Annotated in this window: 100 protein-coding genes, 1 tRNA gene and 1 pseudogene (2 of these 102 running past the window's edge); 58 read left to right on the top strand and 44 right to left on the bottom strand. The window is 70.3% G+C overall.

Features of this window, described 5'->3' with window-relative positions; genetic code table 11:
- The 6 genes from Pka01_RS26735 to Pka01_RS26710 all read right to left on the bottom strand — a co-directional run.
- Positions 1-1,766, bottom strand: the 5' portion of a protein-coding gene (locus tag Pka01_RS26735; protein WP_203885655.1) for a gamma-glutamyltransferase family protein. 52 nt of this gene lie to the left of the window's left edge; the window shows 1,766 of its 1,818 coding nt (coding positions 1-1,766); it begins with the start codon at positions 1,764-1,766; the stop codon falls past the left edge of the window.
- A gap of 63 nt (positions 1,767-1,829) precedes the next feature.
- Positions 1,830-2,822, bottom strand: coding sequence for an ABC transporter ATP-binding protein (locus tag Pka01_RS26730; protein ID WP_203885642.1), 993 nt, complete (start codon positions 2,820-2,822; stop codon positions 1,830-1,832).
- Positions 2,819-3,808: an ABC transporter ATP-binding protein gene (locus Pka01_RS26725; protein WP_203885641.1), complete on the bottom strand. Its 990-nt coding sequence runs from the start codon at positions 3,806-3,808 to the stop codon at positions 2,819-2,821. Before Pka01_RS26725 ends, Pka01_RS26730 begins: the two co-directional genes overlap by 4 nt.
- Positions 3,805-4,692, bottom strand: a complete 888-nt coding sequence (locus tag Pka01_RS26720; protein ID WP_203885640.1) for an ABC transporter permease — start codon at positions 4,690-4,692, stop codon at positions 3,805-3,807. The genes Pka01_RS26725 and Pka01_RS26720 overlap by 4 nt, the downstream gene beginning before the upstream one ends.
- Entirely contained in the window at positions 4,685-5,644 is a 960-nt protein-coding gene (locus Pka01_RS26715) for an ABC transporter permease (RefSeq protein WP_203885639.1), read from the bottom strand. The genes Pka01_RS26720 and Pka01_RS26715 overlap by 8 nt, the downstream gene beginning before the upstream one ends.
- Positions 5,641-7,257: an ABC transporter substrate-binding protein gene (locus Pka01_RS26710; RefSeq protein ID WP_203885638.1), complete on the bottom strand. Its 1,617-nt coding sequence runs from the start codon at positions 7,255-7,257 to the stop codon at positions 5,641-5,643. Before Pka01_RS26710 ends, Pka01_RS26715 begins: the two co-directional genes overlap by 4 nt.
- 206 nt (positions 7,258-7,463) lie before the next feature.
- On the opposite strand from Pka01_RS26710, the gene Pka01_RS26705 reads away from it, so the two are divergent.
- The 8 genes from Pka01_RS26705 (at position 7,464) to Pka01_RS26670 (ending at position 16,603) form a co-directional block, all read left to right on the top strand.
- A complete protein-coding gene (locus Pka01_RS26705) occupies positions 7,464-8,543 on the top strand; it encodes a class I SAM-dependent methyltransferase (RefSeq protein ID WP_203885637.1) in 1,080 nt (359 codons plus the stop codon).
- A gap of 94 nt (positions 8,544-8,637) precedes the next feature.
- Positions 8,638-9,543, top strand: coding sequence for a dihydrodipicolinate synthase family protein (locus tag Pka01_RS26700; RefSeq protein ID WP_203885636.1), 906 nt, complete (start codon positions 8,638-8,640; stop codon positions 9,541-9,543).
- Complete coding sequence (locus tag Pka01_RS26695) at positions 9,540-10,541, top strand: proline racemase family protein (protein ID WP_203885635.1); 1,002 nt, start codon at positions 9,540-9,542, stop codon at positions 10,539-10,541. Before Pka01_RS26700 ends, Pka01_RS26695 begins: the two co-directional genes overlap by 4 nt.
- Positions 10,538-11,221 carry a GntR family transcriptional regulator gene (locus tag Pka01_RS26690; protein WP_203885634.1) on the top strand — a complete coding sequence of 228 codons (684 nt, stop codon included), beginning with the start codon at positions 10,538-10,540 and terminating at the stop codon, positions 11,219-11,221. The genes Pka01_RS26695 and Pka01_RS26690 overlap by 4 nt, the downstream gene beginning before the upstream one ends.
- Positions 11,218-12,375: an NAD(P)/FAD-dependent oxidoreductase gene (locus Pka01_RS26685; RefSeq protein ID WP_203885633.1), complete on the top strand. Its 1,158-nt coding sequence runs from the start codon at positions 11,218-11,220 to the stop codon at positions 12,373-12,375. The genes Pka01_RS26690 and Pka01_RS26685 overlap by 4 nt, the downstream gene beginning before the upstream one ends.
- Positions 12,372-12,659, top strand: coding sequence for a (2Fe-2S)-binding protein (locus tag Pka01_RS26680; protein ID WP_239115319.1), 288 nt, complete (start codon positions 12,372-12,374; stop codon positions 12,657-12,659). The genes Pka01_RS26685 and Pka01_RS26680 overlap by 4 nt, the downstream gene beginning before the upstream one ends.
- Positions 12,643-14,124 carry an FAD/NAD(P)-dependent oxidoreductase gene (locus tag Pka01_RS26675; RefSeq protein ID WP_203885632.1) on the top strand — a complete coding sequence of 494 codons (1,482 nt, stop codon included), beginning with the start codon at positions 12,643-12,645 and terminating at the stop codon, positions 14,122-14,124. Before Pka01_RS26680 ends, Pka01_RS26675 begins: the two co-directional genes overlap by 17 nt.
- A 235-nt stretch (positions 14,125-14,359) precedes the next feature.
- Complete coding sequence (locus Pka01_RS26670) at positions 14,360-16,603, top strand: serine/threonine protein kinase (protein ID WP_203885631.1); 2,244 nt, start codon at positions 14,360-14,362, stop codon at positions 16,601-16,603.
- 30 nt (positions 16,604-16,633) lie between these two features.
- Here the strand turns inward: Pka01_RS26670 and Pka01_RS26665 are convergent, their stop codons facing one another.
- From Pka01_RS26665 to Pka01_RS26635, 7 genes are all read right to left on the bottom strand, one after another.
- Positions 16,634-17,302 (bottom strand): hypothetical protein, encoded by a 669-nt coding sequence (locus tag Pka01_RS26665; protein ID WP_203885630.1) that lies wholly within the window; start codon positions 17,300-17,302, stop codon positions 16,634-16,636.
- Entirely contained in the window at positions 17,299-17,979 is a 681-nt protein-coding gene (locus Pka01_RS26660) for a hemerythrin domain-containing protein (protein WP_203885629.1), read from the bottom strand. The genes Pka01_RS26665 and Pka01_RS26660 overlap by 4 nt, the downstream gene beginning before the upstream one ends.
- Positions 17,980-18,071: 92 nt before the next feature.
- Positions 18,072-19,559 (bottom strand): multicopper oxidase family protein, encoded by a 1,488-nt coding sequence (locus Pka01_RS26655; protein ID WP_203885628.1) that lies wholly within the window; start codon positions 19,557-19,559, stop codon positions 18,072-18,074.
- Between the two features lie 12 nt (positions 19,560-19,571).
- A complete protein-coding gene (locus Pka01_RS26650; RefSeq protein ID WP_203885627.1) occupies positions 19,572-20,036 on the bottom strand; it encodes a hypothetical protein in 465 nt (154 codons plus the stop codon).
- Entirely contained in the window at positions 20,033-20,545 is a 513-nt protein-coding gene (locus tag Pka01_RS26645) for a hypothetical protein (protein ID WP_203885626.1), read from the bottom strand. The genes Pka01_RS26650 and Pka01_RS26645 overlap by 4 nt, the downstream gene beginning before the upstream one ends.
- Before the next feature lie 84 nt (positions 20,546-20,629).
- On the bottom strand, positions 20,630-21,277 hold the full coding sequence (locus Pka01_RS26640) for a response regulator (RefSeq protein WP_203885625.1): 648 nt from the start codon (positions 21,275-21,277) through the stop codon (positions 20,630-20,632).
- Complete coding sequence (locus Pka01_RS26635) at positions 21,274-23,523, bottom strand: sensor histidine kinase (protein ID WP_203885624.1); 2,250 nt, start codon at positions 23,521-23,523, stop codon at positions 21,274-21,276. Before Pka01_RS26635 ends, Pka01_RS26640 begins: the two co-directional genes overlap by 4 nt.
- Before the next feature lie 241 nt (positions 23,524-23,764).
- Between Pka01_RS26635 and Pka01_RS26630 the strand changes: the two genes are divergently transcribed.
- Together Pka01_RS26630 and Pka01_RS26625 are read left to right on the top strand one after the other, a co-directional pair.
- Positions 23,765-25,198, top strand: a complete 1,434-nt coding sequence (locus Pka01_RS26630; RefSeq protein ID WP_203885623.1) for an LVIVD repeat-containing protein — start codon at positions 23,765-23,767, stop codon at positions 25,196-25,198.
- A 52-nt stretch (positions 25,199-25,250) separates the two neighbouring features.
- Positions 25,251-25,757 carry a phospholipase gene (locus Pka01_RS26625; RefSeq protein WP_203885622.1) on the top strand — a complete coding sequence of 169 codons (507 nt, stop codon included), beginning with the start codon at positions 25,251-25,253 and terminating at the stop codon, positions 25,755-25,757.
- A gap of 73 nt (positions 25,758-25,830) precedes the next feature.
- Here the strand turns inward: Pka01_RS26625 and Pka01_RS26620 are convergent, their stop codons facing one another.
- The 4 genes from Pka01_RS26620 to Pka01_RS26605 are packed head-to-tail and all read right to left on the bottom strand — an operon-like array spanning position 25,831 to position 31,226.
- Positions 25,831-26,439 (bottom strand): GNAT family N-acetyltransferase, encoded by a 609-nt coding sequence (locus Pka01_RS26620; protein ID WP_203885621.1) that lies wholly within the window; start codon positions 26,437-26,439, stop codon positions 25,831-25,833.
- A 10-nt stretch (positions 26,440-26,449) separates the two neighbouring features.
- The gene (locus tag Pka01_RS26615) at positions 26,450-28,171 is read right to left on the bottom strand and encodes a glycoside hydrolase family 9 protein (RefSeq protein ID WP_203885620.1); all 1,722 of its coding nucleotides are present in this window, start codon (positions 28,169-28,171) and stop codon (positions 26,450-26,452) included.
- Positions 28,168-29,547, bottom strand: a complete 1,380-nt coding sequence (locus Pka01_RS26610; RefSeq protein WP_203885619.1) for a GH1 family beta-glucosidase — start codon at positions 29,545-29,547, stop codon at positions 28,168-28,170. The genes Pka01_RS26615 and Pka01_RS26610 overlap by 4 nt, the downstream gene beginning before the upstream one ends.
- A gap of 44 nt (positions 29,548-29,591) precedes the next feature.
- Entirely contained in the window at positions 29,592-31,226 is a 1,635-nt protein-coding gene (locus Pka01_RS26605; protein ID WP_203885618.1) for a beta-N-acetylhexosaminidase, read from the bottom strand.
- A 250-nt stretch (positions 31,227-31,476) separates the two neighbouring features.
- On the opposite strand from Pka01_RS26605, the gene Pka01_RS26600 reads away from it, so the two are divergent.
- The 10 genes from Pka01_RS26600 to Pka01_RS26555 all read left to right on the top strand — a co-directional run bounded on the left by Pka01_RS26600 (position 31,477) and on the right by Pka01_RS26555 (position 41,526).
- Complete coding sequence (locus tag Pka01_RS26600; RefSeq protein WP_239115317.1) at positions 31,477-32,382, top strand: ABC transporter permease; 906 nt, start codon at positions 31,477-31,479, stop codon at positions 32,380-32,382.
- Positions 32,379-33,272: a carbohydrate ABC transporter permease gene (locus Pka01_RS26595; protein ID WP_203885616.1), complete on the top strand. Its 894-nt coding sequence runs from the start codon at positions 32,379-32,381 to the stop codon at positions 33,270-33,272. Before Pka01_RS26600 ends, Pka01_RS26595 begins: the two co-directional genes overlap by 4 nt.
- Before the next feature lie 24 nt (positions 33,273-33,296).
- Positions 33,297-34,967, top strand: coding sequence for a type 2 periplasmic-binding domain-containing protein (locus tag Pka01_RS26590; RefSeq protein WP_203885615.1), 1,671 nt, complete (start codon positions 33,297-33,299; stop codon positions 34,965-34,967).
- A gap of 101 nt (positions 34,968-35,068) precedes the next feature.
- Entirely contained in the window at positions 35,069-35,803 is a 735-nt protein-coding gene (locus tag Pka01_RS26585) for a ThuA domain-containing protein (RefSeq protein WP_203885614.1), read from the top strand.
- Entirely contained in the window at positions 35,800-36,594 is a 795-nt protein-coding gene (locus Pka01_RS26580) for a sugar phosphate isomerase/epimerase family protein (RefSeq protein WP_203885613.1), read from the top strand. The genes Pka01_RS26585 and Pka01_RS26580 overlap by 4 nt, the downstream gene beginning before the upstream one ends.
- A complete protein-coding gene (locus tag Pka01_RS26575; RefSeq protein ID WP_203885612.1) occupies positions 36,591-37,580 on the top strand; it encodes an NAD-dependent epimerase/dehydratase family protein in 990 nt (329 codons plus the stop codon). Before Pka01_RS26580 ends, Pka01_RS26575 begins: the two co-directional genes overlap by 4 nt.
- A gap of 93 nt (positions 37,581-37,673) precedes the next feature.
- Entirely contained in the window at positions 37,674-38,429 is a 756-nt protein-coding gene (locus Pka01_RS26570) for a GntR family transcriptional regulator (RefSeq protein WP_203885611.1), read from the top strand.
- A 219-nt stretch (positions 38,430-38,648) separates the two neighbouring features.
- Positions 38,649-39,686: an SIS domain-containing protein gene (locus Pka01_RS26565; protein ID WP_203885610.1), complete on the top strand. Its 1,038-nt coding sequence runs from the start codon at positions 38,649-38,651 to the stop codon at positions 39,684-39,686.
- Positions 39,683-40,582 (top strand): BadF/BadG/BcrA/BcrD ATPase family protein, encoded by a 900-nt coding sequence (locus Pka01_RS26560; protein ID WP_203885609.1) that lies wholly within the window; start codon positions 39,683-39,685, stop codon positions 40,580-40,582. The genes Pka01_RS26565 and Pka01_RS26560 overlap by 4 nt, the downstream gene beginning before the upstream one ends.
- Positions 40,583-40,608: 26 nt before the next feature.
- Positions 40,609-41,526 (top strand): alcohol dehydrogenase catalytic domain-containing protein, encoded by a 918-nt coding sequence (locus Pka01_RS26555; protein ID WP_203885608.1) that lies wholly within the window; start codon positions 40,609-40,611, stop codon positions 41,524-41,526.
- Positions 41,527-41,792: 266 nt separating this feature from the next.
- Here Pka01_RS26555 and Pka01_RS26550 read toward each other — a convergent pair whose 3' ends face one another.
- Positions 41,793-44,195 carry a DUF6351 family protein gene (locus Pka01_RS26550; RefSeq protein WP_203885607.1) on the bottom strand — a complete coding sequence of 801 codons (2,403 nt, stop codon included), beginning with the start codon at positions 44,193-44,195 and terminating at the stop codon, positions 41,793-41,795.
- A 58-nt stretch (positions 44,196-44,253) separates the two neighbouring features.
- Positions 44,254-46,047: a hypothetical protein gene (locus tag Pka01_RS26545; RefSeq protein WP_203885606.1), complete on the bottom strand. Its 1,794-nt coding sequence runs from the start codon at positions 46,045-46,047 to the stop codon at positions 44,254-44,256.
- On the opposite strand from Pka01_RS26545, the gene Pka01_RS26540 reads away from it, so the two are divergent.
- Entirely contained in the window at positions 46,013-46,216 is a 204-nt protein-coding gene (locus Pka01_RS26540; protein ID WP_203885605.1) for a hypothetical protein, read from the top strand. The two genes, Pka01_RS26545 and Pka01_RS26540, sit on opposite strands and share 35 nt — an antisense overlap.
- A gap of 320 nt (positions 46,217-46,536) precedes the next feature.
- Here the strand turns inward: Pka01_RS26540 and Pka01_RS26535 are convergent, their stop codons facing one another.
- Entirely contained in the window at positions 46,537-47,763 is a 1,227-nt protein-coding gene (locus Pka01_RS26535; RefSeq protein WP_203885604.1) for a PucR family transcriptional regulator, read from the bottom strand.
- 347 nt (positions 47,764-48,110) lie between these two features.
- Here Pka01_RS26535 and Pka01_RS26530 point away from each other — a divergent pair, with 347 nt between their 5' ends.
- The 6 genes from Pka01_RS26530 to Pka01_RS26505 all read left to right on the top strand — a co-directional run bounded on the left by Pka01_RS26530 (position 48,111) and on the right by Pka01_RS26505 (position 55,219).
- On the top strand, positions 48,111-50,183 hold the full coding sequence (locus Pka01_RS26530) for an NPCBM/NEW2 domain-containing protein (RefSeq protein WP_203885603.1): 2,073 nt from the start codon (positions 48,111-48,113) through the stop codon (positions 50,181-50,183).
- 175 nt (positions 50,184-50,358) lie between these two features.
- A complete protein-coding gene (locus Pka01_RS26525) occupies positions 50,359-51,057 on the top strand; it encodes a FadR/GntR family transcriptional regulator (RefSeq protein ID WP_203885602.1) in 699 nt (232 codons plus the stop codon).
- 44 nt (positions 51,058-51,101) lie between these two features.
- Positions 51,102-52,112, top strand: a complete 1,011-nt coding sequence (locus Pka01_RS26520; RefSeq protein WP_239115316.1) for an NADPH:quinone reductase — start codon at positions 51,102-51,104, stop codon at positions 52,110-52,112.
- A gap of 153 nt (positions 52,113-52,265) precedes the next feature.
- Complete coding sequence (locus tag Pka01_RS26515) at positions 52,266-52,748, top strand: hypothetical protein (RefSeq protein ID WP_203885601.1); 483 nt, start codon at positions 52,266-52,268, stop codon at positions 52,746-52,748.
- A 170-nt stretch (positions 52,749-52,918) separates the two neighbouring features.
- Entirely contained in the window at positions 52,919-53,458 is a 540-nt protein-coding gene (locus Pka01_RS26510) for a DUF3592 domain-containing protein (RefSeq protein WP_203885600.1), read from the top strand.
- A 366-nt stretch (positions 53,459-53,824) separates the two neighbouring features.
- Positions 53,825-55,219, top strand: a complete 1,395-nt coding sequence (locus Pka01_RS26505) for an MFS transporter (protein ID WP_239115315.1) — start codon at positions 53,825-53,827, stop codon at positions 55,217-55,219.
- Positions 55,220-55,852: 633 nt separating this feature from the next.
- Here Pka01_RS26505 and Pka01_RS26500 read toward each other — a convergent pair.
- Entirely contained in the window at positions 55,853-56,128 is a 276-nt protein-coding gene (locus tag Pka01_RS26500; RefSeq protein WP_203885598.1) for a hypothetical protein, read from the bottom strand.
- A gap of 323 nt (positions 56,129-56,451) precedes the next feature.
- Between Pka01_RS26500 and Pka01_RS26495 the strand changes: the two genes are divergently transcribed.
- The gene (locus Pka01_RS26495) at positions 56,452-56,694 is read left to right on the top strand and encodes a hypothetical protein (protein ID WP_239115314.1); all 243 of its coding nucleotides are present in this window, start codon (positions 56,452-56,454) and stop codon (positions 56,692-56,694) included.
- A gap of 435 nt (positions 56,695-57,129) precedes the next feature.
- On the top strand, positions 57,130-58,317 hold the full coding sequence (locus Pka01_RS26490) for a hypothetical protein (protein WP_203885596.1): 1,188 nt from the start codon (positions 57,130-57,132) through the stop codon (positions 58,315-58,317).
- 250 nt (positions 58,318-58,567) lie between these two features.
- On the opposite strand, the gene Pka01_RS26485 is transcribed toward Pka01_RS26490, so the two are convergent.
- The 4 genes from Pka01_RS26485 to Pka01_RS26470 form a co-directional block, all read right to left on the bottom strand.
- A complete protein-coding gene (locus Pka01_RS26485; RefSeq protein ID WP_203885595.1) occupies positions 58,568-59,083 on the bottom strand; it encodes a hypothetical protein in 516 nt (171 codons plus the stop codon).
- A 63-nt stretch (positions 59,084-59,146) separates the two neighbouring features.
- Positions 59,147-59,701 (bottom strand): hypothetical protein, encoded by a 555-nt coding sequence (locus tag Pka01_RS26480; protein ID WP_203885594.1) that lies wholly within the window; start codon positions 59,699-59,701, stop codon positions 59,147-59,149.
- Positions 59,702-60,032: 331 nt separating this feature from the next.
- Positions 60,033-60,106 (bottom strand) — tRNA-Arg (locus tag Pka01_RS26475).
- A 59-nt stretch (positions 60,107-60,165) separates the two neighbouring features.
- Positions 60,166-61,137: a Gfo/Idh/MocA family protein gene (locus Pka01_RS26470; protein ID WP_203885593.1), complete on the bottom strand. Its 972-nt coding sequence runs from the start codon at positions 61,135-61,137 to the stop codon at positions 60,166-60,168.
- Positions 61,138-61,274: 137 nt separating this feature from the next.
- Between Pka01_RS26470 and Pka01_RS26465 the strand changes: the two genes are divergently transcribed.
- From Pka01_RS26465 to Pka01_RS26440, 6 genes are all read left to right on the top strand, one after another.
- Positions 61,275-62,096, top strand: coding sequence for a phosphotransferase (locus Pka01_RS26465; RefSeq protein ID WP_203885592.1), 822 nt, complete (start codon positions 61,275-61,277; stop codon positions 62,094-62,096).
- A 239-nt stretch (positions 62,097-62,335) separates the two neighbouring features.
- Positions 62,336-63,289, top strand: a complete 954-nt coding sequence (locus tag Pka01_RS26460) for a cobalamin biosynthesis protein (protein ID WP_239115313.1) — start codon at positions 62,336-62,338, stop codon at positions 63,287-63,289.
- Positions 63,290-63,548: 259 nt separating this feature from the next.
- Positions 63,549-64,454: an ABC transporter ATP-binding protein gene (locus tag Pka01_RS26455; RefSeq protein ID WP_203885590.1), complete on the top strand. Its 906-nt coding sequence runs from the start codon at positions 63,549-63,551 to the stop codon at positions 64,452-64,454.
- Positions 64,435-65,235 (top strand): ABC transporter permease, encoded by an 801-nt coding sequence (locus tag Pka01_RS26450; protein ID WP_203885589.1) that lies wholly within the window; start codon positions 64,435-64,437, stop codon positions 65,233-65,235. Before Pka01_RS26455 ends, Pka01_RS26450 begins: the two co-directional genes overlap by 20 nt.
- Complete coding sequence (locus tag Pka01_RS26445) at positions 65,235-66,287, top strand: PucR family transcriptional regulator (RefSeq protein WP_239115312.1); 1,053 nt, start codon at positions 65,235-65,237, stop codon at positions 66,285-66,287. Before Pka01_RS26450 ends, Pka01_RS26445 begins: the two co-directional genes overlap by 1 nt.
- A 66-nt stretch (positions 66,288-66,353) precedes the next feature.
- Positions 66,354-67,076 carry an SHOCT domain-containing protein gene (locus Pka01_RS26440; RefSeq protein WP_203885588.1) on the top strand — a complete coding sequence of 241 codons (723 nt, stop codon included), beginning with the start codon at positions 66,354-66,356 and terminating at the stop codon, positions 67,074-67,076.
- A 144-nt stretch (positions 67,077-67,220) separates the two neighbouring features.
- Here the strand turns inward: Pka01_RS26440 and Pka01_RS26435 are convergent, their stop codons facing one another.
- The 6 genes from Pka01_RS26435 to Pka01_RS26410 form a co-directional block, all read right to left on the bottom strand.
- Positions 67,221-68,180 carry a quinone oxidoreductase family protein gene (locus Pka01_RS26435; RefSeq protein ID WP_203885587.1) on the bottom strand — a complete coding sequence of 320 codons (960 nt, stop codon included), beginning with the start codon at positions 68,178-68,180 and terminating at the stop codon, positions 67,221-67,223.
- A 90-nt stretch (positions 68,181-68,270) separates the two neighbouring features.
- Positions 68,271-68,948: an HAD family hydrolase gene (locus Pka01_RS26430; RefSeq protein WP_203885586.1), complete on the bottom strand. Its 678-nt coding sequence runs from the start codon at positions 68,946-68,948 to the stop codon at positions 68,271-68,273.
- Positions 68,938-70,023: an ABC transporter ATP-binding protein gene (locus Pka01_RS26425; protein WP_203885585.1), complete on the bottom strand. Its 1,086-nt coding sequence runs from the start codon at positions 70,021-70,023 to the stop codon at positions 68,938-68,940. Before Pka01_RS26425 ends, Pka01_RS26430 begins: the two co-directional genes overlap by 11 nt.
- The gene (locus Pka01_RS26420) at positions 70,020-70,910 is read right to left on the bottom strand and encodes an ABC transporter permease (protein WP_203885584.1); all 891 of its coding nucleotides are present in this window, start codon (positions 70,908-70,910) and stop codon (positions 70,020-70,022) included. The genes Pka01_RS26425 and Pka01_RS26420 overlap by 4 nt, the downstream gene beginning before the upstream one ends.
- The gene (locus Pka01_RS26415) at positions 70,898-71,770 is read right to left on the bottom strand and encodes an ABC transporter permease (RefSeq protein WP_203885583.1); all 873 of its coding nucleotides are present in this window, start codon (positions 71,768-71,770) and stop codon (positions 70,898-70,900) included. The genes Pka01_RS26420 and Pka01_RS26415 overlap by 13 nt, the downstream gene beginning before the upstream one ends.
- Positions 71,770-72,918, bottom strand: a complete 1,149-nt coding sequence (locus Pka01_RS26410) for an ABC transporter substrate-binding protein (RefSeq protein ID WP_239115311.1) — start codon at positions 72,916-72,918, stop codon at positions 71,770-71,772. The genes Pka01_RS26415 and Pka01_RS26410 overlap by 1 nt, the downstream gene beginning before the upstream one ends.
- A 113-nt stretch (positions 72,919-73,031) precedes the next feature.
- On the opposite strand from Pka01_RS26410, the gene Pka01_RS26405 reads away from it, so the two are divergent.
- From Pka01_RS26405 to Pka01_RS26395, 3 genes are all read left to right on the top strand, one after another.
- Entirely contained in the window at positions 73,032-73,769 is a 738-nt protein-coding gene (locus Pka01_RS26405; RefSeq protein ID WP_203885582.1) for a GntR family transcriptional regulator, read from the top strand.
- A gap of 138 nt (positions 73,770-73,907) precedes the next feature.
- Positions 73,908-74,174 carry a DUF6504 family protein gene (locus Pka01_RS26400; RefSeq protein WP_203885581.1) on the top strand — a complete coding sequence of 89 codons (267 nt, stop codon included), beginning with the start codon at positions 73,908-73,910 and terminating at the stop codon, positions 74,172-74,174.
- Positions 74,175-74,212: 38 nt separating this feature from the next.
- Complete coding sequence (locus Pka01_RS26395; RefSeq protein WP_203885580.1) at positions 74,213-77,707, top strand: DNA polymerase III subunit alpha; 3,495 nt, start codon at positions 74,213-74,215, stop codon at positions 77,705-77,707.
- Between the two features lie 173 nt (positions 77,708-77,880).
- On the opposite strand, the pseudogene Pka01_RS41355 reads toward Pka01_RS26395, so the two are convergent.
- Positions 77,881-78,399 (bottom strand): annotated as a pseudogene (locus tag Pka01_RS41355) (DUF4328 domain-containing protein); the annotation flags it as partial.
- A 417-nt stretch (positions 78,400-78,816) separates the two neighbouring features.
- On the opposite strand from Pka01_RS41355, the gene Pka01_RS26390 reads away from it, so the two are divergent.
- On the top strand, positions 78,817-80,928 hold the full coding sequence (locus Pka01_RS26390; RefSeq protein ID WP_203885579.1) for an acyltransferase family protein: 2,112 nt from the start codon (positions 78,817-78,819) through the stop codon (positions 80,926-80,928).
- A 24-nt stretch (positions 80,929-80,952) separates the two neighbouring features.
- On the opposite strand, the gene Pka01_RS26385 is transcribed toward Pka01_RS26390, so the two are convergent.
- From Pka01_RS26385 to Pka01_RS26375, 3 genes are read right to left on the bottom strand one after another with little or no spacing between them, the layout of a single operon-like run.
- Positions 80,953-81,408, bottom strand: a complete 456-nt coding sequence (locus tag Pka01_RS26385) for a DUF5990 family protein (protein WP_203885578.1) — start codon at positions 81,406-81,408, stop codon at positions 80,953-80,955.
- A 35-nt stretch (positions 81,409-81,443) separates the two neighbouring features.
- Complete coding sequence (locus Pka01_RS26380; protein ID WP_203885577.1) at positions 81,444-82,457, bottom strand: LLM class F420-dependent oxidoreductase; 1,014 nt, start codon at positions 82,455-82,457, stop codon at positions 81,444-81,446.
- A gap of 19 nt (positions 82,458-82,476) precedes the next feature.
- Positions 82,477-83,190 carry a FadR/GntR family transcriptional regulator gene (locus Pka01_RS26375; protein ID WP_239115310.1) on the bottom strand — a complete coding sequence of 238 codons (714 nt, stop codon included), beginning with the start codon at positions 83,188-83,190 and terminating at the stop codon, positions 82,477-82,479.
- A gap of 90 nt (positions 83,191-83,280) precedes the next feature.
- Here Pka01_RS26375 and Pka01_RS26370 point away from each other — a divergent pair, with 90 nt between their 5' ends.
- From Pka01_RS26370 to Pka01_RS26360, 3 genes are read left to right on the top strand one after another with little or no spacing between them, the layout of a single operon-like run.
- The gene (locus Pka01_RS26370) at positions 83,281-84,045 is read left to right on the top strand and encodes a (Fe-S)-binding protein (protein WP_203885575.1); all 765 of its coding nucleotides are present in this window, start codon (positions 83,281-83,283) and stop codon (positions 84,043-84,045) included.
- Complete coding sequence (locus Pka01_RS26365; protein ID WP_373318189.1) at positions 84,042-85,484, top strand: lactate utilization protein B; 1,443 nt, start codon at positions 84,042-84,044, stop codon at positions 85,482-85,484. The genes Pka01_RS26370 and Pka01_RS26365 overlap by 4 nt, the downstream gene beginning before the upstream one ends.
- Positions 85,481-86,101, top strand: coding sequence for a LutC/YkgG family protein (locus Pka01_RS26360; RefSeq protein WP_203885574.1), 621 nt, complete (start codon positions 85,481-85,483; stop codon positions 86,099-86,101). The genes Pka01_RS26365 and Pka01_RS26360 overlap by 4 nt, the downstream gene beginning before the upstream one ends.
- A 22-nt stretch (positions 86,102-86,123) precedes the next feature.
- Here Pka01_RS26360 and Pka01_RS26355 read toward each other — a convergent pair whose 3' ends face one another.
- A complete protein-coding gene (locus Pka01_RS26355) occupies positions 86,124-86,423 on the bottom strand; it encodes a DUF2795 domain-containing protein (protein ID WP_203885573.1) in 300 nt (99 codons plus the stop codon).
- A gap of 143 nt (positions 86,424-86,566) precedes the next feature.
- Here Pka01_RS26355 and Pka01_RS26350 point away from each other — a divergent pair, with 143 nt between their 5' ends.
- The 6 genes from Pka01_RS26350 to Pka01_RS26325 all read left to right on the top strand — a co-directional run bounded on the left by Pka01_RS26350 (position 86,567) and on the right by Pka01_RS26325 (position 95,247).
- Complete coding sequence (locus Pka01_RS26350) at positions 86,567-87,643, top strand: GNAT family N-acetyltransferase (protein WP_203885572.1); 1,077 nt, start codon at positions 86,567-86,569, stop codon at positions 87,641-87,643.
- Positions 87,644-87,768: 125 nt separating this feature from the next.
- Positions 87,769-88,785 (top strand): sirohydrochlorin chelatase, encoded by a 1,017-nt coding sequence (locus tag Pka01_RS26345; protein WP_203885571.1) that lies wholly within the window; start codon positions 87,769-87,771, stop codon positions 88,783-88,785.
- Between the two features lie 10 nt (positions 88,786-88,795).
- The gene (cobT, locus tag Pka01_RS26340) at positions 88,796-89,881 is read left to right on the top strand and encodes a nicotinate-nucleotide--dimethylbenzimidazole phosphoribosyltransferase (protein ID WP_203885570.1); all 1,086 of its coding nucleotides are present in this window, start codon (positions 88,796-88,798) and stop codon (positions 89,879-89,881) included.
- A gap of 125 nt (positions 89,882-90,006) precedes the next feature.
- Complete coding sequence (cobA, locus tag Pka01_RS26335) at positions 90,007-91,239, top strand: uroporphyrinogen-III C-methyltransferase (protein WP_203885569.1); 1,233 nt, start codon at positions 90,007-90,009, stop codon at positions 91,237-91,239.
- Positions 91,236-93,578 carry a dynamin family protein gene (locus Pka01_RS26330; protein WP_239115309.1) on the top strand — a complete coding sequence of 781 codons (2,343 nt, stop codon included), beginning with the start codon at positions 91,236-91,238 and terminating at the stop codon, positions 93,576-93,578. Before cobA ends, Pka01_RS26330 begins: the two co-directional genes overlap by 4 nt.
- A gap of 37 nt (positions 93,579-93,615) precedes the next feature.
- Positions 93,616-95,247, top strand: coding sequence for a P-loop NTPase family protein (locus Pka01_RS26325; protein ID WP_203885568.1), 1,632 nt, complete (start codon positions 93,616-93,618; stop codon positions 95,245-95,247).
- Positions 95,248-95,486: 239 nt separating this feature from the next.
- Here the strand turns inward: Pka01_RS26325 and Pka01_RS26320 are convergent, their stop codons facing one another.
- Together Pka01_RS26320 and Pka01_RS26315 are read right to left on the bottom strand one after the other, a co-directional pair.
- Positions 95,487-96,551 (bottom strand): LCP family protein, encoded by a 1,065-nt coding sequence (locus Pka01_RS26320; RefSeq protein ID WP_203885567.1) that lies wholly within the window; start codon positions 96,549-96,551, stop codon positions 95,487-95,489.
- A 1-nt stretch (position 96,552) separates the two neighbouring features.
- A complete protein-coding gene (locus Pka01_RS26315; protein WP_203885566.1) occupies positions 96,553-97,134 on the bottom strand; it encodes an RNA polymerase sigma factor in 582 nt (193 codons plus the stop codon).
- A gap of 202 nt (positions 97,135-97,336) precedes the next feature.
- On the opposite strand from Pka01_RS26315, the gene Pka01_RS26310 reads away from it, so the two are divergent.
- The 3 genes from Pka01_RS26310 (at position 97,337) to ettA (ending at position 101,360) form a co-directional block, all read left to right on the top strand.
- Positions 97,337-98,029: a single-stranded DNA-binding protein gene (locus Pka01_RS26310; protein ID WP_203885565.1), complete on the top strand. Its 693-nt coding sequence runs from the start codon at positions 97,337-97,339 to the stop codon at positions 98,027-98,029.
- Between the two features lie 354 nt (positions 98,030-98,383).
- On the top strand, positions 98,384-99,685 hold the full coding sequence (locus Pka01_RS26305) for a GGDEF domain-containing protein (RefSeq protein ID WP_203885564.1): 1,302 nt from the start codon (positions 98,384-98,386) through the stop codon (positions 99,683-99,685).
- Between the two features lie 10 nt (positions 99,686-99,695).
- Positions 99,696-101,360 carry an energy-dependent translational throttle protein EttA gene (gene ettA, locus Pka01_RS26300; RefSeq protein WP_203885563.1) on the top strand — a complete coding sequence of 555 codons (1,665 nt, stop codon included), beginning with the start codon at positions 99,696-99,698 and terminating at the stop codon, positions 101,358-101,360.
- Between the two features lie 130 nt (positions 101,361-101,490).
- On the opposite strand, the gene Pka01_RS26295 is transcribed toward ettA, so the two are convergent.
- The 4 genes from Pka01_RS26295 to Pka01_RS26280 form a co-directional block, all read right to left on the bottom strand.
- Positions 101,491-103,044, bottom strand: coding sequence for a glycoside hydrolase family 13 protein (locus tag Pka01_RS26295; protein WP_203885562.1), 1,554 nt, complete (start codon positions 103,042-103,044; stop codon positions 101,491-101,493).
- Between the two features lie 30 nt (positions 103,045-103,074).
- Positions 103,075-103,458, bottom strand: coding sequence for a globin (locus Pka01_RS26290; RefSeq protein WP_203885561.1), 384 nt, complete (start codon positions 103,456-103,458; stop codon positions 103,075-103,077).
- Positions 103,459-103,493: 35 nt separating this feature from the next.
- Complete coding sequence (locus Pka01_RS26285) at positions 103,494-104,438, bottom strand: mechanosensitive ion channel family protein (protein ID WP_203885560.1); 945 nt, start codon at positions 104,436-104,438, stop codon at positions 103,494-103,496.
- Between the two features lie 570 nt (positions 104,439-105,008).
- Complete coding sequence (locus Pka01_RS26280) at positions 105,009-105,269, bottom strand: hypothetical protein (RefSeq protein ID WP_203885559.1); 261 nt, start codon at positions 105,267-105,269, stop codon at positions 105,009-105,011.
- 339 nt (positions 105,270-105,608) lie between these two features.
- Between Pka01_RS26280 and Pka01_RS26275 the strand changes: the two genes are divergently transcribed.
- The 4 genes from Pka01_RS26275 to purU all read left to right on the top strand — a co-directional run bounded on the left by Pka01_RS26275 (position 105,609) and on the right by purU (position 110,817).
- Positions 105,609-107,216 carry an NsdA family TPR-like regulatory protein gene (locus tag Pka01_RS26275; protein ID WP_203885558.1) on the top strand — a complete coding sequence of 536 codons (1,608 nt, stop codon included), beginning with the start codon at positions 105,609-105,611 and terminating at the stop codon, positions 107,214-107,216.
- Positions 107,217-107,226: 10 nt separating this feature from the next.
- Positions 107,227-107,730 (top strand): GNAT family N-acetyltransferase, encoded by a 504-nt coding sequence (locus Pka01_RS26270; RefSeq protein WP_203885557.1) that lies wholly within the window; start codon positions 107,227-107,229, stop codon positions 107,728-107,730.
- Positions 107,731-107,881: 151 nt separating this feature from the next.
- Positions 107,882-109,888 carry a tetratricopeptide repeat protein gene (locus tag Pka01_RS26265; protein WP_203885556.1) on the top strand — a complete coding sequence of 669 codons (2,007 nt, stop codon included), beginning with the start codon at positions 107,882-107,884 and terminating at the stop codon, positions 109,886-109,888.
- A gap of 80 nt (positions 109,889-109,968) precedes the next feature.
- Positions 109,969-110,817 carry a formyltetrahydrofolate deformylase gene (gene purU, locus Pka01_RS26260; protein WP_203885555.1) on the top strand — a complete coding sequence of 283 codons (849 nt, stop codon included), beginning with the start codon at positions 109,969-109,971 and terminating at the stop codon, positions 110,815-110,817.
- On the opposite strand, the gene Pka01_RS26255 is transcribed toward purU, so the two are convergent.
- Positions 110,801-112,873, bottom strand: coding sequence for a prolyl oligopeptidase family serine peptidase (locus tag Pka01_RS26255; protein ID WP_203885554.1), 2,073 nt, complete (start codon positions 112,871-112,873; stop codon positions 110,801-110,803). The two genes, purU and Pka01_RS26255, sit on opposite strands and share 17 nt — an antisense overlap.
- A 376-nt stretch (positions 112,874-113,249) precedes the next feature.
- On the opposite strand from Pka01_RS26255, the gene Pka01_RS26250 reads away from it, so the two are divergent.
- Genes Pka01_RS26250 through Pka01_RS26240 form a run of 3 tightly spaced genes read left to right on the top strand, consistent with a single transcriptional unit; the run spans position 113,250 to position 114,818 of the window.
- Positions 113,250-113,759: an HNH endonuclease gene (locus Pka01_RS26250; RefSeq protein ID WP_203885553.1), complete on the top strand. Its 510-nt coding sequence runs from the start codon at positions 113,250-113,252 to the stop codon at positions 113,757-113,759.
- Between the two features lie 7 nt (positions 113,760-113,766).
- Positions 113,767-114,582 (top strand): GNAT family N-acetyltransferase, encoded by an 816-nt coding sequence (locus tag Pka01_RS26245; RefSeq protein WP_203885552.1) that lies wholly within the window; start codon positions 113,767-113,769, stop codon positions 114,580-114,582.
- A gap of 26 nt (positions 114,583-114,608) precedes the next feature.
- Positions 114,609-114,818, top strand: coding sequence for an FmdB family zinc ribbon protein (locus tag Pka01_RS26240; RefSeq protein ID WP_203885551.1), 210 nt, complete (start codon positions 114,609-114,611; stop codon positions 114,816-114,818).
- Positions 114,819-114,893: 75 nt separating this feature from the next.
- Here the strand turns inward: Pka01_RS26240 and Pka01_RS26235 are convergent, their stop codons facing one another.
- A protein-coding gene (locus Pka01_RS26235) for a helix-turn-helix transcriptional regulator (RefSeq protein ID WP_203885550.1) crosses the window boundary here: on the bottom strand, positions 114,894-115,343 show its 3' portion. It continues 33 nt past the right edge of the window; the window shows 450 of its 483 coding nt (coding positions 34-483); its start codon lies off the right edge, out of view; it ends in the stop codon at positions 114,894-114,896.

The raw sequence follows: 115,343 nt of genomic DNA, 5'->3' as shown, positions 1-115,343 counted from the left end.
AGGAAACCGCCCGGGGCCGTGTCCCGGGCGACCGCGCTCAGCCGGCCGAGCGACCACGGGTCCCGGACCTCCACCTGGTGGCCGCGCCGCCGCAACTCGGACACGAGTGCCGGGTCCGCCCGCTCCTCGATGTGCAGGACGCCCGGCAGCGAGCCGCGCGGGAAGAACGAGCTGGGGAAGTGCTCGGAGTGGAACATGGGCGCGTCGACGGCCTCCTGGAGGCCGAGCCCGCCGTGGACCACGGAGAGGAAGAAGTTCAGGCTCCACTGGTCCTGCTGGTCCCCGCCGGGAGTGCCGAACGCCAGCCAGGGCCTGCCGTCCCGCAGGGCGAACGAGGGGGACAGGGTGGTGCGCGGCCGAGCACCGGGGCGCAGCGACGCGGGCAGCCCGTCCTGAAGCCAGAACATCTGGCCTCTCGTGCCCAGGCAGAACCCGAGCGCGGGGATCGTGGGGGAGCTCTGCAGCCAGCCGCCGCTGGGCGTGGCGGAGACCATGTTGCCGTGCCGGTCCACGACGTCGACGTGGCAGGTGTCGCCCCTGACCCGGCCGTCGCGGCCCACTGTCGGCTCGCCCACGGTCGGCTCGCCCACGGTCGGCTCGCCCACGGTCGGCTCGCCCACGCCGGCGGTCCGGCGCGTGCGCGACACCCCCGGCGCGTGGCTGACCGTGCCCGGCCCCGGCAGGTCGGGCAGCCGCGGGGCGCGCCCGTCCGGTGCGCCCGGCCGAAGCTCGTAGGACGCGTCCGCGCCGACCAGCGCGCGCCGTTCCGCGTTGTACGCCTCGCTCAGCAGGCCGGCCATCGGCACGTCGGCGAAGGCCGGATCCCCGTACCACGCCTCCCGGTCGGCGAAGGCCAGCTTGGCGCACTCGATGACGGTGTGCACGTAGTCCGGGCTGAGCCGGCCCATCCCGCCCAGGTCGAACCCGGACAGCAGCGCGAGCTGCTGCAGGAAGACCGGACCCTGCCCCCACGGGCCCGTCTTGCACACGGTGTGCCCGTGGTAGTCGAAGGTGAGCGGCTCCTCCACGGAGGCCGTCCAGTCCGCGAGGTCGTCGCCGGTGAGCAGCCCGGAGTGCGGCTCTCCCGAACTGTCGAGCCAGGCCTTGCCGACGCTGAACTGGGCGATCTCCTCGGCGACGAAACCGCGGTACCACGCGTCCCTGGCGGCGGCGATCTGCCCCTCGCGCGTGGCGGAGGCGCGCGTCGCCTCGGCCACCAGCCGCCGGTAGGTCGCGGCCAGCACCGGGTTGGTCAGCCGTGAACCCGGCTCCGGCACCCGTCCGTGTGGCAGCCAGGTGGCGGCCGAGGTCAGCCAGTCCTCGGCGAACAGCCGCTCCACCGTGCCGATCGTCGCCGAGATGCGCTCCAGCACCGGGACGCCGTGTTCGGCGTAGGAGATGGCGGGTTCCAGCACGTCGGCCAGCGACCACGTGCCCCAGCGCTCCAGCATGAGCATCCACCCGCCGAAGGCGCCGGGGACGGTCGCGGGCAGCAGCCCGGTGCCCGGGACGACGTCGAGGCCGAGGTCGGCGAACCGCTCGATGGTCGCCGCCGCGGGCGCCACACCCTGGCCGCAGACGACGAAGGGCCGCTGCTCGGCCTCGCTCCACAGCAGGATCGGCACCTCGCCGCCCGGCCCGTTGAGGTGCGGTTCGGCCACCTGGAGGACGAACCCCGCCGTGACGGCCGCGTCGAAGGCGTTGCCGCCGCGCTCCAGCACGCTCATCCCGGCCGCCGAGGCCAGCCAGTGCGTGCTCGCCACCATTCCGAAGTCGCCCGTCAGCTCGGGTCGTGTGGTGAACACCCGGTTCCCTTCGTCAGTATTCGATCAGTATCCGATCGTCCGCCCGGGGACGGCCGCGTCGGGCCGGTGCTCGGCCGTCACCAGGTGACAGGCGGCGGGGTGGGCGCCGCTCCGGGGGTCGGCCAGTTCAGGCTCGACCGTACGGCAGGCGTCGAAGGCCAGCGGGCAGCGGGTGTGGAAACGGCAGCCCGCCGGAGGGTCGAGAGGGCTCGGGACGTCGCCGCCGAGGACGATCCTGCGGCGCTCGCGCGCCTTCACGGGGTCGGGCACGGGAGCCGCGGACAGCAGCGCCTGGGTGTACGGATGCCGGGGCCCGGCGAACAGCTCCGCGGTCGGCCCGGTCTCCACGATCCTCCCCAGGTACATGACGGCGATCCGGTCGGCCAGGAACTCCACCACGGACAGGTCGTGGGTGATGAACAGGCAGGAGAAGCCCATGTCGCGCTGCAGGTCGGTGATCAGGTTGAGCACCGACGCCTGGACCGAGACGTCGAGGGCCGACACCGGCTCGTCGGCCACCACGAGTTTCGGCTCCAGGATCAGCGCCCTGGCCAGGCCCACCCGCTGCCGCTGCCCTCCGGACAGCTCGTGGGGGAGACGCGTCATCATCTCCGTGCGCAGCCCGACCTTCTCCAGCATCGCGGCGACGCGTTCGGCCGCCTCGCGCCCGCGCGCCAGCTTGTGCCGCAACAGCGGCTCGCTGACGATCTGCTCGATGGAGAAGCGCGGGTTGAGCGAGGAGTAGGGGTCCTGGAACACCATGTGGACGTCCCTGCGGAGCGGCCGCATGGCCCGCCGCGACAGGTGGGTGACGTCCCGGCCGCCAAGGGCGATCGTGCCGGAGGTCGGCTCGGTCAGGCGCAGCACGCACTTGCCGACGGTGGACTTTCCGCTGCCCGACTCTCCGACCAGGCCGAGAACCTCGCCCTGACCGATCGTCAGCGACAGCCCGTCCACGGCCCTGACCTGGCCGTAGTGCTTGACCAAGGAGTCGATCTGCAGGACGGGTTCTGTCACGGCTGTTCTCCGGGGTGCCCAGGGTGGAAGCAGGCGGCGAGGTGCGCCGGGCCGTGCCGTACGAGCGGGGGCCGGGCCGCGAGGCAGTCGTCCTGCCGTCGCGGGCAGCGGGCGTGGAAGGCACACCCGTCGGGGTCGGTGAGCGGTGAGGGGACCATTCCGGGGATCTCCGCCAGCCTGCGCCGCCCGGCCGGGCCGGCGACCGCGGCGGCGGGCAGGGCCCTCATGAGCCCCAGCGTGTACGGGTGGCGGGGACGGGCGAACAGCTCCTCGACGGGGGCCTGCTCGGCCGCCCGGCCCGCGTACATGACCACGGCCCGGTCGGCGATGTCGGCGACCACGCCGAGGTCGTGGGTGATCAGGATGATCGCGGTGCCCAGCCGGTCGCGCAGGTCGCGGAAGACGTCGAGCACGCCCGCCTGGATCGTCACGTCGAGGGCCGTGGTCGGCTCGTCCGCGATCAGCACGCGCGGTGAGCACGCCACCGCGATGGCGATCATCACGCGCTGGCGCATCCCGCCGGAGAGCTGGTGCGGGTACTCCTTGATCCGCTGGGCAGGGGCCGGGATGCCGACGAGTTCGAGCAACTCGACCGCCCGGCCGCGGGCGGCGGCGCGCGACAGGTTCTCGTGCCTGCGCAGCACCTCGGCGATCTGGAATCCGACGGTGAACGACGGGTTGAGGGAGGTCATCGGCTCCTGGAAGACGACGGAGACCTCCGAGCCGCGCACCTGGCGCATGAGCGGCTCGGGCAGGGTGGTGAGCTCGCGGCCGCCGAGCCGGATCGAGCCGGACAGGCGCGTGGTGTGGGGCGGCAGCAGCCTCGGCACCGCCATCGCGGTGACCGTCTTGCCGCAGCCGGACTCCCCGCACAGCGCCAGGATCTCTCCCTCCTCCAGGCTGAACGAGATCTCCTTGACCGCGTGGACGTGGCCGTCCTCGGTGTCGAAGCCGACGGTGAGGTCGGTGACGTCGAGAAGACTCACAGGCCGCTCCTGGGATCGAGGACGTCGCGCAGCCCGTCGCCGAGCAGGTTGAATCCGAGGGTGGCCAGCGCGATCAGCACGCCCGGCCAGATCGCCAGCCACGGGGCGACGTCGAGGTACTGCTGCGCGACGGTGAGCATGACGCCCCACGACGGCGTGGGCGGCTGCACGCCGAGGCCGAGGAAGGACAGCGTGGCCTCACCGATGATCGCCGTCGGGATCGCCACGGTGGCCTGGACGATCAGCGGGCCGGCGCAGTTCGGCAGGACGTAGCGGAGCAGGATGTGGCCGTCGGTCGCGCCGTCCGCGATCGCGGCCGAGACGTAGTCCATCTCCTTGATCGCCAGGACCTCGCCGCGGGTGATCCGGATGACGGCGGGGAGCTGGGCGAAGCCGAGAGCCAGCACGACGCCGGTGAGCGACGGGCCGATGATCGCGGCCAGGCCCACGGCGAACACCAGGAACGGGAACGCCAGCGTCACGTCGACCAGCCGCCCGACCAGCGGGTCGAGCCAGCGCCGGTAGAAGCCCGCCAGCAGCCCGATCGGGATGCCCGCCGCCATGGCGACCAGTGTGGACAGCACGCCCGCCTGGAGCGAGATCCGCGCGCCCGAGGCGATCCTCGCCAGCGCGTCCCTGCCGAGGTCGTCGGTTCCCATCGGATGGGCTGCCGACGGCGGCGCGAGTGTCGCCGCGTAGTCCTGGGTGACGGGGTCGCCGGTCACCAGCGGCCCCACCAGGGCGAGCAGGAGGAACGCGGCGACGAGCACGAGCCCGGTCATCGGCATCGGGCGGCGGCGGAAGCGCCGCCACAACCGTCGTCGCCGCTCGGCCGGACCCGCCGCGGGGACCGCGCCGACGGGGACCGTCATCTGGTCAGCCATGGGACGCCCCCGACAGCCGGATGCGCGGATTGAGGAAGGCGTACGCGATGTCGACCAGCAGGTTGATCACCACGTACGCGGTCACGGTCACCAGCACCACGGCCTGGATGACCGGGTAGTTCCTGGTCAGCACGGCGTCCACGGTGAGCTTGCCGAATCCGGGGATCACGAAGATCTGCTCGGTGACGACGGCGCCGCTGATCAGCGCGCCGAGCTGCAGGCCGAGCACCGTCACGACGGTGGTGAGGCTGTTGCGCAGCGCGTGCACGCCCACAACGGCGCGTTCCGGCAGGCCCTTGGAGCGGGCCGTTCTGATGTAGTCGGCGGACAGCGCGCTCAGCATCGCCGAGCGGGTCTGCCGCATCAGCACGGCCGCGAAGCCCATGCCGAGGACCAGCGTGGGCAGCACCATGCGCTGCAGGTTGCCGACCGGGTCCTCGGTGAAGGGGACGTAGCCGGAGGCGGGCAGCCAGCGCAGCGTCACCGAGAACAGCAGGATGGCGAGCAGCCCGAGCCAGAAGGGCGGGACCGACAACCCGGCGAGGCCGAAGCCGGTGGCCACGTAGTCGGCGAGGCGGCCGCGCCGTACGGCGGCGACGATGCCCGCGAGCACGCCGACCGTGATCGCCACCAGCATGGCGAGCGCGGTCAGCTCCAGCGTCACCGGCAACCGCTCGGCCAGGATCGTCGTGACGGGCAGCTGGTCCTGGGTGGACCGGCCGAGGTTGCCGGACAGGGTCTGCCGCAGATACTCGACGTACTGGACGGGAAGCGGCTGGTCGAGGCCGTACTCCTCCCGGATGGCCGCGACCAGGGCCGGTGAGGCGTCCTCACCGGCCATGACCACCGCCGGGTCTCCCGGCAGCGCCCTGACCCCGAGGAAGATCAGGACGCTGCCCAGGAGCAGCACCATCACCGCCGCGCCGCAGCGCCGCAGAATGAACCAGGTCATTTGGTGGTGAACCCGGCCGTGGTGAAGCGAGGCAGGCCGTCCTTGTAGTACTGGACGCCGGCGACGTTCTTGTGCATGCCCAGGTAGTACTTGTTGTGGTACAGGTAGATGAATCCGCGCAGGTCAGCGGCCTTTTGGATGGCCTTCGCGTACAGCTCGGCCCGCTCGGCCGTGTCGGTGGCCGCCGCGGCCTGCTTGATCGGCTCGTCGATGTCGGGGTCCGACATGCCGGGGTAGTTGTTGCTGCCCCCGGTGGTGATGATGTTGGTCAGGTTGCCGTCCGGGTCGACGCGGCCCGACCAGCCGGTGAGCAGCGTGTCGTACTTGCCCGCCCCGCCCTGCTCCAGGGTGGCGACGAACTCGGCGGTCTCCACCTTGACGTCGAAGCCGACCTCCTTGGTCATCTGCTGGATCACCTGGGCGAGCCGCTGGTTGGTGGCGTCGTTCGGCGTGGTCAGGGTCACCGGGATCGGCGCCGGCACGCCGGAGGCCTGCACGAGCTGCTTGGCCTTGGCCACGTCGTGCGGTGCGCACTGGAGGCTCGCCGCGCGGTACGGGCTGTCGGCCGGCAGCGGGAAGCAGTCGGACTCGTACAGGCCGTTGTAGACGGTCTTGTTGATCGCGTCACGGTCGAGTGCGAGCTCGAACGCCTCGCGGAGCTCCGGGCTCTTGCCGAGCGCGGTGTCCACCGAGCCGTACTTCTCCGTCGAGCCGGCGACGTTGCCGATGTTGACGTTGATCCCGAAGTAGCCGAGACCGCCGCCCGACACCACCTTGAGGTCGGGGTCGGACTGCACCCCGGCGACCGTGGTGGTGGCGAGCTGGTCGCCGACCTGCACGTCTCCCGACCTGAGGTTGGCGGCGCGGACGTTGGGGTCGACGATGATCTTGTAGACGAGCTTGTCGAGCTTGACCTTGGCGGCGTCGTAGTAGTCGGGCGCGCGCTCGAGCACGATCTCGCTGCCGGAGGTGCGGCCGGAGAACTTGAACGGCCCCACGCACACCGGGTTCGCGCCGAAGGCGTCGCCCTCGCTGTCCAGCGCCTTGGGCGACATGATCATGCCGGCCCGGTCGGCGAGCTGGGCGGTGAGCGGGGTGGCCGGCCGCGACAGGGTGAGCTTGACCGTGTCCTCGCCCACCGTGGTCACGTCGGTGACGGCGGCGAGATCCGCCTGCCGGGCGGACTTCTCCCAGGAGCGGTGCCGGTCCAGCGACTTCTTGACGGCCGCCGCGTCCAGCACGGTTCCGTCGTTGAACTTGAGGCCCGTCCGCAGCTTGATCGTCACCTCTTTGCCGTCGCCGGAGAGCTGGGGCATGGCGGCGGCGAGCTGGGGGAGCAGCGTGGAGGTCGCGTCGATGTCGTAGAGCTTCTCGCACATGTTGACGAAGACCTCGCGGCCGACGAGCGTCGTGGCCGTGCTCGGGTCGAGCGCGTCGGGGTCGGCGTTCAGGGCGACGGTGAGCGTCCCGCCGTTCTGGACGGTGCGGTTGTCGGCGGTGGCGTCGGCCACGGAGGGGGCGCTGGTGGGGGCGCCGCCTCCGCCGCAGGCCGCGGCGGCGAGGGATAGGGCCACGAGCGGCACGGTCAATTTCAGGTGGCGCGCGGACTGCATCCGTTCCTCCTGGAAGATTCTTGTGCAAGAACGTATACAGGGTCCTGTATTTCGTATTCGTTACATTTCCGTGGAGTTTTCTGACGTATGTAGTTATGTCAGGTTGTGCGGCATCGCCCGGAGCGGCGCCCTGTTTACTCCCCGGTGTTACCGTGTGACCGATTTGGTGTTGTCAATTGGTGGAGTCGCACGGGACGCGAGGAGAGGTGACGACCGTGGTGGATGTCGGGAGGCTTGACCGGGACCGGGTCGAGGAGTTCCAGGGGCGGGTGGCCGTCGACAGCGCCGCCGCGTTCGCGGGGCTGTCCACCTCGATCGGCGCCAGGCTCGGTCTGTACCAGGCGCTGGCCGGGGCCGGATGGCTGACGTCGGACGGGCTGGCCGAGCGCTCCGGGGTCGACGAGCGGTACGTGCGGGAGTGGCTGGCCGTCCAGGTGGCCGGCGAATACGTGCTCTACGACGCCGGGACGGGCACCTACCTGCTGCCGGACGAGCACGCCGCCGTCCTGGCGGACCCGGACTCGCCGGCGTACATGATCGGCGCATTCACGATGCTCAAGCCGCTGTACGCCACCGAGGACGCACTGGTGGACGCCTACCGCACGGGTGAAGGCGTGGGCTGGGAGGAGCACGGGCCCGAACTGTACGAAGGAGTCGCCGCGTTCTTCCTCCCCGGCTACGCGGCGATGTTGGTGCAGGAGTGGCTGCCCGCGCTGGACGGCGTCGTGGAGAAGCTGGAACGGGGCGCGACGGTCGCCGACGTCGGGTGCGGCTTCGGCCATTCCACCCTGCTCATGGCACAGGCGTTCCCGAACTCCCGCTTCCGCGGCTTCGACTTCCACACCCCCTCGCTCGAGGCGGCGCGCCGGGAGGCGCACGAGCGCGGCCTGAGCGACCGGGTGACGTTCGACCTGGCCGCGGCGCGGGACTTCCCGGGTGAGGGCTACGACCTGATCACCTATTTCGACTGCCTCCACGACCTCGGCGATCCCGGAGCGGCCTTCCGGCACGCCGAGCGGACGCTGGCGGGGGACGGCGCCTGCATGGTCGTCGAGCCGAACGCCCCCGCCGATCCCGCGGCGCTGATCAACCCGATCGGCCGGTCCTTCGCCTCCGCCTCCGCCGTGCTCTGCCTGCCCGGCGCGGTGGCCCAGAAGGGACCGCAGGCCCTGGGCAACCACGCGGGGGAGGAGGCCTTGCGTGCTCTCGCAGCGGAGGCCGGGTTGCGCACGTGGAAGGCGGCCGCGGAAACCCTCACCAACCGCGTCTACGAGGTCAGGCGATAGCCGGGTCCCCCGGTCTTGAGAATCGCGGGGACGGCGTTTAACAATGTGACATTGCATTGAGAACGTGCCGCATGCGTATTCGAGGAGAGCTCGGATGACCACCCCCACCCGGCCCTGGCGTGGCGTTCACGTCGCGGCGGCCCTGCCCTTCAACGACGACCTGTCCGTCGACTACGCCGGATTCGCCGAACACGTACGGTTCCTCGCCGCGGGAGGCTGCGACGGGGTGGTGCCCAACGGTTCGCTGGGCGAGTACCAGACGCTGACCCCCGAGGAGCGGGCCCGCGTCGTCGAGACGGCCGTCCAGGCCGCTCCCGCGGGATTCGGCGTGATGCCCGGCGTCGCCGCGTACGGCGCGCTCGAGGCCCGCCGCTGGGCGGAGCAGGCCGCCGCCGCCGGAGCCACGTCCGTCCTTCTGCTCCCGCCGAACGCATACCGCGCCGGCAGGGAGGCCGTCGTCGGGCACTACCGCGAGGTGGCCAAGGCCGGCCTGCCGATCGTCGCGTACAACAACCCCATCGACACCAAGGTCGACCTGACTCCCGGACTGCTCGCCGAGCTGTTCCACGAGGGCCTCATCGTCGCCGTCAAGGAGTTCAGCGGCGACGTCCGCAGGGCGTACGAGATCGCCGAGCAGGCGCCCGGCCTCGACCTGCTGGTCGGTGCCGACGACGTGCTGCTCGAACTGGGCGTCGCCGGGGCCGTCGGCTGGATCGCCGGCTACCCGAACGCCTTCCCCGAGTCGACGTCCGCGCTCTACCGGCTGGTGACCTCCGGTGACGCCGCCGACATCGCCGAGGCGCTGCCGATGTACCGCGACCTGCACCCTCTGCTGCGCTGGGACTCCAGGACCGAGTTCGTCCAGTCGATCAAGTTGTCCATGGACGTCGCCGGCCGCAAGGGCGGTGCCTGCCGTCCGCCGCGCCTGCCGCTCCCGTCCGAGCAGGCCGACCGGATCGCCGCCGACACCGAGGCCGTCCTCGCGAAGGGGTACAAGTGAGGTCCCGCCGCACCTTCCACGCCGTCGACTCGCACACCGAGGGCATGCCCACGCGTGTCATCGTGGGCGGCGTCGGGACGATACCCGGCGCGACCATGGCCGAGCGCAGGCTGTGGTTCATGGACAACAGCGACGACGTCCGCACGCTGCTCATGTACGAGCCGCGCGGCCACGCCGCGATGAGCGGAGCGATCCTGCAGCCGCCCACCCGGCCGGACGCCGACTACGGGGTGCTGTTCATCGAGGTCTCCGGCCTGCTGCCGATGTGCGGCCACGGCACGATCGGCGTCGCCACGGTCCTCGTCGAGACCGGCATGGTGCCCGTCGTCGAGCCGGTGACCACGATCAGGCTCGACACCCCCGCCGGGCTCGTCGTCGCGTCCGTCGCGGTCGAGGACGGCGCGGCGACGTCGGTCACCATCCAGAACGTGCCGTCGTTCTCGTACGCGCTCGACCAGAAGGTCGAGGTCCCCGGCTTCGGCGAGATCGCCTACGACATGGCGTTCGGCGGGAACTTCTACGCGGTCGTCGAACTCGACGACCTCGGCCTGCCGTTCGACCGCTCCCGCGCCGGTGACCTGCTTACCGCCGGCCTGCGGATCATGGACGCGGTGAACGAGCACGACCGGCCCGTGCACCCGGAGCGCGCGGACATCAACGGGTGCCATCACGTCTATCTGAAGGCGCCGGGCTCGACCGCGAAGTTGTCGCGGCACGCCATGGCGATCCACCCCGGCTGGTTCGACCGCTCCCCCTGCGGCACGGGCACGAGCGCCCGGATGGCCCAGCTCCACGCGCGCGGAGAGCTGGGCGTCGGTGCGGACTTCGTGAACGAGTCGTTCATCGGCACGCGCTTCACGGGCCGGCTGCTCGGCGAGACCACGGTCGGCTCGCTTCCCGCGGTGCTGCCGTCGATCACCGGCCGGGCGTGGGTCACCGGCACCTCGCAGTTCCACCTCGACCCCACCGACCCGTTCCCCGCCGGTTTCCTCCTGTGAGTCCGGCCCCCGTTCCCGGTCTGCAGGGCATCGGCCGGCGGGAGAACCTCCGCGACCGGGTCAGGGACGCCCTGCGCGCCGCGATCATCTCCGGGAGGCTTGAGCCCGGCGTCGTCTACTCGGCCCCCGTGCTGGGGGCCCAGTTCGGCGTCTCGCCCACCCCCGTGCGGGAGGCCATGCTCGACCTGGTCAAGGAGGGCCTGGTCGTCGCGCACCCGAACAAGGGCTTCCGGATCACCGAGGTCTCCGACGAGGACCTCGACAACCTGGCCGCCGTACGGCTGCTCATCGAACCGCCGACCGTGCGGGACGCCGTGCACGTGATCGCGGAACAGGACCTTCCCGGGCTGCGGGCGCTCGCGCAGGCCATCGTCGACGCCGCCGAACGCGGTGACCTCGTCGGATACGTCGAGGCCGACCACGTCTTCCACCTGACCCTGCTCGGCTACAGCGGCAACCCGTTCCTGCTGGAGGTCGTCTCCGGCCTGCGCGCCAGGACACGGCTGTTCGGCCTGGAGTCGCTGTCGCGCGGCGGCAGGCTCGGGGCCTCGGCGGCCGAGCACCACGAACTGCTGGACCTCGTCGAGGCCCGCGACGCCGCCGGGGCCGAGGCCCTGATGCGCCGTCACATCGGCCACGTGCGCGGGCTCTGGGCGGGCGCCCCCGAGGACGGGCCGTGACCGCGGATCTCGTCGTCGTCGGGGCGGGCGTGGTCGGCGCGGCCTGCGCGTACTTCGCGTCGCTGGCCGGGCTGCGCGTGGTGGTCGTCGAGCGCGGCGCGCTCGCCGGAGGCACGTCCAGCGCAGGGGAGGGCAACCTGCTGGTCTCCGACAAGGAGGAGGGTCCCGAACTCGACCTCGCGCTGTACTCCCAGCGGATCTGGCGTGAGGACCTCGGGCCGCACGCCGGCCTGTGGGAGTTCGAGTCCAAGGGCGGGCTGGTCGTCGCCGCGTCGGACGAGGGTCTCGCCTCGCTGCGCGAGCTCAGCGTCCACCAGCGCCGATGCGGGGTGGAGGTGCGCGACGTCGCGCGGGACGAGTTGCGCGATCACGAGCCGCACCTTTCCCCGGGGCTCGCCGGGGGAGCCTTCTACCCCCAGGACGCCCAGGTCCAGCCGATGCTGGTGGTCGCGCACCTGCTCCGCCTTGCCCGCGAGGCGGGCGCGCGGGTGCGCACCCGCACCGAGGTGACCGGGTTCCTGCGCGACGGCGACAGGGTGACGGGCGTGCGGACCACCGGCGGCGACATCCCGGCGGGCGCGGTGCTCAACGCGGCCGGCACGTGGGCCGGCGGCGTCGCCGATCTCGCCCGCGTGCACGTCCCCGTGCTGCCCCGCCGCGGCTTCATCCTGGTCACCGAGCCCCTGCCGGCCCGGACGATCCGTCACAAGGTGTACGCCGCCGAGTACGTCGGGGACGTGGCCAGCTCCGACGCCGCCCTGCAGACCTCGCCCGTCGTCGAGGGGACCGGCGCCGGCACGATCCTCATCGGCTCCTCGCGCGAACGCGTCGGCTTCGACCGGACGGTGTCCGCCAAGGCGGTCGGCACGCTCGCGGCCAAGGCGATCGCGCTGTTCCCGATGTTGCGGGAGGTCCGCGCGATGCGCACCTATCTCGGCTTCCGCCCCTACTGCCCGGACCACCTGCCCGTCATCGGGCCGGACCCGCGCGCCCCCGGCCTGTGGCACGCCTGCGGCCACGAGGGCGCCGGCATCGGCCTGTCCGCGGGGACGGGCAGGCTGATCGCCCAGGCTCTCGCGGGGGACGAGCCCGATCTGGATCTCACCCCGTTCGCCCCCGACCGGTTCCCCGTGGCGGAGGAGGCGCTCCGGTGACCTACCAGATGACCTTCCGCGGCGCCGCCGTCCCCGCCGAGCCCGGCCAGAGCGTCGGGGCCGCCCTCGTGGCCGCGGGGATCCTCGACTGGCGCACCACCCGCGTGGGCGGCAGGCCACGCGGCATGTTCTGCGGCATCGGCGTCTGCTTCGACTGCCTGATCACGGTCGACGGCGTGCCCAACCGGCGCGCCTGCCTCGTCCCTGCCCGGGACGGCATGACGCTCGGCGACGACGCGGGGGACACCGTTGGCAGGGAGGACGGCGATGCCGGACACGTATGACGTCGCCGTGGTGGGCGCCGGTCCGGCGGGGCTGGCGGCCGCCGTGGAGAGCGCCGCGGCCGGGCTCGGCGTCGTCCTCATCGACGCCGCCGGACAGCCGGGCGGCCAGTACTGGCGGCACTACGACGAGAACCACGCCCGCCCCGACGACCGTCGCGGCCACCACGGCCTGCGGACCTTCACCCGCCTGCGCGAACGCCTGGACGTCCTGATCGGCGCCGGCCGGATCCGGTATCTCCCCGGCCACCAGGTATGGCTCATCACCCGTGGTGAGGGCGGGGAGTTCACGCTCCGGCTGACCCCGACCACGTCACCGGCGACGGACGGCACCGACGGGCTGAGCCGGGCTGAGACGGCGCGGGCACTGATCCTCTGCCCGGGGGGATACGACCGGCAGTTGCCCGTCCCCGGATGGGACCTGCCCGGCGTCATGGCCGCCGGGGGAGCGCAGGCGCTGCTCAAGGGCCACCGAACGCTCGCGGGCAGGCGCGCCGTCGTCGCCGGCACCGGGCCGTTCCTGCTGCCGGTGGCCACGGGCCTCGCGCGGGCGGGCGCGGGCGTGGCGGCCGTCGTCGAGGCCAACGGCACACTCGGATGGCTGCGTGACCCGGTGGGGACGATGTCCGTCCCGGGCAAGGGAGTCGAGGCGCTGCAGTACGCGGCGCTGATGGCCCGCCACCGCGTTCCGTACCGCCGCGGGACCGTGATCCGCGAGATCCTCGGCGAGGGCAGGGTCGAGGCGGTCCGAATCGCCCGGGTCGACCGGGCGGACGGCCGGCTCGCCGGGCCTGAGGAGGAGATCGCAGCCGACCTCGTGGCGCTCGGCTGGGGCTTCACCCCCTCGCTCGAACTGCCGCTCATGCTCGGCGCGCAGACCAGGAGGGACGTCGACGGCTCCCTCGTCGTGGTCGTCGACGACCTCCAGCGCAGCACCGTCGGCGGCGTGTACGTCGCGGGGGAGGCGACCGGCGTGGGCGGCGCCGCACTGGCCGTCGCCGAAGGCCGCCTGAGCGCCGTCGCCCTCGCCGTCGCACTCCGCCGTGCGCCCGAGTCGTCCCGCGAGGCGGTCACGGCGGTGATCCGGCGGTTGAGAGGGGAGATCCGGCGGGGGCGGAGGTTCGCCGCGGCCATGCACCGCGCGTACCCCGTGCCGGTCGCGTGGACGCGGTGGCTGACCGGCTCGACCCTGGTGTGCCGCTGTGAGGAGGTCTCCTACGGCGATCTCGTCCGCGCCTGCCGCGACCTCGGGGCGCAGGACGCCCGCACGCTGAAGATGCTCGCCAGGCCGGGGATGGGCTGGTGCCAGGGCCGGGTGTGCGGCTTCGCGACCGCGGAGATAGCGGCCTGCCTGAACCGCCGCGAGACCACCGCGGAGGACCTGCGTCCGCTGTCGACCCGCAGTCTCGCGGTGCCGGTGACCCTGGGCGAGCTCGCCGCCCTCGCGGACGACGCGCCGGGCGGTTGAGATCGGGCGACCCGTCCGGCGGTTGAGCTCGGGGCCGACCCGGCGTGCCGAAGAACACCAGATCATTTGCCGAAATTTGTTGGCATATGCGCGCTGACCTTGGCATATGCTGAATTCTCATATCTTTGCGTAATCAAATCATCACTGTGGTGATCTACCAATCCCGCGGCACTCCACGCATTCGGTGAGCCTTCGTCTGGGAAATCAGGACCGTCATCACTCCGAGGGGACATCGATGAACGCCTGGTCCGTTCCCGGATACCGGGAAGATCGCGAGCTCGGGTCCGGCGAGACCGGGCGGGTCGTGCTCGCGACGTACGTGGAGAACGGCGGCCGGGCGGCGATCAAGTACCTGAGCGACGAGCTCAGCTCCGACGCCAGCTTCCGCGTCGCGTTCCGCGACGAGGCCCGCCGGCTGGCCGAGATCGCCGATCCGAACATCGCGCGTGTCTACGGGTACGTCGAGAGCCACCTCGACTCCGCCGTCGTCATGGAGTTCGTGGAGGGCGCGTCACTGCGCGAGATCCTCCGCGAGCGTGGCGCCCTCAGCCCCGAGGCCGCGCTGGTCGTGCTGAAGGGCTCGCTCCTCGGACTGGCGGCCGCCCACGACGCCGGCATCGTCCATCGCGACTACAAACCGGGGAACGTCCTCGTCCGGGCCGACGGGTCGGTCAAGCTCACCGACTTCGGCGTCGCCGTCGCCGCCGACCCGAGCCTGCCCGGGGGCACCCCGCTTTATCTGGCGCCCGAGCAGTGGAACGGCGCCTCCGCCGCTCCCGCGACGGACCTGTACGCCGCGACCTGCGTCTTCTTCGAGTGCCTCACCGGGCATGCGCCGTACGACGCGGACCACGTGGCGACCCTGCGGCAGCTGCACCAGGGGGCGAGGATCCCGGTGGACGGTGTGCCGAACCCCCTCCGGCACCTGGTGATCCGTGGACTGGCCAAGAACCCGGCGGACCGTCCCGCGAGCGCGAGGGAGTTCGTCGGCGAGTTGGAGATGGCGGCCTTCGACGCGTTCGGGCCGGAATGGGAGCGTCGCGGCCGCCGGCAGCCCGCCGCCGACGCCGACCTGGGCCTTTCAGCCGCCGACCTGGGCTTTCCGCCCGTGGACCCGGGCCTGTCCCAGGTGCGGTCTGGTCCTTCTTCAAACGATCGGGACCCGCGGACGAGTACCGGATCGAGGCGGGCCGTGCGCCGGCCGAGGCGTTACGGCTTGCCGATCCTGATCACGTCCGGAGTGCTCGCGGTGGGCGTCGTGGCGGCCGTGGTCGCCGTCAACCGCGACACCGGGCACACGTCGCAGATCTCCGCGGAGCAGGCGAGGACGGGCGGTGCGACGGCCGCTCCGGCCGAGAGCGCGACGCCTGACACGAGCCCGTCGCACACCCGGGCCACCTCCCCGGCCGAAGCCGGCGGCTCGAGCCCCGTCCCGGCCGGCACCGCGTCGGCGAGCACCGCCCCGGCGAGCACCGCCCCGACGAGCGCCGCGCCCGTGACGCCCAACGACCTGAAGGTCGCCGGGTTCGACGGGCGTACGGCCACGGTCCGGGTGAAGACGCCGACATCGCAGAGCATCACGCTGACCGCACGCTTCGCGGAGGGCCCGTCTCCGTCGAAGCTCACCGTCAGCGGCAGGAAGACGGTCGAGCTCGACGGCTCCACGTCGTACCACCGCTCGATCAAGGGCGGGTTCACCGCGCCGGACTGTGGCCGGACCGTATACCGCCAGGTGACGATATCGGCGGGCACGCCGGTCACCCGGGCGCGGAGCAAGGTCGTCGCGGTGAAGGGCGACGCGTGCCCGGCTCCGTCGGTCGAGAAGGCCGCCGTCGACTGGGACGGACGCACCGCCAGGATCACCGTGACGACCGACGGTCCCGGCGAGGTCCACCTGGCGGCGGAGTTCACCCGCCGGGAGAAGAACGGCCCGGCGAAGGTCGTGGCCAACGCGAGCCGCACCCTGTCCGGCGACACGACGTACAACCTCTCGCTGCCGGGTCATCTCGGCACGGTCGACTGCGGCGAGACCGCCTACTTCGGGGTGAAGGTGACCACCGACCCCGCAGCGGCTGACGGGCCGCAGACCAGGGAGGTGCAGATGTCCGGGCCGAAGTGCGGGCCGCCCACCGTGTCGATCGCCTCCTGGGACGGCAGCACACTCTCGGTCAAGGTCACGAACGCCTCACCGGACCCCGTCACGCTGACGGCCGCCTTCCGCCAGACGGTCACCGCGGGCAGGCGGACCGTGAAGCGCGACTCCCGCCACGAGACCGAGCTGTCGGGCGACTCGGCGTACAACCAGATGTTCACCGTGCGCTTCGCGACTCCTCAGTGCGGATACGAGGACGTCAGAAGGGCCGAGGTGAACGTCAGCTCAGCTCTCGGCACGGCGAGCGACGCGGCCACCAGCGTGCACAGGGGCGACGCCTGCGCCGGATCGATGCGGCAGCCGACCGGGAAAGGCCGGGCCGGCTGAAACCCGGAGGCGAGCGGGTCGACGCTCGGGTCATGCCCGGGCGGAAGTCCGTCGCCTCAGACAGCGCACGGACAGAGCGATCACCCAGAGCCAGAACAGGGCGTAGGGGAAGAACCACAGGGGAGTCGTCCACACGGCCCGGGCCGCCACGAGGCCCGTACCGGCGATGACGGCCCACCAGCCCAGCCAGTGTGGAAGCACCCGCGACGACAGGATCACCCAGCCGGTGGCGAGGGCGAAGCTGCCGAGTGCCATCCACGAGGTCGCGAACCACAGGTTCCCCATGTCGAACGCGAACCGCGCCAACTGCGGGTCGAGTCCGTCCTCCACGCGGATGGCGGCAAGCTCCCAGCCGCTGGTGATCACGGTGGAGACGAAGACCACGCCGGAGACCAACGCGATGGCCGACCGCCATGCCTGCGGTTCCTCGCTGTGCCTCAGCAGCGCGTGCACGCCGCCCAGGAACCACAGGAACGCGACAAGACCGAGGAGCGACACGTAGGCGCCCGCTGAGAAGAGTTCAGGACCGCGGGTGTCGAAGAACGTCTGAATCTCCGCCGCGTCGGCGTCGAACGCCGGTTCGGCCCCGCCTGCCTGCAGGAAGCCCTGGGCGCCGAACAACAACAGGGTGGCGGCCATTCCCGCCGCGCCGATGGTCGACAGGAGGGCGCGGTGCGCGGGTGGGCTCTGCGGGATCATCGCCCGTCCCTTCCGCGGACTCGGCGGATGTAGCGCGCGTACCTGCGCCGACCGGCCAGCCGCCAGATCAGCCGGACAGGAACCGGGAGCGTGCCGAAGAACATGGCGGCCTCCCTCGGGTCGGCGACTTCCAGCATCTGACCCAGGGCGATGAGCTTCGCGCTGTCCGGGAACTTGTCGAAGGCCCGCTTACCGAATTCCCGCCACTCCGCGCCGGTGATGTGTGTGCGGATCAGCGGCAGGATCTCGGCCTCCTCCTCGTCGAGATGCCGGCCGAGGGCCTCGCCGAGCCGGTGCAGCGTGTCGGCCAGTTCCGCACCCGACGCGGCGTCGGGGGCGGCCTTCCATTTCGGGAGCAGCAGACGCGCCTGCTCGATGTGCTCGGCGACGACGTGGTGTTGCGCCTCCATGCGGCCTATCAGGTCGGCGCCGGGCGCGACGCGCTCCAGCAGGCGCGGCCAGATGTTCTCGTCCTCGGTGGCGTGGTGGTTGTGGAGACCGTCGAGGACGAACTCGGCGTGCTCGCCGATCGGTGCGGCTCGGCGGACGTCGCCGGGTGCGGTGCGCCGGATCAGGTCGGCGAGTTGCGGGAACCCCCGCCGGAAGATGCGGTGGATGACCACCATCTCCTGCGTGTTCGCCACGTCCGGGGCCTGTGGTGTGTGCGTGGTGCTCATCGGTCTGCTCCGTTCTCCGGTTCCGCCGCGGCCCGCGGCGGCGGGTTCGTCATGCCAGGGATGTAGTCGTCTTCTGTTTCGGTGCCGGCGGCTCATTCCCGTGAGTTGCCGGCAGGGCCGCCAATGAGAAAGGGCGTCGTGACGCCCTCGTACATGAGATGGGCGAGGAGCCCTTCACCCGCGTGGGGCAGGTTGTGGCAGTGATCGACCCAGATTCCCGGGTTGTCGGCGACGAACGCGATGTCGTAGGACTCGCCGTCGCCGACGTTCAGGGAGTCGACCCACCATGGGCTGCCCGTGGCGGCCTTTCCGTCGCGGGCGAGAACGATCGCGTGGTGGCCGTGCAGGTGCATCGGGTGAACCTCGCCGCTGCCGTTGACGACGGTCATGCGGACGACGTCGCCCTCGGCGACCACGTACATCGGCACATCCGGGAAGAGATGGCCGTTGACGGTCCAGTAGAGGCCGGGGCGTCCGTCGAGGAAGCCCGGTCGGCGTCCGATCTCGTACCGGAAGGTGCGGTCCGGGCGGGCCGCGTCGAAGCCGACGGCGGCGGGAGTGCCGTAGGTCAGCAGGTCCAGGGTCGTCGCCGGCCGGGCGCTCACGGGAGCGGCGGCCGAGCCGCCGAGCACCACCGACAGTGGGCCGCCGATCTGTACGCGGACGGGTGTGCCGTCGGGAGGCATGGTCACCTCGACGTCGGCCCGGCCGCCGGCCGTCACGAGGATCGCGGCATGGTCGATGGCGGTCGGGCCGTGCAGGTCGGTGCCGTCGACGGCGACCAGGCGCGGGGCGGTGCCCGAGACCCATGTCGAGGTGGGTCCGTTGTCGGTGTTGATCACGCGTACCCGCACCCTGGTGCCGGGCGGCGCCGGGACGGTGACGTCGGATTCAGAGCCGTTGAGGGTTCGGATCCCGTGGTAGAGGTGCGTCAGGGCGACGACGTCGACGTCGGCCTCGGGTCTCCCGGCGGGCTGGATGATCAGAGCGCCGAGCAGGCCTCCGGCGACCTGTGCGTGGGATACCTGGTGGGAGTGATACCAGAACGTGCCGGCCTGACGGGCGACGAACCGGTAGGTGAAGTCGCGGCCGATTCCGACCGCGTCCTGGGTGACTCCGGCGACCCCGTCCTGGGAGGCCGGGACGTCGACGCCGTGCCAGTGCAGGGTGACCCCGTCGGGCACCGATTCGTTGACCAGCCGCACCTGCACGAGCTGACCCGCCGTGGCCTGGATCGGCGGGCCGGGTGACCGGCCGTTGAGCGTGTACCCGTCGACCTCGCGGCCCGACGCCAGCCGGAAGCGCTGCTTGCGCGCGGTCAGCGTCACGTCGACGTCAGGTTCGCGTCGCGGGTCGGCGACCAGGTCGACGACGCTGCGGGTGCCGTCGCCGTGGCGCATGTGCGCGTGCTGCCCATGTGGTGCCGCGCTCGCCCGCAGGCCCTCGTCGGCGTACCCCATGTCCATGACGGAGTACGCCGGCGGCAGCAGGCTGGCCTGCCAGAGCCAGGCCGCCGGCGCGACGATCAGCAGCGTCGCGGCGCATGCCCCGGCGATGCGCAGACGACGGATGCGGGTCATCGCCTTCCGCCCTCAGACCGACGTCGCGGTCGGCGTGCCGGCAGGTGTGCCGGCGGTCGCGGGCCGCGCCCGGCGCGCGGTGTGCAGGGCGGCGGTGAACAGGAGCAGCGCGTTGAGTCCGTGTAGCGCGCCCAGGGCGGGCAGTTCGTGCCCGGCATACCCCAGGGTGATCTGGACGGCGACGAGCAGGAGCACCACCGCGGCGAACTTCACCCCGCCGGAGACCTGGGCGAAGAACGAAACGATCAGGAGGAGAAGCGCGAGGGCGGGAATCACCATGCCCCCGTTGACGCCGTGCAGGATGATGCCGATGACCTCTGGAAACGGGAACTCGTCGCTCTCCATGACGGCCTTGTCGAGCACGCCGCCGCCCGCGACCCATTTGTCGAGGCCGGCGTTGGCCAGAACCACGAACGACGCCTGGACGGCCACCTCGGCCGCGATGATGTACGCCAGCACCTTGTAGACAGTTCTCATGTTGTCCATCCCTTCGACATGCGTGATCGGATCGATCCGGCGAGCAGGGCGGCGCCGAGGGGCCCGGCGCCGAGGAGATAGGGGGCGCCGGGATCGGCGATGAACGTGCTGAGCAGCGCGGCGATCGCGATGATCACGCCGGCCGCCTGCGGCAGTAGTTCCGCCCGGCCGGCCGCGTACGCCAGTTGCGCGTTGCCGATGGCCGCGCCGCCGACCATGGCGAACAGCGGGACAGGGTGCGCCGCGATCCACGGCTGGCCGGCGACCCTCAACGTCGCCTCGACCGTCCATGCCGAAGCGACGAAGCCCAGCAGGGCGAGAGCGAGGGCGGTCGGCACGCGGCGGGCGTGGCGGGCGATGTCGCGGTACGCGATCGCGCTCACCACGACGGCGAGCCATGCGCCGGCGCTCCACAGGACCTCGGCGGCCGCCGGTTCCGCGAGGGACCCGATGACGCAGATCGCCGCCGAGGCCATCAGGCCCAGCCCGGTGACCGCCTTCGTCTTCATGACCGTCAGGGTCCGGGGTGCCGCGTCCCGGCGTCACGGGACGGCGTCCCGGCCGGTTCGGGAGATCGCGCCGGGCGGAAGCCGTTACCGGGATTCCGGCGGCCCGCCGAGACCCGCCTCGCGGGCCCGGAGGATCGCCGCGGACCGGTCGGCCACGTGCAGCTTCGTCAGGACGTTGGAGACATGGTTGCGTACGGTCTTGCCGCTCACGCCGAGACGCCGTGCGATCGCCGTGTTGTCCATGCCCCGGGCGACGAGTCCGAGTACCTCGTGTTCCCGTTCGGTGAGCTGCGGGAACGGGGACGCCGCCGCGGCGCGCGCGAAGTGGGCGAGCAGTTGTGCGGCCACGCCGGCGCCGAAGACCGCCTCGCCGCGGGCGACCGCGCGCACCGCGGCGACGATCTCCTCGCCGCCGGCGCCCTTGAGCGCGTACCCGTGGGCTCCCGCCCGCAGGGCGGCCAGGACGTTCTCGTCATCGTCGTACATCGTCAGGATCAGCGAACGGGTGGGCAGACCGGCGGCGCGCATGCGTGCGGTGACCGTGAGCCCGTCACCGTCGGGCATGTTGATGTCGAGCACGGCGATGTCGGGCCGGTGCTCGACGGCCGAGCGCAGCGCGTCCGCGCCGGTGTCGGCGACGGCGAGCACCTTCATGTCGGGCTCGGCGTCGAGCAGGGCTCGCAGGCCCGACACGTACATGGGATGGTCGTCGGCGAGGATCAGCCGGATCATCGTGCCCCTCCGAGACTCGTCGGCAGAAAGGCGCGCACGAGCGTGCCGCCCTCGGCCAGGGAGCGAATCGACCAGACCCCGCCCACCTCGGCCGCCCGCTCCCGCATGGAGCGTAACCCCACCCCGGCCGTCCGATCGGGGTCGAGCCCGCGGCCGTCATCGCGCACCGTCACCTCGACGCCGCCGTCCACCAGCGCGATCATCGCGGTGCAGCGCGTCGCTCCGCTGTGGCGGACCGCGTTCGTGATCGCCTCGACGGCGATCCGGTACGCCGCCGTCTCGACCGCGGCCGGCAACGCCGGCGTGCCCTCCGCGCCGATCACCTCGATGGACATGGCGCCCGCCAGGCCCGCCGCGCGGGACCGGACCGCGCCGACGATGCCGAGCTCGTCCAGCGCGGGCGGGCGCAGCGCCTCGACGAGACGCCGTACGTCGGCCAGCGACGCGGTCACTTCCGCGGAGATCTCGTCGAGCAGGGCACGAGCCTCCGCGTCCCCCGGCACGGTGCGGGCCGCGAGACCGGCCTTGAGCCCGATCGCGGCCAGGGTCGGTCCGAGTCCGTCGTGCAGGTCGCGGCGCAGCCGGCGGCGTTCATCCTCCCGCGAGGCCACCACCTCGGCACGGGACCTGACCAGATCGTCGTGCAGCCGCACCGCCTGCACCGCGGTTCCGACCTGTTGCGCCAGCGAACCGATCAGGCGGAGGTCGACCGGATCGAGCGGGTCGTCGTTGCCGCGCGCCGAGACCCGTAGGCGCCCGATGAGCGTCCCGTGGTGAAGGAGCGGCTCGACGTGCACCGCGCCGACCGCGACGCCGTGCTGGGTGGCCTGGTGGCACCCGCCCGCGCCGTCCACCAGATCGATCGCCGCGTACGGCACGCGCAGCGACCGCGCCACCGTCTCGACGATCGCCGGCAGCACATCGGCGGGCAGCAGGACCGCCTGGAGCCGGCTGCCGAGGCGGGTCAACGCACCCGCCGGATCGTGGCGATCCCCGTACATCACCCGGTTGACCGTGCTTTGCGCCGCGTTGCGCAGCGGCGCCAGCACGAGCGCGGCCCCCGCCGCGGCGAGCGCGGCGGCCACCGTCTCTGACAGCCTCAGCCCGCTGACCAGCAGCGCGACGACGGTCGCGTATCCCGCGACCAGGGCCGCGACCACAGTCGCGTACACCAGGGACCGGTTCGCCAGCCGCTCGATGTCGAACAGACGATGGCGGCGCAGCGCGACCCCGATGCCGGCCACGAACGGCAGGCCCGACAGGCCGAGTGCTCCCCACGGCAGCGAATGCCCGCCGGTGACCAGTTCCGGGAGATGCCAGCCCGCGACGCCGACCACCGCCGCGAGCGCACCACCCCCCAGCAGCCAGCGCATCCTGCTCCGCAGCAGCGGATCACGATTGGCGCGGTAGCTGACGGCGCCACACACCGTGGCGATGAGCAGGGCCAACGCCGTGACCGCCGTCTGACCACTGTTCACCAGGCCGAGCCAGCGGATGGTGTCGGGCACCGCCACAGCGGCGACCGCACTCCATGCGGCCATCACGGCCGGCGGTGCGGCGTACGCGACGGCGATCGCCTTCCGCTCCCGGCTCGACTGGGGTCTGCGGGCGGTGAACGCGATCGAGAAGGCCAGCAGCGCGCCCCAGGCGATCGAGTACGAGACGATCGCGTTGAGGTGGAACAGCCACAGCTGAGGACCGCCGGTGGCCAGGGCGAGTGCGGGAAGTCCGGCGGCGACGGTGAGCGTGCTGCCCAGCAGGCCCGCCCCGAGCACCAGAAGCGGGCCCGTCGCGGGTTCCTCGGGCCGCCGCAGATACAGTGCGGCCGCCAGCGCGGCGAGCGCGAAGACGAAGACGAGATTGCCCCAGCCCTGCGCGAGCAGCGGGTACGGATCGGGGCGCTCGATCGGCACCGCCACGACGCCCGCACTCTGGCGCCGCACGTCATACCAGACGGTCGCCCCCGGCCGCGGGCGAGGAACAGCGCCGAGCCCGTCGGCCAGACGACTCCCGGAGACGCCGGTCACCAGGTCGCCGGTCCGCAGCCCCGACTCTTCGCGCGCGACCGGGACATCCACCACCACGCCGTCGAGGTGCCAGGTCGACCAGCCCAGCCGCACGATGCTGCCGTCCGACGGCGCATCCAGCCGGACGGCGGTCGCCACGACACCCAGCACCACCAAGACGATCGCGACGGCCGCGGGAGCCCTGCGCGACCACCGCGACCGCGACAGTCGCGCGGACATGAGCCCATTCAAACCGACAGCCGAGCAGGAAACCATTCCCTGGATCGCCTTGCCTGCTCACCTTCAGGTCGGGCGAACCGTTTCGGCGCCGGACCCGCGGCAAGCTCCGTTCGCGGCGACACGGTCGTGGCCAGGGAGAAGACAATTCTTAAGAATTTCCTGACATGTTGCTGCTTGGCAGGAGGAATTGTTTGGAGTCATGATCTGGTCATTTATGTCCCCTTTATGAGGAGGCTTCTACGTGTTCACCTCCCGCCGGCGTGGCCTGACCGGCCGTGTCCTGGCCGTGACGGGCGCGGTGCTGGCCACCGCACTGGCCACCGTGCTGGCCACCGTCCCGGCCCAGGCCGCGGACATCCTGGCTCCCGACGAGATCGCGATGAGCGGCAACGTCACCCACGTCGCGAACGTGCCCAAGCCGGCCGCCCTCGCCGCCACCATCAACACCGACATCGCCTTCCAGGGCGACTACGCCTACGTCGGCAACTACGGTGGCTTCAGCATCGTCGACATCAAGCATCCGAAGAAGCCGAAAGTCGTCAGCTCGGTCGTGTGCCCGGGCTCCCAGATGGACATGTCCGTCTACGGCAACCTGCTCTTCGGCTCCGTCGACTCCTCCCGTAGCGACGACTCCTGCAACAGCGTCGCCCAGAGCGCCGCGAACAAGGACTCCTGGGAGGGAATCCGCATCTTCGACGTCAGCGACAAGTCCAATCCCACGTACATCAAGTCGGTCGAGACCAACTGCGGTTCGCACACCCACACCCTCGTGCCGGACAAGCACGGCAAGGCGGTGTACATCTACATCTCCTCCTACAGCCCCTCCGCGGCATTCCCCGACTGCCAGCCGCCGCACGACCTGATCTCGATCGTCAAGGTCCCGCTCGACAACCCCACGGCCGCGTCCGTGGTCGCGACGCCGAACCTTTTCCCGGACGGCGGCAACCCCGGGGAGAGCCTGCCCTACCCCGACCGCACGTCGGCGACCACCGGCTGCCACGACATCACGGCTTACCCCGAGAAGGGCCTTGCCGCGGGGGCCTGCATGGGTGACGGCATCCTGATGGACATCAAGGACCCTGAGCACCCGAAGGTCCTCGACGTCGTCCGCGATGACGAGAACTTCGCGTTCTGGCACTCGGCGACCTTCAACAACGAAGGCACCAAGGTCATCTTCACCGACGAGCTGGGCGGTGGAACGGCGGCCACCTGCAACGAGGCCATCGGCCAGAACCGCGGAGCCGACGCGATCTACGACATCGACCACAACCAGTTCACGTTCAAGAGCTACTACAAGATCTCGCGTCACCAGGCGGACACGGAGAACTGCGTGGCTCACAACGGCTCGCTGATCCCCGTCAAGGGCCGCGACATCATGGTGCAGGCGTGGTACCAGGGTGGCGTCTCGATCTGGGACTTCACCGACTCCGCCAACCCGCGCGAGATCGGCTACTTCGAGCGTGGTCCGTGGGAGCAGCCGCTGAACGGCGGTTACTGGTCCGCGTACTACTACAACGGCTACATCTACGGCAGCGACTTCAACGAGGGCTTCGACGTCTTCAAGATCAACGATCACCGTACCAACCAGGCCAACAGCGTCAAGATCGACCGGCTCAACGTACAGACGCAGGGTTCGTACCGCGAGCACGGCAAGGGTGTGCCCGGCGGCCACTGACGGGTCGCATGACGAGTAACACGTAACGAGAAGGGGGGCGGGCGCCAAGCCGGTGCGACCTGTCCGCAGGCGCCGGCCGTGCCCGCCCCCGCGCCGGCGTGGCCGCCGACGGCGGGCCGGAAAGGCTCACACGTCCGCACTTTCCGGTTTCACCCAGCCCACGTCGGCCAGCGCCGCCAGTTGGCTCTCCGCCTGGCAGAACCAGGCCGCCTGGGCGGCATACGCATTCGACTGGTCGACCGACCTGTGCTCGACCAGTCCCGACCAGCCACTCGGGTACGACTTCAGAACACCGTGCCGACGTCACGACTTCGGCTACCGCAACTACAAGGCGGTGAACCAGTTCCCGTCGAACAAGTCGCATGTCGACGACGCGTTCTACTTCGACATGAAGCAGGTCTGCGCGAGATATTCCGGCGTCAGCAAATCCACCTGTGACGGCCTCGCCTGGACCTACTACCAGGCGGTCAGGCAATTCGGTTCCCTCAACGTCACCCAGGCCCAGATCGACCGGGTTCGCGTGAACACCGAACGAGCGGCCCAGAACGCTGAGGCGTGACGGGTCGTTTCCGATTCAGAGGTGCCGGGCAGTCGCACGACGTCTGCCCGGCACTCGCGCCGACGCCGGAGCGCTACGCGAGGTCCATCACCATGATGGAGCCCCAGCCGCCGCGGCGCTCCTCGCTGAACCCCACGGCCTGGTAGAAGGCGAAGGCTCCGGGGTTTCCGCTTCCCACACCCAGGTGGAGGCCGGGCACCCGCCGCGCCCGGAGCGCGTCGACGAGCATGCCCATGAGCCGCCGCCCGAGGCCCGCGCCCTGCCCGCGCGGCAGGATGTCGATGTGCAGGTGCGCCGGATACCGGTCGAACAACTCGTCCCGCTGGGGCCGCGCGTCGTGAATGTGCGCGACGCGCTGCCAGTCCTGGGTTCCGTCGCCGGGATCGGCGGCCCGCTCCCGCGGGTACCGCTCGCGCAGCGCCGGCCACCAGTTCTCCTCCAGCCAGGTCTCGAACCGGTAGGTGTCGGCGGTGGCCACGATGTAGCCGAGCACGCCGTCGGCGTCGGCGGCGACGAACGTCAGGCCAGGATCCGCGACCGGGTACGGCGCGGCGTAGACATGAGCGAGCAGGTCCGGATCGTGATACAGCCCGGTGGCGTCCCTGCCGGAGTCGCCGGTCCGCAGGCACACCCGGTACATGCCGGGAAGATCGAGCGGCTGGAAGGGCCGGATGACCGCCATGGCCGTCCCCCTACCCGAGCGCCGAGACGGCGAGCAGGAACCAGGCGCTGTGGGGGATCCACTGTTCGGCCCACCGCCACGAGTTCCCGCTGGCGCGATGCTCGTCCGGCATGAACGCGATGTCGTGCTCGTCGTCGAATCCGCTGGTCACGCCGTTGAGGATGCCTCCCGGCACGTTCTGGAACGCCGTCGAGTACTCCACGTTGCCCCGCCCCCTGCCCTGGATCATCGAGGCGTCGAAGGGGTTGAGCCCCATGATCCAGTGCACCTGGTCGTCGGCGAGCCTGAGCAGTCGCTCCCGCAGGGCGGGGTCGCATTCGGGCAGTTCGGCCGCGAGCACCGCCGCGTAGGCGATCGAGGAGATGGTGGCGTTCTCCCCCTGCCACCAGTAGCCGGTCTCGTTGTCGTGCGGATAGAAGAACGTGGTCCTCGGGGGGAGACCGGTCGGCTGCGTGAACTGCCTGGCGTAGCCGAAGGGGTTGGGCACCTCGTCGGCCAGATGGGCCGCGTCCCGAAGCAGCGTGAGCGCCATCTCCCTGGCCCGTCCGGCGAGCGCCGAGTCGTGCCGTACCTCCGCGAACCGCATCAGCGCCACGGCGGGCAGACCGGCCTCCGCCGCGTGGAAGAACGGCCGGCCCTCGACGTCCCCGAGCAGGTAGCCGAAGCCCATGTCCGTGGTGGTGTAGCGGTTCATCAGCGATTCCGCGCGCCGATCCGCGGCCTTCACGAACTCGGCCGGGTCGGGGCCGCCGGGCGGCACGGCGGCGGCGCCGGCCAGTTCGGTGGCGGCCATGAGCGCGCAGTAGTCGTCGATGACCGACTCAGCCCCGTCGTAGAGGTAGTCGAGGTTGTGCTCCTCCAGGTGGGCGAATCCGCGATGGGCGGCCGCCAGATACTCCTCCGACGTGAAGTCGCCGTGATCGCCGAGCGTCGCCGCGCGCGCGAGCGCGGCGACGGCCATGCCCCCTCCCTGGCGGTAGGCGGCCTGCCAGCGGGTGGTCCTGACGCTGTCCTGCAGGGGGGCGTTGATCACGCGCTCGTCGAGGTCCTTGGTGAGGGCGTCGAAGATCGCCGTGTAGAAGTAGCCCTCCTCCGACTGGAAGCGCACCAGGAAGTCCGCGCCGTGCAGGCCCTCGTCGCGCATGCGCGCGCCCAGGCTTCGGCACAACTCCGGATGGTTCGCCGCGAGCCGGTCGCGGGCGGCCATGAACGCCCACGCGCACAGCGGCGTCTGCTGGGGGTTCATCATCCGGCTGTAGTTGAGGTGGCTGAGGAACTTGCTGTGGTCGCCGGACGCGTCCAGCCAGCCGCCGTGCGCGTCCACCGTTCGGCCCGAGTCGTCCTGGTAGAAGCGTGCGTGCCGGTCCTTGCGGTCGATCTCGCCGCTCGACCGGACGGCTTTGAAGTAGTAGAGCGTGTCCGACAACGTCATGTGGTGGACGCGCCGCGTGCCGATCGTGAACGGCTCGCTCGCGTGCACGCCGTCCGGCGTGACGACCTCGACCCGGTACCGGCCCTCGGCGCGGACGTGGCCGAAGTCGATGCGCAGGAACGAGCCGACGGACCAGCCGTCGACGCGTTCCTCAGGGCCGAGGGCGAGCTCGGTCCGCGTGCCGTCCCCCTCGTCGACGAGGGCGGCGCCCTCGATCGTGGCGGGGCCGCGGAGCAGCGCGACGGCCTTCTTCGTGCCGGCGGTGTTGTAGCCGAGGTGGCTGGTGAGAACGGTGATCACAGTCGTCCCGTCTCCGCCGCGGCCTTCTTCTCGGCCGCCACGCGCTCGGCGTAGTAGCGCGCCGAGCGCTTCGGTGTGCGCTCGAGCGTGTCGTAGTCGACGCGGACGATGCCGAACCTGCGGTCGTAGCCGAAGGACCACTCGAAGTTGTCGAGCAGCGACCAGGCGAAGTAGCCGCGCACGTTCACGCCGAGGTCGCGGGCCTCGAGTGTGGCGTCGATGTGCTCACGCAGGTATTCGGCGCGCTCGGCGTCGTCAACGTAGCCGGTCTCGTCCGCCGTGTCCGCGTACGCCGCGCCGTTCTCCGTGATGTACCAGGCCGGGCCCGGATACTCCCGGTCCAGCCGCGTCAGCAGGTCGGTCAGCGCGCCGGGCGTGACCTCCCAGTCCATCGCGGTGCGCGGCACGTCGCGGCGGAGGGTGGCCGGGGCGGGCCAGCCGTTCTGCCCCGTGGGCGCCGCCGCGACCATCTGGGAGGAGTAGTAGTTGACGCCGACCACGTCCACCGGCTGTGCGATCGTCTCGAGGTCGCCGTCCTGGACCGGGAGCGGGCACCCCAGCTCGCCGAGCCTGTCGGCGACGTCGGCCGGATACTCGCCGCGCAGCAGGGGGTCGAGGTACAGCCGGTTGGCGAAGCCGTCCTCCCAGTGGGCGGCGGCGAGGTCGGCGGGGGAGTCGCTCGCCGGGAGCTTGGGGGCGAGGTTGAGCGTGATGCCCACCTCCAGCGCGTCGGAGCGGCCGTTCGCGGCGGCGAGGTCCCGGATCGTCCGCACCGCCAGACCGTGCCCCAGCAGCAGGTGGTGGACGGCGGCCGTCGCCGCGCGGGCGTCCTGGCGGCCGGGGGCGTGCCGTCCGGTCATGTAGCCGAGGACGGCCGAGCACCAGGGCTCGTTCAGCGTCGTCCACTGGCTCACGCGGTCGCCGAGCGCCTCATAGGCGATGGCCGCGTAGTCGGCGAACCGGTACGCGACGTCCCGGCTCGGCCAGCCTCCGGCGTCCTCCAGTGCCTGGGGCAGGTCCCAGTGATACAGCGTCACCCACGGCCGGATGCCCTTGGCCAGCAACTCGTCGACGAGGCGGTCGTAGAAGGCGATCCCCGCGGGGTTGCCCGCACCGGTCCCGTCAGGTTGCACGCGCGGCCAGGCGAGGGAGAAGCGGTACACGTCCAGACCGAGCTCGGCCATGATCGCGACGTCCTCGGGCATCCGGTGGTAGTGGTCGCAGGCGACGGCGCCGGTGTCGCCGTCCGTCACGGTGCCGGGGGTCGCGCAGAAGGTGTCCCAGATGGAGGGGGTGCGCCCGTCCTCGTTCACCGCACCCTCGATCTGGTACGACGAGGTCGCCGCGCCCCACAGGAAGTTCGCATGCTGCGTCATCGGTCAAAAGTTCCAATCAACAGGAAATCAGGATCTTTCGGAGACTACGGTTCGCGGGAGACGGACTCCACCCACTTCTTGGTCTCCTCGATCCGCCCGGGCCCGGAGCGCCGCCAGACGCCCGTCCCGCCGGTCTGCCACGGGTGCGGCCCGGCCGGCGGGCGGTAGCCGACGCCCATCGCGTCGAGCCGTCCGAGGTGGACGGTCAGGCGCCGTCCGAAGTCCGCGGGATCGGCGACCCGCCCCCTCCACAGCACCTCGGCGAGCGCGCAGGCACGCGGGAAGGCCAGGTAGTCGAGGCGGTCCTCGGTGGCAACCCACTCGCTCCAGATCTGGAACTGGCCGCCGAGTACCCGCCCCCGCAGGGCGTCCGGCCACTCCTCGGGCGCCGGAGAGAAGGCCGCGACGTCGTCGATCGTGATGGGGCCGCCCTCCGAACGGGGCTCCTCTGCCAGGTCCGACTGGTCGAAGTTGAAGTACGTCGGGAACAGGGGGGCCCGCACCACGTCGTGCGAGGCGGCGGCACGGCCCGCGACCTCGTGCCCGCGCCACGCCATGACGATGGTGTCGGGGAGCACGCCCCCCGTGACGAACCCCTCGTCCCACACCACCATGCGCACGCCGCGTGAGGACAGGAACCGGCCGAGGGACCGGAGGAAGTGCCCGTGCATCTGCTTCACGTCGGTGTACCCGTGCTCGGCCATCTCGGCCGCGATGACCGGATCGTCGGCCCACCAGCCCATGTCGCACTCGTCGCCGCCGAGATGCACGTACGGCGTGTCGACCGCCTCGAGGATCTCCGCAAGGACGTCCTCGAGGAACGCGACGACCGGGCGGGTGGGGCTGAGGGAGGATCCGCCCGCCCAGACGGTGTCGAGCACGGCCTGCTCCTGACCGGGCCGGCCGAGTTCGGGATAGGCGGCGCGCAGCGCCGAGGTGTGTCCCGGCACGTCGATCTCGGGGACCAGGGTGATCCCCCGGGACCGCGCGTAGGCCGAGATCTCGGCCAGGTCGTCCAGCGTGTAGTAGCCGCCGTGCGGGGTGCCGTCGGGGACGCCGTCGGGGCCGAGCCTGGTCGAGGGCCGCCAGCTGCCGACCTCGTGCAGCCGCGGATGGCGCCGGCTCTCCACACGCCAACCCTGGTCGTCCGCGAGATGCAGGTGCAGCCGGTTGAAGCGGTGGGCGGCGAGCAGGTCGACGTAGCGCAGGATCGTGCGCTTGGGGAAGAAGTGGCGGGCCACGTCGAGCATCGCGCCGCGCCAGCCGTACTCCGGCCGGTCCGCCACCGTGCCGCACGGTACGGCCCAGCCGCCGCCGTGGTTCCATTCGCGCCGCCAGGCGTGTGCCGGCATGAGCTGCCGCAGCGTCGTGAGGGCGTTGACCGCGCCCTCGAAGCCGCCGGCGCTGATCTCGACGCCCGACTCGGTGACCTCGACGCGGAAGGCGCCGGGTGCGTGATCCGACGCGGCGGCGAAGCTCAGCGTGGTCTGAGTGGTATTAGCTGGATCATTCGAGGGGCCGTCGGCGGGAAGCGGCAGCCCGGCGAGAAACCGCCGGAACAGCTCCTGGATTTCCGCGGACCCTGCCACCGCGACGGCCGTGCGCGCATTCAGCAGGCACGTTCCCGGTTGAGAAAAGGCCAGTTCAGGCTGGGGGAGAAGAGTGGAATAGGGGTCCAAGGCATATCCCGTCGGAGTCGATCCGGCCCGCTTTTCTCAGGCGCCGGCGCACCATCATGTGACCGCGAAGGTACTTGTTGTCTTACTTTGGTGCAAGTGGTATCTTCCCGGTACTTCGCTGGTATCTGCCCACGTCGGCACAGGCACACCGGCGGTTTCACGCACTCGGTGAGAGGTGTGCATGGCGCTGAAGCAGGCATTGCCCCGGGTTACCGCAGAGGGCTCGGAAAGTCAGATAACTCCGCAAAAGATGCCATTTCTCGCGCGGTTATGGCGGGACGCGCCGCTGCTCGTCATGGTGGCCCCGGCCGCCATCGTGCTTCTGCTGTTCACGTACATCCCGCTCCTGGGGAGCGTGGTCGCGTGGATGGACTACGTCCCGTTCCTCGGGTTCACCGGGTCCGACTGGGTGGGCTGGGACAACTTCACCGCGCTCGTGTCCGACCCGGCGTTCTGGAGCGCCGTGTGGAACACGCTGCAGATCACCTTCCTGCAGCTGGTGCTGTTCTTCCCCGTCCCCATCCTGCTGGCGGTGCTCCTCAACACCGTCGCGGTGCCGATGGCGAAGAACTTCGTGCAGTCGGTCATCTACCTGCCGCACTTCCTGTCCTGGGTCATCATCATCGCGCTGTTCCAGCAGGTACTCGGCGGCGCGGGGGTCGTCAACCGGTTCCTGATCACCCACGGCCTCACGCCGTTCGAGGTCATGTCCAACCCGGACACGTTCAAGCTGCTGCTCACCACCCAGGCGATCTGGAAGGACGCCGGTTGGGGCACGATCATCTTCCTCGCCGCCATCGCGGCCATCGACCCCGGTCTCTACGAGTCCGCGACGATGGACGGCGCCGGCGCCTGGCGCAGGTTCTGGCACATCACGCTGCCGGGGATGCGGCCCATCATCGTGCTGCTGCTCATCCTCCGCCTGGGTGACTCCCTGACCGTCGGGTTCGAGCAGATCCTGCTGCAGCGCGACGCGGTCGGCCCGGGTTCGGCGGAGGTGCTCGACACCTTCGTCTACTACAACGGCGTCGTCGACGGGAGTTGGGGGACCGCGACCGCCGCCGGCCTCATCAAGGGCGTCGTCAGCCTCTTTCTCGTCCTGGCGGCGAACAAGATCGCCCACCGGTTCGGTGAGGAAGGTGTGTACAAGCGATGAGCAATCCAGGCCGGCCCGTCTGGCTCGGCAAGCCGAAGCCGGTGGCGGTCGCGCTCAAGGCGCTCGCCCTCGCGCTGATCAGCGCCGTCGTGATCTTCCCGTTCCTCGTCGTCGTCTCCACGAGCCTGGCGACCAAGAAGCAGATCGACGCGAACGGCGGCTACGTCCTGTGGCCCACGGAGATCTCGTTCGAGGCCTACCACCAGATCTTCAACGGCACACAGGTGGCCAGGTCGATCGTCATCAGCGTCGGCGTGACCGTCGTGGGCACGGCCTTCAGCCTGTTCTGCACGGTGCTGGCGGCCTACGGCCTCAGCCGGAGAGGGTCCCTCTTCCAGCGCGGGCTGCTGTCGTTCGTGCTGCTCACCCTGTTGTTCGGGCCGGGGATGATCCCCGTCTATCTCATGGTGAAGCAGCTCGGCATGCTCGACAGCTACTGGTCGCTGATCATCCCGGGCGCGGTGAGCGCGTTCAACATCGTCATCGTCCGCGGCTTCATCCAGGGCATACCGAAGGAACTGTTCGACGCCGCCCGCATCGACGGCGCGGGGGAATGGCGAATCCTCCGGACGATCGTGCTGCCGCTGTCCAAAGCCGTCATCGCGGTCGTCGGCCTTTTCCTCGCCGTCGGCTACTGGAACAACTATTTCAGCCCGCTGCTGTATCTGAACGACACGCAAAAGTGGCCGCTCCAGCTCGTCATGCGCACATTCGTTCTGCAGAACAACATCACCTCGACCGCGCACACCATTCCCGGATATGTGGCGCCACCCGCGCAGTCCGTGCAGATGGCTCTCGTGGCGATCGCCACGCTGCCGATCCTGTGCGTCTATCCCTTCCTGACGAAGCACATGTCGAAGGGGATGCTCACCGGGGCCATCAAGGGTTAGTCGATAACCGTAAAGGAACAGATCATGGAGATCAGAAATCGGTCCGGATTCTCGGCCTCGGACGATGGCATCAGCCGCAGGAACCTCCTGAGGGGCGCCGGTCTGGCGGCGGCGCTCATCCCGCTGAGCGGGGTGCTCGCCGCGTGCGGCTCCGACTCCGGGGGCGGCGGCGCCGCCGCGCCCGCCGCGGCCAAGGGGGTGCCGCTGCCGACCTATGTTCCGCCGGTCAAGCCCAAGGCCCTGCTGGAGGGCAGCGCCGAGGGCGTCATGGACGTCTACGCGTCCTTCCCGATGGACGGGCCGCGCACGGTCAACGGGACGATCGGCGACGGCAGCGACTTCAACGTGCTCATCATGACGTACGGCCAGCCGTCCCCGCCGGTCGACCAGAGCCCCTACTGGCAGTTGCTGAACAAGGAGCTCAACCTCAACGTCATTCCCCACCAGGTGCCCTACGCCGACTTCCAGACGAAGTTCCCCGCGCTGGTGGCCGGCGACGACCTGCCCGAGTTCGTCTCCGTCCCCCTCTACGAGAACGTCGCCCGTCTGCCGCAACTCGCCGAGGCGCAGTTCACCGACCTGAGCGAGTTCCTCTCCGGCGACGCGGTGAAGAAGTACCCCAACCTCGCCGGCATCCAGAAGGCGGGCTGGCTCAACGGCTACCTCAACGGCCGGATCTACGGCGTGCCCAAGTCCGACCCGGTGTTCAGCACGCAGATCTACACCAAGACGGACGTCATCCAGGCCGCGGGCGCCAACCCCCAGCCGGCGAACCTCCAGGAGTTCAAGGACCTCGCCAAGGCCGTCACCAACGCGCAGGCGGGCGTCTACGCGTTCGGCGGCAACATCGCCGACTTCATGATGATGATGTTCGGCGTGCCCAACAAGTGGACGCGGAAGGCCGACGGCTCCTTCGTGTCGGCCTGGGAGCACGAGGCGTTCATCCCGGCCATGTCCGAGCTCGCCGAGCTCTACAAGAGCGGCTGCTTCCACCCCGACACCCCGACCCTGATGAACAACAAGGTCCAGCGTGACGCGCTCTTCCGGTCCGGCAAGCTGGCCATGCTCTACGACGGCAACCGCTCGGTCGGCATCGTGGCCGACGACAAGGACGTCGTCTTCGACATCATGGTCCCCTTCGGCAAGGACGGCGGCAACGCCGTGCACTGGACCGGCGGCGGCGCCTACGCCATGACGATGATCAAGAAGACGACGGACAAGAAGAGGATCGACATGTTCCTCCGGGTCCTCGACTACATCGCGGCGCCCTTCGGCTCCCGCGAGTCGTTCATCATGAGCTACGGCGTCGAGGGTGTGGACTACGAGGTCAAGGACGGCGTCGCCGTACTGACCACGCGCGGCCAGCGCGAGCAGGACCTCGGCCTCGCCTACATCGCGGGCGGCCCCCAGGTCCTGTGCGACCCGCAGGGCGCCCCCGGCGTCGACAAGCTCAACCACGACTGGCAGCAGAAGGTCGTCCCGATGCTCCTCGACAACCCGGCCGCGCACCTGTACTCCGAGACCTTCAACTCCAAGGGGTCGGCCCTGCAGCAGCAGATGCAGGACGCGGTCACCGCGGTGTTCCTCGGACGGGAGCCCGCCTCCGGCCTCACGGCGGCGGTCCAGAAGTGGAAGACGGGCGGCGGCGACAAGATGGCCAAGGAGTACGCCGAGGCCGCCACGCACGCCGGCTAGGGGAGTGTCGGACACGACCTGAGACGCCCGCATGGGCGGCCGGCGCCGCGCCCGCGTCGCCGGCCGCCCCTGACGGCTCCCGCACTACCAGAGGAAACACGATGAAGTTGAGACGCTCGCCGTCCGCGATGGTGATCGTCGACGGCACGGACATCCACCACGACCTGATCGGAGCGGCGCTCGCGCTGCAGGAGATCGTCACCGAGGCCGGGCTCCCCACCGCGAGAGCCATGGGGATGGCCCGTTTCGCCGATCTCGCGCCGGCCACGGCCGAGGCCGATGTGTACGTCGTCTACCGCTCGTCCGTCACCTTCGACCAGAGGGAGCAGCAGGCCCTGTCCGACCTGGTCGCCGAGGGCAAGGGGCTGGTCGTCCTGCACGCGGGCAACCTGTTCGGATTCGGCGAGGGCGGCCTCGAGGCCGATCGGGTCGCCTTCGAACTGGTCGGCTCCCGCTACCTGTCGCACGGGGACTCCGGCTCCGAGGGCCGGTTCGACGTGCGGCTGCGCGGTTCCCACCCGGTGACGCGGCACATGGAGGACTTCGGCATCGACGACGAGTTCTACGTCCTCGAGTACGCGCCCGACGTGCGCGTGCTCGCCGAGCGCGCGACCGCCGACGGAGCCGAGCCGGTCGTCTACGTGCGCGACCACGGCCGCGGCCGGGTCTGCTACACCGCGCTCGGGCACGACGCGCGGGCCTGGGGGAACCCGGGCTTCCGCCAGCTGGTCCGCCAGGCGACGCTCTGGGCCGCGGGCGTCGAGGACGACGAGATCCTCTCGTGGTCGACGCGCTGGCCGCTCGGCAACGGGCGGACGATCGCAGGTGCGGTGTGAACCGGCCGGCGACGCCCGCGCCGATCGCGGCGCAGCTGTGGTCCCTGCACGAGGAGGCGTCCCGCGACCTGCTCGGCGTGCTCGAGCGGGTGGCGGCGCTCGGATACGTCGCCGTCGAGCCCATCAGCCTGTACGGCCACAAGCCGTCCGTCGTGCGGAGGGTGGCCGACGGCCTCGGCCTGGAGTTCTGCAGCGTGCACGCGCCGTTCCCGGCGGGCGAGGCCGCCGAGGCGATCCTCGACGAGAACGAGGAACTCGGCGTCGAGACGCTCGTCTGGAGCATGGAGCCGGAGGAGTTCACCACGCTGGACGGCGTGCTGCGGGGGGCCGGGCGCGTCAACGAGGCGGCGGCCAACGCCGCGGGGCGGGGCATGCGGATCGCCTACCACAACCACTTCGCCGAGTTCGAGAACGTCATGAACGGGGAGCGGGCCTACGAAATCCTGCTCCGTGAGCTGGACCCCGCGGTCGTCGTCGAACTGGACGCCTACTGGGTCCGTACGGCGGGGGTCGAGCCGGCGCCCGTCGCGGCCTCGCTCGGCGACCGTCTGGAGTTCGTCCATCTGAAGGACGGCCCGGCGCGGGGGATGGACGACCACATGCTGCCCTTCGGGGAGGGCGTGGTCGACGTGGAAGGCGTGGCCCGTGCCAATCCGGCGGTGAAGTGGCACATCGTCGAGGCGGACCGTACCCGCGGGGACATGTACGAGCTGCTGCGCGCCTGTTACGACTACCTCGTCGGCCGAGGTCTCGCCACGGGCAGGCGGCCGGCGGAGGCGGGGAAGCGATGACTTCACAACGGGTTCTCTTCATCGGCGGAACCGGCGTCCTCAGCGCCGCCTGCGCGCGCGAGGCCGTGGCGGCCGGTGTGGATCTGACCGTGGTCACCCGGGGCCGCACGACTCTGCGCCCCGTGCCGGAGGGCGTCCGCGTCGTCCACGCGGACGCGCACGACGACGCCGCGATGCGGGCGGCCCTCGGCGACGAGACGTTCGACGCCGTGGTGAACTTCATCGGGTACACCCCCGAGGACGTCAGGGCGGATGCGGACAGGTACGCCGGCCGCACCGGGCAGTACGTCTTCATCTCGACCGGGTCGCTGTACGCGCGGCCGGCTCCGCGGCTGCCGATCGTGGAGTCCTCCGCACGGCGGAACAACGGGTTCGACTACCCCATGCAGAAGCTCCGCTGCGAGGAGGAGCTGGAACGGGCCTACCGCTACGACGCGTTCCCGGTGACGATCGTGCGGGCGGCGCACGTCTACGACGAGACGGTGCTGCCCATCCTGGCGGGCTGGACGGCGATCGAGCGCTGGCGCCAGCGGAAGGCGGTGGTCGTCCACGGCGACGGCACCTCGCTGTGGAACCTGCTGCACGCCCGTGACTTCGCGCGCGGCCTGACCGGCCTGCTCGGCAACCGGCACGCCGTGGGGCAGAGCGTGCACATCACCTCGGACGAACTGCTCACCTGGGACGAGATCCACTTCTGCCTCGCCGAGGCAGCGGGCGTGGAGCCCAGGATCGTGCACCGGTCGAGCGAGGACATCGGCCGGGAAATCGCATGGATGGGCCCGGTCCTGCAAGAGGATTTCCGGCATTCGGTTATTTACGACAACTCTATGATTAAGAGCCTTGTGCCGGGTTTCTTGTCACAAGTTCCATTTGCGCGAGGTGCGCGAGAGATTGTGTCCTGGTTTGATCAGGAGTCTTCGCGACGCCGGACGGACCCGGAGTTGGACGCGGCATTCGACCGCCTGGTCGGAGATCGCCGTGAGTGATGCTCGGCCGCACGGATCCGGTGTGAGAATGACATTATGTTCGCCCGCGGCAGGCGGGCGAGAGCAGGGAGGGACGTGAACCCGGTGAATAGGGTGTCTCAGGCGACTCTGATCGCTTCGGACAGCCCTGAGCCTCTGTGGGTGCAGGCGGCCGAGCTGATCGAGCGCCAGGTGCGCGAGGGGGTGCTTCCCGCCGGGCGGCGCCTGCCCGCCGAGCGCGAGCTGTGCACGCAGATGGGCATCAGCCGGGTGACGCTCCGGCGGGCGCTCCAGCACCTGGTCGAGCAGGGTGTGCTGAGGTCCTCACATGGTCGCGGGTGGTATGTCGCGAGCAGGCCCGACCGCGACTGGCCCAACTCGCTGGAGTCCTTCACCGAGACGGCGCGGCGCAAGGCCCTGGTCGCGACCTCCCGGGTGATCCGCGCGGAGGTCACGGAGGCGTCCCTCGACGAGGCGGACCAGTTCGGCGTGGCCGCGGGCACCAAGCTCTTCGTGCTCGAACGCGTCCGCATGCTGGACGGTCTCGCGATAGGAGTGGACGCCTCCCGCGTGGTCCTGAATCTCGCGCCCGAACTTCCGGGCACCGACTTCGCCGTGGCCTCCCTGCTCGAGGAACTCGCCGCCGCGGGGGCCGAGCCGGTCGTCGCCCAGTCGGTCATCGAGGCCATGGGATGCCCGGAGGAGATCGCCGGGCACCTCGACCTCGACCCCGGAGACCCGGTTCTGGTGATGCACCAGTCGATGGTCGACACGGTCGGCCGGGTCGTGCTGGTGTCGACCATCACCTACCGCGGCGACCGATACCGCCTGCGCACGTCCTTCACCCGTGGTGGAGGAACCACCGCCTGACCGCCATTCCACCGTGGGACGCACGTCGATCGTGAGTCCCACGGCTTCGTGCTGCCCGGGCTCCGGAACGTCCGCCAGATCCTGATCGGCACCCCCGATGTCGCATACCAAAATCCCCTACGGCATCATGTGGTATGTAGAGGTATCTGTTTTGAATCTTCTGGTCAGTTCGTGGTGGCAGTCGGTACTTCACATGTCTCTCGAAGGGAAATGACGGAAATGCCGGGAGAACGAATCCCTTATCTCGACGGCCGGGCGGGCCAGCCGGCCGCCCTGGAACGGGTCGCGACCCGGGTCGCGGAGGAGCTCGCCGAGGTCGCGGCGGGGAGCGACATGTTCGCACGCAGCACGCGTCCCGTCTTCGTCGGGATGGGTGCCAGCCACGCCGCACTGGCCCTGCCGTTGCGCCTGCTCTCCGACGGCGGGCTGCCGGCCCGTCAGGAACTGGCCAGCGAGATCGGCTCCGCGATCAGGTTCGCCGACGCGGACCTCGTGATCGGCGTCTCGCAGTCGGGCCGCAGCCCGGAGACGGTGGACGCGCTCGCCCTCGTGCCGGAGGAGCTCCGCGCGGCGGTGGTCAACGTCGCGCCCTCCCGGCTCGCCGACTCGGTGGCGCACTGCGTCGACCTCGGCAACGAACCCGACAGCTACGCCTCGACCATCGGCTACACGGGCACCCTCGTAGCCCTGACCATGATCGCCCGAACCATGCTCGGCCGCACTCCGGCGGAGGTCGCCGGCGAATGGGACGGCATCGCCGGCGTCCTGGCGCGGCACGAGGCCGTCCTGGCACCCGTGGTCGACGAAGTGGCAGAGCGGGGCGTACGGGTCGTCGCCGCCGACGTCGTCGCGTCGGGCGCGGCCCGCTCCGCGTCGGAGTCCGGAGCGCTGCTGCTGCGCGAGGTGTGCCGGGTGCCCGCCTCCGCGCTGGTCACGCGCAACTACCTGCACGGGGAGATGGAGTCCGCGGGGGAGACCCTGCACGTGGTGATCGGCGACGGCCGGGAGCTCGAGCTCGTGCGCAGTCTGGCCGGCGCCCGCCACCTCACGCTCTGCGTCACCTCGGCCGCCGTCGAGCCCAACGAGCACCTGCACGTCGTCCGCGTCCCCGAGGGTGTCTCCATGCCGGTGCGCACGGTCCTCGAGACCGCCGTCGTGCAGCGGCTCGCGGGATCGCTCGCGCTGGCCAGAGGTGTGGAGATCGAGGACTTCGTCTTCAACAACACCGACACGAAGATCGAGGAGCCGATCGGATGACCGTGGCGGTGGCCGGTGTGGACGTCGGGGGCACCAAGACGCGGATGCGCCTGGTGGACGTGCGGACCGGCGAGGTCCTCGCCGACCGGACGGTGCCCAGCTCCGGCTGGCAGACCGCCTCGCTTCCGCAGGCGGCGGCATGGCTGGCGGCACGCCTCCAGCCGCTGCTCGGCGCGGGCCACGCCGTACGGCACGTCGCCGTGGGGGCGCACGGCTGCGAGACGCCCGGCCACTGCGACCACCTGGCCCGCGAGCTCGGACAGGCGATCGGGGTGGCCGCGACCGTCGTCAACGACGCCGAACTGCTCGTCCCCGCGGCCGGCCTGGCCGGCGGCGTCGGCGTCGTCGCGGGCACCGGAGCCATCGCCGTGGGCAGGCACCGCGACACGGGGGCGTACCTGTCCGCCGGCGGGTGGGGATGGGTGCTGGGCGACGAGGGATCGGGCTCCGCGCTCGTCCGGGACGCGGCCAGGGCGGTGCTCTCCCAGGCGGACGAGGGGACTCCCGGCGACGGGCTCGGGGACGCGCTGCTGCGCGCCTTCGGCGTTCCCGGCCTGCCCGAGCTCGCCGCGGTGATGAGCTGGAACGGGGGCGTCGAAAGCTGGGGCGCCCACGTTCCGGCCGTCTTCGCGGCGGCGGAGGCCGGGTCGGCGACGGCCGGCGACGTCATCAGAGCGGGCGGCCGGTCGCTCGCCCGGCTCGTGGGCCATCTGGCCGGGCGAGGGGCGGACGTCGGCGCCGTGGTCGTCGCGGGAGGCGTCATCACCGGCCAGCCGCGCCTCATGGCGGCGTTCGAGGACGAGCTGGCGTCCCTGCTCCCGGGGGTCACCGCCACGCTGCTCCAGGCGCCGCCCGTCGAGGGGGCCGTCGAGCTGGCCCGCCGTACCCAGAACTGAGTCGGACCGCAGTCGAAGAGGAGATCATGCGGATTTCACAGGTCGTCGCACCCGGCAGGTCGCAGGTCGTCGAGGCTCCGGACACGCCACCGGGGCCGGGGGAGGTCAGGGTGCGCGTCCTCGCCTCGGGAATCTGTGTCTCGGAGCTGCCCGCGTGGGCAGAGCACGACGGCGCCGAGCCGCGCAGGCTCGGTCACGAGCTGAGCGGCGAGATCGTGGAGCTCGGCCACGGCGTCCACGGGTGGTCCCGGGGCGATCGCGTCACCGGCTTCGCGTTCCCCGCGTTCGCCGACGCCGTGAACGTCCCCGCCAGGGAACTGCTTCCCGTGCCGTCGAACGTGCCGAGCCGGGCGGCGCTCGGAGAGCCGCTGGCCTGCGTCGTCGAGGCCCTGTCGCGATGCGGCCTGAAGGCCGGGCAGCGGGTCGCCGTCGTCGGGCTCGGCTTCATGGGCCTGACCGCCCTGCAGGTCGCCGCCGACCGTGCTCCCGCGCGTCTCGCCGGCGTCGACCCCGTCCCGCACGCGCGCGACCTCGCGTCCGGACTCGGGGCCGGCGAGGTGCACACTCCCGAGGAGGCCGCCGCGAGTCTCGCCGGGGCGTTCGACGTGGTCGTGGAGTTCTCCGGCCGGGCGGCCGGGCTCAAGCTCGCGGGCGACCTCGTGACGACGCACGGCACGCTGTGCGTCGCCGGCTACCACCACGACGGCCCCCGCGACCTGGACGTCGAGCTCTGGTATCGCGGAGTGACCATCGTCAACGGCTTCACGGGCCAGCGATGGCGCCTGATGGCGGCCCTGGCGGACGGGCTGCGGATGATGGCGGACCGGCGCCTCACGCTCGAGCCTCTCGTCACCCACAGCGTCTCTCTGGACGACCTGGACACCGGCTTCGGCTACTTCGGCGACCGCCCGCCAGGCTTCGTCAAGTGCGTCGTCGAGCCGTGACGGGTCCGCGGTGTTGAGCGCGGTCCGTACGGCCGCTGGAGCCGTCCACGCCCTCCGCTGAGGACGGTCGGCTGAGGGCGATCGTGAAGCTGTTCGACAGCACCGCGGCTGGGCTGGATCTTCGCTGCCTCTGACGGCCGGTGACGTCGAGAACAGCCGAGAACAGCCGAGAACAGCCGAGAACAGCCGAGAACCATCGAAATGGCCGTGTCTCCGGCCGTCGGATGACGGCCGGAGACACGGGGATCACCGGTCGGGACCGAGCCTCATGGACGGCCCACCGGCGGCTTGGTGTAGTCGCACACGCCTGACGGGAAGATCTGCTTCAACCTGGCCCGCTCGGACGCGTCCGGCCGCCACTGGCCGTAGACGCCCCTGGCCACCGCCTTGTCGACCGGCTGGAGCCCGCACTTGTACAGGTCCTCGTCGAAGGGCCCGCCGGCGACGATGCGCGACGTGGAGTGGATCGGGAACTGCTCGGTGCAGGCCCCGTCCGCCCTGTGGTCGAGGATTCCGTCCCAGACGTGCGATCCGGAGGCGATGAGCCGCCCGTCGGTTGCGAAGCACCGGTCGGTCGCCTCCGAGGGCTTGTTCTGGCCCACGGTGCGCTCCGGGTGCTTGCGGATGTTCGCCATCCACGTGTCGATGGCCTTGAACGCCTCGGGGAGCTGGGTCGACTGGGCGCCGCCCGGCCGCGCGTCCGTGAACCAGATGGCCTGGTTGTCCGCGTTCCCCTGCGCCTCGATGATGCGTTCCCTGCTGGCGAACGACTGACGGCTGTTGTGCATGTTCAGCTCGTCCTCGAGGTAGTGCCGCCAGTCGATGATCGGGATGTCGATTTTGCCGCGGAACACCATGCCGGACCGGTAGGCCGCCTCGATCGCGCCGACGTCGCCCTCGGTGCGCGGCGCCGGAGTCGCGCCGCCGTCCGGGCTCAGGGTCATGTTGCGCGAGCTCCACGGGTCGAACGTGCCGCCGGGCACGAACGGCGCGCCCTCCTGCACCATGTCCTCCGGGTCCTTCCACCCGCCGACGGTGGCGTTGAGGTGGAGGAACTCGTCGGGCGTGAGCGTGCCGTCGCGGAGAGCCTCGAGGCCGTACTGGACGCCGACGTTGTCGAAGGTCCTGCGCGCGAAGCCGTCCGGCTTCACCCCGTAGATGTTGCGCAGATCATCGAAATGGGTCCATTTCACCGTGTCCATGACGCCCTTCGGCTCCATCAGACCCTGGTTGGAGCCGGCCGACCCGTAGTGCGGGTTGAGCGTTAGGGGACTGAGCCCGCGCCAGCCGTTGACGCACTCGCTGGAGCCGGGCTTGCCCGTGTACGGGTTGCGGACCGTGCTGCTCGAGTTCATCCCTTCGAGCAGCTTGCGGTTGTCCCAGTTCTGCCACTTGGGGTTGCCCGCGTCGGTGACGTCCATGAAGTACTCGAGCAGCTCGCAGTCGCCGACGTGGATGCCCTGCGTGACCATGTCCGGATAGGCGTACACGGGGATGGCCGCGTCGATGAGGCCGGGATGGTTCTGCCCGTACACGTACTGCTGGAGGCCGCCGCCCGAGGCGCCGACGCCGACGGTGTACAGCGGCTCGCCGTGCTCCTCGATGAACCGTTCCTTCACCATGAGGGCGGCCTCGCCGCCGACCTGAAGGTTGTAGTGGTTCCCGGTGTCGTTTCCGGTGGAGTAGGCGACCGCGTAACCGGCGGCCAGCCCCTCTTCGGCCTCGAACATGTCGTCGATCGTGGTGCCGAGCTCGCCCTGGTTGTGCCCGATCCCGACGCCGCCCGAGCTGAAGCTGTAGATCAGGCGCCTGTTCCAGGCCGAGTCGGCCGCGTGGTTCGCGTCCACCTTCAGGGGGCTCAGCATCGCGATGCTGTAGATGAACCTGTCGATGGTGCCGCGTTCCCAGCGGACGACGAAGTCGACGACGCGACCGTCCGCCGTCGTGGTGGTGGCGAGGTCGGCGGGCCGGCCGCCGTCGGCAGGCAGCGGCTTCCACCCGCCACTCGTGGTCCGGTACACGAAGTCGACACGCGGCTTGACGCTGCAGTCGCGGCTCCACCCGACGACCTGGTCGGTCTTCTGCCCGTCCGCGTCGAGCGCGAAGACCGGCAGGCCCACGTGGTCGTGATTGTCGACGAGCGGCTGGCCGAGGCCCGACTGTTCGGTCTTGCAGACGAACGGCTGCTGCTGGGGGCCGGAGAAGATCGGCCCGGTGACGCTGTGATTGTTCAGCGTGAGCCGCGCGTCACGGCGGTGGTCGCCGGTCGTCTCGGCCGTGAGGACGTTGGCACCGGCGCGCATCCCGTCGACGAGACCGACGAGCGTCCGCCGCTGCTCGCCGGCGGAGAAGTCGCGCGTGACCTCCGCGCCGTTCAGGCGGATCCTGACGCGTTGGGGGGAGACGTCGTCCGGCACCTGTACCTGGACGAGGGCGTCTCCGCCCGACACCTGGTCGGGGCGACTGGACAGCACCGTGATCTGCAGGTCGTGCTTTCCGCCGTTCCCGTTGTCGTTCTTGTCGCCGTTCCTGTTGTCGTGCGGCCGGTCGTGGGACGGCCCGCCGGGGGCGGACGCGACCGCGGGGCCGGCCGCGGTGAAGAGGGCGGCCATGGACAGTGACGCGATGATGGCGAGGCGCATGCGCCGCCCGCCGGAAGGGGACCGCAAGTGCTCTCCTAGGGGGTCGTCGCGGGGATCGTGGGCACGGGGCCGATCACTGGGCGGATCACGGGCCGGTCCAGTGGTCGAGGTAGCAGGGGTGGTCTCCGCAGGTGTCGACGACGACGCCGTCGAGGAGGAAGGTCGCCAGTTGCTCCTGCCCGGCCGCGGTCTCCGTGGCGTCCGGACCGTGCGGGTCCACGCCCTCGCTGTTGGGCACGTTCGCGATGGGCGGCGGGGGCGTCCCCTCGACCTGGCCGTCGACGGTGCGCAGCGGACCGATGTCCCAGAGCGTGATGGTCGCCGGCCCGCGGTACGGCGAGCGCTCCATCCGGGGCACGCCCCAGAACGGCGTCTTCTCCTGTGAGCGGCCCGGGTCGAGGAGAGGCGTGCGGATGCGGGCGCCGATGGTGCGCGCCTCGACCGCGGCGGACCAGGTGGAGACCTGGTGATCGCCGTAGGACGCGAGCAGGAGCACCTGGTGGGCGGGCGTGTTCGGGTAGGTGTCGGTCGTCATGTGGTGCGCGTAGCCGCCGGCCTCCGACCGATCCCACAACATCTGCAGCAGCCCGAAGATGATCTGCTGGTCGAGCTTGTCGGGATAGTTCTGGTCGAAGATCGCCTGGAAGGGCGCGAAGTCGACGCTGCGGTTGAGCAGCAGGCTGTAGTTCATGCCGGGAACGCCGAGCACGCCGCGGGTGAAGTCGGGCGCCACAGCCGTGAGGGAGCCGCCCATGATGCCGCCCTGGCTGCCGCCCAGGTAGAGCAGCTCCCGGGTGTCGATGACCGATTCCGTCCTGCCGTGCACGGTGAACTGGAAGGCCGGGTTCGCCGCGAAGCCGTCCGGGTGGATCATCGCCCGGCCCAGGTAGAGGAAGTCGAGCATGCCCTGCTGCCCGCGGTCGGCGGCGGTCGGGAACTTCGAGATGTCGCTGTAGGCCGCGGCGGCGGTCGCACGGTCGTCGCGCGCGAGGCCGATCCAGTCGGTCGCGCAGAACATGATGCCGTGGTCGTCGCCGATCGTGTACAGCTTGCCCGAGTCGACCTCGTCTGCGCTGCCGAGCAGGCCGTGGCCGTACAGCGACGGGTGCGCCTTGCGGATCCGCCCGCCGGACACGGCCGAGCGGGGGATGTTGCAGATGAAGTTCGCGGCCCGCTCGTTGCCGGGGATCTGCGACGGCACCGAGGCGCCGTTCGCGTAGTGGAACGTCGCCCCGGAGGGGCAACCGCTCTCGTCGAGGTAACACGGCACGAAGACACGTCCCGCGACGCGGCGTGCGACCTGGTCGTTCTCACCCGTCTGGCAACCGTCGGAGCCGCACGCGGCGAAGTCCTGCACCGAGTCGACGGCGAACCTGGGGGAGCGCCCCTTGACGCGCTTGTCGTCCAGGTCGGTGTCGCCGAGCTGCCGGAAGGCGTCATCGCGGATGTGCAGCATGCGTTCGGACAGGCCTTGCTCGCTGGCGACCGTGAAGTCCCAGGCGAGGTAGAGGCTGTGCCGTTTCACCCCGGCCTTCTCGAGCGTCGCGAAGATCTTGTTCATCTGCGCCTGACGCCGCGAGTCGACCTTCCCCGCGCCGTGCGGGGAGTCGGCGTACGCGGCGAAGGCGGGGCCGGGCGGGATGAGGCGGCCGGCGCTGTCACGCATCGAGCGGAGCGCGACGATGTACCGCGTCCCCTCCGCGAGGTTCGCGGCCGGGTGGATGATCAAAGCCTGGCGGGCGGGATCGGTCGCGTTGGCGTCGAGTTCCGCCCAGTACGCCGTGCGCTTGCCGGTGCGGGCGTTGAGCAGCACGATGGGCGCGTCTTCGTCGAGTGAGGCGCCGATGTCGGTGATCGGGGCCGCCTTGGTCCTCGTCAAATCGACGCCGGGCACCCTGGTGAGAATCGGGGTGCCGGGGCTGAAACCGTCGTTGCGATTCCATTCGGTCGGATCGATCGGCGTGCCGGCGACGTTCTGCGGCATCATCTCCGGCGAAAAGGCGATTCGCCGGCCGGTTTCCGTGGACCGGTCGGCAACGGTGAAATAGTCGTTGGGAAACGGCAGCAGACAGGCGGTCGGGTCGATCGGATCGCAACCGGGTCGCGGGCCGCCGTGGTCGTGACCCGGTCCGGCTGCAGGTCCGGCTGCAGGTCCGGCGGCATGTCCGGTGCCGGGATCTCGGGGCGGGGCCGGCGTTCCCGCGGCCGCGGCGACGGGAGTGGTCACCATTAGCGCGGTGGTCACGGCCAGTGCGCTGAATAAAGCGAACGAGCGATTCATGAAACGTCCTCGGCTAAAGCCAGAATCGGCGTCGTGGGATGTTAACTCGATCACACGTCCGCCAACTATCGGCGTTCACCCGAGAGTTCAGGACCGTTCGTTGTGATTTCTCCCAAGCGTCTGCAGGGCCAGCGCCGCACCCAGCACGAGGACGCCGCGCCCCGACCCGACGGAGTACCCCGTGAGTTCGCATATCCGGGTCAGCCGGTAGTCGAGGGTGTTGGGGTGGATGTGCAGCGAGGCCGCCGTGGGCACCCGGTGGAAGTCGTTGGCGAACCACGCGGCGAGGGTCTGCACGAGTTCGGGCCCGGATTCCAGCGGCTGGAGGACGTCGGCCAGTCGCCGGCCCACGTCTCCCGCGCTCGACAGCACGTATTCGAGGAGGACGTCGTCGAGCGTGTACGTTCCAGGCTCGGCGTTCAGCCGTACGGCGAGCCCGAGCACACGGTCGGCCTCCGCCGCCGCCGACGGTACGCCGCCCGGGTCCGCCCCCGTGGCGAGCCCGGCGAACACCGGCGCGTCGGCGGCCTTCGCCATGCGCGCCACCACGTCGGCGGCACGGGCGTCCCGGTCGTCCGGGTCCGTGCACGGGAGCAGGACCATGCCGCCGCCGGGCGTGAGCACGCTGAGCGGCTGCGGCTCGTGACCGGCGTCGTCGGCCAGGCTCTGCTCCATCCGCCGCAACTTGCGGCGGGCCGCCACGGCGCGTTCCACCTCCTCGTCGCGCTCGTCGACTGAGGACTCGACCCGGACGGCCAGCACGTGGTAGCCGTCGGCCAGCCGATGGTCGGCGCGCTCGGCCAGCCGGCGTGCGGGGGTCCCCGCGAGGAGCGCCTCGGCCAGCCGCCGGCGCTCTTCCCGGTCCTCGTCGTGGATCGCCTGCCGCTCCTCGAGGTACGCCGCGGCGACCGCGCCGGTGACGACGTTGTTGAACGTGATCACCAGATGCGCGGCCTCGAACAGGTCGGCGCGCTCGTCGGGACGAGCGTCGTCGCAGAGCTGCTGCCATCCGATCCTGGTTCCCACGCGGTAGGCGGCGAGCACCGTCTCCAGGGGCACCCGCTCCTCCGCCCGCAGTGCCGCGCTGCGGCGGACGATCAGAATCTCTCGCTCATCCGGCAGCTCGTCATGGCTGAAGAGCCGGAAGAAGAGCCGGAGGTTGTGCCGGCAGATCTCGAGGACCTCACCCTCCAGCTGCTCCCTGGGCAGATGGGCGTAGAGGGGGATCTCCGCCACGAAGGCGTCGACCATCCGGACGGCGAGCTGGTCGAGGCGCGTCGCGACACGCTCGGCGAGCGCGTTCAGGCGACGCATGCCGGTCCGGCTGCCATTCTCACAGGCCCTTCGACGATCAGGTGAGGCTCATCGTATTCCCGGCCGGCCCGGCCTGACGATCGTGCCGCTCACCACTCGGCAGCTAACAACTCATAATTTACGAATTATTATTGACACGCTGCCGTAACGGGAGACAAGATCCCGGAAACGAACACCTCAGGAGTGCGGACATGACTGGGTCTGGCAGCCGGTCGGGGAGTCTCCCTCAGCGTCGCGGGGCCGCTGCGCGCGAGCGAGGTGCGGGCGGAGACGCGAGCAGGTCCAGAACATCGAGCGAGTAGCCCATCGCGGCGTCCGCCATTCCCCCGGCAGCAAAGGAACCCGATGTGAAACGACATGTGCTCACCGCTGTGACCGCCCTCGTGGCAGGCCTGCTGGTCGCCCCCGCGACCGCCCAGGCCGACGCGGGGACCGGTGCGCGGGTGGCGGCGAAGCAGGTGGTCAGCCCCACGCCGTACCAGGGCTGGAACACCTACTTCGGCCTCGGCGGCGCCTTCTCGGAGGAGTCCGTGAAGGAGGTCGCCGACGCGCTCGTCTCCCGCGGCCTGGCCAAGGCCGGCTACGACATCGTCTGGCTGGACGGCGGCTGGCAGGACCCGGAGCCGCGGACGGCCGCCGGTGACCTGCAGGCCGACAGGACCCGTTTCCCCAACGGCCTGAAGCCGCTGGTGGACTACATCCACAGCAAGGGCCTGAAGGCCGGCATCTACACCGACGCAGGGCCGTACATCCCCGGCAGATGCGGGCTCGGCAGCCACGGCTACTACCAGCGCGACGCGGACCAGTTCGCGGCCTGGAAGTTCGACGCGGTGAAGGTGGACTTCCTCTGCGGGATCGCCGCGAACCTGGACCCGAAGACCGTCTACACCGAGTTCGCCCAGGCGCTGCGCAACAACGCCGGCCACCGGCCGATGATCTTCAACCTGTGCAACCCGGTGACCTCGCCGGACTGGGGAAACTATCCCGAGGAGCAGCAGTCCACCTTCTCCTGGAGCTACGCCCCGGCGATCGCGCAGTCCTGGCGGACCTACACCGACGTCGGCTTCGTCGGCGACATCAAGTTCAAGGACGTGCTGCGCAACTATGACGCCAACGCGCGGCACCCCGAGGTCGCCGGGCCCGGTCACTTCAACGACCCGGACTACCTCGGCCCCGAGATGGGCATGACGGACGAGGAATTCCGCACCCAGATGACGCTCTGGTCCGTGGCGGCCGCGCCGCTGGTGATCGGCAGCGACGTCCGCAAGCTCAGCCAGACGTCCGTGGACATCCTCACCGACCCCGACGTGGTCGCGATCGACCAGGACGCAGCCGGTGTGCAGGCCGTCCGCGTCGGCCCCGCCGGCACGACGGAGACCTGGGTGAAGCGGCTGGCCGACGGCGACCGGGCCGTGGTGCTGCTCAACCGGGGCGACAGCTCGAAGACCCTCACCACGAAGGCGTCCTCCGTAGGCCTGTCCGGAGGCCGGTTCACCCTCAAGAACGCGTGGACGAACCAGGTCACCGAGAGCGCCGGCACCATCAGCGCGGCCGTCCCCGCCCACGGCGCGGCGCTGTTCCGGGTCGGCCGGGCCCACGGCTTGCCGGGAGTCCCGCACGTGGTCGCCGGGCTGCCGCAGGTGACGCAGGTCGGTGGAGACCCGGTGGCGGACGGGTCGGCGCCCGTGGTCGCCGGTGGCGACGAGGCGCGGGTCGAGGTGGCCGTGCGCAACGACGGCACGCTGCCGGTCCTCTCGCCGAAGGTCAGGCTGGCGGCGCCCACCGGCTGGACGGTCCGCGAGCTGAGCAAGGCGCCGAAGCTGCTGGCCCCCGGCCACGCCGCCACCTTCGCCTTCGCCGCGACCCTCCCGGCCACCGCCGCCGCCGGTGACGCCACCCTGACCGCCACCACGTCGTACGACACGATCGTGCACGGCCGCCTGCAGCAGGCGACGGTTTCCGCGGTGGTGGTCGCGCCGGTGCCCCCGGACGGCGACGTCGTCCTGTCCCACCACACCTGGATCAGCGCCACCAGCGGATGGATGAGCCCGACGGTCGACCTGAGCGTCGGCGGCTGGTCGCCGATCAGCATGCTCGGCCAGGTGTACCCGACCGGCCTCGGGGTCGCCTCACCGTCGACGGTCCGCTACTACGTCGGCGACCAGTGCCGCCGGCTGACCGCGACCATCGGCCTGGACGACGCGGTGCGCAACGTCGGGCCCGAGGGCGCCACGTCGACGTTCCAGGTCGTCGGCGACGGAAAGGTGCTGTTCGACAGCGGGGTGCTGACCCGCGACGACGTCCGCCAGGTCGACGTCGACCTGAGCGGCGTCCGGGTGCTCGACCTGGTCGTCGGCGACGCGGGTGACGGCGGCTACAACGACCGTGCGAACTGGGCGGGCCTGAACGCCAGTTGCTGAACCGGCCGGCGGCCGCACCCAGGTGATGATTCATCTGGGTGCGGCCGTCGTCATCTGGGTGGGGCCGTCGTCATCGTCCTGCGTACCCTGCTGCCAGGGGCCGGTCCGGAGTCCGGGTGCGTGAGAGCCTCAGCCTGAAGATCGATGCGGACGAGCGAGAAGGGTGTGAAGAGCGTTGGCGCAGTATGCCCGCCGCGGCGTCCACGGTCAGACCGTCGAGGTCATCGCACGCCGCATCCTCGCCGGAGAGATCGCCGCAGGTGAGACGCTGAACATGACCGCGCTCCAGGAGGAGCTCGATGTCAGCCTCACCGCGCTGCGGGAGGCGCTCAAGGTTCTGTCCGCCAAGGGCCTGGTCGACGCCAGGCAGAAGCGCGGCACGTTCGTCCGGCCCCGCGCGGACTGGAACCTGCTCGACGGCGACGTGATCCGCTGGCAGTTCGCCGAGGGCGCCGACCCGCGGCTGCTCGACAAGTTGCACGAGGTCCGCGGCATCATCGAGCCGGCCGCCGCCCGGCTGGCCGCGAGCCGGGCGACCGAAGACGACCTGGCCGCGCTGGCCGGAGCCCTGGACGAGATGGCCGCCGCGAACGGCGACCCGCCCGCCGCCGTCGCCGCCGACCTGAGCTTCCATCGCGCGCTGCTGAACGCCACGCACAACGAGTTGCTCGAACGCATGGAGGTCGTCATGGAGACCGGCCTTGCCCAGCGCGACCGCCTGGTGCACGGCGGCGTCGAAACGCATGACGACCCGGTGCCGAGCCACCGGGCGGTGGTGGAGGCGATCCGGGCGCGAGACGCGAACGCGGCCGAGACCGCCATGCGGAGCCTGCTGGACAAGGCCGTCCAGGACGTGGAGAAGATCCGCGGCTAGAACGCCGGCGTTTGAGACGATGTGAAGATCGACGAAGGGGGGTGGTGATCATCCGTGCGGCTTACGTCGACCAGCGCGGCCCCGCGTCCTCGATCCGCTTCGGTGAGCTCCCCGACCCGGTGGCCGCCCCCGGCGAGGTCCTTGTCCGGGTGGCCGCGACGGCCGTCAACCGGGTGGACACGTTCGTGCGCTCCGGCGCCTATCACACACCGATTCCCCTGCCGCTGGTGCTCGGCCGTGACCTTGTCGGCGAGGTGGCCGACCCCGGCGCCTCCGGGCTCGCGCCCGGCACCCGCGTCTGGACCAACAGCCTCGGGTACGGCGGGCGGCAGGGCGCGTCAGCGGAACTCGCGTGCGTCCCGGCCGACCGGCTCTACCGGCTGCCCGACGGGGTGGATCCGCTCGACGCCGTCGCCGTGCTGCATCCGGCCGCCACCGCCTACACGGGCCTGGTCCACCACGCCCGCATGCGCTCCGGGGAGACGCTGTTCGTGGCCGGTGGCAACGGGGCCGTCGGGACATGCCTCATCCGCATCGCCAAGGACCTCGGCGTCCGTGTGATCGCCGCCGCCCGCGGTTCCCGCAACACCGAGTACTGCGCCGAGCTGGGCGCCGACGCGGTGATCGACTCCACCGCGGCCGATCCGGTCGCGGCCCTGCGCGGCGCGGCCCCCCGAGGTGTCGACGTCTACTGCGACACGACCGGGCGTGACTCCCTGAGGTCCGCGGTCGACGCGCTCGCCGACCGGGGACGCGTCCTGGTGATGGCGGGGCTGGCGAACGCGCAGGGCGACGACTCCTTCGACGTCGGCCGCCTCTACACGCACGACCGGTCCGTGGTCGGCTTCGCGATCAGCCTGGCCACCACTGCGGAGCTGGCCGAGGCCGCCGCCTGGATCAACCGGCGGCTGCCCCGCGACGGCCTCCGCCTGGACACCACGGTCCTCCCGCTGGCCCAGGCACGCGCCGCACACGAGGACGTAGAGGCCGCCGCCCGCGGAGAGTCCCGCCGATACCGCGGCCGCATCGTGCTGCGCGTCGGCCCCGGTTTGTGACTTGTGACGACGCGGGGCGCCGTGAAGATCGCTGGAGGCAAGCTGTTGAGCCGCCTGGCATGACGTCTACGGGGTTCGCTCAATTACGGGGTTCGCTCAATGAGGAGCCGAAGGCATCGCGGTGATGGTTCGATTGTGAGGAAATGACCACGTATGGCGCCGCTGGTGCGTCGTCGCGGTGACTCCTCACAGGAAGCCGGTTTGATGCCCCTTGCGCATGTTCGGCGCTCGTCGGGACGAGACCTTGCCCTTTCGACCGTCGAGCTCTCTGCTACGTACGACGGGTTGTTGGAGGGCTACCCATGCGCCAGGGTGAACGACAGAGCCATTTCGAGCCTCAGCAGTTGGGCACGAACGAGCTACCCGTCGATGCCGTTCCATCTCATCGACCCGCCGCGGACCTACCCGGATGAGAAGCCCGGCCGCTTGGGGCCGGTTGAGGTGTTGCCCGCCGTGCGGTGCGTGGGTGTTTTCAGCGGGTCACCGTTACGCAAGGACGACGACTCCGTGTGGTGCGAATCCGTGCTCGTCGTGGCATGGTTTCAGGCCGACGTCTCGCTGCCCGTCGGGGAGGACGTTCTGCCGGCGTTCCGGGAGTTGGCGTGGGAAGACCTGGCCGAAGACCGGGAACTCTGACGTCCTGGCCGCACGACGGAGCCGAAGGACGCGGGCAGGGTCGCAATATTGGATCGACCGTACGTCGAACGCCACTGAGGTCACGCTTGACGGCCCTTTCTCTGTTTGTGCGGCCCCTTGATCTCCATGGCCGTACTCAATATCTCAGCTCGGATGAAATGGCTCATTAAATGGATGTTCTCTACTGGTGGCCGGCTGTTTCTGTTTTCCTGCTACTAGCAGGATTAGTGCTCATCGTGTTAAGTGGCGTGAAATTGCTGCGGGCTTTGCTGCCCGTGGTGGGCATAACCCTGCTTGTATTGTCGGGTATTGTCTACCTGCAACTGGACCAGCAATCCAGGACCCATGGCGAGACGATTTCCACGTATGGACTGATAAAGAGTTTTGGTTCGACGCCCAGGAGCGTGCGGTCGAATCGAGTAGATATCGCGTTCGCCACGGTTGCGGGAGAGGAGTTTTCAACGCAGTTGGATACGATTCAAAATCCTCGCCCTGCGCCGAAGCCTGGGGATCGCGTGCTGATCCGCTATGAAGTCGACAAACCTGCACTGATAGACATCATCGATCCTAAGTGGGGATCCGCTGCTGCGGATACTTATGCTTTCGCCCTGGCAGGCGGCTTCTACGTAGTCGCCGCGCTTGTCATCTTCGGCCGCAAGCGTGAGGTACTCCATGCGCGCGGCCCGGCCCCCGATTCGCCCCCGTCCTAAGTGCCCGGAACAGTCCCCCGTGTCAAGGGTCCGCGAAGCGATCCGGCCGCGACGCTGAAGGGTTCGGGCGTTGAGCGAGGTTCTGTAGCGGCGGAGGGCCGCGACGTGATCTTCGGGCCGGGTGTAGTGTCGGAGCACTGGAAGTAGAAACGTGTGTTCACTGCTGGGCATCGACGCCGGTTGATGGAGTAGGGGCCACGCGCGCATACGCGGTACCGGACGGTCCGCCACTTCTTCACATCGAAGGAGTGCGCAGTGAATGTCCGTCGTACTGGAGCTGTCGAGAACGTCGGCGCTCCCACCGAAGTCTCTCCCTCACCGCGCTCCCTCCGTGAAGCGGGCGTAGCGCTCGCAGGGCTGTCAGCGGTGTTTCTGTTCGAGGTGCTCGACAACTCGATCCTCAACGTCGCACTGCCGACCATCGGCCTTGAACTGTCGGCGTCGACGACTGTGCTGCAGTGGGTCACGGGCGTGTATGCCGTCGTGTTCGGCGGGCTGATGCTGGCCCTCGGCGCGCTGGCTGACCGGGTGGGCCGCCGCAAGGTCATGCTGGTCGGGCTGGTGCTGCTGGGTGCGGCAAGTCTGGCAACCGCGTTCGTCACCACGGCGGAGCAGCTCATCGCGATTCGCGCGGCAATGGGCGTCGCGGCCGCGATGACGACGCCAGGCTCCCTCGCCTTGGCGTTCCGCCTGTTCGACGAGGACGGGCTCCGCGTCCGTGCGACGACGCTGATCTCGACCGTGGGCCTGGTCGGACTCGCGATCGGGCCCACGGCAGGCGGCTTCGTGCTCGCGTTCGCTCCGTGGCAGGTGCTGCTGCTGGTGAACGTGCCGATCGCCGCACTCGCGTTCATCGGCATTCGACGCGGCATCCCCGCTGACAGGGTGGACGAGCTGCACCGCGACCCGATCGATGGCGCGGGTGCCCTGCTCGGCACGGCCACGATCATGCTCGCACTGGTCGCACCGACGCTGTTCGTCGACGCGGGCACCGCATCACCTCTCCCGTTGCTGACCACGGCAGCGGCCATCGTGATGGCAGTGCTGTTCGTCGTCCGGGAGCGTTCTGCCCGCTATCCGCTGCTCGACCTCAAACTCGTCGCTCGCCCACTCGTGTCGAGCGGCCTGGCGTTCAAGGCCGGCGCAGGCCTTGCGACCGCCGGCCTCGGTTACCTCGTGACCCTGCAGCTCCAGCTCGATTGGGGCTGGACACCTGCTCAAGCGGCTATGGGAATGTTCCCGCAGGTCGTCGTGCTCATCGCTGGCGGTGCTCTCATCGGTCCGCTGGTCACGCGCGTCGGTCTCGACAAGGCCGCCTGGCTCAGCGCCGGAGCTGTCGTGTGCGGGCTCGCCGTCTACGGGCTGCTGGGCCGCTTCGGGTACGTGTGGGTCGCCCTCGCGCTCGTGCTCGTCGCCGCCGGTATGCGCGTCGTAGGTGTCGTCGCCGGGACCAACGTGATGCGTGGCCTCCCGACCAACCGCACCACCATCGGAGCGGCGCTAGTGGACACGGCCAGCGAAGTCACCACCGGAATCGGCATCGCTGCCAGCGGGACCATCCTCGCAGCGCTCTTCACCGGCGATATCGCCACGTCGAGCTGGAGCACTCACCAGACCACGGAGTTCCGTGAAGCGGTCACCTGGGCTGGCCTCGCGCTCACCGTCTTGGCTGCGGCGCTGGTGGGATTGGGCATCATCCGTGCCGGTCGCGTCGCGGACGGCACGACGCCATCGCCCGCGGCCGATACAGACGGCGAGTAGGCGCCAGGAACGAGCTTCGGGCGCCGCACAGGCGCAAGCCCGCCTGATTAGTCGTGTACGGGGACGCGGGCGGTCATGGGTTTGGTGGCTACGTCGGGACGATCGTTCACGCCATCAGTGTCCACGGTTGCGCACCGGCGCGTACGCCCGCCCTGCTGATCATCCCGTATGCCGTCGACCCGCCCGAAGGGGAAGCAGCACAATCGTGCTGACGATGGACACCTACGCTCACGTGCTGCCAGAGCACCAGGCCACCGCCCTGGACAAGCTGGAAAGGCGCTCGGTGGACTCTCCTAGGGCAGTTCGCGGCGCACTAGCGCTCTGGAGAACGGTTCTCCGGTGCTGCGGGCGTACGCCATGCGTGCTCGTACCTCGCTGAGCGTGCGCGGTCGATAGCCGGGGCCGCCACAACAACTCTTGTGAAAGCGGACACCTGCGTTCAGCAGAACCGAGAGCGTTCGCCAACCGGCCTTGTCGCTACGACGCGGCGCCGCGAAGGCAGAACCGACATGTATAAGCGGCTCGGCGCAGCGCGGGCAGAGCCGGTCGTCGACGCCCCGGCCGGGATAGGGCTGCTTGTACGAAGCGCGGCAGGGCAAGCAGACGAAGGAGGTCTTCCCATGAGCCATGCGGTCAGAGTAGGCCCGCCGCCGACCAAGGTCGACAGGGTATTCGAGCTGCCCCGCAGGGCTGTAAGGGCCTGTCCAGGGCACATATCTTCAGATCGACGATCGCGCCGTCCGCATCATGAGCGGTCAGCTCGCCGTCAATGAGCTGAGCATCGTCTCCGAACATCATGACAAGTTGCTCAGTTTCCACGAGGGAGCCTTCTGCGGCTTCGACGATCTCCTGATAGCGGTGGCTGATTACCTCGTCCATCACCAGCCGCCACCGGTAGCCCTCGATCATCGGACCCAGAGCTGTGAGAAGGTCCGCGAGGGTGACAAGATCCCGTCGCGCCAGCACTGGAAAGTCAGACCGCTCTCTGCCATTGAATGGCCGCCTCTCGGGTCGGCACCCCTGGTGCAGCTGTAGTTGTCTGTCCATTCGCCTGGTGCCGTCCTGCTGCTTTGATGAGAAGGGACTCCGGAGAGAGGCGCGGATATCCTGTCACCGTGTGTACCTATACGTCGGTTGTCTACAAGGTCCACTACGTGTGCGTTCCATGTCGCCAGAGTCATAAATTCCTGTGGGACGACGCGGAGCATCTCTGCACGCGCTGTCGGAGGCCGATGGTCTTCGCTGGCCACGACTTCGCGGCACCGCGCAAGTCCGACGACAGCCAGTGGGCAGCGGTCGCGGCCGTTCTGGGGGCGGGTCTGCGCTACGAGGGATTCGTGATCTGCGGTTGCTCCAGGGATCCGAAATACCGCCCACAAACGAGTGCGCAGGTTCGGGCACGGCGCAGGGTGGCAGCGCGCGAAGGACTGACCGACGCCGAAGCGCTCGCGCTACGCGACATCGCCGACGCGTAGCGCGCAGTGAGGCATTCGAGCGGCGACGACGACCGTCCAGCGCCCGGCCCCCAGGTCGCATGCCCGGCGCCGAGCGGGCGTAGCGCCGCTATGAGATCGATTCGGCAAGTCTGCTGCCTGGGCTGAAGCGCGATTACCTTGCTGACGAATCCTGCGCGAATCTGCATCGTGATCGGAGGATCGCTTACGCGACTTCCTGGTCTTCTATCTGCTTAGCCCGGCCTGCTCCCGTGTTTATCACTCCGCCGGCAGTCGCGTCCTCCAAAATAAGTCGAATGATGTTGAGTGTGCTTTGCCTAATCCCCTCCGGGGATGCCGTTATCAGAAGTCGATGAGGCGTCCGGACGTCCCTCGGGCCATCGAAGCGGTAGGAACCTTTTCTCGTGCCCGTCAGTACTACCTGGTGAGTCATTTCACTGGGCAGGAAGGCGAAGTGTGGACGATCAGGAGGTACTCGACAGCGGCAACGGGGGACGCGGCGCGCGCTGGGTGGTTGTGGCAGCAGGCGTGTTCGTAGTGCTGCTGGCAGCCGTGACGGCCTGGCCCAGGACGGCCGGGATGCGGTCCGCGGACAGTCCGACGTCGTCGGCGGCCACGCCCACGCCATCCGTGCCGGCATCGGCGGTGGTAACCGCGAGGGCTGTGACTCCGGGTATCTGGATAGGCGTTGAGAGGGCCGACGAAGACCGGCTACCCCGGCTGGAGACGCTCCTTCCTGACAAACTCTCGCTGAACGGCGCCACTCCGCTGTCCACCGCGCCGATGGCGCAGGCGCTGGCGTTGTTCCAACGAGGCGGCAAGGGCGACCCCGGCCCGGTGCTCGCCCTGGGGGACGACGGCGGATTACGCGAACTGGACAACATCGAGTTGGCCAGTGTGACCGACGGGCACAACGAGCAATCTGCCTTGGACGACACCGCGCTGAGCCCGGACGGACGTATGGCGGCCTTTCCACAGCGGGATGAGGTCGTGGTCGTCGACCTGACTGACGCGACCTCCCGCCGATGGCCGGTGCCCGGCTTCAACGAGATCGTCTCCTGGCGTCCGGACGGCGTCACGCTCGTGGTCGAGCAGCAGGAGGCTGTGTACCTGGTGGACAGTGAGACCGGGAGGGTCAGTCGTGCGCCGTACCCCGGGTTCGGGACGGTGGCGGGCGGCGAGCCGGGGACGGACCTCTACCGACTGCACACCCCCTCATCGCAGGTGGCTGAACTGACACGCTGGGACACCTCTGGGACCCTGCTGAGCCGCATGCGCCCTCGACTCGCCGTGGGCACGGGCGAGTGGTGGGGGACGGGCTGGCTGCGCGGCGGGCGTATCGCCGGGGATGTCTTCGGCGCCGGAGGCCCGCGGCCCTATGCCGACGTCATCGAGGCCGAAGTGATCGTGGTGCTGGACGCCGAGACAGGGCAGCTCGCCGCGGGACTTGTGTTGCCGGGGATTGATCGGTGGAAGGGGTGCTGTCAGGTGATGGGCTGGTACGACGAGGACACGGTGCTCTTCGCCAGTCGCGGCCGGCCCTCCCGGCTGCTGGCCTGGCGGGTGTCCCGCGGCGAGCTGTTGCGGGTCGCCGACCTGCCTGACAACGCCATGGTCGCGCTGGGAGACCTCAGGCGAGGCTGAGAAGCCGCTCGCTTGGGGTGCGGCGGGATCAGATGCGGTACGGGCGGAGCCTCGGCGGCGATAGATGGACCACTCACCTGGGTCCCAGCTACGAGGGAAGTCCTCGCTGGCGGAGGGTCTCGGATCACTCTGGGGCCCCTTTGGCGTTCTCTGCGTCGGGCGTCATCCCGCATGGGCACCGGAAACCGCGTGGCGACTTGCGGAAACGCGACCAACGTCACCCCGCGTATATCCCGCGAAGAGCTCTAGATCACAGGCTGCTCCAGCAGTAGAGCATCTGGTCACTCGCCTTTGCGCGGCGGGCCAATCCGGCGAGGCCTCTCACGAGGGACAGCATGTACTCCCCATCCACGGAGCTGAAGTGCGAAAACTCCTCGATCTTCGACCACCGCTCCGCCACCAGCGGGAGACGTGCGTCGTCCGCGCCAGCAAGGACGTCACGGACGTTCACCGTCAATTCCTCGATACCCGGCCCCTCCAGATAAGGAGAGTCCTCCGGCAACGCGTCCCACTCCTTGTCGCTTTTCGGAGCCCCCTCCGGGGGAGGGTACAAGGTCACCGTGCCGACCAGATCCAGGGAGAAGTCAACATCACCGATGAACGTCACCAGTCGCCCCAGGACTACTTTCGGGTCGACCCACTTGGTCTCCACGGCATCGAACGCAGGAACCTCGCGAGAAGGATTGGCGACCACGCGGGAACGGTCAGGCCGGACAACTGCCGCCTCGCGATCCGAAGCGCGGTAGTACTCATAGAAAACCCCCATACGAGCGCTCCTCCGCTTTCGTCGCGCATGTCCTGCCGCGGTCAGAACGTCGGCACGCGCGCTTCAGGAATAGTCACTCTCGTCGTACTTCCCCAGGTCGAGCAGGTGGCGGATCTTGTTTCCCGCGTCCGCCCCGTCGTGCCGCGCGGCTTTCAGCACCTGCTGAATCAGCGCGTCCTGGGTCTGCGCCTTCGCGGCCTCGAGCCAGTACGGCTGGGCCTTGAGCGATTCGGCCTGCAACTCCTTGATGGGCGCACGCACAGCAGCAGGCCACTTCGTGTCCGCAAGCCCGCGGATCTGGGTCTTGTTCGCTGCGGCGACCTTGGCCGCCGACGTTCGCAGGGTCGCGATCGGCCGGCCGCTGTTGACCGCCTGTTCCAGGCTCTCGAGCGCGACGTTGTAGGGCTTGACGATGGCCAGATAGCGAACGGCCGCCTGCTTCGCGGTCAGCGGCGCCGGGCTCGAGGTGGCCCGCTCCGTCGGGCTGGCCACCGCAGTCTGGTTCACCGCCGAGTCTCCGGCGGGCCCGCTCGAACACCCGCCCACCGCGACGAGGCCGGTGACGGCGAGGGCCGTCAGAAAGGTACGAATGGTGACCAGTCGCACGATGCCGTCCATCGTCACATCACGTCCAGCGGCCGATTATCGACGCCAATGATCCAGGCCGCTTCTGCGCCGTCGACTCGCCAGGCGGCAGTGGCTGGGCTGGGTGGCAGACACCCGACCGATGATTACGGAACGCTGGTCCTGGAGCAAATCGGCCTGTTCAGGGGTTGGTCCCATCCCGCGCGACCCGCAGGAACCACGTGGTGACGCGACCAACATCATCCCGCGTATATTCCGCGGCTGGCGACAAACGGCGGCTCTCGGTGGCATTCGGCTGCGCATGCGGCGGGAGCCGTACAACGCAAAAGACCAGCTCAGAGCACATCTGGGCTGGTCTGAGGAGCGCGCCCTGAGGGATTCGAACCCCCGACCGTCGGATTAGAAGTCCGATGCTCTATCCGGCTGAGCTAAGGGCGCTCGTGCCTAATTGTGCATGATCCCACGAGTGCCGCGACAACTGGTATTCGGCCGGCGCCTCAGATCGTGCCGCGGGGGGACAGGCCGGCCTTCCGGTAGATCTCGTCGATGACGGCCATGTTGGCGATCGAGTCGGACGGCGGCGTGAGGTTGCCCTCCCCGGTTTCCACGGCCGACAGGAACGCCCTGAGCTGGTAGGTGTACGTCGCCTCGCCGGGCACCTTCACCCGCGTGGTGACCCCGTCGACGGTGTACGAGAGCCGGTGGAGCGCCTGGGGCGCGATGAAGTTGAACACCCGCATCTGGCCGCGGGAGCCGGTGACCCTGGCGGCGATCCTCAGCAGTTGCGACGACCACAACGACGTGTTGATCCGGCCGAGGGCGCCCGAGGGGAACTCGAGTGAGGCCGACATCGCCCGGTCCACCCCGGGTGACCGGAGCAGGGCCCGGGCCGCGAGCACCTTCGGCTCCCCGCCACCAAGAAGCCTGGCCAGGTGGACGGCGTAGCAGCCGGCGTCCATGAGCGCCCCGCCGGCCAGCGGCAGCGAGTATCGGATGTCCGAGAACCGGGGGAGCGGGAAGCACATCCACGTCTCGATCTGCCGGATCTCGCCGAGCTCCCCGACGATCGACACCATCCGATCAGCCAGCGGGTGGTACCGGTAATGGAAGGCCTCCATCACGACAAGTCCGGACTTGTCGGCCGCCTCGGCCACCGACACGGCCTCGGGTTCGTTCGACGCGAGCGGCTTCTCGCACAGCACGTGCTTGCCCGCCTCCAGCGCCCTGAGGGTCCATTCGGCGTGCAGGGCGTTGGGCAGCGGGTTGTACACCGCGTCGATGGACGAGTCGGCGATCAACGCCTCGTAGGACTCGTGGACGACGGGGATCCCGTGTTTGGCCGCGAATGCGCCCGCGCGCACCCGGTCTCTGGCGGCCACCGCGGCGACCTCGACACCCGGTACCAGCTTCGCCGGCTTGATCAGAGCGGAAGGGGTGATCCTGGCGGCGCCGAGCGTTCCGATTCGCACGCGGATCATCTTAGGTGTCCATTCCTACCGGCTTGTGACCGCTGATCGACATTTCCGTCTTTGGTCATCAGTACATGCCGAAAAGGTGTGACCGAATTGGATGCGAGGCCAGGTCGCCGCCGCTAGGGTGAATCGCCATGGTCGTGCGTTCGGCTCCCTCGGCGGTCCTCCTCGGCGGTGACGTCACCGAAGGAGTCCTGCGGGTGGGCGCCAGTGTCCGGCGCCCGATGCGAGCATGCTCGCCCTCGGTCCACGCGCTGCTCCGGCACCTCGAATCGGCCGGTTTCGCCGGGGCGCCCCGCGTGATCGGCGTCGAAGGGGAGACCGAGATCCTCTCCTACGTGGCGGGTGAGGTCCCGGCGCGCCCCCTGCCCGGTTATGCGGTGAGTGACGAAACCCTCGTCGCGCTCGCCCGCCTTCTGCGGAGGTTCCACGACGCCGCGGAGTCGTTCGAGCCTCCTGCCGGGGCGGTCTGGGAGGACGGCTCCGCTCTCGACCACGAGCCCGAACTCGTCGGGCACTGTGACGTCACCCCCGCGAACGTCGTCTTCCGCGAGGAGCCCTCACCTGATGGGCCGGCGCGGCTCGTGCCGTACGCTCTGATCGACTTCGACCTGGCGCGGCCGACGACCCGGCTGTTCGACGTGGTCACGACGTTGCGGCACTGGGCGCCGCTCGCCGATCCCGTCGACCGCGATCCGGTCCAGCGTGGTCTCGACGCGGGCGCGCGGTTGCGGCTGTTCTGCGACGCGTACGGCCTGGCCCGGCGCGACAGGCTGCGACTGGTGGAGACGGCCAGGACCCGCTTCGACCGGTCATACGTCGCCATGCGGGAGAAGGCGGAGACACGTGGCGGAGGCTGGGCCCGCATGTGGGAAGAGGGCGCGGGCCAGAGGATCAGGAGGGCCGCCCGCTGGCTCGACGCCAACGACGACGCCCTCCACGAGCACCTCATCTGACGCCCCCCACGTTTTGGTGGTGATCATGCACAGATTCGTGAAGAGCCCTCGCGACCTGCCCCCTCCTCTCCCCGTGATCATGCACACTTTCGGAAATCTGCACCGCCACCTGCGGCTTCGCCGTCCGTGATCATGCGCGGGTTCGACGCTCCCCGCGGCCTGGGCGAACCCTCGTCGTGATCATGCATGAGCCCCTCCCCGCATGCCGTGCACGCCCAGGAATACGCCAGAATGCCCAGGTGATCAGGGGAAGCGGCACGACGGCGGGGATCCTTCTGGGCGCGGCGGTCGACGCGGTCGTGGGGGACCCGCGGCGAGGACATCCGGTGGCGGTGTTCGGCAGTCGCGTCTCCGCCCTGGAAAAGCGCATATATAGGGACTCGCGGCTTGCCGGAACCGCGTTCACCTTGCTCTGCGTCGGTGCCACCGGAGGTCTCGGGCTGCTCGCCGACCGGCTGACCCGCTCGCGTCCGCTCGCCCGTACGGCCGTGACGGCCGCCGCGACCTGGGCCGTCCTCGGGGGCACGACCCTCGCGAAGGAGGGCGCCCACATGGCCGGCTCCCTGGAGTCGGGTGATCTCCGCGCCGCGCGTGAGCGGTTGCCGCACCTGTGCGGCCGCGACCCCGCGGGTCTCGACGCGGAGGAACTGGCCAGGGCGACCGTCGAGTCGATCGCCGAGAACACCTCCGACGCCGTCGTCGCGCCGCTCTTCTGGGGAGCGGTCGCGGGGGTGCCCGGCCTGGTCGCCTACCGCGCGATCAACACCCTGGACGCCATGGTCGGCCACCGGTCGCAGCGCTACAACCGGTTCGGCTGGGCCTCCGCTCGGCTGGACGATGTCGCCAACCTCGTGCCCGCGCGGTTGACCGGCCTGCTCACGACGGCCCTCGCGCCGGTCGCCGGCGGGTCCCCGCGCCGCGCGCTCGCCGTGCTCCGCCGCGACGGCCATCGCCACCCCAGCCCCAACGCCGGGCGGTGCGAGGCCGCCTTCGCCGGGGCCCTCGGCGTACGGCTCGGCGGCGCCAACAACTACGGCGGACGCGTGGAGCGCCGGCCCGAACTCGGCGACGGCCCTCGCCCCGCGGTCGCGGACGTCCGCAGGTCCGTACGGCTGGCCCGGGCGGTGTCGCTCTCGGCGGTGGCCGTGGCGGCGGGGGCGAGACTGCTCCGCCGTACGCGTCGCCGTGCATGATCACGGACGGCGAAGCCGCAGGTCGCGGTGCAAGTCCACGAATGTGTGCATGATCACGAACCGGAGGAGCCCAGGTCGGGACGCACATTCCCGAAAGCGTGCATGATCACGGGGAGGGGAGGGGCCAGGTCGCGGGGGCTCTTCACGAACGTGTGCATGATCACCACCGAACAATGCCGGATGTCAGAAGAGAACGGGGGCGGAAGTGTCCTATCTCCGGCATACCGCGGGGCGGGGCCGCCGCAGGAACATGGCGAGCATGACAGCAGTGGTGGAGACCGAAGGACTGACCAAGTTCTACGGCAGGCGCAAGGGTCTGGAGGACCTCACCCTCCAGATCCAGCCGGGGGAGGTCTTCGGATATCTCGGGCCCAACGGCGCTGGGAAGACGACGACGATCCGGCTGCTCCTCGACGTGATCCGGCCGACCTCCGGCCGCGCGACCGTCCTCGGGGCCGACACCCGCGACAGCGCGGTGCGCGGGCGGATCGGATACCTGCCCGGCGAGCTCGCGCTCGAAGGGCGGGAGCGGGCCCATGACTTCCTGAACTTCATGGCCGACGTCCGGGGCGGGGTGAGCCGGGGGCGGATCGACGAGCTCGCCGAGCGGCTGGACGCCGACCTGTCGATCAGGATGGGCCAGCTCTCCAAGGGCAACAAGCAGAAGGTCGGCCTCATCCAGGCGTTCATGCACGAGCCGGAGCTGCTCATCCTCGACGAGCCGACGAGCGGACTCGACCCGTTGGTCCAGCAGGAGTTCCTGGCCATGGTCCGGGAGGTCCGCACGTCAGGGCGCACCGTGCTGATGTCGTCCCACGTGCTGGCCGAGGTCCAGAACGTGGCCGATCGCGTGGGCATCGTCCGATCCGGCCGGCTGGTGGCGGTCGAGGACGTCGCGGCCCTGCGGGAGCGGGCCGTCCGGCACGTCGAGTTCCACTTCGACGCACCCGTGCCCAGGGAGGCGTTCGAGGGGCTGCCCGGAGTGCGGGACGTCACGGTGGAGGGCGCGAACCTGCGCTGCACGATAGACGGCCGGCCCGACGCCCTCATCAAGGCCGCGGCGAAGTTCACCGTGGTCCACATGGTCAGCTCGGAGCCCGACCTCGAAGAGATCTTCCTCACCTACTACAGCGAGGAGGCCCCCCGTGCCCACGCTGGTGCGTAAGACCCTCGGTGAATACCGCCGGAGCGTCATCGGGTGGCTGATCGGCATCTCCGCCTTCCTGTCGCTCTATCTGTCGATCTATCCGAGCATCCGGAGCAATCCGGACTTCTACCAGCAGGCCGCGCTGTCGAAGTACCCCGGCCCGCTGAAGGACCTCATGGGCGGGCTCGCCGACATCGCGTCGGGCACCGGCTACCTCCAGACGGTCGTCTACCAGCTCCTTGTCCCGCTGCTCCTGATCATGTTCGCGATGACCCTCGGGACCCGGGCGATCGCCGTCCCCGAGGAGGAGGGGACGCTGGAGCTCACGATGACGCTGCCGATCGACCGCAGGCGGCTCGTCCTGGAGCGCTGGGCGGCCTTCTCGCTCGGCCTGCTGGCCGTCGCGCTGGTGACGCTGATCCTGGTTCTGGCTCTGGCGGCGGTGGGCGACCTCAAGGTGCCGGCGGGCAACATCGTCGCCGCGCACACCGGGCTGTTCCTGATCGCCTTCTTCTTCGGCACACTGGCGCTGGCCCTCGGCGCGGCAACGGGCAAGAGGGCCCTCGCGCTCGCGGTGGGCGGAGGCTACGCCGTCGGGGGCTACGTGATCGAGACGCTCGGCAAGAGCGTCGACGCGATCTCATGGTTGCGCTGGGTCTCGCCGTTCCACTACTACCTGGACGGACGGCCGGTCTTCCAGGGCTGGCCGGTGGGGGACTACCTTGTGATCCTCGCGGCGACCGCCGTGCTGGCGATGACGGCCGTGCTGGCCTTCGAGCGGCGTGATGTAGGCGTCTGATGAATGACGTTCTCGCTCGGGTGAGCGAGGCCACCGGGGTGCCCGCCGATCTTCTCGGCGGGTACCTTTCGGTGCTCGCCGCCACGGTCGCGACGGGCCGGTTACCCAGCCGGGCCGAAGTGGACGACATGCGTGCCTGCGGAGCGCTCGCCGCCGAGCGCGGCATCCCCCTGCGCCTGCTCGCCGACGCCTGCCTGCACGCCGCCGAGCTCACGGAGGGGGGAGCGTTCTCCGCCGTACGGCGGAGCATGGCGGCCTTCGCGGAGGGTTATGAGGAGGCCCAGCTCACGGCCATCAGGAAGGAGGAGGACGGCCGCCGCGAGTTCGTCGCCGACCTGCTCCAGGGCCGGGCCGACGCCCGGCGGGCCGAGCACTTCGGGTTGCGCCTCGCGGAGGCCTACATGGCGACCGTCGTCAAGGCCGGCGAACCCCTGACAGGAGGAGACCCGCTGATCCGCAGGATCGAGCAGGCTCTGGTCGCCAGGTTCGGCTCGCACAACATTTTGGTGGCGGTGCGGGACGGCCTGCTCGTGTGCGTCTCGCCGGCCTCGCTCGGCGCGGCAGGGGGCGAGTTCGTCCATCATGTCCGTGCGGCGCTGACGACCTGGCGGGCCGGCGTCGGCAGGCCGCACTCGGGCCCCGGGGGCATCGTCACCTCCTACCAGGAGGCCGCCGGCGCCATCGAGCTCGGCGAGCGGCTCGGCCTGCGCCCGCAGGTGCTGAAGGCGGCCGATCTGCTCGTCTTCCCCGTCCTGCTCCGGGACAGGGGCGCGATCGTCGACCTCGTCACCACCGTGCTCGCACCTCTCACCAAGGCCCGCGGCGGGCCCGAGGCCCTGCTGGAGACCCTGGAGGCGGTCTTCGCCGTCCAGGGGAACCACACCGCGGCGGCCCGCAGGCTCGGCATCAGCACGAGGACCATCACCTACCGCCTGGAGCGGATCCGCAGGCTCACCGGATTCTCGCCGACCGACCCCACCCAGCGGTTCACGCTGGAGACGGCGGTGCTCGGAGCCCGCCTCCTGGAGTGGCCGGAGGAGCCGTTGCCGTAGACCGCGTCGCGGACCGATGTCCTCGCAACCCCTGGCGGCGGGCCGGTTCCGATCTATATTCGAACCATGATCACCCCCCTTCGGCTCGTACGGCGGTCCATCGGGCTGTTCGTCGGGCTCTGCGCGCTGAGCTGCGCGATCACCCTGCTCTACCTCGGCGCCAGCGCGGTCATGACACTCGGCGGCAGTTGCGGGGCGGGCGGGCCGTACGTCGTCGAGACGTCCTGCCCGGAGGGCATCGCCTGGATCATGCCCGTCTCGGTCCTCGGCGGGCTGGTCTCGACCGGCCTCTACGCCCTCAGTGTCCTGCCGGTGGGCCCGAAGATCGTCGTGCTGGCGTGGCCGGCGTTGTTCATCAGCCTCGGCTGGGCCTTCCTGGACGCGGCCGTCAATCCCGAGTACCCCGTCGACTGGGGCTTCATGGTCTGCGCCGTGCTGTTCATCCTCATGGGCGGCCTCCCGCTGCTGTTCCTGGCGAACCGGGACGCGCTGCGGCGGGTCTTCTGGGGCGTCGCCCCGCCGGAGCCCACGCCGCAAGGGTTCGTCAGGCGGCCCGGTGAGGTGCGCTGGACCACCACCGTGGAGCTCCCTGGTGATCGGGATCGGCGCGGCCGCCGGCCGTCCGCCCCGGTCCCACCCGAGCCCGCCCCTGGCTCCGGCTCCCGACCCGGCTCCGTCTCGGCGCCGGGCCTCGTCGACGAGCTCGAACGGCTGGCCGCCCTGCACCAGGCAGGGGGGCTCGACGACGCCGAGTACACCGCCGCCAAGAATCGCCTGCTGAACGGATGACGCCCATGAGCCCCACCGCGGTCCGCGTGTTGTCGATCGTCCTTCATGTGGTCGCCGTCGCCGGCGGCGTCTACCTCGGCGTGCTGATCTTCCACGCCGCGACGTGACACCGCCGGCCTCGGGACAAGGCCAGGCCGACGCCGGCTAGGGGATCAGCAGCACCTTGCCGGTCGTACGGCGGGCCTCGAGGTCGTCGTGCGCCTGCCGCACGTCCTCCAGCGCGTACCGCTGGAAGACGTGCACCTTGAGCGCGCCCGAGGCGACCCAGCCCAGCAGGTCGTCGGCCCGCGCGAGCAACTCCTCGCGGGTCGAGGTGTACCAGCCCAGGGACGGCCGGGTGACGAACAGCGCGCCCGCCTGGTTCAGCCGCTGGAGGTCGAACGGCGGGACCGGCCCGCTGGCCGCGCCGTACAGGGCGAGCAGGCCGCGCGGCCGCAGCGACGCGAGCGAGCCGTCGAAGGTGGCCGCGCCGACGCCGTCGTATACGACGTGGACGCCGGAGCCGGTGAGCGCCTTGACGCGCTCGGCGAAGCCGTCGTAGCCGAACACCTCGTCGGCCCCGGCCTCCCGCGCGAGCTTCTCCTTCTCCGCATTGGACACCGTGCCGATCACCCGGGCGCCCCGCAGCTTGGCCATCTGCGTCAGCAGCAGGCCCATCCCGCCGGCGGCCGCGTGGACGAGTACGTCGTCGCCCTGCCGGATCTCATGCGTCGCGTGCGTGAGGTAGTGGGCGGTGAGCCCCTGGAGGAGCACGGCCGCCGCCGTCTCCGGCGACAACCCATCGGGCAGCACGATCGCCCTCGCCGCAGGGATCACGGCCTTCTCGGCGTAGGAGCCGAGGATGTTGACCCATCCCACCCGGTCGCCGACCACGATGTCGGTCACGCCCTCGCCGACGGCCGACACCGTGCCCGCGCCCTCGGAGCCGACCACACGCGGGGGCGGCAGGGGATAGCGGCCCTCGCGGTGGTAGACGTCGATGAAGTTGACCCCGCTCGCGGCCACGTCGACGAGGACCTCTCCGGGCCCGGGCACCGGATCGGGGACCTCCGTCACGCGCAGGGCCGACGAATCGCCGTGGGAGGGAACGACGACGGCACGCATGTGCGACTCCTGTCTTCAGGCTTCACCTATGATCATGCCCAACCAGTGTCATGTCACCGGTTGTTCCCGCGTTCCCGCCCCCGGGATCCGTCAGTCGCGGCGCGACACGAGCAGCCGCAGCAGCGGCAGATCCACACTCTCCAGCGTGGACACCCTGGCCACCCCGGCGGGTACGGCGTCCGCGCCGCCCGCCAGGATGACCGCACAACCGGCGGCGCGGGCGGAGGCGACGCCCGTGGGGCTGTCCTCGATCGCCACGCAGTCCTCCGGATCGACCCCGAGCTTCCTCATGGCCGTCAGGTAGGGGTCGGGCGCCGGCTTGTTCCTGGCGCTCTCCTCGGCCGCGATCGACAACTGGAACCGGTGCGCGCCGATCGTCTCGAGCACGATGTCGACGATCCGCCGGGGCGACGCGCTGACCAGGGCCGCCGGAATCCCCGCCGCATCCAGTGCGTCGAGCAACGGGAGCGCTCCCGGCAGCGTTGTCACGCCCGCCTCGACCCGGACGGTGAAGGCCTTTGTGATCATGGTCTCCACCTCCCGCCGCGACGGCGCGCCGTCGGCCATCCGGATGAGGTGCTCCGCGGCGTCCTCGATCGACAGGCCGAGCAGGATGTGCTGGTCCGAAGCCGCCAGGGCGGATCCGAGGTGGAGGGCGACCTCGAAGCAGGCCGCCCACCACAGTCCCTCGGTGTCCACGACTGTGCCGTCCATGTCGAACAGGACGGCGCCCAGCTTCCCGGACGACTTCGGTGGTTCAGACGACATCGTGCTCCGGGACCGGAGCCGTCGCCGGGGTCGTGGCGCCCGAGGACGCCGAGACCAGTACGGGCCGTTCCACGAGCTTGACCCGCACCCGGGTGCCGGGAGCGAGCCGCACGCTGTCGTGCCCGGGCACGTCGGCGAGCACCTCGATGTCGCCGAGCTGCACGCGCAGCTGCGCGGTCGACCCGCGGAACGAGGAGACCAGGACCATGCCGTCCGCCTCCGAGTCCGGCGTGAGGAGCACGGCCTCCGGCCGGATCAGCACGTCCACGTCCGGCGTTCCGGGGAGGTCGCCGTCCACGGGCAGCGTCTGCCCGAGCACCGCCACCTGGTCCCCCTCGATCCGGCCGGGGACGCGGTTCATCGTGCCGACGAACTCCGCCACGAACGGCGTCGCGGGGCGGTCGTACAGCGTGGCCGGGTCGGCGACCTGCTCCAGGCGGCCCGCGCGCAGCACGGCGACCCGGTCGGCCATCGACAGGGCCTCCTCCTGGTCGTGCGTCACGAAGATCGTCGTGATGCCGAGCGAGAGCTGAAGCCGCCGGATCTCCTCACGGAGCGAGACCCGGACCTTGGCGTCGAGCGCGGACAGCGGCTCGTCGAGCAGCAGCACCCGGGGCTCCAGAGCGAGCGCGCGGGCCAGCGCGACACGCTGCTGCTGCCCACCCGACAGCTGGTGCGGGAACCGCCCGCCGATGTGCGGCAGGCCGATCAGCTCCAGCAGTTCCTGCGCACGGGCGTGCCGCTTGGTGGCGGGCACCTTGCGCACCCGGAGGCCGAAGGCCACGTTGTCCCTGACGTTCAGGTTGGGGAACAGGCTGTAGGACTGGAACACCATGCCCGCGTCCCGCTTGTTCGCGGGCACCCGGGTGATGTCCTTGCCGTCGACCAGCACGGCGCCCTCGTCCGGCTGCTCGAAGCCCGCGACACACCGCAGGGCCGTGGTCTTGCCGCACCCCGAGGGCCCGAGGAGGGCGATCAGTTCGCCCGACTCGATGGTGAGGTCCAGCCCGTCCAGCGCGGCGGTGCCGGAGAAGTTCCGACGAAGCCCGCGCAGCTCCACCTTGGCCCCGTTCATGAGCCGCTCCTTTGCCTAGCGCCGGCAGACGACAGGACGAGCAGCAGCAGCCAGGTGATCAGGAGGCTGAACACCGAGACGGCCACCGAGACCTGAGCCTGCGAGCCGGAGATCGTGTAGATCCAGACGGGGAAGGTCTGGAAGTTGAGCAGACTCGCGATCGTGAACTCTCCGAGCACGAGGGCCAGCGTGAGGAAGGACGCACTGGCCAGGGACGACCGCAGGTTCGGCACGATCACCCGGAAGATCAGGTGCGGCCACGACGCGCCGAGGTTCCTGGCCGCCTCCACGAGCGTGCGCACGTCGATGGCGCCCAGACCCGCGTCCAGAGACCGGTAGACGAACGGCAGCGCCAGGATGACGTAGGCCAGCACCAGCACGATGGGGAAGTTCTCGTCCTGGATCGCGAAGATCGTCTGGTAGAACGGCGTGCTCGCCAGGTAGTCGGGGCCGAGGCGCAGCACCGTGGTGATGCCGGCGACGAAGGTGATCGGGGGCACGACCAGGGGGAGCGTGCACAGGATCTCCAGCACCGGCTTCAGCTTCGGGATGCTGAGCCGTACGGCCAGCATCGCGGGCAGGGTCAGGAGCAGGACCACCGCGATGGTGGCGACGCCGAGCCCGACCGACAGCAGCAGCGACCGGCCGAAGCCCTCGGCGGAGAAGATCTGGCCGTAGGCGTCCAGGGAGAAGTCCTGCTCGGGCGCCTTGACCGTGAACGTGAACGAGGCGATCAGCGGGACCAGGAAGTAGATCGCGGCGATCGCGAGGATCGCGCCGCGCCACACCCGGATCCGGCGCGGCCTGCCGGCCCCGCCCACGGGTCCGGAGGCCACGGCCGGGGGAGTCAGCGGAGCCACCGGGCCCTCGGGAGTCAGCGCAGCCATCGGGCGCTCCTTCGCTGCAGCGGGAGGTAGACCGCCATGACGAGCCCCGCGATGATGATCATGTCGAGGCTGAGCGCCAGCGCGACGTTCTCGTGTCCGATGAGGACGTTGCCGGACAGGGCGTTGGCGATCTGCAGGGTGACCAGGGGGACGGTGCCGCCGACCATCGCCGCCGCCGTCGCGTACGCCGCGAAGGCGCCGCCGAACAGCAGGACGACCCCGCCCAGCAGCGTCGGCGTCAGCACCGGGATCCCGACGTGCCGCCAGAACTGCCAGGTGTTCGCGCCGTTGTTCTGGGCCGCCTCACGCCACTGCGGGCGCAGGCCGTCCAGCGCCGGCACGACCACGACGACCATCAGCGGGATGGAGAAGTACAGGTAGACCAGGGCGAGGCCCCAGAAGTTGTACAGGCTCCACCCGGCGGAGTCGAGGCCGAGGGCCTTGGTGATCACGCCGGAGTTCCCCAGGGTGGCGATCCAGGCGAAGGCCAGGGGAATGCCGCCGAAGTTGGACAGCACGCCGGACGCCGTCAGCACCGCCTCACGCAGCAGGCGGAACCGGGAGGTGACCACGGCTTGGGCGAGGAACGTCCCCAGCAGCGCGCCCACGACCGCGACGAGCGCCGAGAGCTTCACGCTTCCGAGCAGTGCGGTGAGGTAGGCCCCCTGCAGCGACTCGGTGATGTTCGCGGCGCTGAACGCGCCCTCCCGCTTGAACGTGCCACCGAGAATGATCACGAGTGGCACGCCGAAGATCAGGATGACGAAGGCCAGCAGGGGTACGGTCGCCAGCCAGCTCTTGGACTTCGTACGGCCGCCGCCGGAGGCGGAAGCCGTACGAACCGCGGAGGGTGCGGTCATCAGCCCGCGACCGCCGCGCCCCAGCCGCTGGCCAGCGTCGCCTTGGCCTTGTCGACCTGCTCCGGCGTCGGGAACGTCGGGGTGCCGTCAACCGTGGGAAGCTGCGCCACCAGGGTGGCGTCGGCGCTGCCGTCGGCCTGCATCGCGGGCAGCAGCACCGGGCGGGCGTAGCCCTTCAGCCACAGGTTCTGGCCCTCGGCGCTGTAGAGGAACTCCTCCCAGAGGCGGGCGGCCGCCGGGTGGGGAGCCGACTTGTTGATCGCCTGGGCGTAGTAGCTGGCGTACTTGCCGTCGGTCGGGATGGCGATCTTCCAGTCGACGCCCTTGTCCGCGAACTCCTTGGAGTAGCTCGCGTTGAGGTAGTCCCAGTCGATGCTGATCGGGGTCTCACCCTTCTCGACCGTGGCCGGGGTGGACTCGACGGGGTTGTAGTTGCCGGACTCCTTGAGCTTCTTGAAGAAGTCGAGGCCGGGCTGGATGTCGTCGAAGGAGCCCTGGTTGGCCAGCGCGGCGGCGTAGACGCCGGCGAACGCCGAGCCGGACTTGGTCGGGTCGCCGTTCATGGCGACCTTGCCCTTGTACTCGGGCTTCAGCAGGTCGGCGAAGGTCGCCGGGCAGTTGGGGACCTTCTTGGCGTCGCAGCCGATCGAGACGTAGCCGCCGTAGTCGTAGAACCAGGCGCCGTTCGCGTCCTTCTGGCCGTCGGGGATCTTGTCCCAGCTCGCGACCTTGTAGTTCGCGAACAGGCCTTCCTTGGCGCCGCTGAGGGCGAAGGCGGAACCGAGGTCGAGGACGTCGGGGGCGCGGTCCTGGCCCTTGAGGGTCTTGACGGCGTTGATCTCGTCCTGGCTCGAGCCGTCAGGGTTGTCGCTGTTGACCTTGATACCGTACTTGGTCGAGAAAGCCTGGATGATCTCGCCGTAGTTCGCCCAGTCCGGCGGGAGCGTGATGACGTTGAGCTGGCCCTCCTTCTTGGCGGCCTCGACGAGCTTGTCCATGCCGCCGAAGTCCGCGGCGGAGGTCGCCGCGGCGGAGTTCGTGCCACCGGAAGCGGTCGTCGTGTCCGACTTCGGGGCGGAGCCGCATGCGGCGGCTGTCAGGGTGGCTACGGTTAGCGCGGCCATGACGCCGGCGATACGAGTGGACAACGGGTGCCTCCCACTGAGATATGTGGATCGAACCTAGAGCAACTTGTACAAACAAGCGAGACCAGTAAGTCGGACTTTTGTGTCACGGATATGAACGGAGAAGGACCGGGACGATGGCGCGTTATGAACACATCGCGGGAGAACTGCGGGACGCGATCGTCCGGGGCGACTATCGGATCGGCGCCCAACTGCCCACGGAGGCCGAGCTGGCCTCGCGTTTCAACGCGGCACGGGGCACGGTCCGTCAGGCCGTGGCGGTCCTGGTGGCGGAAGGGCTCGTCGGCACCCGGCAGGGGGCGCGGCGGATCGTGCTCGGAAGTGAGCGCAGCCAGAGCTTCGCCGAGTTGCACAGCTTCGCCCAGTGGGCGCGCTCGGTGGGCCACCGCGCCGGAGGTCTGGTGCTCGACTCGCACCGCCGTCCGTCGACCCCGTCGGAGGCGGTGCGGCTGGCGATCACCCCGGGCGAGGAGGTCCTCTCCGTGCTCAGGCTGCGCCGCCTCGACGGCGAGCCCGTCCTGGTGGAGCGGACCGTCTACGCGGGCTGGATCGCCCCGGCCGTCGAGAAGCTCGACCCGGCCTGCGAGTCCGTCACCCAGGAGCTGTACGAGGCGGTCGGCCTCGTCTTCGCCTACGGTGAGCACCTGATCGACGCCGTCGCCGCGGGGGCGGAGGACGCGCGGCTGCTCGGCGTCCGCCGCGGCAGCCCCCTGCTGCGCCAGCGGCGCACGACCACGAGCCAGGAGGGGCGTCCGGCCGAGTGCTCGGACGACCGTTATCGCGCGGGCAGCGTCACCTTCAGCATCCGCAACTCCACGACGGCGAACTCTCTGGTTCGCAGGGCAGGCGATTGACCCGGGATGACACACGCCGCCGCTGTGGCGACTTGCGTTCGATCTCCTGGGAACGTATGTTCGAAGTAGCGGGCATTCTGCCCGATTGATCCGCCCGTCTTCCCCCGGGTGGCCGTGATGCCACAGGGAGAAGACGTCTTGAGCAGACTCTACGGTGATCCGATCGAGGTGTGGGTCCGGGACGGTCAGCCTGCTCAGTTCGTCTGGCGGGACCGGCTCTACGCCGTACGGCAGGTGCAGGACCACTGGGTGGTCGCCCGTGAGTGGTGGAAGACCAATGACGCGGACCCGGGGGAGCGCCGGTTCTGGCGGCTCGAGGCCGCTGCGGGCAGGGACGTCGGCACCTACGAGCTGCGCTTCGACACCGCGAGCGGCGGCTGGCTCCTCCTGAGGGCCTGGGACTGATGGGAACGACACGGGGATTTCCGAACAGGGAGGCTCCGATGACCTCCTTCACACACCTGCATGTGGCCTCGGCGTACTCGCTCCGGTACGGCACGGCGTTCCCCGACGCCCTCGTCCGGAGGGCGGCCGAGCACGGCATGGACGCGCTCGCGCTGACCGACCGCGACGGTCTCTACGGTGCGGTCAAGCACATTCAGGCGTGCCACGCGGCGGGGATCGATCCGATCGTCGGCGTCGACCTCGCGACAGAGACGCAGGCGGCCCGGCCGGGAGACGAGCCGGCGCGGATCGTCGTGCTCGCCCGCTCCGGCGGCTGGGCCGCCCTGTGCCGCCTGGTCACCGCGGCCCATCACGCGGGGGAGCGCGGCGAGCCGTACGTGACGCCGGGGATGGTGGCCGAGCACGCGACGGGCCCCGACGGCGACCCGCGGCTGGTGGTGATGCTCGGCCCGCGGTCCGGCGTCGGCCGCGCGGTGGCGGAGCGACGGGACGAGCAGGCCAGGACCCTGCTGGCCGCCTGGCGTTCCGTGGTGCCCGGCCTGGTCGTCGAACTGTCCGACCTCTTCGGCTACCACGAGGCGAACATCGCCGCCCGCATGCTCGCGCTGGCCGGCTCGATGGGCGTGCCCGCCGTGCTCACCAACGCGGTGCGCTATCTCGACGCCGCCGGCCACCAGGTCGGCAACGTGCTCGACGCGGCGCGCAAGCTCGTGCCCCTGCACACGCGGCACGTCGAGAACCCCACCGCGCACGCCTACCTGAAGGACGGCCAGGAGATGACCCGCGTCGCCTTCAAGATCTGCGGGGGAGACGCCGAGCGCGCCGGCCGGCTGCTGGAGTGGACGCGCCGCGTCGCGGAGCAGTGCCGGCTGGACCCCGTCGAGATCGTGCCGCTCCTGGACGAGGACGATCCCCGGCTGCACCTGCCGGAGATCGGCGAGGACCCGGTCCCGCTGCTGCGGCACCGGTGCGAGGACGGGCTGATCGACCGCGGCATGGCCCGTTCGCGCGACGCCAGGGAGCGTCTCGCCGACGAGCTGGATATCATCGAGAAGAAGCGCCTGTCCGGATATTTCATCGCGGTCGCCGGTATCACGGACATGATCCGTTCGATGGGCATCCGCTGCGCGATCCGGGGCTCCGGCGCGGGCAGCCTGGTCAACCACCTCATCGGCATCGGCGAGGTGAACCCCCTCGAGCACGGCCTGCTGATGGAGCGCTTCCTCTCCGAGGGGCGCCGCGGCCTGCCCGACATCGACGTCGACGTGGAGTCCGCCCGCCGCCTCGACTGCTACCGGGCCATCCTCGGCAGGTACGGCGAGGCGCGCGTGGCCTGCGTCTCCATGATGGAGACCTACCGGGCACGCAGCGCGCTGCGCGACGTGGGAGCGGCGATGGGCCTGCCGCCGCACGAGATCGACGTCATCGCCAAGGCGTTTCCGCACGTCAGGGCCAAGCAGATCGGCGCAGCCCTGGCCGACCTGCCTGAGTTGCGCGACAGCGGGCTGAACGACCGGGGGCTGCAGAACATGTTCCGGCTGGCGGAGCGGCTCGACGGGCTGCCCCGGCACATCGCGCTCCACCCGTGCGGGGTGCTGATCGGCAACTCCGCCCTCCGCGACCGGACGCCGGTGGAGCGCAGCCTGCTCGGCTTCCCGATGTCGCAGTTCGACAAGGACGACGTCGAGGAGGCCGGGCTGCTCAAGCTCGACGTGCTCGGGGTGCGCATGCAGTCGGCGATGGCCTACTCGCTCAAGGAGATCGAGCGGGTGGACGGCCGGAGGGTCGACCTGGACGCCGTCCCCCATGACGACCGGCCCACCTACGACATGATCCGCACCGGCCGCACGCTCGGCTGCTTCCAGATCGAGTCGCCCGGTCAGCGGGAGCTGGTGGCCAAGCTCGAGCCCCGGACCATGCACGACCTGATCGTGGACATCTCGCTGTTCCGGCCGGGACCGGTCAACTCCGACATGGTCACCCCCTACCTGGAGGCCAGGCACGGCTACCGCGAGCCGTACTACCCGCACAAGGACCTGAAGGAAGCACTCCGGGAGACCAACGGGGTGGTCGTCTTCCACGAGCAGGTCCTGAAGATCATCCATGTGATGACGGGGAAGAGCCTGTCGTTCGCGGAGAAGATGCGCCGCACCCTCGGGACCCCGGCGGGCCGGGAGATCGTCCGGTCGTGGTTCGTGCCGCTCGCCACGGAGAACGGCTTCGACGACGCCGCGGTCGAGAAGGCGTGGAAGGTGCTCGACGCGTTCGGCGGCTTCGGGTTCTGCAAGGCGCACGCGGCGGCGTTCGCGCTGCCCACCTACCAGTCGGCCTGGCTCAAACGGCACCACGCGGCCGCCTTCTTCGCCGGCGTGCTCACCCACGAGCCCGGCATGTACCCCAACCGCGTGATCCTCGACGAGGCCCGCCAGTGCGGGGTCGACATCCTTCCGCTGGACGTCAACCGCTCCGGCAGGGAATGGCTCGTGGAACGGACGGGCTCCGTCGCGCCCGGCGGCCCCGGCGGGGCCGGGATCGGCGACATCGGGCGCGGGTACGGCCTGCGGGTGCCGTTCTCCGCGGTCAAGGGGGCGAGCGAGGCGGAGGTCGACCGGATGGTCGCGGGCCGGCCGTACACCTCGATGGCCGACTTCTGGGAGCGGGCCCGCCCCTCGCGCCCGACGGCCGAGCGGATCATCGAGGTCGGCGGCTTCGACGCGCTGTACGGTCTGCGGCCGGGAGAGCCCCGGTGGCGGCCGGGAGAGCTGACCCGGCGCGACCTGGTCGCCCAGGTGGGCACGCTCGACCGGGCCTCTTCGACCGGCGTGACCACCGGGTCGGCGGTACAGCTGCCCATGGCGTTCACCGAGCAGGTCATACCGGGGGAGTTGCCGGAGATGACCGAGGTCGAGGCGGTCGAGGCCGAGCTGTCGATCCTCGGCATGGACGTCAGTCGCCACGTGATCGCCTTCCACGACGAGCTCCTCGACGCCATCGGCGTGACCAGGTCGAAAGACCTGCTGAGCCGGCGCAACGGCGCGGAGATCCTGGTCGCGGGAGTGAAGGTGGCCACCCAGACCCCGGCCGTGCGCTCGGGTCAGCGGGTGATCTTCACGACGCTCGACGACTCGACCGGCCCGATCGACCTGACGTTCTTCGAGTCGGTGCAGGCGCACACCGCGGCCACCGTGTTCGGGTCGTGGCTCCTGCTGGCCCGGGGGGTGGTCAGGCGCACCGGCGGGAGGGCCGTCTCGCTGCGGGCCGTCCACTGCTGGAACCTGCTCGACCTCGAACGGCTGTGGCGGGCCGAGGGCATCGGCGCCGTCCGCGCGGTGCTGAGCGAGCAGCCCGCCTCCGGCGCGGGTGTGGGCGGGCGGCCCATCGAGTACGGCAACGGTTTCAGGCTCTCGCCCTACTCCGATATCGGGCCGACTCCGGGGGTGCGGGAGGGACGGATCCGCGGCCATCCGGCGGAGCCCCAGCGACGGCTCTGGCATGCCAGCTCGGGCAGCTCAGGGCCGCCGCCCGGGCGGTGACGATCCCGGCCCGCGTGCTCCGCGGAGACCGGGCCGGACGACGAAGAGAAGACGTAGCTCGAGTGATGCGCCGGCGGCCTGGCCTTGAGCCGCCGTTCCCGTAGCTCGGAGAACTCCCGGTGCTCGAACGCCCGCGGCGAGTGCCTCATCTCCCCGAGGACGGTGATCTCCCGGACGGTCGCGGCGCACAGGACGGCGGCGATGATCGTGGCGCCAAGCTGGAGCAGCCCCGCGCCGGTCAGGCCGGCGTGCCCGTGCCGTACGAAAACCAGGAACACCGCCACCAGCAGGCTCGCCCACCAGCAGGCGCCCAGGAGCAGCCACCGCCCGCGGCCCTGTTCGCCGGGCCCGCCGGACCGGCGACCGGCCTCCGTCCAGATGACTCCGTTGCCGGCGTCGCGCCAGGCGCGGTCGGCCAGTACGAGCGGCGCCACCAGGTTGACCCCGGGCACGAGCCAGGACGCGAGGAGCCTCAGCCTGGAGGTTCCGGGCAGGGCGCGCCGCAGCCAGGTCAGGTAGGCCGCTCCGGTGGCGAGGGTCGCGATGGTCAGCGCCATCATCAGGATCGCGAACACCGTAACGGCGCCCGCCACCTGGCGGGCCTCCGGCGCTTGCGGGTCGCCGCCGAACGCCGCGATCTGCTGCGCCAGCCGGTGCCCGCGGGCCTCTTCGAAGACCACCAGCGCGGCCATCGCGAGGACCTGCAGCGTGAGCCAGACGTACACGCCGGCGGCCGCACGGCTCACGGGTGACGAGGTCGACCGCATGTGATTCTCCCCCCGGCGTGCGTGGAACCTGTCTCAGTCCTATCCCGTCAGTGATCCTCTTAATCAGGTGAAGTCGTCCGGCCCGCTGGGAACGCCCACCCGGCGACGCTCTGTGCGGGCCGTCTCCGGCGCCCACGCCCCGATCTCTCCACGTATCGCCCGAAGCGGCCACTATGCTGCCGCCTAGCCACAAGAGCGGACGTATCCATTCAACGGGCCGACTGGGCAACGTACCGACAACGTCGCTGTAGATAGGTGATCGCACTGAGCAGCCGGGATGCCTCGCCGAGTCGTGACTCCGAAGCGAACGGGCACCCGGTGGCCGCTCCACAAGGGCGTCTGATGCTGGAGGAGTCCCCGGCGACCGCCACGTCCGCCGGGCAGGCGGCGCCCGCCGCCGGGCGCGCGTCCTCGAGCCGGTTCCGCGGTGACATCGAAGGGCTCCGCGCGGTCGCCGTCGGGCTGGTCCTGCTGTACCACGCGGGACTGCCCTTCCTCCCCGGCGGATTCGTCGGCGTCGACGTCTTCTTCGTCATCTCGGGATTCCTGATCACGACGCAGCTCGTGTCGGAGATGGGCAGGACAGGGACGATCTCGCTCGTCCGGTTCTACGCCCGGCGGGCCAAGCGCCTGCTGCCGGCCGCGGGCATCGTCCTGCTGGTGAGCGCGGTCCTGACGCGCCTGTTCATCCCGGCGACGCGGTGGAGCGAGATCGGCGGGGACATCGCCGGCGCGGCTCTCTACATCGTGAACTGGCGGTTCGCCGACCGGTCCGTCGACTACCTGGCCGAGGACTCCCAGCCTTCTCCGGTGCAGCACTTCTGGTCGCTGGCGGTGGAGGAGCAGTTCTACCTGGTGTGGCCGCTGCTGATCCTCGCCGCCATCGTGGTGGCCCGGATGCTCCGGGGGCGGACGAGGCCGACGCTCTGGGTGGGCCTGGCCCTGGTGGTCGTCCCGTCGTTCGCCTGGTCGCTGAGCGAGACGGCGAACGTCCCCGCCCGCGCGTTCTTCGAGACGACGACCCGCATGTGGGAGCTGGGGATCGGCGCCGCGGTGGCGCTCGCCGCCGGCGCGTTCACCCGGCTGCCGCGCGTCCCGGCCATCGTCCTCGGCTGGGCGGGCCTGGCCGCGATCGCCGCGGCCGGGCTGCTCATCACCGGTGAGACGGCGTGGCCCGGGTACGCCGCCGCGCTGCCCACGCTCGGAGCCGCGGCGGTCATCGCGGCCGGGTTCGCGGTGACCAGGGGAGGGCCGGCGTCGCTACTCGGTGTGAAACCGATGCGATGGATCGGCGGCCTGTCGTACTCGCTCTACCTGTGGCACTGGCCGCTGCTCGTGGCGGCGACCGCGTACTTCGGTGACCTGTCGGCCAAGCAGGGCCTGGTCGTGGCGGCCGTCTCGGTCGTCCCGGCCTGGCTGACCGCTCGCGTCGTGGAGAATCCCCTCCGGCATTCCGCGGCCATCGCACGCTCGTCGCGGCTCGCGCTCAGCATGGGCGCCAACTTCACCCTGCTGGGCGTGGCCGCCGGTCTGGTCCTGCTGCTGTCCGTGGGCGGCACGCAGGTGCCCGCGGGTGCGGTGGCACAGGGCGCCGCGGCCCTCGGCGACAAGCCGCGTGACAGCCCGGCCGGAGCCGTGGTGGAACACGTCGACTGGATGACGCCGACTCCCACCGAGGCGGCGGCCGACGTGCCGGACGCGTACGCCAAGGGATGTCAGCAGGTCACGACCAAGTCCGAGGTGGTCACCTGCCAGTACGGCGATCGGAGCGGCCCGACCACCGTGGCGGTGGTCGGCGACTCAAAGATGGCCCAGTGGATGCCGGCGCTGCAGTCGCTGGCCGACCAGAACAGCTGGAACCTGGTCACCTACTTCAAGTCCGCGTGCGGCTACTCACTGGCGTCGACCGAGTACGACGGCAAGCCGTACCAGTCGTGCCGGGAATGGACCGACGAGGTGCGCCGGCGGCTGACGGCGGACCCGCCGAGCTTCGTGATCACCTCACAGGGGGAGGCCAAGGGGCTGGACGCCGGCGGGAAGCCGACCCAGGCGGCCATGGTGCAGGGTCTGCGCGGTGCCTGGTCCGAGCTGACGTCGCTGCACACGAGGGTCGTGGTGGTGGCGGACAACCCGCCCCCCGGCATGAACGTCTACGAGTGCGTCGCGAAGAACCCCGACAAGTTGTCGGCCTGCGCCTTCGACCGCAAGCGCTACGCCGCGAGCGCGGCGCCCACGCAGAGCCTGGCGGCGAAGGGCAGGCCTGGCGTGGCGTTCGTCGACCTGTTCGACGCCATCTGTCCCGCCGACCGGTGCGCGCCCGTGATCGGCAACGTGCTCGTCTACCGCCAGGGCTCGCACATCACGGCGACGTACATCGATTCGCTGACCCCGCGGCTCGCGGCGGCCCTGAGCAAGGCGAAGCTGCCGACCGCGTATCAGTCGGGTACGAGCTGACGGCTCGACGGGGCGCTGACCACCTCAGGCGCCCGCCGACCATTCGATGAGGGGCGGCCGCACGGCGGCGCAGAGCGGCTCCCCCTTGCCGTCGGTGAGCCCGAGACGCGCGACGAGCCGTCCCGTCCGGACCGCGGCCTCGGCGGTGGCGGGATCGACGGCGTCGAGCATGAGCTTCGCCCGCCGGAACATCGTGAAGACGCCCGCGCCGTCGACCGAGCCCCAGGCCAGGTAGATGAACCGTCCTCCCGGGCGGCCCTGGATCTGGGCACCCCTGAAGTCCGTGCCGTCCGCCGTGGCGACGGCCGTGCACTCCAGTGTCCACGCGGCCGAGGCCGCGTCACCGGGGTGGAGGCCGAGCAACTCGTCACGGCGGACCCGCCCCTGGACGCCGACGTGGATGCCGTCGTAGCCGGGAAAGCCTGCTCCGGGAGGGCACGAACGGCCGGGCAGGTTCGTCGCCTCGATGTGGATCCGCACCCCGCCATCATCCGCCTCCGGGCGGGCCGCGCGCCTCATCCCAGGACGAGGTCCCGGATGTCCTTCAGCGTGGCTTCGTCGCGCGGGCCCATGACCAGCAGGTTCGTCACCGGGCTCTTGCGCCACAGTTCGAGCCGTTCGTGGATGCGGCCGATGGGCCCGACCAGCGAGATGCCGTCGGCGAGTTCGTCCGGGATGGCGGCGAACGCCTCGTCCCTGCGCCCGGCCAGATAGAGCGCCTGGATCCGCTCGGCGGCCTCGGCGTACCCCATCCTGCCCACGATGTCGGCGTGGAAGTTGCGCGTCTTGGCGCCCATGCCGCCGATGTACAGGGTGAGCATCATCTTCACCCCGTCGATGGCGGCGCGGACGTCGTCGGTCACGATGACGTTCACCATGGCCGCGACGTCGAAGCCGGGAGCCGCGCCGGCGAGCGCCTCGCCGTACATGGCCTCGATCTTCTCGGGGAAGACGAACAGCGGCAGCCAGCCCTGGGCGACCTCGGCGGCGAGCGCGACGTTCTTCGGGCCCTCCGCGCCGAGGTAGAGGGGGATGTCGTCCCGGAGGGGATGGGTGATCAGCTTGAGCGGCTTGCCCAGGCCGCCGGGGAGCGGCAGGGGATAGTGCGGTCCCGGGCCCGTGACGGGCTCCTCCCGGCGCCAGACCCTGCGCATGATCTCGACGTACTCGCGGGTCCGCGCGAGAGGCCGGGAGAACGGCTGGCCGTACCAGCCCTCGACCACCTGGGGCCCCGACGCGCCCACACCGAGGAGCAGGCGCCCGCCGGTGAGGTGGTCGAGCGTCATCGCCGTCATCGCGGTGGTGACGGGAGGCCGCGCGGACAACTGGGCGACGCTCGTCCCGAGCTTGATCCTGCTGGTGCGCGCGCCGTACCAGGCGAGGGGCGTGAAGGCGTCGCTCCCGTAGGCCTCGGCCGTCCACACCGACTCGTAACCGAGCCGTTCGGCCGTCTGGACCAGTTCGGTCGCGTCGTCGGCGTTCCGCTGCCAGTACCCGAGATTCAGTCCCAGTCTGAGATCGTCAGCCACGCCCTAAGTAGAACACGTTCTAGCTCGCTGGGCCAGCCGTGGACGGATATGCGCGCTCCAGATGTACGGCTATCGCCTCCACCGCGGTCGCGGCGTCGCCGTCCCTGATCGCGTCGCGGATCCGGCGATGGTCGGCCTGCAGGCCCCCGGTGTCGCCCAGCCGTACGACGGCGTCGATGGCGAAGCGCTGGACGGCCCCGCGCAGCGCCTGCATGATCGCCGAGGTGAGCCGGTTGCCCGAGGCCTCGGCGATGGCGGCGTGGAAGGCGATGTCGTGCTCGACGAACTCCTCCGGGCCGCGCGCCGCGTCCATGGCCGCGATGGCCCGCTCCATGGTCTCCAGGCCCGCCCGGGAACGGGCCGCGTGCCCCGCGGACCACTGCTCGATCATCAGCCGCGTGTCGACCACTTCGCGCAGCGACAGCGTGGCCAGCCCGAGGTGCAGGCGCAGCAGACCGGTGAGCGCGCTGCCGGGACGCGAGGTCAGGACGGCTCCCGCGTCCGGGCCCCGCCCGACCTGCGACGACACCACGCCCAGGCTCTCCAGCACGCGCAGGGCCTCGCGGACCGACGACCGGCTCACCTGGAGCTGCTCGGCGAGCTGGCGTTCACCGGGCAACCGGTCGCCCACGGTGAGGCCGTCGGCCGCGATCCGCTCCTCGATCCGCGCGAGGACTCCCTCGAAGGCGCGCACGCGGGCGGGGTTGCGCGCCTGCCCGGCGAGCTCGGTCACGGGGCCTCCTCCGGTCACGCGTGGTACGCGAGGGATGATGGATGTATGGTCTGACCATATTTGGTCTGACCATACATCGCGGGAGGGCATGTGCGGGTCGCCCTGTTCATCACCTGTGTCAACGACACGCTGTTCCCTGACACCGGGAAGGCGGTCGTGACCCTGCTCCGGAGGCTCGGCGTCGACGTCGACTTCCCGGAGGCGCAGACCTGCTGCGGGCAGATGCACCTCAACACCGGCTACCGGGCCGAGGGCGTACGGCTGGCGGACCGTTTCGTGACGGTGTTCCGCGGCTACGACGCCGTCGTCGTCCCCTCGGGGTCGTGCGGCGCGATGGTGCGGGAGCAGTACCCCAGGCTGGCGGACGGCGGCGCCTTCCCCGGGGCGGTGGCCGAGGCGGTGGCCGACACGGTCCCGCATGTGTACGACCTGTCGGAGTTCCTGGTCGACGTGCTCGGCGTCACCGACGTGGGCGCCTACTTCCCCCATCGGGTCACCTACCATCCGACCTGCCACTCGCTCAGGGGGCTCCGCCTGGGCGACCGGCCGAGGAGGCTGCTCGAGCAGGTCAGGGGTCTGGAACTCGTCCCGCTGGCGGGTGCCGAGGAGTGTTGCGGCTTCGGCGGCACCTTCGCCGTGAAAAATCCGGATATCTCGGCGGCCATGTGCGGGGACAAGGTCAGGAACGTGCTGGACACGGGCGCCGAGGTGCTCTGCGCGGCCGACAACTCCTGCCTGATGCACATCGGCGGCACGCTCACCCGCCAGAAGGCGGGCGTGCGGGTCATGCACCTCGCCGAGATCCTGGCGTCCACGGAACCCGGCGACGCCCGCGAACGGGAGGAATCGCGATGAGCCGCACCTTCCTCGGCATGCCGGGAACCGTCTCGATGATGGGCTACTCCGGCAAGGAGACCTTCCCGGAGAACGCCGCGAAGGCCGTGAGGAACTCCCAGCTCAGGTTCAACCTGCGCAAGGCGACCGGGACGATCCGCGGCAGGCGGGCGAGCGTCGTGGGGGAGCTGCCCGACTGGCCCGACCTGCGTCAGGCCGGCAAGGCGATCAAGGACCACACGCTCCGCAACCTGGACACCTACCTGGTGCGGCTCGAGGAGGCCGTCACGAAGGCCGGCGGCCACGTGCACTGGGCCCGCGACGCCGCCGAGGCCAACCGGATCGTCACCGACCTCGTCAAGGCCACCGGCGAGACGCAGGTGGTCAAGGTCAAGTCGATGGCCACCCAGGAGATCGGGCTCAATGAGGCCCTGCACGCCGAGGGGATCACCGCCTACGAGACGGACCTGGCCGAGCTGATCGTCCAGCTCGGGGACGACTGGCCGTCCCACATCCTGGTCCCCGCCATCCACCGGAACAGGTCGGAGATCCGCGAGATCTTCGTCCGGCACATGTCCGAGTGGGGCCGACCGGCGCCGGAGCGGCTCACCGACGAACCCGCGGCCCTGGCCGAGGCCGCCCGCCTGCATCTGCGGGAGCGCTTCCTGGCCACCAAGGTCGCCATCTCCGGGGCCAACTTCATGGTCGCGGAGACCGGGACGCTGGTCGTGCTCGAGTCGGAGGGCAACGGCCGGATGTGCCTGACCCTCCCCGAGACGCTGATCAGCGTGGTGGGGATCGAGAAGCTGGTGCCGACCTGGCGCGACCTCGAGGTGTTCCTCCAGTTGCTGCCCCGGAGCTCGACCGGCGAGCGGATGAACCCGTACACCTCCATGTGGACCGGGGCCACCGAGGGCCAGGAGTTCCACCTCGTCCTGCTCGACAACGGCCGCACCGGCGTGCTCGCCGACGACCTCGGCCGCCAGGCGCTGCGCTGCATCCGCTGCTCGGCCTGCCTCAACGTCTGCCCCGTGTACGAACGCTCCGGCGGCCACGCGTACGGGTCGGTCTATCCGGGGCCGATCGGGGCGATCCTCACCCCGCAGCTGCGCGGGATGGGATCCGAGCTCGACCGGTCGCTGCCATACGCCAGCTCGCTCTGCGGCGCGTGCTACGAGGTGTGCCCGGTCGCCATCGACATCCCGTCGGTCCTCATCGAACTGCGCGGCCGCAGCCGTCACCCGGTGGCCGAGCGCGCGGGCATGGCCGCCGCCGGCTGGGTCTTCAAACGGCAGGGACGGCTGGCCCGGGCCCAGCGGATGGGCGGCAGGATGCGCCGCCTCGTACCGAAGCGGCTGCCCGGCCCGCTCGGCGGATGGACGGACACCCGCGACCTGCCCGCCATTCCGAAGGAGTCGTTCCGCGACTGGTGGAACCGTACGGACGGAGGCGCACGATGAGCGCTCGCGACGTGATCCTCGCTCGGGTCCGCGCCGCGGTCGAGGGCGTACCCGACGTCGAGATCCCCCGGTCCTACCGGGGTCCGGAGCCCGCCACGGACGGACTGGTCGACCTGCTGGCGGACCGCGTGCGCGACTACAAGGCCGTCGTCCACGTCGTCGAGGAGGCGGGCGTCGCGGCGCTGGTCGCCGACTCGCTCGCCGCGCGCGGCGTCCGGCGGCTCGTCGTGCCCGAGGGGTTCCCGGAGACCTGGCTGCCGTCCGGAGGGTTCGAGCGGATCGGCGACGAGCCGCGGCTGAGCGCGGCCGACCTCGACACGGCCGACGGGATCCTGACGACGTGCGCCGTCGCCGTCGCGGAGACGGGGACGATCGTGCTGGACGCCGGGGAGGGGCAGGGCCGGCGGGCGCTCACGCTCCTGCCGGACTACCACCTGTGCGTCGTGCGGCAGGACCAGATCGAGTCGGGCGTCCCCGGCGCCGTCGCCCGGCTCGACCCGGCACGTCCGCTGACCTGGATCAGCGGTCCGTCCGCGACCAGCGACATCGAGCTCAACCGGGTCGAGGGCGTCCATGGACCGCGGACGCTCGAAGTGGTGGTCGTGACCTCCGGCTGAGCTCTCACCGGTGGCGCCACTCTCACTGATGGTGCCGTTCCACCCCCAGGCCGAGGGCCTCGGCGACCTGCCCGACGTTCTGGTACCTGAGGTCGGGCAGGTCGCGCAGGGCCTGCAGCACGGCGTCGGGGGCGTTCTTGGCGCCGGCATGGGTGAGGAGGTCATGTCCGTCCGCGGGGAAGCGGGCGTCGCTGAGCCATTTCGCCAGGTTGCCGCGGCGTTCCACGTCGGCGGGCGTGATGCCGATGCCGCCGCCGGGCCCGTGCTCCCGGTCGCGGCCGAGACGGGGAGCGTGTTCGGCGCCGCCACGTTGGATACTCATGACCTCACCTCCGAATAGGGTCATGAGATGCCTCGTACCCGGCCCGGCCGCCCCAAACATCGGCGAGGGCCCGTCCGTAACGTGCGAAGGCCCAGGTGGGCGAGGAAGCAGATGGCAAATCGGCATCTCCCTGGAGTGGCGCTGTGTTCGACGAGCAGCTGACGATCAACACCGAGCGGCTGGTGCTGCGGCCGTTCGGACCCCGGGACGCCGTCATGGTGCGGACGGTCATCAGCGAGGGGGCGCACTCCACCGCGCTGCCGCCGGGCGCTCCCGGGCATCCGGCGGGGATACCGCAGTGGCTGTCGCAGGGCGTCCACGAGCTGTGGCGCTCAGGGCAGGGGATCCATCTCGCCATGGAGGCCTCCGGCGCCGTCGTCGGCGCGATCAGCCTGTTCAAGACGCAGTGGGGCGCCGCCACGTCGGAGGTGGGGTACGGCGTTCACCCGGCGCACCGGGGCCGCGGCTACGCCACCGAGGCCGTCAGGGGTGTCACCGGCCGCCTGCTCCGGACGGGGGCCCTGCGCAGGATCGAGTTGCGGGCCAACGCCGACAACGCGGCGTCCATCCGGGTCGCGGAGAAGGCCGGCTTCACCCGTGAGGGGCTGCTGCGTGGTGCGGGGTACGAGGACGACGGCCCGCACGACCTGGTCGTCTTCGGCATGCTCCGCGGCGACACCCGCGTGGAGCGCCGGCTGGAGAGCGACCGGCTGACCCTGCGGCCCTTCGTCAAACGCGACGCCTTCGACCTGCTCGCCGCGGTGCGGGACGACGCCGAGATCGGCCGCTGGATGCCGTGGGCCGAGGACTTCACCCTCGAGCGCGCGCTCGACTGGTGCACCCGCGTCGCCCACGCCGGAGGCACGGCCGTCGGCGGCAACTTCGCCATCGAGCCGCGGGAGGGCGGGCGCCTCGCGGGCGCCATCGGCGTGCAGCGCGAGGATCACGAGCGGGGAGACGTCGAGATCGGCTACTGGATCTCGCCCTGGTCCCGGCGGCAGGGATTCGCGGCCGAGGCGACCAGGACCGTCACCTCGTACCTGCTGGACGCGGGGTTCCACCGCGTCCACCTGCTGGTCGCGACCGGCAACCGCGCCAGCCAGGCGGTCGCGAGGCGGGCCGGTTTCATCGAGGAGGGCATCCTGCGCCAGGCGCTTCCCGTGCCCGGTGGACGGGCCGACGCCCTGCTGTTCAGCGTGCTTCAAGGGGAAATTAAGTGAGAAAAGGTAAAAAATTTCCTCGCCACCTGGGCCTATCGGTCAAGAGGCGCCCATGATTGGGCCCGGAGGGTTATCCTCACGAGCCGGATCACGTCTCCGCAGGTCAAGGCATGGGAGATCAGTACATGAAACCGCCGCTGTTGCTCATCGGACACGGAACCCACGATGAGACCGGCGTGGCCGAATTCGGCAGATTCGTACACCGCCTCCGCTGCCGCCTCGACGCACTGCCCGCGGAGGTGAGCGGCGGCTTCATCACCAACGCCCGCCCTCCGCTGAGCGACTCCGTCTCCTCCCTCGTGGCACGCGGGCACCACCACGTGATCGCGGTGCCCCTGAGCCTCACCGGCGACCGGCACGCCCTCGGCGACATCCCGGGAACGCTGGCGCTCGAGCAGGAGCGGCACCCGACGTTCGAGTACGACCTCGGCAGGCCGCTCGGCGCGGACCCCCGCGTGCTCGACATCCTCGCGGAGCGGCTCGCGGACGCCCGCGCGGAGATGCCACGCCTGGTGACCGACGAGCCGCCGGAGTTCATCGGGCCCGCCGAGACGGCCGTCGTGCTGGTCGGCCACGGATCCGCGGACCCCGAGGTGAACGCCGAGGTCCACCGGGTCTCCAGGCTCTTCTGGGAGACCCACGCGTCCGACCTGCTCACGGTCGAGACGGCCTACGTCTCGCACACCCGTCCCGGGGTCCCCGGCGGTCTGGAGCGCTGCCGCAGACTCGGCGCCAAGCGGGTGATCGTCCTGCCGTACATCCTGTTCGCCGGGGCGGTGCTCGAGCGCATCTGGGCGCAGGCCCTGGCCTACGGCGCCAACCACGAGGGGCTCGACATCCGCTGCGCAGAGGTCATCGGCGACTGCGAAGGGCTCGCGGACGTCGTCGTCGACCGTTACGAGGAGGCCCTCGCGGGCGCGGATGATTGGCGCGCGGCGCGCCGCTACCATGACATGCTCACGATCGAATCGCCTGCGCGCGCCAAGCTCGCCGCGTCCCCCGACGCCGAAGCAGGCGCCGAGCGCGAGCCAGTCGCCGACGACGAGCTCGACGCGGAGATCGGCGCCGAACTCGAGGCGGAGTTCGACGCGGAGATCGAGCCTGGGCTCGACGCCGGGACGGGGATCCCCAGCGCCGTCTGAAGGAGTGAGCATGACCCTGCTCGACGCGACCGTCTCGGCCATCTGGCCGGTGGACCCGGTCGCGATGGCCGAGGCACGGACCCGTCAGGACCGTCTCACGAAGCCGCGCGGCTCCCTCGGCGTCCTCGAGGACGTCGCGGTGCGGCTCGCCGGTGTCGCCGCGGCCTGCCCCCCGCCGATGCCCGTGCCCGTCGCACTGGCCATCTTCGCCGCCGACCACGGTGTCCACGCCCAGGGGGTCAGCCCCTGGCCGCAGGAGGTCACCGCACAGATGGTGGCCAACTTCGCCGCGGGAGGAGCCGTCGCCAACGCGTTCGCCGCGCAGGCCGGCGCCTCGGTGACGGTGGTCGACGTCGGCGTGGCCGCGGATCTCACCCCGCTGCCCGACGTCCTGTCCCGCAAGGTCGCGTACGGCACGGCGGACCTGTCCCAGGGCCCCGCGATGACGCGCGACCAGGCGATCGAGGCCCTGTCCGCCGGCATCAGGACCGCCGGGGACCTCGTCGCGGCAGGCAACCGCTGCCTGATCACCGGTGACATGGGGATCGCCAACACCACGGCCTCGGCCGCGCTGATCAGCCTGTTCACCGGCCGGGAACCGGCGTCCGCCACGGGGCGCGGCACCGGCGTCGACGACGCCATGTACCAGCACAAGATCGACGTGGTCCGCCGCGCGCTGGCGGTCAACGGCTACGGGGAGGCGGGAGCCGTCCCCCAGGGACAGGACGAGGTCCTCCAGGCGCTCGCGACCGTCGGAGGGTTCGAGCACGCGGCCATCGCCGGGTTCATCCTCGGCGCCGCGGCGGCCCGGGTGCCCGTCATCCTCGACGGCGTGATCGCGGGAGCCGCCGCCCTCGTCGCGGCTGCGCTCGCCCCCGACGCGGCGGGCTACTGCGTCGCCGGGCACCGCTCGGCCGAGCCGGGCCACGCGGTGGCGCTCGCCCACCTCGGGCTCCGGCCCCTGGTCGACCTCGAGCTCCGCCTCGGGGAGGGCACGGGCGGGCTGCTCGCGCATCCGCTGGTCAGCGCCGCGGTGCGGGTCATGCACGACGTGGCGACGTTCGACTCCGCCGGGGTGGCGGACAAGGAGCGTTGACTCCCGGAATCGACCCAAGACCCGGTGGACTGCCGATAAGTCTCATCTGGTGAGTGCCGTCACAGGTCAACGGGTAGGTTTGCCTCTTAACAGACCACGCTTGACGCATTAGGGAGACTGGGGTCATGGCGCCCTACCTGCTCGGCCTCCGCCTCGACGGGCGGCGGGTTCTCGTCGTAGGCGGCGGACACGTCGCCCAGCGGCGCGTTCCCACGCTGCTCGACGCCGGAGCGTCGGTCACCCTGGTCTCGCCGAGCGTCACGCCGGCGCTCGACGACCTCATCGCCGACGGCCGCGTGACGTGGGAGCGACGGCCGTACCAGGTGGGCGACTGCGACGGAGCCTGGCTGGTGCACGCATGCACCGACCATCGTGAGGTCAACACGGCGATCGCCGCCGAGGCCGACGCCAAGCGCATCTGGTGCGTGCGGGCCGACGACAAGGACGCCTCCGCCGCCTGGACGCCGGCCAGCGGCCGGGTCGACGAGGTGAGCGTCGCCATCACCGCCGGAGGCGACCCGCGGCGGGCCGCGGGCATCCGCGACGCCGTCGTCGGCGCCCTGCGGGACGGCACCGTCGACGCCCGGCGGCACCGCACCAAGCCCGTCGGCGTCGCGCTCGTCGGCGGCGGCCCCGGGGATCCCGGACTGATCACCGTCAGGGGACGGCAGCTGCTCGCGCAGGCCGACGTCGTCGTCGCCGACCGCCTGGCGCCACGTGCCCTGCTCGACGAACTGCCCCCTGACGTCGAGCTCATCGACGCCGCGAAGATCCCCTATGGCCGCGCGCTCGCCCAGGAGAAGATCAACGAACTGCTCATCGAGCACGCCCGCAAGGGCAAGTTCGTGGTCCGGCTGAAGGGCGGAGACTCCTTCGTCTTCGGCCGCGGCGGCGAGGAGATGATCGCGTGCGCGAGGGCCGGCATCCCGGTGATGGTGGTCCCCGGCATCACGAGCGCCGTCGCCGTCCCCGCCTCCGCCGGCGTCCCCGTCACGCACCGAGGGGTCAGCCAGGAGTTCCACGTGATCTCCGTCCACGTGGCCCCCGACGATCCCCGCTCCACCGTCGACTGGCCCGGGCTGGCGAGATCACAGGGGACTCTGGTGCTGCTGATGGGAGTTGAGCGCATCGGAGAACTCGCCCGAACGCTGATTCGAGACGGACGTTCGCCGGAAACTCCCGTAATGGTGGTACAGGACGGTACTCTTCCCACCCAGCGAGCTGTCTCCGCCACGCTCTCCACTGTGGCGGAACGAGTGACCGCGGCGGGGATACGTCCGCCTGCGATCGCGATCGTCGGCGAGGTCGTCAGAGTCGGCCAGGAGATCGAGATGGTGCGAGCGGAGCGGGTCCCGTGAAATCGGCTGCCAAGAACACGCCCGACCCCGAGGCCGTCGAGCAGTCCGGCGAGACACAGGAGCCGGGCGTCGAGGGCCGGCCAGAGACGCCCGGGGAGCAGACCTTCACGTTCCGCTCGATCCGTGACGAGGACCCCGACGTGGATTCCGGCAAGGATTCCGACGGGGTTTCCGGCAGGGTCTCCGGCAGGGTTTCCGACGGGGACGACGCCGGGTCCGGGCGCGCGGAGGCCGAGGATTCCGCGCCGGACGCCGGTTCGGGTGAGTCCGGCCCCGAGGAGTCCGGCCTAGGGCAGCCCGGCCCCGAGCAGCCCGGCTCCGAGTCCACTGCCGCGGAGGGCCCGGACGGGGCCCCCGGCGCCGAGGACGACGCCTCCTCCGACGCCGGCGCGGGCGCGGGGTCACCGGACGAGGGCGAGGCTCCGCCGGACGGGCCCGACGCCCGGGCCGAGGCGCCGGGAGGCACGGACCCTCCCGCCGGGCCCGCGGACGAGGATGCTTCCGGGAAACCGCTGGAGGAGCCCGGGGAGTCGCAGGAAGACGTGGAGAAGCCGCGGGCGGAGTCCGGTGAGGATCCGGACGGTGAGGATCCGGACGGTGAGCCCGCCGACACGGGCGCCGCGGACCGGTCCCCGTCTCCGATCGGCCTGCCCGTGCGCGAGATGCCGTTGCCTGAACCGGTGTCGGCGGCGCTGACCGCCGCGCTCGCCCAGCTCCGCGTGGCCGTCAAGGGCCTGCACTTCGGCCTCGACGTGCCCGGCGCCGAGGATGCGCGCAAGGCCCAGGACGCCGTGCTGGCCCAGATCGACGACTACGTCATCCCGCGCGTCCACATGAGCACGGCCCCCGCACTGATCGTCGTGGCCGGCTCCACCGGAGCGGGCAAGTCGACCCTGGTCAACACGCTCGCCGCACAGAACGTGACGGCGACGGGCGTGCGCCGCCCCACCACCGGGACCCCGGTGCTCGCCTGTCACCCCGACGACTACGAGTGGTTCGCCAAGGGCGACCTGCTCGGCGGTCTGACCAGGGTCGACAAGGCCGACGCCGGCACGGGGCCCGACTCCGTCGTGCTGGTCGCGACGCCGCGGCTGCCGCAGGGCGTGGCGCTGCTCGACACGCCGGACATCGACTCCGTCGTCGAGGAACACCAGGACATCGCGCATCGCATGCTGGACGCGGCGGACCTGTGGGTGTTCGTCACCACCGCCGCCCGGTACGCGGACGCGCCGTCGTGGGGGCTGCTGCGCCGCGCGAAGGAACGCGGGGCGCGTCTGGTCATCGTCCTGTCCCGGGTCCCGATGAGATCCCGCGACGTCATCGTCAAGCACTTCGGCCGCATGCTCGACGAGTACGGCCTGGCCGACGTGGAGCGCTTCGTCATCAACGAGACGGCCGTCCGCGAGGGCAGGCTGGCCGACGAGGAGGTCACCGACCTCCGTCTGTGGCTCGCGGAGATGTCCGTCGACGAGGAACTTCGAGCCGAGGCAGTGCAGGCGACGCTGAACGGCGTCTTCGACAGCTTCAGAACCCGGCTGCCCGCCCTGGCCAGGCATCTGGAGACGCAGGTGGTGTTGCGCGCCGACCTGCGCTCCGACGTCGACTCGGCCTACATGGCGGCCCTGGCGGAGATCGACGAGGCGACCAGGAACGGCTCGCTGCTCAGGGGCGAGGTGCTCGCCCGCTGGCAGGACTTCGCCGGCTCCGGCGATCTCATGCGCACCCTCCAGTTGCGGCGTGGCGGCAAGGCGCAGCACAAGGGGCCCGAGCGGCTCCGTGCCCTGAAGTCGGCCCTGCGCACCGGGCTCGAGTCGGTGATCACCTCGGCGATCCAGCGGGCGGCCGAGGAGGTCGTCGTCCGGTGGCGTCAGCGCGCGGGAGCCGGTGACCGGCTCGCCGCCACCCCCGGGCTCGGCCGTCCCTCGGAAGAGGTCGTACGGCGGACCGTGCGGACCATCACCGCGTGGCAGGACCACGTGACCGAGCTGATCAGGACCGAGGGCGTCACCAAGCGGTCCGTGGCGCGGCTGGTCTCCTTCGACGTCGAGTCCCTGTCCCTGATCTTCACCGTCGGACTGCTCGGTTACGGCACCACCGACGTCTCGGTGGGCCAGGGCAACAGCGCCCTGCCCCAGCGGCTGCTGCGCGGGCTGCTCGGCGCGGAGTCCCTGCGCAACATCAGCGCCAAGGCGCGGAGCGACCTGCGGGCGCGGATCAGCCTGCTCTTCGACGAGGAGACCCTGCGGTACGTCGACGAACTCGACAGCGCGGGAATCCCGGACGAGGCCGCCGCCACCCGGCTCTACCAGGCCACGTACAACCTCGAGGTCGCACGATGACTCCGGCGACGCTTCCCGGCACCACGGTGGGAGATCGATGAGCACTGTCAGCACCGCCGAGACGCGGCACGGACTGGGCACTCGGCTCGCCGCACTCTCCAAGATCGTCGAGCTCGGCCAGGGCAGGATCGATCCCGCGCTCATCACCGAGGCCGCCCAGTTGCTCCTGCGGGCCGGCGACCGGCTCAAGCTGTCGCCCGACCACACCGTGGTGGCGCTCGCCGGGGGAACGGGCAGCGGCAAGTCGTCCCTGTTCAACTCGATCTCCGGGTTGGAGCTTTCGCCCATCGGGGTGCGCAGGCCGACCACCGCCCGCACCCACGCCTGCGTGTGGGGCCTGGAGGGCGCGGGGCCCCTGCTCGACTGGCTGCAGATCCAGTGGCGGCACCGGTTCGCCCGGGCGAGCGCGCTCGACAAGGGCGAGAGCCAGCTCCACGGGCTCATCCTGCTCGACCTGCCCGACCACGACTCCATCCGGGCGCTCACCGACCCGGAGGCCAACCGGCTGATCCAGGTCGCCGACCTCGTCGTGTGGGTGCTCGACCCGCAGAAGTACGCCGACGCGTCCGTGCACCGCCGGTATGTGACCGACCTCGCGGGGAACGACGCCGTGACGGTCTTCGTGCTCAATCAGGCCGACCGGTTGAGCCACGAGGAGCAGGCCGAGTGCGTCGCCGATCTGGAGGACCTGCTCAGGCGGGAAGGGGTGACCGATCCCCAGGTCGTCGCCACGTCCGCGCTGACGGGCAAGGGCATCGACGGGCTCAAGGCCGTGCTCGCCGAGTCGGTGTCCACCCGGCGGGCGGCCTACCAGCGGCTCGAGGCCGACCTCGACCGGCTCATGGCGCGCCTGGCCAAGAACGTGCCCGACCTGCTCCACGTCGACCCCACGGTGGACGGCGCCCGCAAGGCCGGTCTGACCGACGCCTTGTGCGACGCCGTCGGTGTCGCGGCCCTCGGCGAGGCCATGGAGAACGTCTACGGCGTGCGCTCGGTCGACTGGGTCGGCTGGCCGTACGCGCGGTGGGCAGGCAAGCTCCGGCGCGACCCGCTGAGCAGTCTCAAGCTCGGAGCCGTGAAGGACGACATCCGCAGCCTCGTGGGCAGCGCCGTCAGCGCCCAGCCGGCCGAGGTGGACAACGCCGTCCAGGCCCTCGCGGACGGCCTCACGGCCGGGATGCCGGACGTGTGGCAGAACGGAGTTCGCCAGGCGGCACGCGGTCGGTCCGTCCAACTGCCCAAGGCGCTGTCCGCCGAGCTGTCCGAGGTGGCGCCGCCACTCGACCGGGTGCCCGGCTGGTGGTGGCTGCTGAAGATCTGGCAGTACCTCCTGGTCTTCCTCTTCGTGGTGGGGCTCGCGTGGGTCGGCTCGATCCTGGCGTACGGCGTCTTCAACGCCGGCAGGCCGCCGGTGAGCGTGCTGGGCGACGTCGGAGCCCTGCCCTGGGTGGGGCTGATGCTGGTCAGCGTCCTCGGCCTGGGCATCCTGTCGGCCGTGGCGAGCCGGAACTTCGTGATTCTGGGCGCGAGCAACGAGCGGGATCGCCTCGAGCGCGACATGCGCCGCCGGGTCACCACGGTCGCGGAGGAGACGGTCATCCAACCGGTCGAGCGTGAACTCCAGCGCTACAACGAGTACTTCGCCGCGATCACCCAAGCCAAACGCTGACCCGCCCCTCCCCGCCGTGATCATGCACACGCCCCCGCCGTGATCATGCACGGGTTCGGCGACGCGGGCGCTGACCAGCGCGAACGCAGTTCGTGATCATGCACAGGTTCGGCGATATGTCCCGCGACCTGCGCAAACGTCTTTCTTGATCATGCATGGAGTCGGTCGGGCGCGACGCCGGAAGGCCCGCATCCGCCCCTGTCGGGATGCGGGCCCTCTGCCTCAGTGCCCGTCCGGGCCTATTTGCCGGTCTTCTTCGGCGGGATGCCGCCCAGGCTGGTGAAGAGCTTGTCCGCCGCCGGTTGCCTCAACTCGATCCGGTTGGGGTCAAGCCGGTAGGGACGCCATGGAACGGTGAGGAAACGGAAGTCCCGTGATGTGACCCCGGCCAGGCTCTGGGCTACGCCCACCATCCCCTGCACGTCGAGCGCGGGGGTCGTCTTGATCGTCTTGCTGGACTCGCGAAGGAAGGCGAGGAGGCGGACCGGATCGGTCAGCACCGACCTGGCCTTCTTGAACATCGAGGCCAGGAACTGCTGCTGCCGCTCGATCCGGCTCACATCTGATCCGTTACCCAGTGAGTGGCGGGTGCGCACATAGGCCAGCGCTTCATCGCCCTTCACGAGATGCCTGCCGGCGGGCATGTCGAGACCTGCGTCCTTGTCCTTCACGGCCTTCGGCAGCGTGATCTCGACTCCGCCGAGGGCGTTCACGATGTTCTTCAACCCGTCGAACTGCACCTCCACCACATGATCGATCCGGATGCCCGTGATGGACTCGACGGTCTTCTCCGCACAGGAGGCGCCGCCATCGGTGAACGCCGAGTTCACCATGCCGCGATGGGTGGGGACGCTCGTTCCACTGGCGTCCTTGCAGGCGGGGATCTGGATGATGGTGTCCCGCGGAATGGAGACAACCGTGATCTTCTTCCGGTCGGCGGGCATGTGCACGAGCATCATCGTGTCGCTTCTGGCGCCTAGTTTGTCGGGGCCCCCCACGACTGACACAGGTATGCGCCTGTCCACGCCCAGGACCAGCAGGTTGAGCTCCTCGACCGGCCGGGCGGCGGGGTCGGTCACGGGCGTCTTCGCCGATCGGGGGTGGACGATCATCGTCGGCACGACGATGGCGGCGGCAGTGACCACGGCGGCGAGCCCGATCAACCCCCAGCCGCGCATCAGGCGGGGGACGCCGCGCCGCGGGCGGGCGCCTTCGAGCAGTCGCTGCCGTTGGCGTACGAGCGACGGCGGGGGTTCGTGCTCCAGGGTGCGCCCGAGGTCGCGGAGCATTGTCAGATCGTCCATGTCAGTTCTCCTCGCGCATCGGGTTGCTGTCACCGAGCACCGAGCGGACCTTCCGCCTGGCCCGGTTGAGCCGGGACCGCACAGTGCCGATCGGCACGCCCAGCGCCTGGGCGACCTCCTCGTACGACAGGTCGCTCCAGGCGACCAGTAAAAGGACGTTGCGATCCTTGGGGGCGAGACCGGCGAGGGCGCGGGCGAGCAGCGGGCGGGCCGCCCGTGCGGTCACCCCGGCGGCGATCCGGTCGTCGTCGCTGTGGGCGACGTCCTCGATCGGGCTGCGCTGCAGGGCCCGGTAGTGCGCGGCCTCCGTCCGGCGATGCCGGGAGATGAGGTTGGTGACGATGCCGAACAGCCATGGGCGGGCGTCGGCGTACGACAGGTCGTAACCCGACCTGCCGGCGAAGGCCGCGAGGAACGTCTCCCCGACGAGGTCCTCGGCGATCTCCGGGCCCACGCGCCGGGACACGTAGCGGTAGAGCATGCCGGCGTAGCGGTCGAACAGGACCGCGAAGGCCTCGGGCTCGGTCCGCGAGTCGGCGATCAGGTCGGAGTCCCGTGGTAGGGCTGCGGTTTGAGCAGTCATCGCTGGCACCGTTGCATGAAACGCGGCCTTTCGTGGGCTATGGGGGACAACGATGTCTTGCCACTCCTGCTCTTTCGGGTTCACGGCCGTCCACAGCCTGCTCGAAATCCCCAGAACGACGTTCGGAAACGTGGAGATCACGACCGGCGGGCCACTGTGTCATCGGAGTCCGGCGAGTGCCCGGGCCCGGGGAAGGCGCGTCATGAGCGACATCTACGTCACGCTGAGCGGGAACGTCACCGACGATCCACGGCAGTACCAGTTCAAGGACGGCAGCCGCGTCACCTCGATGCGGATGGCCGTCAACAGGCGGGTCCTCGACCAGCAGACCAACACCTGGCAGACCAGGGACACCACCTATTACACGGTTCGCTGCTACCGGGGACTGGCCGACAACGTCCATCAGTCGGTCACCAAGGGGCAGCCGGTCGTCGTGTACGGCAGGCTGCGGATCAAGCAGTTCGAGCGGGAGGGGGAGAGCCGGTTCTGGGCCGAGGTGGAGGCCGTCTCGGTCGGTCACGACCTGAAATGGGGCATCGCCACGTTCGAGAAGCCCGCGCGCTCCTACGTCGGCGTCGCCGGCGACGACCGGCAGGCCATGGAGGACGCCACCAGGGAGTGGGAGCTGACCGCGCCCGGGGCGACCGTGCCCGAGGCCGCCCCGGCGGGGGCCGCTGTGGCCGGAGCGACCGCACTGGGGGAGACCACGTCAGGGACGCAGGGGGAGGGCTTCTCGGAGGGGCTGCGGGCTCTGGAGGGCGGAGGGGCCGGGGTCGAAGGAGGCAGAGGGGCCGGCTCCGGACGCTCTGAGACCGGCGAGGTCGAGGAGAGCCTTGAGCAGGAAGGGGACGACGGGCGAGCTGATTCCTGGCTCACGGGCACCCGGGCGGCGTAGCCGGGTGTCCGGACTTCCGACACTGTGGAGGGGCATCGGCCGTGCGCGGCCGGTGCCCGCCGCGGGGGAGCTTCCGGGGATCGGCCGATGGCGACTTTCCGTGTCGCTGCAAGAGCACCAACTCAGGTCCAGGTCACACCCCGCACCATGGCTGCTCCTTTCCCAACCGCCCGCTCCGGATGGAGCGGATTCCACCAGACGAGTCTCCAGGCAAATCGCCGCAGACCCACCCCTAGGCCATCAGATGCAGATAGCCACCGTGCCAAGGTAGCGGTTCCCGTCGCGCGCCGCACACTCCGCAACTATTGTGTTACACATCGTGAGACGCCGTTTTGGTTGCGTTGGGGGGGCGGGATGACGGGGCCCAGTCATACCTCGGCCAAGCCGCGAGAAGCGATCCTCTCGCGGGGCCGGTGGCCCCTGCTCGCCCTGCCGCGCCCGCTCAAGACCTATCTCTGCGGGATCATCGCCCTCGACCTGGTCGCCATCTGCGTCATCGCGGCGCGGACCGACCTGCACGTCCATGATCTCCTGACGTTCGCGGCGCTGACGTTCTGCGGCGTGGTCTGCATCGAGGCGACGAGGCGGCTGGGCATGCCGGCCGGGGTCTCCCGCGACCTGCTGTCGGCCTGGTGGCTTCCGGCGGCCCTCCTGCTGCCCCCGCTTTACGCCCTGCTCGCTCCGATTCCCCTGCAGTTCCTGCTGCAGGCCCGGGTACGGGCGACGGTCCTGTACCGGCGGGTGTTCAGCGCAGCGGCCATCGGCCTCGCCGCGTGCGCGGCGTCGGCGGCCTTCCACGGCTGGATAGGCGATCCGGTCCTGCTGAGCAGCGGCGGCGTCGGGCCGATCGCGGTCGCCGTCGCCTGCGCGATCCTGTTCACCGTGCTCAACACGGCGCTGATCGCGGTCGCCGCGCACACCGCCGACCCCAAGGGCCGCTGGAGCTCGGTCCTGTGGGATCGGGAGCGGCTCATGCTCGACGCTGTGGAGTTGTGCCTCGGAGTGCTGGTCGCCGTCGTCTGCGGGCTCAACCTGTGGCTGTTGCTCCTGGTGCTCCCGCCCGTCGTGCTTCTCCAGCGCAGCCTGTTGCACGCGCAACTCCAGGCGGCCGCCCGTACGGACCCGAAGACCGGATTGCTCAACGCGGCGGCGTGGCAGCTGGAAGCGGACACGGAGATCGTCCGGGCGCAGCGGACCGGCGAGACGCTCGCCGTGATCATCATCGACATCGACCACTTCAAGCGGGTGAACGACACTCACGGGCACCTGGTCGGCGACCAGGTGCTGATCGAGGTCGCCGCCACCCTGCGGAGCCAGCTGCGCGAGTACGACGTCGTCGGCAGGTTCGGCGGCGAGGAGTTCGTGGTCCTGCTGCCGCGCGCCGACCTCACCGAGGCCCGCAGGATCGCCGAACGTCTCCGGACCCGGGTGGGCCGGATGGCCGTGGCCGCCGACCATGTCATGGTGTCGGTCACCGTCTCCGCCGGCGTCGCCATCATGAACACCCACGGCGAGGATCTGATCGAGCTGCTCGCTGCCGCCGACCTCGCGCTCTACCGGGCCAAGGCGCTGGGCCGCGACCGGATCTGCCTTCCTGCGACCCCGGCACCCCCGCGTCAGCGCAGAGCGGACGGCACCACCGGCGCGATCCCCTAGTCTTAGGGGCATGCCGGAGTACATCTACACGTTGCAGCGCGTGCGCAAGGCGCACGGCGACAAGGTGGTTCTTGACGACGTCACGTTGTCGTTCCTGCCGGGAGCCAAGATCGGCGTTCTGGGCCCGAACGGCACGGGCAAGTCCACGCTCCTGAAGATGATGGCGGGCCTGGAGCAGCCGTCCAACGGTGACGCCCGGCTGATGCCCGGTTTCACGGTGGGCATGTTGCAGCAGGAGCCGCCGCTCAACGAGGCGAAGACGGTCCTGGGCAATGTCGAGGAAGGCGTCGCCGAGACGAAGGCGATGCTCGACAGGTTCAATGAGATCGCCGAGCAGATGGCCACCGACTACAGCGACGAGCTCCTCGACGAGATGGGCAAGCTGCAGGACGCGCTGGACCACCGGAACGCGTGGGATCTGGAGAGCCAGCTCGAGCAGGCGATGGACGCGCTGCGCTGCCCGCCGCCCGACGCCGACGTGACCCAGCTTTCCGGTGGCGAGCGCCGCCGGGTGGCCCTGTGCAAGTTACTGCTTGAGCAGCCCGACCTGCTGCTGCTCGACGAGCCCACCAACCATCTCGACGCCGAGAGCGTCCAGTGGCTCGAGCAGCACCTGGAGAAGTATCCCGGGACCGTCCTGGCCGTCACCCACGACCGGTACTTCCTGGACAACGTCGCGAACTGGATCCTGGAGCTCGACCGCGGCCGGTGCTTCCCCTATGAGGGCAACTACTCCACCTACCTCGAGGCCAAGGCCGCCCGTCTGAGGATCGAGGGCCAAAAGGACGCCAAGCGCAAGAAGCGCCTGGAAGAGGAGCTGGAGTGGGTCCGCTCCAACGCCCGGGCCCGCCAGACCAAGAGCCGGGCCCGTCTCCAGCGCTACGAGGAGATGGCGGCCGAGGCGGACAAGTACCGCAAGCTCGACTTCGAAGAGATCCAGATCCCGCCGGGCCCGCGTCTGGGCACGACGGTCATCCGGGCGGAGAAGCTCACCAAGGGCTTCGAGGACCGGGTGCTCATGGACAGCCTCTCCTTCGACCTGCCCCGCAACGGCATCGTCGGCGTCATCGGACCGAACGGCGTCGGCAAGACCACGCTGTTCCGCATGATCATGGGTGTGGAGACACCGGACGCCGGAGGGATCACGGTCGGCGAGACCGTGAAGATCTCCTACGCCGACCAGAGCCGCGAGGGCATGGACCCGAAGAAGAACGTCTGGGAGGTCGTCTCCGACGGGCTCGACCACATCAAGGTCGGCAACGTGGAGATGCCGTCGCGGGCGTACGTCGCCGCATTCGGCTTCAAGGGCCCCGACCAGCAGAAGCCCTCGGGTGTCCTGTCGGGCGGCGAGCGCAACCGGCTCAACCTCGCGCTGACGCTCAAGCAGGGCGGCAACGTCCTCCTGCTCGACGAGCCCACCAACGACCTCGACACCGAGACGTTGTCGAGTCTGGAGAACGCGCTGCTCGACTTCCCGGGCTGCGCGGTGATCACCTCGCACGACCGGTGGTTCCTCGACCGCATCGCCACGCACATCCTGGCGTGGGAGGAGGGCTCGAACTGGTTCTGGTTCGAGGGGAACTTCGCGGACTACGAGAAGAACAAGATCGAGCGACTGGGCGCCGACGCCGCACGGCCGCACCGGGTCACCTACCGCAAGCTGACCCGCGACTAGGGCGGCACGCCGCACGTGGATTCAACGGCCGGGACGTCGATCGTCCCGGCCGTTTGCCTTCCGCGGCCGTCGAAGCCTCCGTCACCGACGAGCGGCGTCGGCTTCGCGCCGCGACCTCCACATCAGTGGTTCATTCGGCGGTGAGAAGCCAGGCCGCCGTGTCCGGCGGGAGATCCCGCCCGTCCAGGGGGCCGCTGGAGATCAGGACCTGCTCGTACGGCGGGAGCCGTACCGGCTCGGTTCCGCAGTTGATCGCGCTGACGAGCCGGCCGCGGCCGAGGAACAGGGTGTCGCCCGGTGCCTCCAGCCAGGTCGTCGTGTCCGGCAGGGTGCCCCGCAGGGCGCGCCGGGCGGCCAGGGCCCTCCGGTAGAACGCCAGCGTCGAGGACGGGTCGGCGGACTGCCGCTCGGCGGTGAGGTCGGCCCAGTCCGCCGGCTGCGGCAGCCAGGATCCCCCCGTCCCGAATCCGAACGGCGCGGACCTACCCGACCAGGGGAGGGGTACGCGGCAGCCGTCCCGGCCGAGAACCTCGCCCTTGGAGCGGAAGAAGATGGGGTCCTGGCGGGCTTCGGGGGGAAGATTCTTCACCTCAGGTAATCCCAGTTCCTCCCCCTGGTAGAGATACGCCGATCCCGGGAGGGCGAGCATCGCCAGCAGAGCGGCGCGGCCGCGGGCGAGGCCCAAGGACGGATCGGGAGCCCCCTCGCCGTATCGGGTGGTGTGCCGGACGACGTCATGGTTGGACAACACCCAGGTGGGCGCGGGGACGGCGCGCAAGGTCGCGTCGATGACCTCGCGGAACGCCGTCGCGGACCACGGCGCCTCCAGCCAGGCGAAGTTGAAGCTCTGGTGGAGTTCGTCGGGCCGTACGTAGAGGGCGAGGTCCTCGGCCGAGTCGGTCCAGACCTCGCCGACGGCCGCCCGCACGCCGGGATAGGAGTCGAGCACCCGCCGCCAGTCGCGGTAGATGTCGTGGACCTCCGGCCGGCTCCAGATCGGGGACCTGGCGCCGAATCCGGGGTCGGTGTCGGGCAGTCCGGGGGCCTTCATCAGGCCCATCGCCACGTCGATCCGGAATCCGTCGATCCCGCGATCCAGCCAGAAGCGCAGGACGTCGAGGAACTCCTCGCGGACCTCGGGATTGTTCCAGTTGAAGTCGGGCTGCTGCGGCGCGAACAGGTGGAGGTACCACTGCCCGTCGGGCACCTGCGTCCAGGCGGGGCCGCCGAACACCGATAGCCAGTTGTTGGGCTCCGGGCGGGCACCGTCGCCGGTCGGGGACGCGCCGTCGCGGAACATGTAGCGGTCGCGTTCCTCGGACCCTCTGGGAGCCGCCAGGGCCTTCTGGAACCACGGGTGCGCGGAGGAGGAGTGGTTGGGGACGATGTCCACCATCAGCCGCAGGCCGTGGGCGTGGGCGTCCGCCACGAGGTCGTCGAAGTCGGCGAGGGACCCGAACAGCGGGTCGACGTCGCGGTAGTCGGCGACGTCGTAGCCGCCGTCCGCCATGGGGGAGGGGTAAAAGGGCGTCAGCCAGATCGCGTCGACGCCCAGAGCCGCCAGGTACGGCAGGCGGCTCCGGATGCCGGCGAGATCACCCACGCCGTCTCCGGAGGCGTCGGCGAAACTGCGGACATAGATCTCGTAGACGACGGCGTCACGCCACCAGGGGGAAGCTTCCATGGATGAATCGCTGCCCGTCGTTTCCCGGACTTATGCGTTGATCATGCTGTGGGCGGCGTAGACGAGGTAGTCCCACAGCTGCTTTTCGAGCTCCGGCGGCAGGTCGAGCGACTGTACGGCGTCGCCCATGTGCTTGAGCCACGCGTCCCGCTCGGGCTCGCCGATCACGAACGGGGCGTGCCGCATGCGCAGCCGGGGGTGGCCGCGCTGCTGGCTGTAGTCGTTCGGCCCACCCCAGTACTGGATGAGGAACATGCGCAGGCGCTCCTCTGCTCCGTCGAGGTCGTCCTCGGGGTAGAGGGGGCGCAGCAGGGGGTCTTCGACCACGCCTTCGTAGAACCGGTGGACCAGTCGCCGGAAGATCTCCTCGCCACCGACGGCCTCGAAGAATGAGGCGGTCTGCTCGCTTGTCACCGTTCAAGCCTAGGTCAGGCGGAGGCCAGGTCGGTTCACACGGTGGGGGCGGCGAACGTCAGGCCCTGCCGGTCGAACGCGCGCTTGATCCGCAGGCGCAGTTCGCGGGCGACCCCCAGTTGGCTGGACGGCACGGTCTTGACGCTGACCCGGAAGATGACCGCGGTGTCGGAGATCTGCTCCAGCCCGAACACCTGAGGTTCCTCGACGATGACGGCGTCGTGGTAGTCGGGGTCGGCGTACATCTCGGCGGCGACCTCCCTGAGCAGGTCGTGGATCGCCGAGGCGTCCGCGTCATAGGGGACGGGGACGTCGACGAGGGCCCGGGACCAGCCCTGCGACTCGTTGCCCACACGGGTGATCGTGCCGTTGCGCACGTACCACACGGTGCCGTCGGCGTCGCGGATGCGGGTGATGCGCAGCGTGACCGCCTCGACGGTGCCCGTCGCCACTCCGGTGTTGATCACGTCGCCCACGCCGTACTGGTCTTCGAGCAGCATGAACATGCCCGCGATGAAGTCCTTGACCAGCTCCTGAGCGCCGAAGCCGACGGCGACACCGATGATTCCGACGCTGGTCAGGAGGGGCGCCAGTTCGACCCCGAGCTTGGCCATGATCATCAGGGTGGCGGTGCCGAGGATGACGACCGAGGCGAGGCTGCGCAGCACCGACCCCATGGTCTCGGCGCGCTGCCTGCGCCGCTCGGTGAGGATCGCAGACGTGGTCTCCGATCCGAGAAGGTTCTTGCCGCGCAGGCGCTCGGGGAGCACGCCCTCGCTCGCGTGGAGCGTGACCCGGGTGATCAGCCGGTGCGCCACGCTCCGCACGATGAGCGCGATGAGCAGGATCAGCCCGAGGGCGAGGATGACGTCCGTGACGCCGGCCACGAGGGGCACCCACTTGGGAAAGCCGTCGGCCGGGACCATCACGTTGAGGATCGAGCAGAGGATGCCGTCACCGCTCTCGCAGGCCTTCGCCATGTTCTGCGCAGTCGCGGTGATGTCGAACGGGCCAGGCGACCCCGGGGGCGTTGTCGCGAACGGCAACGGGGGCGACACAGTCGACAGCGGGAACAATGGGTGGATCCCCCTCGGATCGGTTCGGCGACAGCAGCAGGCAGGGAAAACCTAACCCATGCTGCCGACCGAACCGGCCACCGTCACATCGCCGGGGAAGACGGAAGCGTCCGTCGATCCGGGGCCGCGGAGGGCGGACCGGGAACGCTCCAGTGACGTGCGGCAGGGCTGGGACACGCACCCGGAAGCATGTCCCTGACCGTTCTCCGAGAGGGGGATCCCCCCGATAGCCCTCCAGTTCGGCCTCGTCGGCCGTGCCGGACGGCAGTCTGGTGCGTACGGCTCCTCATGGGTGCCGCCCTTCGGGTCGGGGCGGAGTGTGCCGTACTTGAGCTTGAGTGGTCGACGCGGAACCGGCGGGGTGCCACAGCGTTCCTGCGGAACGCTCCGCACCGGGCACCCCACCGGCCCCACGGGGCCGCGGTGGGGGCGGGGGGCCGGCGTGGCTGAGCGTCATCCGGCCCATCGCCTCTCCTACTCGCTCACCGCGGCGAGCACGCGGGCGACCTTGGTGGCCGCGCCGACGGGATCGTCGGCCCGATGCATCCGCTCTCCCCAGGACCACCAGTAGTCGGCGGCCTGGCAGACCACGTTCTCTGTGAGGCTCGTCGCGTTCGGATTGATGACACGCACGTAGGCGCGCCCCGACGGTGCGCGCACGACACGCGCGCTCAGCCCCCGGGCATCGAGCTCGCCGACCAGTCGCTCCAGTCGCCGCACATCGTCCTCGCCCACCTCGCGTCCTCCTCCTTCATTTCGGCTTCGACCTGAATTGCACGGTTTGCAATCCTGCATCTTCGGCCTGGTGCGCCCACCATGACTCACCGAACTGAATGGGTCAACGAGTGCAAGAGGGCCCTGTGGTGGAGGAAACCCCAAGTGGGTTGAAAGAAAACCCCTACCGGAGGACGATCCTTAGTCAGCACGTGTAGTCCTTGGTCGTTGCCGGGTAACGCTTGGGTCATCATTATTAGGTAGGCGGAGCGCGACTTTCGTGTCACACTCCGTTAGCAGATGAGGACCGGTCGGGACACGTGAGCGGCGCGCGCGGCCGGTCACGAGAGAGGGGCCGGAATGTCCGGCAGGCAGCACAGGGAGACGGAGATCGCCCGTCAGGTGCGGGCTCGCGGCCTCGCGGCCGGGCGCAGCCTGGCCATGATCGCCGACGAGATCCACGAGGTGTGCGGACCGCAGTTCGGCACCACGAAGATCAAGTCGCATCGTCTCTCGAACGGCATCGCCCTCGCAGATGTGATCGAACAGGTACGAGCCCTGTTCGAGAGGGACGGGAAACCCGTGCCCGGCATCGGCGAGACTCTTCTGTCCGCGTACGAGTCGGGCATGAAGAGGCCTGGTCCCGAGTATCTTCACTACCTGTGTTCGGTCTACCGGGTCGAGCCGGTCGCCCTGGGATTCGATGGTCCCTGCATCTGCGGCCATCCCCACCTGGCGCCCGGTGGTCCCGGTAGTGGGGAGCCGAAAGAAGAACGACCCGACATTTCCCCCGGGCTGCGTCAGCTGCTCGTCCCCCAGGACGGCGGCTTTCCTCCCACCGACGGGGGCGAGGAGGACGAGAACGTGCTACGCAGGACGCTGTTGAAGCTTCTCGCGGGCGGTGCCGGTGTCACCGCCGGCGTCGGCATGGACAGCCAGTTGCTCGGCGCGGTCGATAACGTGCGGCGGAAGATGGACGACACCATGGTGTCGGCGACCGTCTCCCCGGCGATGCTCGACCAATGGGAGCAATCGACCAGCGGCTTCGGCCGGCAATATATGAACACCCCGCCCCTGCGGCTGCTCTGCGACGTTCTGCTGGAGTTCTCCACGGTCCGCAAGGCCATGGAACGCCGTCAGCCCGTCGACGTGCAGGAGCGGCTGTGCCGGATGGCGGCCCAGCTCTCCGGGCTGTGCGGGATGATCATGATCGACCTCGGCGACCATCGCCTGGCCCGGTCGTTCTTCCGCACCGGGCGCACCGCGGCCGACGAGACCGGCGACCGCGCGCTGCGCGCCTGGGTCACCGCGCGTGAGGCGCTGGTGCCGCTCTACTACGGCGACCCGCGCGAGGCGCTGTCGCTGGCGAAGAAGAGCCGCGACATGGCCGGGCACACTCCCTGCGCGGCCAGGACCATGGCGCCCGTCGTCGAGGCCAGGGCCCTGGCGATGCTCGCGGGCGCCAACGGGTCACGTCAGGACGTGGTCGAGCAGGCGAAACGGGCGCTGCACCGGGCCCGCCAGGCCTTCGCCCAGATGAGCTCGAACGACCAGGAGGACGCGGCCTTCGGGTACACCGAGCGTCAGCTCTACTTCTACCAGGGCGACGTCCTGGTGAAGCTGGGCCAGACGCTGGAGGCCGACGTGGTGCTGGAGCAGGCGCTCGGCAAGTACACGGACGAGGACATGCTCGACCAGACGCTGATCCGGTTCGACCGCGCCATGTGCCGCTTCATCGAGGGAGACATCGACGAGGCGCTGCAGATGGCCACCGCGGCCGTCGACGCCTGCGGCCCCGACGTCGACGACTTCCCCCGGCTCGCCATGCGGCCCGCCGGTGACCTGATCAAGGCAATCCAGGCGAAGTACGGCGACCTGCCGCAGTTGCGGGCCTTCCGTGACCGTCTCGCGCCCGGAGATTCCAACTCGTCGGCATCCGCTTCCGGGGCCGCGGAACGTGAAGTGTGAAGGGCGCGACATGGTGGCGGTCCTGAAGATCAGGCAGTACCGCTGGTCCGATCTCGACGCGGTCTGGACGCTGCATCAGATCGGCCTGGCCCAGGTGGGACTCCTGCCGGGGGACGGCGTCTACTACGACGACGACTTCCCGAGAATCAGCGAGGTCTACCTGGCCGACCGCGGCGATTTCCTCATCGGCGAGGTGGTCGGCTCCGGGATCGTCGCGATGGGCGGGCTGCGCCGGGTCGACGAGCAGACGGCGGAGATGTGCAGGCTCCGGGTGCATCCGGCGCATCAGCGCCGGGGCTACGGCGGTCAGATCATGGCGGCGCTGGAGCAGCGGGCCGGGCAACTCGGCTACTCGTTGCTACGAGGTGACACGACTCTCCAGCAGGTCGCCGCCGTGGAGCTCTACCGCAAGTCGGGCTGGCGCGAGCTCCGTCGCGAGGTCCGTGGGAACGCTGTGGTGCTATATGGCGAGAAACGCCTGAATGCGGAGGTTCCGCGACTTTTCAACCGATAGTTAATGCCTCTGGGCCCTTGGCGGATCGCTGATTTGTACTAATACTTGTGCCTTATCCGTTAAACGGGGAAAGAGGCATAATGAAGAAGATCATTGTCCGCAAGCCCGGCACGATGAAGCTCACGGGAACTTCGAGCGTCATCCACAAGGGGTGAGGGAGAACCTCCGCCACATCTGGGTTCGGGGGAACCTCTCCCGCGATCGCGTGCTGGCGCTCCGCTCCCTGGAGTCACCTGCCCCCCTGACGCCTGTGATCAACGGGCATCGACGGCTGCGCGGTCCGTACTCGATCGGCAGCGTCATCCTGCGCGAACTCGTGCCGATCGCATTGGAGCGTTCCCCTGACCTGGTGGCGCGACACGACATCGAGATCCGTGCCGCCGCTCCCGACCTGCGGCGCCTGGTCCCGCCACGACGGGAGCCCATCGAGGCTCGCCTGTCAGAGAACGAACGGATCCTCGTGCCGGCGCCGCGCCGGACGTTGCGGATAGCCAACGGGCTCGCCGAGTTCATCCGCGACTGCCTGCCCGGACCGCGCTCCCTGATCGTGGACAACCTGCACCAGGCGGATCCCACCGACCGTGAACTGCTGACCGTGCTGGCCCGCCGCGTGGGACGGCTCACGCTCGCGCTGGGGTCCCCGGAGCCGCCGCTCGACGAGGCAGGTGAGCCGGTCGTGGTCGACGCCGCCCCCCAGGAGGGAGTTTCCGTCGGCTCGCCCGAGGACTATGTGGCCTCGGACGGCACCTCCGACGACTCCCCGGCCTATCAGGCCTATCTCGCCCTGCCTCCCGATGAGCGGGCTCGCCTACACGATCGCCGCGCCGCCGAGCTGACCGGCGAGTTCGCGCTGGGCGCTTTGCCGTACCACCTGGAGCACGGCAGCGACCCGGGCGCCGCGGCCCAGGCGTTGTGGGAGGCGGTGGACCACTGTGTCACCGAGGGCTTCCTGCACGCCGTCGCCGAGCTTGGCCCGCGTGGCCTGCGCCTCGCGGAGAGCGGTTCCGACCTGTGGTGGCGGTTCACGCAGCGTACGGCGACCGCGTTGGGCGGGCTCGGCCGCCGCGACCGGGCACTGGAGCTCTACGAACGGGCCCGGCGCGAGAGCATGGACCCCGTCGTCCACGCAGCCTCCGCGTACGGCACGGCGATGCTGGACGCACGCCATCCCGACCCGGACAAGCGGGACCTGGGCCGGGCCACCGGCTGGATCAACGAGGCCGTGGCGATCTCGACGCTGCTGCCCGACCGGCGGGAGCGGGCCTTCAAGCTCGGGTTCGACCAGAACGGCCGGGCGCTGATCGAGGTCCGGCAGGGCCGGCTCGCGTCGGCGCTCCAGCTCGTGGAGTCGGCGATCGATCTCGCGGACCGCGACCTGCCCGAGGACGCGCACCCCGTGCACCGCATGGTCCTTTTCGCCAACCGCGCCCAGTTGCTCGCGCGGACCGGCCGGGCCAAGGAGGCGCTGCGCGATCTCGACCGCGCCATCGCCATCGATCCCTGCTTCCCCGACCACTACCTCGACCGGGGCAATCTGCTGCTGCAGCTGGGCCGTCCGGACGACGCGCTGGCCGACTACGAGACCGCCATGCTGGTGAGCCCGCCGCTGCCCGAGGCGTACTACAACCGGGCCGAGCTGCGTCTGGCGGCCGGTGACCTGGAGTCGGCGAGGGCCGACCTCGATCATGTCCTGGAGCTGGACCCGGACTACCTCAACGCGTACGTGAACCGCGCGGGGGTCCTGGAGATGCTGGGCGAGCACGACGCGGCCCGCGAAGACGTGGCGGCGGGCCTGGCCCTCGATCCCGGCAACGCCCACCTGCACGGCGTCCTGGGCCAACTGGAGACGGCGGCCGGCCGGTTCGAGGACGCGGGGAAGGCGTTCGACGCCGCGTTGCGGGCCGATCCCGGCCTGGCGTCCGCCTTGGCCAACCGGGCGATCATGCGGTATGAGTCGGGCGACCCGGCCGGAGCCGTCGACGATCTCACCCGGGCGCTCGAGCTGGGGGACGACCCGGCGCTCTACTTCAACCGGGCCACCGCCCTCGACGCCCTGGGACGCGTGGACGAGGCCCTGCTCGACCTGCGGCGGGCTCGTGATCTCGCGCCCGGAGACCCCGACATCCGGGAGGCGCTCGAACGCCACACGGCCGGATGACCAAGGTCACTCCCGGCCTGCGCGAGCCGTACCCCTAGGCTGGGTCGCGTCGTAACGCACCCCTCGCCGAGGACTGACGCATGAGTGCTGAGTATGTGCTGACCCTGTCCTGCCCGGACCGCCCCGGAGTGGTCGCCGCCGTCTCCGGGATCCTGGCGGGGCATGACTGCAATATCACCGAGAGCCAGCAGTTCGGTGATCCGATCGCGCGGCGATTCTTCATGCGCGTGCAGTTCGTCAGCGGGCTGGGGCTGGACGAGCTCCGTGAGGCGTTCGCCCCGCTCGCCCCGGAGTTCGGCATGGAAATCCAGCTGTTCGACCGGGCCGTGAAGACGAGGGCGCTGGTGCTGGTCAGCAAGTTCGACCACTGCCTCAACGATCTTCTGTATCGGGTGCGCTCAGGTCTGCTGGCCGTCGACATCGTCGGGGTGGCCTCCAACCACCCGGACCTGCGGCCGCTGACCCAGTCGTACGGCGTCGACTACCACCATCTGCCGGTCACGCCCGACACCCGGGCGAAGCAGGAGGCGGAGATCCTCACCCTGGTCGACCACTACCAGGCCGACGTCGTCGTGCTCGCCCGCTACATGCAGGTGCTGTCCGACGACGTGTGCGCGAAGCTCGCCGGGCGGATGATCAACATCCACCACTCGTTCCTGCCGTCGTTCAAGGGCGCCAAGCCGTACCACCAGGCGCACGCGCGAGGCGTCAAGCTGATCGGTGCGACCGCCCACTACGTGACCTCGGACCTCGACGAGGGGCCGATCATCGAGCAGGAGGTCGCCCGGGTGAACCACACGCACTCCCCGGACGACCTCGTGGCGATGGGCCGCGACGTCGAGAGCCGGGCCCTGGCCAAGGCCGTCGGCTGGCACGCGGAGCACCGCGTGCTGCTCGACGGCCACAAGACGGTCATCTTCCCGCGCTGACCTCCAGGCCCGTGTGGAGGGCCAGGAAGGAAAGCTGGTCGGCCGCGAGCTCGACGGACTTGCTCACCGCGCGGGCGCCGTGGCCGACCTCGGTCTCGTTGCGCAGGAGAATCGGGCGGTCGCCTGCCTGAGCGTGCTGGAGAGCCGCCGCCATCTTCCAGGCGTGCAGCGGATGCACCCGGGTGTCCGAGGCGAAGACCGTGAACAACGTGGCCGGGTAGGACACGCCCTCGCGGACCCGGTGGTAGGGGGAGTACCCCCACAACCAGCCGAACTCCTCGGGCACGTCGGCCGAGCCGTATTCGACGTTCCAGGTCGCGCCGAGGCCGAACTTCTCGTAGCGGATCATGTCGAGCAGCGGGGCCGAGCACACTACGGCCGCGTACAGGTCGGGCCGCTGGGTCAGGGCCGCGCCGACGAGAAGGCCGCCGTTGGAGCCGCCGGAGATCGCGAGCCGGTCGGCGCTGGTCACGCCCGTCGCGATCAGATGCTCGGCCGCCGCGTGAAGGTCGTCGAAGACGTTCTGCTTGTTGCCCAGCATGCCGGCCCGATGCCAGCGCTCACCTTCCTCGCCGCCGCCGCGAAGCTGCGCGATGGCGTACACGCCGCCGGCCTCGACCCAGGCGAGCGTGGAGGCGGAGAATCCCGGAGTCAGCGAGATCCCGAAGCCGCCGTAGCCGTACAGGATGGTGGGCCGGGGCCCCGAGCCCTCGCGGGAGACGACGAGCATGTGGACCTCGGTGCCGTCCTTGGAGCGGTAGACCACCTGCTCCGTGCGCACCTGCGGCACCTCGACCGCGCCGGGGGGAGCCTCCCAGAGGGTCGTCTCGCCGGTCAGCACGTCGAACCGGTAGACGGCGGTGGGGGTGACGTTGTCCGTGTAGCTGAACCAGGCCTCGTGGCCACCCTCGGGACGCTCGACGATGCCGCCGATGGAGCCCAGTCCGGGCACCGGGACCTGCCCGATCCGCTCGCCGCTCTCCAACGCGTGGATGGAGATCTCGGAGATCGCGTGCCTGGTCCAGCCGACGAGCATGACGGGCTCGTCGGTCTCGTCGAGGACGGCGAAGTCAGAAAGCACGGCCTCGGCGTCCTCGGGGATCAGATCCCGCCAGTGCTCGCGCGTGGGCGTCTCGGGGGACGTCACGCAGACCCTGCCGCGCGGGGCGTCGAGGTCGGTGAAGACGTAGAGCCTGCCGTCCCGGCCGAACAGCAGCCCGGTCTGGGCGTCCACGTCCTGCTGGACGGTGACCAGTTCCGGAGCCTCGGCCGGCGACGCCGCGAGGTCGGCGACCCACAGGTCGTTGCGCGGGGCCGTGCCGCGTGACGCGGAGACCGACAACCACCGGCCGTCACGCGACACCGAGACGCCGTAGTAGTTGGTCTTCTCCAGGCCGTCACCGAAGATCATCACGTCGTCGTCGGGGGACTGCCCGACCTGGTGGAGGTAGACGCGGCGGTGGAACTGCTCCTCGCCCTCGGGTACGGCGGAGGGCGCCAGCTTGCGGACGTAGTAGAACGCCTCGCCACCGGGCAGCCACGCGATGGGGGAGTAGCGGCACCGGTCGATCGGGCCCTCGATCACCGTTCCGTCGGCGACGTCGATCACGTAGAGCATCGACTCCTCGTCGCCGCCCACCGAGATCTGGTACGCCAGCCGGCGGCCCTCCTTGTCGGGCTGGTAGGCGTCCAGCGTGGTGAGGCCGTTCGGGTCGAGGACGGTGGGATCGAGCAGCACCCGCTCGCCCTGGGCGTCGCCGACGTAGAGGACCGGATGCTCCTGATCGGGAGTCCGGCGGGTGAAGAAGCGCCGCTCGCCGCGCCACACGGGCGTCCCGATCGAACCGGACTTCAGCAGCGCGGCGACGCGGTCGCGCAGGTGGTCGCGACCGGGCAGGCCGGTGCTCTTGAACAGCGCGTCCTGCGCGTCCAGCCACTCCTTGGCCGCGGGGTCGTCCGGGTCCTCCAGCCACCGGTACGGATCCGGGACCGGAGTCCCGTGCAGGTCGTCGACGATGTCGTCACGGTGCGCGAACGGGTAGGGCTGTCGGGTCATGCTCGCACTTTAAAGCAGTGGGCGGCCTGGAGCGTACACCCGTCCTCACCCGGCCAAGACGGGAGTAAAGGGACGCCAGTCTGGGCATAACAGACATCAGGCGTCCCAGTCGTCAGCTCCCTGCCAGGTTATGGGGTGGCGGAATGGCCGCTCCAAAGGCCACACTTTGGTAAGGGCGGTGCCGTGGTGACCATCCGCTGGACCGTCCGGCGGAGGTCCTTGTGACGGATGCATCCGGGTCCCAACAGGTGGGCCCACAACCAGGGCGCGCAGCCGTGCCGGTGACTCGAGTCCCCGGCTATCCGGTGCCGACGTGGGAGACGGTCACGCCAGGCTGTTCCACGCCGACTTCTGAGATAGCTGTGGAGGCCGGCTGATGCGCCAAGTCCTACTTCTCAATGCCACCTACGAGCCGCTCACCACGCTCGCTCTGCACCGGGCCGTCATCCTGGTGCTGAGGGAGAAGGCGGAGGTCGTGCATCGTGACGGGCGGGGCGCGGTGCTCCGCTCGGCCACCCGCACGCTCGACGTCCCGTCGGTGATCCGGCTTCGCCGATACGTTCGAATCCCCTACCGGTCCCGGATCCCGCTCACGCGCGCTGCACTGATGCGCCGTGACGATTTCCGCTGCGCCTACTGCGGGCAGCGGGCCGAGACCATCGACCACGTCATTCCGCGTTCCAAGGGAGGCCCGCACACCTGGGAGAACTGCGTCGCATCCTGCATGCCGTGCAATCACAGCAAGGCCGACAGACTGCTGGAGGACCTGGGGTGGACTCTTCGCGTCGCCCCGGTGGTGCCACACGGCGTCCACTGGCGGCTCATCGGCGCGCAGCTCGACGGAGACCCCCAGTGGGCGCCCTACCTGACGGAATCCGCGGCATGACGGCCGGATGAACTGGATCTTCACCGCCGACGCCGAAGAGTTCGCGGCGGCGGCCGAGTCCTGGCTGCTTCGCGACCCCGTCCGCAACACGGTCCCGCTGACCGTGCTGCGGGGGTTGCGGAGCGGCCAGTTCGCGGAGGATCCGCTGCTGGGCCGGCTCACCGACGACGACTCCGTCGCCGGAGCGATGATCCACACCCCGCCCTACCCCCTGCTCCTCGGCGTCGTCCCGCTCGAGAGCCTGCCGTCTCTGGCCGCGGGTCTCATCGAGCTCGACCGATCGATCGCGGCGGCCGGCGGGCCGCTCGCCCAGGTGGAGGCGTTCGCACGGGAATGGTGGCGGCCCGAGACCGGCCGCCGCTCCGAGCGCCTCTACCGGCTCGGTTCCCTCGCGCCCTGCGCCGTCCCCGGCAAGCCCCGTACGGCTGTCGCCGCCGATCTCCCTGAGGCCGTGCGGTGGTTCGTGGCCTTCCAGGAGGAGGCCGACGTGGACGTCGAGGCCGACCCCACGCCGGTGGTCTCGGCCCGGATCAACCGCGAGGAGCTGATCTGGTGGGAGGACGGCGACCGCCTGGTCGCGCTGGCCGGCGTGTCCTCGCCCATCGCCGGGATGTCCCGGATCGGGCCCGTCTACACGCCGCCGGAGCTGCGGCGGCGCGGGTACGGCTCGGCCGTGACGCACGCGGTCACCGCCAAGGCGCTCGAGGACGGCGCCGAAGAGGTCCTGCTGTTCACCGACCTGGACAACGCCACGTCCAACTCGATCTATCAGAACCTCGGCTACCGGCCGGTCGAGGACTACGCCTCGATCCGTTTCGACTAGGAGCGGGCGAGCCGTACCCTGAGTGCATGCCGCGCTACGACTACCGCTGCCGCGCCTGCGGATCGACGTTCGAGCTCAACCGGCCGATGGCCGAGGCCAACGCCCCGGCGGCCTGCCCGTCGGGACACGACGACACCGTGAAACTGCTGTCCACGGTCGCGGTCACCGGTACGGCCGCCGCCGCTCCTCGCGCCGCGTCGGGCGGCGGTTGTTGCGGCGGCGGCTGCTGCGGCTGACCTGACCTGACCTGACCTGGCCTTGCCTGGCCTGATGCCGCGGCCGGGCCGTGGCGGTTCGGCCTTCGCCGGCCCTCAGGCCGCGGCGCGGCGCTGGAAGGGCAGATAGCGCTCGGCCAGATGCGGCCGGGCCGGCACGTCCGTCGGCTCGACCGAGACGATCCGGTCGAAGCGGAAGGCGCGGATCCCCCGGCGCATCCGGCACCAGCCCACCAGGTACCAGTGATCACGGTGGACCAGGCAGGTCACCGGCTCGACGTCGCGGACGGTGAGCCGGCCGCCGGCGTCGAGGTACTGCAGGCGGATCACCAGCCGTGCGGTGATCGCGTTCGCCACGGCCCTGGCGCGCCGGGCGACGTCGGGCGGCAGCGGCGTGGTGAGGGTCGACAGGGTGGTCGCGATGACGTCGTCGTCCAGGTCGAGGTGTTCGAACGCGTGACGGAGCCCGCGACGGGCGGTCACGGACTGCGGCCCGGCCCCCAGATGTGCGAGGGACAGGGCCAGGGCGGCGAGTTCAGCGGTCGT

The organism is Planotetraspora kaengkrachanensis (assembly GCF_016862895.1).
In the GTDB taxonomy this organism is placed as follows: Bacteria; Actinomycetota; Actinomycetes; order Streptosporangiales; family Streptosporangiaceae; genus Planotetraspora; species Planotetraspora kaengkrachanensis.
The sequence above is the reverse complement of the archived record's forward strand: the minus strand, read 5'-3'. Positions and strand labels throughout refer to the sequence as shown.

Coding starts and splice junctions, on each gene's coding strand:
- Pka01_RS26720 (WP_203885640.1), bottom strand. CDS start 4,692: ATGGCTGACCAGATGACGGTCCCCGTCGGCGCGGTCCCCGCGGCGGGT.
- Pka01_RS26715 (WP_203885639.1), bottom strand. CDS start 5,644: ATGACCTGGTTCATTCTGCGGCGCTGCGGCGCGGCGGTGATGGTGCTG.
- Pka01_RS26710 (WP_203885638.1), bottom strand. CDS start 7,257: ATGCAGTCCGCGCGCCACCTGAAATTGACCGTGCCGCTCGTGGCCCTA.
- Pka01_RS26700 (WP_203885636.1), top strand. CDS start 8,638: ATGACCACCCCCACCCGGCCCTGGCGTGGCGTTCACGTCGCGGCGGCC.
- Pka01_RS26675 (WP_203885632.1), top strand. CDS start 12,643: ATGCCGGACACGTATGACGTCGCCGTGGTGGGCGCCGGTCCGGCGGGG.
- Pka01_RS26670 (WP_203885631.1), top strand. CDS start 14,360: ATGAACGCCTGGTCCGTTCCCGGATACCGGGAAGATCGCGAGCTCGGG.
- Pka01_RS26665 (WP_203885630.1), bottom strand. CDS start 17,302: ATGATCCCGCAGAGCCCACCCGCGCACCGCGCCCTCCTGTCGACCATC.
- Pka01_RS26660 (WP_203885629.1), bottom strand. CDS start 17,979: ATGAGCACCACGCACACACCACAGGCCCCGGACGTGGCGAACACGCAG.
- Pka01_RS26655 (WP_203885628.1), bottom strand. CDS start 19,559: ATGACCCGCATCCGTCGTCTGCGCATCGCCGGGGCATGCGCCGCGACG.
- Pka01_RS26650 (WP_203885627.1), bottom strand. CDS start 20,036: ATGAGAACTGTCTACAAGGTGCTGGCGTACATCATCGCGGCCGAGGTG.
- Pka01_RS26645 (WP_203885626.1), bottom strand. CDS start 20,545: ATGAAGACGAAGGCGGTCACCGGGCTGGGCCTGATGGCCTCGGCGGCG.
- Pka01_RS26640 (WP_203885625.1), bottom strand. CDS start 21,277: ATGATCCGGCTGATCCTCGCCGACGACCATCCCATGTACGTGTCGGGC.
- Pka01_RS26635 (WP_203885624.1), bottom strand. CDS start 23,523: ATGTCCGCGCGACTGTCGCGGTCGCGGTGGTCGCGCAGGGCTCCCGCG.
- Pka01_RS26620 (WP_203885621.1), bottom strand. CDS start 26,439: ATGGCGGTCATCCGGCCCTTCCAGCCGCTCGATCTTCCCGGCATGTAC.
- Pka01_RS26610 (WP_203885619.1), bottom strand. CDS start 29,547: ATGACGCAGCATGCGAACTTCCTGTGGGGCGCGGCGACCTCGTCGTAC.
- Pka01_RS26600 (WP_239115317.1), top strand. CDS start 31,477: ATGCCATTTCTCGCGCGGTTATGGCGGGACGCGCCGCTGCTCGTCATG.
- Pka01_RS26595 (WP_203885616.1), top strand. CDS start 32,379: ATGAGCAATCCAGGCCGGCCCGTCTGGCTCGGCAAGCCGAAGCCGGTG.
- Pka01_RS26590 (WP_203885615.1), top strand. CDS start 33,297: ATGGAGATCAGAAATCGGTCCGGATTCTCGGCCTCGGACGATGGCATC.
- Pka01_RS26585 (WP_203885614.1), top strand. CDS start 35,069: ATGAAGTTGAGACGCTCGCCGTCCGCGATGGTGATCGTCGACGGCACG.
- Pka01_RS26575 (WP_203885612.1), top strand. CDS start 36,591: ATGACTTCACAACGGGTTCTCTTCATCGGCGGAACCGGCGTCCTCAGC.
- Pka01_RS26565 (WP_203885610.1), top strand. CDS start 38,649: ATGCCGGGAGAACGAATCCCTTATCTCGACGGCCGGGCGGGCCAGCCG.
- Pka01_RS26560 (WP_203885609.1), top strand. CDS start 39,683: ATGACCGTGGCGGTGGCCGGTGTGGACGTCGGGGGCACCAAGACGCGG.
- Pka01_RS26555 (WP_203885608.1), top strand. CDS start 40,609: ATGCGGATTTCACAGGTCGTCGCACCCGGCAGGTCGCAGGTCGTCGAG.
- Pka01_RS26540 (WP_203885605.1), top strand. CDS start 46,013: ATGTCGGTGATCGGGGCCGCCTTGGTCCTCGTCAAATCGACGCCGGGC.
- Pka01_RS26535 (WP_203885604.1), bottom strand. CDS start 47,763: ATGCGTCGCCTGAACGCGCTCGCCGAGCGTGTCGCGACGCGCCTCGAC.
- Pka01_RS26515 (WP_203885601.1), top strand. CDS start 52,266: ATGGCGCCGCTGGTGCGTCGTCGCGGTGACTCCTCACAGGAAGCCGGT.
- Pka01_RS26510 (WP_203885600.1), top strand. CDS start 52,919: ATGGATGTTCTCTACTGGTGGCCGGCTGTTTCTGTTTTCCTGCTACTA.
- Pka01_RS26500 (WP_203885598.1), bottom strand. CDS start 56,128: ATGATCGAGGGCTACCGGTGGCGGCTGGTGATGGACGAGGTAATCAGC.
- Pka01_RS26495 (WP_239115314.1), top strand. CDS start 56,452: ATGGTCTTCGCTGGCCACGACTTCGCGGCACCGCGCAAGTCCGACGAC.
- Pka01_RS26485 (WP_203885595.1), bottom strand. CDS start 59,083: ATGGGGGTTTTCTATGAGTACTACCGCGCTTCGGATCGCGAGGCGGCA.
- Pka01_RS26480 (WP_203885594.1), bottom strand. CDS start 59,701: ATGGACGGCATCGTGCGACTGGTCACCATTCGTACCTTTCTGACGGCC.
- Pka01_RS26465 (WP_203885592.1), top strand. CDS start 61,275: ATGGTCGTGCGTTCGGCTCCCTCGGCGGTCCTCCTCGGCGGTGACGTC.
- Pka01_RS26455 (WP_203885590.1), top strand. CDS start 63,549: ATGACAGCAGTGGTGGAGACCGAAGGACTGACCAAGTTCTACGGCAGG.
- Pka01_RS26445 (WP_239115312.1), top strand. CDS start 65,235: ATGAATGACGTTCTCGCTCGGGTGAGCGAGGCCACCGGGGTGCCCGCC.
- Pka01_RS26440 (WP_203885588.1), top strand. CDS start 66,354: ATGATCACCCCCCTTCGGCTCGTACGGCGGTCCATCGGGCTGTTCGTC.
- Pka01_RS26435 (WP_203885587.1), bottom strand. CDS start 68,180: ATGCGTGCCGTCGTCGTTCCCTCCCACGGCGATTCGTCGGCCCTGCGC.
- Pka01_RS26430 (WP_203885586.1), bottom strand. CDS start 68,948: ATGTCGTCTGAACCACCGAAGTCGTCCGGGAAGCTGGGCGCCGTCCTG.
- Pka01_RS26425 (WP_203885585.1), bottom strand. CDS start 70,023: ATGAACGGGGCCAAGGTGGAGCTGCGCGGGCTTCGTCGGAACTTCTCC.
- Pka01_RS26420 (WP_203885584.1), bottom strand. CDS start 70,910: ATGGCTGCGCTGACTCCCGAGGGCCCGGTGGCTCCGCTGACTCCCCCG.
- Pka01_RS26415 (WP_203885583.1), bottom strand. CDS start 71,770: ATGACCGCACCCTCCGCGGTTCGTACGGCTTCCGCCTCCGGCGGCGGC.
- Pka01_RS26405 (WP_203885582.1), top strand. CDS start 73,032: ATGGCGCGTTATGAACACATCGCGGGAGAACTGCGGGACGCGATCGTC.
- Pka01_RS26395 (WP_203885580.1), top strand. CDS start 74,213: ATGACCTCCTTCACACACCTGCATGTGGCCTCGGCGTACTCGCTCCGG.
- Pka01_RS26390 (WP_203885579.1), top strand. CDS start 78,817: ATGCTGGAGGAGTCCCCGGCGACCGCCACGTCCGCCGGGCAGGCGGCG.
- Pka01_RS26365 (WP_373318189.1), top strand. CDS start 84,042: ATGAGCCGCACCTTCCTCGGCATGCCGGGAACCGTCTCGATGATGGGC.
- Pka01_RS26360 (WP_203885574.1), top strand. CDS start 85,481: ATGAGCGCTCGCGACGTGATCCTCGCTCGGGTCCGCGCCGCGGTCGAG.
- Pka01_RS26355 (WP_203885573.1), bottom strand. CDS start 86,423: ATGAGTATCCAACGTGGCGGCGCCGAACACGCTCCCCGTCTCGGCCGC.
- Pka01_RS26345 (WP_203885571.1), top strand. CDS start 87,769: ATGAAACCGCCGCTGTTGCTCATCGGACACGGAACCCACGATGAGACC.
- cobT (WP_203885570.1), top strand. CDS start 88,796: ATGACCCTGCTCGACGCGACCGTCTCGGCCATCTGGCCGGTGGACCCG.
- cobA (WP_203885569.1), top strand. CDS start 90,007: ATGGCGCCCTACCTGCTCGGCCTCCGCCTCGACGGGCGGCGGGTTCTC.
- Pka01_RS26325 (WP_203885568.1), top strand. CDS start 93,616: ATGAGCACTGTCAGCACCGCCGAGACGCGGCACGGACTGGGCACTCGG.
- Pka01_RS26320 (WP_203885567.1), bottom strand. CDS start 96,551: ATGGACGATCTGACAATGCTCCGCGACCTCGGGCGCACCCTGGAGCAC.
- Pka01_RS26315 (WP_203885566.1), bottom strand. CDS start 97,134: ATGACTGCTCAAACCGCAGCCCTACCACGGGACTCCGACCTGATCGCC.
- Pka01_RS26310 (WP_203885565.1), top strand. CDS start 97,337: ATGAGCGACATCTACGTCACGCTGAGCGGGAACGTCACCGACGATCCA.
- Pka01_RS26305 (WP_203885564.1), top strand. CDS start 98,384: ATGACGGGGCCCAGTCATACCTCGGCCAAGCCGCGAGAAGCGATCCTC.
- ettA (WP_203885563.1), top strand. CDS start 99,696: ATGCCGGAGTACATCTACACGTTGCAGCGCGTGCGCAAGGCGCACGGC.
- Pka01_RS26295 (WP_203885562.1), bottom strand. CDS start 103,044: ATGGAAGCTTCCCCCTGGTGGCGTGACGCCGTCGTCTACGAGATCTAT.
- Pka01_RS26285 (WP_203885560.1), bottom strand. CDS start 104,438: ATGGCGAAGGCCTGCGAGAGCGGTGACGGCATCCTCTGCTCGATCCTC.
- Pka01_RS26275 (WP_203885558.1), top strand. CDS start 105,609: ATGTCCGGCAGGCAGCACAGGGAGACGGAGATCGCCCGTCAGGTGCGG.
- Pka01_RS26270 (WP_203885557.1), top strand. CDS start 107,227: ATGGTGGCGGTCCTGAAGATCAGGCAGTACCGCTGGTCCGATCTCGAC.
- purU (WP_203885555.1), top strand. CDS start 109,969: ATGAGTGCTGAGTATGTGCTGACCCTGTCCTGCCCGGACCGCCCCGGA.
- Pka01_RS26255 (WP_203885554.1), bottom strand. CDS start 112,873: ATGACCCGACAGCCCTACCCGTTCGCGCACCGTGACGACATCGTCGAC.
- Pka01_RS26250 (WP_203885553.1), top strand. CDS start 113,250: ATGCGCCAAGTCCTACTTCTCAATGCCACCTACGAGCCGCTCACCACG.
- Pka01_RS26245 (WP_203885552.1), top strand. CDS start 113,767: ATGAACTGGATCTTCACCGCCGACGCCGAAGAGTTCGCGGCGGCGGCC.
- Pka01_RS26240 (WP_203885551.1), top strand. CDS start 114,609: ATGCCGCGCTACGACTACCGCTGCCGCGCCTGCGGATCGACGTTCGAG.